Origin of the sequence: Lentzea sp. NPDC102401, from assembly GCF_044765805.1 — a bacterium.
Lineage (GTDB): Bacteria > Actinomycetota > Actinomycetes > Mycobacteriales > Pseudonocardiaceae > Lentzea > Lentzea sokolovensis.
This window is the reverse complement of sequence record NZ_JBIWKS010000010.1, coordinates 1-112,929: the sequence shown is the minus strand read 5'-3', so window position 1 is coordinate 112,929 and position 112,929 is coordinate 1. Positions and strand designations below refer to the sequence as shown.

At 68.0% G+C, this 112,929-nt stretch carries 113 protein-coding genes and 1 pseudogene (1 of these 114 only partly in view); 69 read left to right on the top strand and 45 right to left on the bottom strand.

The genetic code is table 11. From position 1 onward, the window contains the following. Positions 1–191, top strand: the 3' portion of a protein-coding gene (locus tag ACIRG5_RS31065; RefSeq protein ID WP_402911139.1) for a cation diffusion facilitator family transporter. 718 nt of this gene lie to the left of the window's left edge; the window shows 191 of its 909 coding nt (coding positions 719–909); the start codon falls outside the window, past its left edge; it ends in the stop codon at positions 189–191. Between the two features lie 262 nt (positions 192–453). Here ACIRG5_RS31065 and ACIRG5_RS31060 read toward each other — a convergent pair whose 3' ends face one another. Then, positions 454–4,686: a GH92 family glycosyl hydrolase gene (locus ACIRG5_RS31060; protein ID WP_402911136.1), complete on the bottom strand. Its 4,233-nt coding sequence runs from the start codon at positions 4,684–4,686 to the stop codon at positions 454–456. A 152-nt stretch (positions 4,687–4,838) separates the two neighbouring features. On the opposite strand from ACIRG5_RS31060, the gene ACIRG5_RS31055 reads away from it, so the two are divergent. After that, positions 4,839–6,008, top strand: a complete 1,170-nt coding sequence (locus ACIRG5_RS31055; protein WP_402911133.1) for an ROK family protein — start codon at positions 4,839–4,841, stop codon at positions 6,006–6,008. 218 nt (positions 6,009–6,226) lie between these two features. Here the strand turns inward: ACIRG5_RS31055 and ACIRG5_RS31050 are convergent, their stop codons facing one another. The 3 genes from ACIRG5_RS31050 to ACIRG5_RS31040 form a co-directional block, all read right to left on the bottom strand. Then, positions 6,227–8,101, bottom strand: coding sequence for an acyl-CoA dehydrogenase family protein (locus ACIRG5_RS31050; protein ID WP_402911130.1), 1,875 nt, complete (start codon positions 8,099–8,101; stop codon positions 6,227–6,229). A gap of 206 nt (positions 8,102–8,307) precedes the next feature. After that, positions 8,308–9,003: a DUF305 domain-containing protein gene (locus ACIRG5_RS31045; protein ID WP_319975597.1), complete on the bottom strand. Its 696-nt coding sequence runs from the start codon at positions 9,001–9,003 to the stop codon at positions 8,308–8,310. Then, positions 9,003–9,827, bottom strand: coding sequence for a DUF3105 domain-containing protein (locus ACIRG5_RS31040; RefSeq protein WP_402911728.1), 825 nt, complete (start codon positions 9,825–9,827; stop codon positions 9,003–9,005). Before ACIRG5_RS31040 ends, ACIRG5_RS31045 begins: the two co-directional genes overlap by 1 nt. A gap of 169 nt (positions 9,828–9,996) precedes the next feature. Here ACIRG5_RS31040 and argS point away from each other — a divergent pair, with 169 nt between their 5' ends. The 6 genes from argS to rho all read left to right on the top strand — a co-directional run bounded on the left by argS (position 9,997) and on the right by rho (position 18,657). Next, on the top strand, positions 9,997–11,634 hold the full coding sequence (gene argS / locus ACIRG5_RS31035; protein ID WP_402911126.1) for an arginine--tRNA ligase: 1,638 nt from the start codon (positions 9,997–9,999) through the stop codon (positions 11,632–11,634). Then, the gene (gene lysA, locus ACIRG5_RS31030; RefSeq protein WP_402911123.1) at positions 11,635–13,053 is read left to right on the top strand and encodes a diaminopimelate decarboxylase; all 1,419 of its coding nucleotides are present in this window, start codon (positions 11,635–11,637) and stop codon (positions 13,051–13,053) included. It begins immediately after the preceding gene. Positions 13,054–13,056: 3 nt separating this feature from the next. Next, positions 13,057–14,373 carry a homoserine dehydrogenase gene (locus tag ACIRG5_RS31025; protein ID WP_402911120.1) on the top strand — a complete coding sequence of 439 codons (1,317 nt, stop codon included), beginning with the start codon at positions 13,057–13,059 and terminating at the stop codon, positions 14,371–14,373. Further along, entirely contained in the window at positions 14,370–15,437 is a 1,068-nt protein-coding gene (gene thrC / locus ACIRG5_RS31020) for a threonine synthase (protein WP_402911117.1), read from the top strand. Before ACIRG5_RS31025 ends, thrC begins: the two co-directional genes overlap by 4 nt. Further along, positions 15,434–16,288: a homoserine kinase gene (thrB, locus tag ACIRG5_RS31015; RefSeq protein ID WP_402911114.1), complete on the top strand. Its 855-nt coding sequence runs from the start codon at positions 15,434–15,436 to the stop codon at positions 16,286–16,288. The genes thrC and thrB overlap by 4 nt, the downstream gene beginning before the upstream one ends. A 320-nt stretch (positions 16,289–16,608) precedes the next feature. Beyond that, the gene (rho, locus tag ACIRG5_RS31010) at positions 16,609–18,657 is read left to right on the top strand and encodes a transcription termination factor Rho (RefSeq protein ID WP_402911111.1); all 2,049 of its coding nucleotides are present in this window, start codon (positions 16,609–16,611) and stop codon (positions 18,655–18,657) included. A 479-nt stretch (positions 18,658–19,136) separates the two neighbouring features. Here the strand turns inward: rho and ACIRG5_RS31005 are convergent, their stop codons facing one another. Further along, entirely contained in the window at positions 19,137–19,523 is a 387-nt protein-coding gene (locus ACIRG5_RS31005) for a hypothetical protein (protein ID WP_402911109.1), read from the bottom strand. 243 nt (positions 19,524–19,766) lie between these two features. On the opposite strand from ACIRG5_RS31005, the gene rpmE reads away from it, so the two are divergent. The 5 genes from rpmE (at position 19,767) to prmC (ending at position 24,641) form a co-directional block, all read left to right on the top strand. Next, positions 19,767–19,976 carry a 50S ribosomal protein L31 gene (gene rpmE, locus ACIRG5_RS31000; RefSeq protein WP_030480430.1) on the top strand — a complete coding sequence of 70 codons (210 nt, stop codon included), beginning with the start codon at positions 19,767–19,769 and terminating at the stop codon, positions 19,974–19,976. An 85-nt stretch (positions 19,977–20,061) separates the two neighbouring features. Beyond that, positions 20,062–21,126 (top strand): peptide chain release factor 1, encoded by a 1,065-nt coding sequence (gene prfA / locus ACIRG5_RS30995; RefSeq protein ID WP_402911105.1) that lies wholly within the window; start codon positions 20,062–20,064, stop codon positions 21,124–21,126. Positions 21,127–21,148: 22 nt separating this feature from the next. Continuing rightward, positions 21,149–22,357 (top strand): acyl-CoA thioester hydrolase/BAAT C-terminal domain-containing protein, encoded by a 1,209-nt coding sequence (locus ACIRG5_RS30990; RefSeq protein WP_402911103.1) that lies wholly within the window; start codon positions 21,149–21,151, stop codon positions 22,355–22,357. Positions 22,358–22,368: 11 nt separating this feature from the next. Continuing rightward, positions 22,369–23,754, top strand: coding sequence for a dihydrolipoyl dehydrogenase (gene lpdA, locus ACIRG5_RS30985; protein WP_319977829.1), 1,386 nt, complete (start codon positions 22,369–22,371; stop codon positions 23,752–23,754). A gap of 20 nt (positions 23,755–23,774) precedes the next feature. Then, positions 23,775–24,641: a peptide chain release factor N(5)-glutamine methyltransferase gene (gene prmC / locus ACIRG5_RS30980; RefSeq protein WP_402911100.1), complete on the top strand. Its 867-nt coding sequence runs from the start codon at positions 23,775–23,777 to the stop codon at positions 24,639–24,641. 6 nt (positions 24,642–24,647) lie between these two features. On the opposite strand, the gene ACIRG5_RS30975 is transcribed toward prmC, so the two are convergent. Genes ACIRG5_RS30975 through ACIRG5_RS30965 form a run of 3 tightly spaced genes read right to left on the bottom strand, consistent with a single transcriptional unit; the run spans position 24,648 to position 26,640 of the window. Beyond that, complete coding sequence (locus ACIRG5_RS30975; RefSeq protein ID WP_319977827.1) at positions 24,648–24,971, bottom strand: hypothetical protein; 324 nt, start codon at positions 24,969–24,971, stop codon at positions 24,648–24,650. Continuing rightward, complete coding sequence (locus ACIRG5_RS30970) at positions 24,968–25,384, bottom strand: hypothetical protein (protein WP_402911098.1); 417 nt, start codon at positions 25,382–25,384, stop codon at positions 24,968–24,970. The genes ACIRG5_RS30975 and ACIRG5_RS30970 overlap by 4 nt, the downstream gene beginning before the upstream one ends. Continuing rightward, a complete protein-coding gene (locus tag ACIRG5_RS30965) occupies positions 25,348–26,640 on the bottom strand; it encodes a hypothetical protein (RefSeq protein ID WP_402911095.1) in 1,293 nt (430 codons plus the stop codon). The genes ACIRG5_RS30970 and ACIRG5_RS30965 overlap by 37 nt, the downstream gene beginning before the upstream one ends. Positions 26,641–26,858: 218 nt before the next feature. Between ACIRG5_RS30965 and ACIRG5_RS30960 the strand changes: the two genes are divergently transcribed. Next, positions 26,859–27,812 carry a TIR domain-containing protein gene (locus tag ACIRG5_RS30960; RefSeq protein WP_402911093.1) on the top strand — a complete coding sequence of 318 codons (954 nt, stop codon included), beginning with the start codon at positions 26,859–26,861 and terminating at the stop codon, positions 27,810–27,812. A gap of 108 nt (positions 27,813–27,920) precedes the next feature. Here the strand turns inward: ACIRG5_RS30960 and ACIRG5_RS30955 are convergent, their stop codons facing one another. The 9 genes from ACIRG5_RS30955 to ACIRG5_RS30915 all read right to left on the bottom strand — a co-directional run bounded on the left by ACIRG5_RS30955 (position 27,921) and on the right by ACIRG5_RS30915 (position 34,920). After that, positions 27,921–28,511, bottom strand: a complete 591-nt coding sequence (locus ACIRG5_RS30955; protein WP_402911091.1) for a hypothetical protein — start codon at positions 28,509–28,511, stop codon at positions 27,921–27,923. Then, positions 28,508–29,728: a hypothetical protein gene (locus tag ACIRG5_RS30950; protein WP_402911089.1), complete on the bottom strand. Its 1,221-nt coding sequence runs from the start codon at positions 29,726–29,728 to the stop codon at positions 28,508–28,510. Before ACIRG5_RS30950 ends, ACIRG5_RS30955 begins: the two co-directional genes overlap by 4 nt. Next, positions 29,725–30,027: a type VII secretion target gene (locus ACIRG5_RS30945; protein WP_402911086.1), complete on the bottom strand. Its 303-nt coding sequence runs from the start codon at positions 30,025–30,027 to the stop codon at positions 29,725–29,727. Before ACIRG5_RS30945 ends, ACIRG5_RS30950 begins: the two co-directional genes overlap by 4 nt. Further along, a complete protein-coding gene (locus ACIRG5_RS30940; RefSeq protein WP_402911083.1) occupies positions 30,024–30,509 on the bottom strand; it encodes a YbaB/EbfC family nucleoid-associated protein in 486 nt (161 codons plus the stop codon). The genes ACIRG5_RS30945 and ACIRG5_RS30940 overlap by 4 nt, the downstream gene beginning before the upstream one ends. After that, positions 30,506–31,258 carry an ESX secretion-associated protein EspG gene (locus ACIRG5_RS30935; RefSeq protein ID WP_402911080.1) on the bottom strand — a complete coding sequence of 251 codons (753 nt, stop codon included), beginning with the start codon at positions 31,256–31,258 and terminating at the stop codon, positions 30,506–30,508. The genes ACIRG5_RS30940 and ACIRG5_RS30935 overlap by 4 nt, the downstream gene beginning before the upstream one ends. After that, positions 31,255–32,427: a hypothetical protein gene (locus ACIRG5_RS30930; RefSeq protein ID WP_402911078.1), complete on the bottom strand. Its 1,173-nt coding sequence runs from the start codon at positions 32,425–32,427 to the stop codon at positions 31,255–31,257. The genes ACIRG5_RS30935 and ACIRG5_RS30930 overlap by 4 nt, the downstream gene beginning before the upstream one ends. A gap of 86 nt (positions 32,428–32,513) precedes the next feature. Continuing rightward, on the bottom strand, positions 32,514–33,050 hold the full coding sequence (locus ACIRG5_RS30925; RefSeq protein WP_402911076.1) for a DUF3558 family protein: 537 nt from the start codon (positions 33,048–33,050) through the stop codon (positions 32,514–32,516). After that, a complete protein-coding gene (locus ACIRG5_RS30920; RefSeq protein ID WP_402911073.1) occupies positions 33,050–33,493 on the bottom strand; it encodes a type VII secretion target in 444 nt (147 codons plus the stop codon). The genes ACIRG5_RS30925 and ACIRG5_RS30920 overlap by 1 nt, the downstream gene beginning before the upstream one ends. A 158-nt stretch (positions 33,494–33,651) precedes the next feature. After that, the gene (locus tag ACIRG5_RS30915) at positions 33,652–34,920 is read right to left on the bottom strand and encodes a hypothetical protein (protein WP_402911070.1); all 1,269 of its coding nucleotides are present in this window, start codon (positions 34,918–34,920) and stop codon (positions 33,652–33,654) included. A 115-nt stretch (positions 34,921–35,035) separates the two neighbouring features. Between ACIRG5_RS30915 and ACIRG5_RS30910 the strand changes: the two genes are divergently transcribed. Both ACIRG5_RS30910 and ACIRG5_RS30905 read left to right on the top strand, forming a co-directional pair. After that, positions 35,036–35,686 (top strand): L-threonylcarbamoyladenylate synthase, encoded by a 651-nt coding sequence (locus tag ACIRG5_RS30910; protein WP_090008766.1) that lies wholly within the window; start codon positions 35,036–35,038, stop codon positions 35,684–35,686. A gap of 81 nt (positions 35,687–35,767) precedes the next feature. Further along, positions 35,768–36,910, top strand: coding sequence for an MraY family glycosyltransferase (locus ACIRG5_RS30905; RefSeq protein ID WP_330272861.1), 1,143 nt, complete (start codon positions 35,768–35,770; stop codon positions 36,908–36,910). 9 nt (positions 36,911–36,919) lie between these two features. Here the strand turns inward: ACIRG5_RS30905 and ACIRG5_RS30900 are convergent, their stop codons facing one another. After that, positions 36,920–37,306 carry a hypothetical protein gene (locus ACIRG5_RS30900; protein WP_402911067.1) on the bottom strand — a complete coding sequence of 129 codons (387 nt, stop codon included), beginning with the start codon at positions 37,304–37,306 and terminating at the stop codon, positions 36,920–36,922. Positions 37,307–37,428: 122 nt separating this feature from the next. Between ACIRG5_RS30900 and ACIRG5_RS30895 the strand changes: the two genes are divergently transcribed. From ACIRG5_RS30895 to ACIRG5_RS30840, 12 genes are all read left to right on the top strand, one after another. Further along, positions 37,429–38,196: a BTAD domain-containing putative transcriptional regulator gene (locus ACIRG5_RS30895; RefSeq protein WP_402911065.1), complete on the top strand. Its 768-nt coding sequence runs from the start codon at positions 37,429–37,431 to the stop codon at positions 38,194–38,196. 49 nt (positions 38,197–38,245) lie between these two features. Beyond that, the gene (locus ACIRG5_RS30890; RefSeq protein WP_093592702.1) at positions 38,246–38,692 is read left to right on the top strand and encodes a hypothetical protein; all 447 of its coding nucleotides are present in this window, start codon (positions 38,246–38,248) and stop codon (positions 38,690–38,692) included. A 149-nt stretch (positions 38,693–38,841) separates the two neighbouring features. Next, positions 38,842–39,618 carry a F0F1 ATP synthase subunit A gene (gene atpB / locus ACIRG5_RS30885; RefSeq protein ID WP_093592705.1) on the top strand — a complete coding sequence of 259 codons (777 nt, stop codon included), beginning with the start codon at positions 38,842–38,844 and terminating at the stop codon, positions 39,616–39,618. Positions 39,619–39,678: 60 nt separating this feature from the next. Continuing rightward, positions 39,679–39,936 carry an ATP F0F1 synthase subunit C gene (locus ACIRG5_RS30880; protein WP_319977816.1) on the top strand — a complete coding sequence of 86 codons (258 nt, stop codon included), beginning with the start codon at positions 39,679–39,681 and terminating at the stop codon, positions 39,934–39,936. Positions 39,937–39,977: 41 nt separating this feature from the next. Beyond that, complete coding sequence (locus ACIRG5_RS30875; protein ID WP_402911726.1) at positions 39,978–40,520, top strand: F0F1 ATP synthase subunit B; 543 nt, start codon at positions 39,978–39,980, stop codon at positions 40,518–40,520. A 3-nt stretch (positions 40,521–40,523) separates the two neighbouring features. Beyond that, positions 40,524–41,357 (top strand): F0F1 ATP synthase subunit delta, encoded by an 834-nt coding sequence (locus ACIRG5_RS30870; RefSeq protein WP_402911723.1) that lies wholly within the window; start codon positions 40,524–40,526, stop codon positions 41,355–41,357. Between the two features lie 46 nt (positions 41,358–41,403). Next, positions 41,404–43,050: a F0F1 ATP synthase subunit alpha gene (gene atpA, locus ACIRG5_RS30865; RefSeq protein WP_402911060.1), complete on the top strand. Its 1,647-nt coding sequence runs from the start codon at positions 41,404–41,406 to the stop codon at positions 43,048–43,050. A gap of 8 nt (positions 43,051–43,058) precedes the next feature. Further along, entirely contained in the window at positions 43,059–43,973 is a 915-nt protein-coding gene (locus tag ACIRG5_RS30860; RefSeq protein WP_402911057.1) for a F0F1 ATP synthase subunit gamma, read from the top strand. Further along, positions 43,966–45,402 carry a F0F1 ATP synthase subunit beta gene (gene atpD, locus ACIRG5_RS30855; protein ID WP_402911054.1) on the top strand — a complete coding sequence of 479 codons (1,437 nt, stop codon included), beginning with the start codon at positions 43,966–43,968 and terminating at the stop codon, positions 45,400–45,402. Before ACIRG5_RS30860 ends, atpD begins: the two co-directional genes overlap by 8 nt. A 165-nt stretch (positions 45,403–45,567) precedes the next feature. Further along, on the top strand, positions 45,568–46,734 hold the full coding sequence (locus ACIRG5_RS30850) for an aromatic acid/H+ symport family MFS transporter (protein WP_360047843.1): 1,167 nt from the start codon (positions 45,568–45,570) through the stop codon (positions 46,732–46,734). 16 nt (positions 46,735–46,750) lie between these two features. Beyond that, positions 46,751–48,256 carry an ABC transporter transmembrane domain-containing protein gene (locus tag ACIRG5_RS30845; RefSeq protein WP_402911051.1) on the top strand — a complete coding sequence of 502 codons (1,506 nt, stop codon included), beginning with the start codon at positions 46,751–46,753 and terminating at the stop codon, positions 48,254–48,256. Beyond that, on the top strand, positions 48,253–49,983 hold the full coding sequence (locus ACIRG5_RS30840) for an ABC transporter ATP-binding protein (protein ID WP_402911048.1): 1,731 nt from the start codon (positions 48,253–48,255) through the stop codon (positions 49,981–49,983). Before ACIRG5_RS30845 ends, ACIRG5_RS30840 begins: the two co-directional genes overlap by 4 nt. On the opposite strand, the gene ACIRG5_RS30835 is transcribed toward ACIRG5_RS30840, so the two are convergent. Then, entirely contained in the window at positions 49,980–50,225 is a 246-nt protein-coding gene (locus ACIRG5_RS30835) for a hypothetical protein (protein ID WP_402911045.1), read from the bottom strand. The two genes, ACIRG5_RS30840 and ACIRG5_RS30835, sit on opposite strands and share 4 nt — an antisense overlap. Positions 50,226–50,350: 125 nt before the next feature. Here ACIRG5_RS30835 and ACIRG5_RS30830 point away from each other — a divergent pair, with 125 nt between their 5' ends. The 4 genes from ACIRG5_RS30830 (at position 50,351) to ACIRG5_RS30815 (ending at position 51,849) form a co-directional block, all read left to right on the top strand. Next, positions 50,351–50,506: a hypothetical protein gene (locus ACIRG5_RS30830; RefSeq protein ID WP_402911043.1), complete on the top strand. Its 156-nt coding sequence runs from the start codon at positions 50,351–50,353 to the stop codon at positions 50,504–50,506. A gap of 9 nt (positions 50,507–50,515) precedes the next feature. Beyond that, a complete protein-coding gene (locus ACIRG5_RS30825) occupies positions 50,516–50,764 on the top strand; it encodes a hypothetical protein (protein ID WP_402911041.1) in 249 nt (82 codons plus the stop codon). Between the two features lie 265 nt (positions 50,765–51,029). After that, positions 51,030–51,395, top strand: coding sequence for a F0F1 ATP synthase subunit epsilon (locus tag ACIRG5_RS30820; protein WP_090008738.1), 366 nt, complete (start codon positions 51,030–51,032; stop codon positions 51,393–51,395). A 22-nt stretch (positions 51,396–51,417) separates the two neighbouring features. Beyond that, complete coding sequence (locus tag ACIRG5_RS30815; protein WP_245821907.1) at positions 51,418–51,849, top strand: DUF2550 domain-containing protein; 432 nt, start codon at positions 51,418–51,420, stop codon at positions 51,847–51,849. Between the two features lie 492 nt (positions 51,850–52,341). Here the strand turns inward: ACIRG5_RS30815 and ACIRG5_RS30810 are convergent, their stop codons facing one another. After that, entirely contained in the window at positions 52,342–52,914 is a 573-nt protein-coding gene (locus ACIRG5_RS30810; RefSeq protein WP_402911036.1) for a cob(I)yrinic acid a,c-diamide adenosyltransferase, read from the bottom strand. A 35-nt stretch (positions 52,915–52,949) separates the two neighbouring features. Here ACIRG5_RS30810 and murA point away from each other — a divergent pair, with 35 nt between their 5' ends. Then, positions 52,950–54,218 (top strand): UDP-N-acetylglucosamine 1-carboxyvinyltransferase, encoded by a 1,269-nt coding sequence (murA, locus tag ACIRG5_RS30805; RefSeq protein WP_402911028.1) that lies wholly within the window; start codon positions 52,950–52,952, stop codon positions 54,216–54,218. Here the strand turns inward: murA and ACIRG5_RS30800 are convergent. Continuing rightward, positions 54,208–54,495 carry a hypothetical protein gene (locus ACIRG5_RS30800; RefSeq protein ID WP_402911011.1) on the bottom strand — a complete coding sequence of 96 codons (288 nt, stop codon included), beginning with the start codon at positions 54,493–54,495 and terminating at the stop codon, positions 54,208–54,210. The two genes, murA and ACIRG5_RS30800, sit on opposite strands and share 11 nt — an antisense overlap. Before the next feature lie 103 nt (positions 54,496–54,598). Here ACIRG5_RS30800 and ACIRG5_RS30795 point away from each other — a divergent pair, with 103 nt between their 5' ends. Beyond that, on the top strand, positions 54,599–56,593 hold the full coding sequence (locus tag ACIRG5_RS30795) for a protein meaA (protein ID WP_402911009.1): 1,995 nt from the start codon (positions 54,599–54,601) through the stop codon (positions 56,591–56,593). Between the two features lie 17 nt (positions 56,594–56,610). Then, a complete protein-coding gene (locus ACIRG5_RS30790; RefSeq protein WP_319977802.1) occupies positions 56,611–57,369 on the top strand; it encodes an enoyl-CoA hydratase-related protein in 759 nt (252 codons plus the stop codon). On the opposite strand, the gene ACIRG5_RS30785 is transcribed toward ACIRG5_RS30790, so the two are convergent. Beyond that, the gene (locus tag ACIRG5_RS30785; RefSeq protein WP_402911006.1) at positions 57,284–58,138 is read right to left on the bottom strand and encodes a helix-turn-helix transcriptional regulator; all 855 of its coding nucleotides are present in this window, start codon (positions 58,136–58,138) and stop codon (positions 57,284–57,286) included. The two genes, ACIRG5_RS30790 and ACIRG5_RS30785, sit on opposite strands and share 86 nt — an antisense overlap. A gap of 102 nt (positions 58,139–58,240) precedes the next feature. Here ACIRG5_RS30785 and ACIRG5_RS30780 point away from each other — a divergent pair, with 102 nt between their 5' ends. Further along, a complete protein-coding gene (locus ACIRG5_RS30780; RefSeq protein WP_402911004.1) occupies positions 58,241–58,939 on the top strand; it encodes an SDR family oxidoreductase in 699 nt (232 codons plus the stop codon). Here ACIRG5_RS30780 and ACIRG5_RS30775 read toward each other — a convergent pair. Next, positions 58,936–59,343 (bottom strand): hypothetical protein, encoded by a 408-nt coding sequence (locus tag ACIRG5_RS30775; protein WP_402911001.1) that lies wholly within the window; start codon positions 59,341–59,343, stop codon positions 58,936–58,938. The two genes, ACIRG5_RS30780 and ACIRG5_RS30775, sit on opposite strands and share 4 nt — an antisense overlap. After that, a complete protein-coding gene (locus tag ACIRG5_RS30770; protein ID WP_402910998.1) occupies positions 59,340–59,918 on the bottom strand; it encodes a DJ-1/PfpI family protein in 579 nt (192 codons plus the stop codon). Before ACIRG5_RS30770 ends, ACIRG5_RS30775 begins: the two co-directional genes overlap by 4 nt. A 109-nt stretch (positions 59,919–60,027) precedes the next feature. Here ACIRG5_RS30770 and ACIRG5_RS30765 point away from each other — a divergent pair, with 109 nt between their 5' ends. Then, complete coding sequence (locus ACIRG5_RS30765; protein WP_402910995.1) at positions 60,028–60,954, top strand: GlxA family transcriptional regulator; 927 nt, start codon at positions 60,028–60,030, stop codon at positions 60,952–60,954. Here ACIRG5_RS30765 and ACIRG5_RS30760 read toward each other — a convergent pair. Next, positions 60,951–61,487 carry an NUDIX domain-containing protein gene (locus tag ACIRG5_RS30760; protein WP_402910993.1) on the bottom strand — a complete coding sequence of 179 codons (537 nt, stop codon included), beginning with the start codon at positions 61,485–61,487 and terminating at the stop codon, positions 60,951–60,953. The genes ACIRG5_RS30765 and ACIRG5_RS30760 overlap by 4 nt on opposite strands. Positions 61,488–61,541: 54 nt before the next feature. Between ACIRG5_RS30760 and nucS the strand changes: the two genes are divergently transcribed. The 5 genes from nucS to ACIRG5_RS30735 all read left to right on the top strand — a co-directional run bounded on the left by nucS (position 61,542) and on the right by ACIRG5_RS30735 (position 67,441). Further along, positions 61,542–62,201, top strand: a complete 660-nt coding sequence (gene nucS / locus ACIRG5_RS30755; RefSeq protein ID WP_319977795.1) for an endonuclease NucS — start codon at positions 61,542–61,544, stop codon at positions 62,199–62,201. A 468-nt stretch (positions 62,202–62,669) separates the two neighbouring features. Beyond that, the gene (locus ACIRG5_RS30750) at positions 62,670–64,361 is read left to right on the top strand and encodes a sodium:solute symporter family protein (protein WP_402911720.1); all 1,692 of its coding nucleotides are present in this window, start codon (positions 62,670–62,672) and stop codon (positions 64,359–64,361) included. A gap of 11 nt (positions 64,362–64,372) precedes the next feature. After that, a complete protein-coding gene (locus tag ACIRG5_RS30745; RefSeq protein WP_402910991.1) occupies positions 64,373–64,609 on the top strand; it encodes a hypothetical protein in 237 nt (78 codons plus the stop codon). 227 nt (positions 64,610–64,836) lie between these two features. Continuing rightward, on the top strand, positions 64,837–65,847 hold the full coding sequence (locus ACIRG5_RS30740; RefSeq protein ID WP_402910988.1) for a hypothetical protein: 1,011 nt from the start codon (positions 64,837–64,839) through the stop codon (positions 65,845–65,847). 88 nt (positions 65,848–65,935) lie between these two features. Beyond that, positions 65,936–67,441, top strand: a complete 1,506-nt coding sequence (locus tag ACIRG5_RS30735; RefSeq protein WP_402910985.1) for an aldehyde dehydrogenase family protein — start codon at positions 65,936–65,938, stop codon at positions 67,439–67,441. Positions 67,442–67,463: 22 nt separating this feature from the next. On the opposite strand, the gene ACIRG5_RS30730 is transcribed toward ACIRG5_RS30735, so the two are convergent. Further along, a complete protein-coding gene (locus ACIRG5_RS30730; RefSeq protein ID WP_402910982.1) occupies positions 67,464–68,456 on the bottom strand; it encodes an ABC transporter substrate-binding protein in 993 nt (330 codons plus the stop codon). Positions 68,457–68,600: 144 nt separating this feature from the next. Between ACIRG5_RS30730 and dhaK the strand changes: the two genes are divergently transcribed. The 5 genes from dhaK to ACIRG5_RS30705 all read left to right on the top strand — a co-directional run bounded on the left by dhaK (position 68,601) and on the right by ACIRG5_RS30705 (position 74,139). Then, positions 68,601–69,593 (top strand): dihydroxyacetone kinase subunit DhaK, encoded by a 993-nt coding sequence (gene dhaK, locus ACIRG5_RS30725; RefSeq protein ID WP_402910979.1) that lies wholly within the window; start codon positions 68,601–68,603, stop codon positions 69,591–69,593. Between the two features lies 1 nt (position 69,594). Further along, on the top strand, positions 69,595–70,221 hold the full coding sequence (gene dhaL, locus ACIRG5_RS30720) for a dihydroxyacetone kinase subunit DhaL (protein ID WP_402910976.1): 627 nt from the start codon (positions 69,595–69,597) through the stop codon (positions 70,219–70,221). Continuing rightward, positions 70,218–70,925 carry a dihydroxyacetone kinase phosphoryl donor subunit DhaM gene (dhaM, locus tag ACIRG5_RS30715; RefSeq protein WP_402910973.1) on the top strand — a complete coding sequence of 236 codons (708 nt, stop codon included), beginning with the start codon at positions 70,218–70,220 and terminating at the stop codon, positions 70,923–70,925. The genes dhaL and dhaM overlap by 4 nt, the downstream gene beginning before the upstream one ends. 801 nt (positions 70,926–71,726) lie before the next feature. Further along, positions 71,727–73,502, top strand: a complete 1,776-nt coding sequence (locus ACIRG5_RS30710) for a 3-hydroxyacyl-CoA dehydrogenase family protein (protein WP_402910971.1) — start codon at positions 71,727–71,729, stop codon at positions 73,500–73,502. 43 nt (positions 73,503–73,545) lie between these two features. Further along, entirely contained in the window at positions 73,546–74,139 is a 594-nt protein-coding gene (locus ACIRG5_RS30705) for a DUF3558 family protein (protein WP_402910968.1), read from the top strand. On the opposite strand, the gene sigJ is transcribed toward ACIRG5_RS30705, so the two are convergent. Continuing rightward, positions 74,136–75,005, bottom strand: a complete 870-nt coding sequence (gene sigJ, locus ACIRG5_RS30700; RefSeq protein ID WP_402910966.1) for an RNA polymerase sigma factor SigJ — start codon at positions 75,003–75,005, stop codon at positions 74,136–74,138. The two genes, ACIRG5_RS30705 and sigJ, sit on opposite strands and share 4 nt — an antisense overlap. A gap of 71 nt (positions 75,006–75,076) precedes the next feature. Between sigJ and ACIRG5_RS30695 the strand changes: the two genes are divergently transcribed. Next, complete coding sequence (locus tag ACIRG5_RS30695; RefSeq protein ID WP_402910964.1) at positions 75,077–75,448, top strand: hypothetical protein; 372 nt, start codon at positions 75,077–75,079, stop codon at positions 75,446–75,448. Here ACIRG5_RS30695 and ACIRG5_RS30690 read toward each other — a convergent pair. Further along, on the bottom strand, positions 75,445–75,648 hold the full coding sequence (locus ACIRG5_RS30690) for a zinc ribbon domain-containing protein (RefSeq protein WP_402910961.1): 204 nt from the start codon (positions 75,646–75,648) through the stop codon (positions 75,445–75,447). The two genes, ACIRG5_RS30695 and ACIRG5_RS30690, sit on opposite strands and share 4 nt — an antisense overlap. A gap of 32 nt (positions 75,649–75,680) precedes the next feature. On the opposite strand from ACIRG5_RS30690, the gene ACIRG5_RS30685 reads away from it, so the two are divergent. Then, a complete protein-coding gene (locus ACIRG5_RS30685; protein ID WP_319977781.1) occupies positions 75,681–75,974 on the top strand; it encodes a hypothetical protein in 294 nt (97 codons plus the stop codon). Positions 75,975–75,977: 3 nt separating this feature from the next. Here the strand turns inward: ACIRG5_RS30685 and ACIRG5_RS30680 are convergent, their stop codons facing one another. Continuing rightward, positions 75,978–76,670, bottom strand: coding sequence for an alpha/beta fold hydrolase (locus ACIRG5_RS30680; RefSeq protein ID WP_402910958.1), 693 nt, complete (start codon positions 76,668–76,670; stop codon positions 75,978–75,980). After that, positions 76,670–77,209: a GNAT family N-acetyltransferase gene (locus ACIRG5_RS30675; protein WP_402910956.1), complete on the bottom strand. Its 540-nt coding sequence runs from the start codon at positions 77,207–77,209 to the stop codon at positions 76,670–76,672. Before ACIRG5_RS30675 ends, ACIRG5_RS30680 begins: the two co-directional genes overlap by 1 nt. A gap of 30 nt (positions 77,210–77,239) precedes the next feature. On the opposite strand from ACIRG5_RS30675, the gene ACIRG5_RS30670 reads away from it, so the two are divergent. Then, positions 77,240–77,767: a histidine phosphatase family protein gene (locus ACIRG5_RS30670; protein ID WP_402910953.1), complete on the top strand. Its 528-nt coding sequence runs from the start codon at positions 77,240–77,242 to the stop codon at positions 77,765–77,767. Positions 77,768–77,880: 113 nt separating this feature from the next. Here the strand turns inward: ACIRG5_RS30670 and ACIRG5_RS30665 are convergent, their stop codons facing one another. Together ACIRG5_RS30665 and ccrA are read right to left on the bottom strand one after the other, a co-directional pair. Further along, complete coding sequence (locus tag ACIRG5_RS30665; RefSeq protein ID WP_402910951.1) at positions 77,881–79,272, bottom strand: chromosome segregation protein; 1,392 nt, start codon at positions 79,270–79,272, stop codon at positions 77,881–77,883. 36 nt (positions 79,273–79,308) lie between these two features. Further along, positions 79,309–80,598 (bottom strand): crotonyl-CoA carboxylase/reductase, encoded by a 1,290-nt coding sequence (gene ccrA / locus ACIRG5_RS30660; RefSeq protein ID WP_402911718.1) that lies wholly within the window; start codon positions 80,596–80,598, stop codon positions 79,309–79,311. Positions 80,599–80,798: 200 nt separating this feature from the next. Here ccrA and ACIRG5_RS30655 point away from each other — a divergent pair, with 200 nt between their 5' ends. Then, positions 80,799–81,158 carry an SPW repeat protein gene (locus ACIRG5_RS30655; RefSeq protein WP_319977776.1) on the top strand — a complete coding sequence of 120 codons (360 nt, stop codon included), beginning with the start codon at positions 80,799–80,801 and terminating at the stop codon, positions 81,156–81,158. A 61-nt stretch (positions 81,159–81,219) separates the two neighbouring features. Continuing rightward, positions 81,220–81,777 (top strand): TetR/AcrR family transcriptional regulator, encoded by a 558-nt coding sequence (locus tag ACIRG5_RS30650; protein ID WP_402910949.1) that lies wholly within the window; start codon positions 81,220–81,222, stop codon positions 81,775–81,777. On the opposite strand, the gene mce is transcribed toward ACIRG5_RS30650, so the two are convergent. Continuing rightward, positions 81,749–82,186 (bottom strand): methylmalonyl-CoA epimerase, encoded by a 438-nt coding sequence (gene mce, locus ACIRG5_RS30645; protein ID WP_402910947.1) that lies wholly within the window; start codon positions 82,184–82,186, stop codon positions 81,749–81,751. The two genes, ACIRG5_RS30650 and mce, sit on opposite strands and share 29 nt — an antisense overlap. A 125-nt stretch (positions 82,187–82,311) precedes the next feature. Between mce and ACIRG5_RS30640 the strand changes: the two genes are divergently transcribed. From ACIRG5_RS30640 to ACIRG5_RS30620, 5 genes are all read left to right on the top strand, one after another. Beyond that, entirely contained in the window at positions 82,312–83,502 is a 1,191-nt protein-coding gene (locus ACIRG5_RS30640; RefSeq protein ID WP_402910945.1) for an acetyl-CoA C-acetyltransferase, read from the top strand. 11 nt (positions 83,503–83,513) lie between these two features. Next, positions 83,514–84,464 carry a methylmalonyl Co-A mutase-associated GTPase MeaB gene (gene meaB / locus ACIRG5_RS30635; protein WP_402910942.1) on the top strand — a complete coding sequence of 317 codons (951 nt, stop codon included), beginning with the start codon at positions 83,514–83,516 and terminating at the stop codon, positions 84,462–84,464. Then, the gene (locus ACIRG5_RS30630) at positions 84,461–85,069 is read left to right on the top strand and encodes a hypothetical protein (protein WP_402910940.1); all 609 of its coding nucleotides are present in this window, start codon (positions 84,461–84,463) and stop codon (positions 85,067–85,069) included. The genes meaB and ACIRG5_RS30630 overlap by 4 nt, the downstream gene beginning before the upstream one ends. Positions 85,070–85,220: 151 nt before the next feature. After that, positions 85,221–86,732 carry a GAF domain-containing protein gene (locus ACIRG5_RS30625; RefSeq protein WP_402910938.1) on the top strand — a complete coding sequence of 504 codons (1,512 nt, stop codon included), beginning with the start codon at positions 85,221–85,223 and terminating at the stop codon, positions 86,730–86,732. Next, positions 86,723–87,376, top strand: a complete 654-nt coding sequence (locus tag ACIRG5_RS30620) for a response regulator transcription factor (RefSeq protein ID WP_093592838.1) — start codon at positions 86,723–86,725, stop codon at positions 87,374–87,376. The genes ACIRG5_RS30625 and ACIRG5_RS30620 overlap by 10 nt, the downstream gene beginning before the upstream one ends. 4 nt (positions 87,377–87,380) lie before the next feature. On the opposite strand, the gene ACIRG5_RS30615 is transcribed toward ACIRG5_RS30620, so the two are convergent. From ACIRG5_RS30615 to ACIRG5_RS30605, 3 genes are read right to left on the bottom strand one after another with little or no spacing between them, the layout of a single operon-like run. Continuing rightward, positions 87,381–88,898 (bottom strand): alpha/beta hydrolase, encoded by a 1,518-nt coding sequence (locus ACIRG5_RS30615; protein WP_402910934.1) that lies wholly within the window; start codon positions 88,896–88,898, stop codon positions 87,381–87,383. 12 nt (positions 88,899–88,910) lie between these two features. Further along, positions 88,911–90,428: an alpha/beta hydrolase gene (locus ACIRG5_RS30610; protein ID WP_402910932.1), complete on the bottom strand. Its 1,518-nt coding sequence runs from the start codon at positions 90,426–90,428 to the stop codon at positions 88,911–88,913. A gap of 13 nt (positions 90,429–90,441) precedes the next feature. Continuing rightward, positions 90,442–91,971 carry an alpha/beta hydrolase gene (locus ACIRG5_RS30605; protein ID WP_402910930.1) on the bottom strand — a complete coding sequence of 510 codons (1,530 nt, stop codon included), beginning with the start codon at positions 91,969–91,971 and terminating at the stop codon, positions 90,442–90,444. Positions 91,972–92,135: 164 nt separating this feature from the next. Between ACIRG5_RS30605 and ACIRG5_RS30600 the strand changes: the two genes are divergently transcribed. Then, positions 92,136–92,546 (top strand): hypothetical protein, encoded by a 411-nt coding sequence (locus ACIRG5_RS30600; protein WP_402910927.1) that lies wholly within the window; start codon positions 92,136–92,138, stop codon positions 92,544–92,546. Between the two features lie 52 nt (positions 92,547–92,598). On the opposite strand, the gene ACIRG5_RS30595 is transcribed toward ACIRG5_RS30600, so the two are convergent. The 6 genes from ACIRG5_RS30595 to ACIRG5_RS30570 form a co-directional block, all read right to left on the bottom strand. Further along, on the bottom strand, positions 92,599–93,573 hold the full coding sequence (locus ACIRG5_RS30595) for an ABC transporter substrate-binding protein (RefSeq protein WP_402910924.1): 975 nt from the start codon (positions 93,571–93,573) through the stop codon (positions 92,599–92,601). Between the two features lie 16 nt (positions 93,574–93,589). Further along, positions 93,590–94,627 carry an ABC transporter permease gene (locus ACIRG5_RS30590; RefSeq protein ID WP_402910922.1) on the bottom strand — a complete coding sequence of 346 codons (1,038 nt, stop codon included), beginning with the start codon at positions 94,625–94,627 and terminating at the stop codon, positions 93,590–93,592. After that, positions 94,624–95,391, bottom strand: a complete 768-nt coding sequence (locus ACIRG5_RS30585; RefSeq protein ID WP_402910921.1) for an ATP-binding cassette domain-containing protein — start codon at positions 95,389–95,391, stop codon at positions 94,624–94,626. Before ACIRG5_RS30585 ends, ACIRG5_RS30590 begins: the two co-directional genes overlap by 4 nt. Before the next feature lie 19 nt (positions 95,392–95,410). Continuing rightward, on the bottom strand, positions 95,411–96,394 hold the full coding sequence (locus ACIRG5_RS30580; RefSeq protein ID WP_402910919.1) for a class I mannose-6-phosphate isomerase: 984 nt from the start codon (positions 96,392–96,394) through the stop codon (positions 95,411–95,413). 29 nt (positions 96,395–96,423) lie between these two features. Then, positions 96,424–97,407 (bottom strand): LacI family DNA-binding transcriptional regulator, encoded by a 984-nt coding sequence (locus ACIRG5_RS30575; protein ID WP_402910916.1) that lies wholly within the window; start codon positions 97,405–97,407, stop codon positions 96,424–96,426. A 135-nt stretch (positions 97,408–97,542) separates the two neighbouring features. Then, the gene (locus ACIRG5_RS30570; protein WP_402910913.1) at positions 97,543–98,259 is read right to left on the bottom strand and encodes a BTAD domain-containing putative transcriptional regulator; all 717 of its coding nucleotides are present in this window, start codon (positions 98,257–98,259) and stop codon (positions 97,543–97,545) included. A gap of 340 nt (positions 98,260–98,599) precedes the next feature. Here ACIRG5_RS30570 and ACIRG5_RS30565 point away from each other — a divergent pair, with 340 nt between their 5' ends. The 6 genes and pseudogenes from ACIRG5_RS30565 (at position 98,600) to ACIRG5_RS30540 (ending at position 106,158) form a co-directional block, all read left to right on the top strand. Further along, positions 98,600–99,556, top strand: a complete 957-nt coding sequence (locus ACIRG5_RS30565; RefSeq protein WP_402910911.1) for a hypothetical protein — start codon at positions 98,600–98,602, stop codon at positions 99,554–99,556. 239 nt (positions 99,557–99,795) lie between these two features. Next, the gene (locus ACIRG5_RS30560; protein ID WP_402910909.1) at positions 99,796–102,003 is read left to right on the top strand and encodes a GH92 family glycosyl hydrolase; all 2,208 of its coding nucleotides are present in this window, start codon (positions 99,796–99,798) and stop codon (positions 102,001–102,003) included. A 28-nt stretch (positions 102,004–102,031) separates the two neighbouring features. Further along, positions 102,032–102,550: pseudogene (locus ACIRG5_RS30555) on the top strand (AAA family ATPase); the annotation flags it as partial. A 1,251-nt stretch (positions 102,551–103,801) separates the two neighbouring features. Beyond that, the gene (locus ACIRG5_RS30550; protein WP_402911715.1) at positions 103,802–104,278 is read left to right on the top strand and encodes a response regulator transcription factor; all 477 of its coding nucleotides are present in this window, start codon (positions 103,802–103,804) and stop codon (positions 104,276–104,278) included. A gap of 95 nt (positions 104,279–104,373) precedes the next feature. After that, the gene (locus ACIRG5_RS30545) at positions 104,374–105,168 is read left to right on the top strand and encodes a hypothetical protein (protein WP_402910907.1); all 795 of its coding nucleotides are present in this window, start codon (positions 104,374–104,376) and stop codon (positions 105,166–105,168) included. Positions 105,169–105,246: 78 nt separating this feature from the next. Next, on the top strand, positions 105,247–106,158 hold the full coding sequence (locus ACIRG5_RS30540; RefSeq protein ID WP_402910904.1) for an ABC transporter ATP-binding protein: 912 nt from the start codon (positions 105,247–105,249) through the stop codon (positions 106,156–106,158). On the opposite strand, the gene ACIRG5_RS30535 is transcribed toward ACIRG5_RS30540, so the two are convergent. Continuing rightward, positions 106,127–107,380 (bottom strand): RNA-guided endonuclease InsQ/TnpB family protein, encoded by a 1,254-nt coding sequence (locus ACIRG5_RS30535; RefSeq protein WP_402910901.1) that lies wholly within the window; start codon positions 107,378–107,380, stop codon positions 106,127–106,129. The genes ACIRG5_RS30540 and ACIRG5_RS30535 overlap by 32 nt on opposite strands. 149 nt (positions 107,381–107,529) lie before the next feature. Between ACIRG5_RS30535 and ACIRG5_RS30530 the strand changes: the two genes are divergently transcribed. Next, the gene (locus tag ACIRG5_RS30530) at positions 107,530–108,573 is read left to right on the top strand and encodes an ABC transporter permease (protein WP_402910898.1); all 1,044 of its coding nucleotides are present in this window, start codon (positions 107,530–107,532) and stop codon (positions 108,571–108,573) included. 50 nt (positions 108,574–108,623) lie between these two features. Next, positions 108,624–108,947, top strand: coding sequence for a DUF3817 domain-containing protein (locus ACIRG5_RS30525; protein ID WP_319977752.1), 324 nt, complete (start codon positions 108,624–108,626; stop codon positions 108,945–108,947). Here ACIRG5_RS30525 and ACIRG5_RS30520 read toward each other — a convergent pair. Next, positions 108,919–109,962 carry a phosphotransferase gene (locus tag ACIRG5_RS30520; RefSeq protein WP_402910895.1) on the bottom strand — a complete coding sequence of 348 codons (1,044 nt, stop codon included), beginning with the start codon at positions 109,960–109,962 and terminating at the stop codon, positions 108,919–108,921. The two genes, ACIRG5_RS30525 and ACIRG5_RS30520, sit on opposite strands and share 29 nt — an antisense overlap. Before the next feature lie 32 nt (positions 109,963–109,994). Next, on the bottom strand, positions 109,995–110,492 hold the full coding sequence (locus ACIRG5_RS30515) for a MarR family winged helix-turn-helix transcriptional regulator (protein ID WP_093592887.1): 498 nt from the start codon (positions 110,490–110,492) through the stop codon (positions 109,995–109,997). Positions 110,493–110,543: 51 nt separating this feature from the next. Between ACIRG5_RS30515 and ACIRG5_RS30510 the strand changes: the two genes are divergently transcribed. The 3 genes from ACIRG5_RS30510 to ACIRG5_RS30500 all read left to right on the top strand — a co-directional run bounded on the left by ACIRG5_RS30510 (position 110,544) and on the right by ACIRG5_RS30500 (position 112,747). Beyond that, a complete protein-coding gene (locus ACIRG5_RS30510; protein WP_319977749.1) occupies positions 110,544–110,849 on the top strand; it encodes an MTH1187 family thiamine-binding protein in 306 nt (101 codons plus the stop codon). A 105-nt stretch (positions 110,850–110,954) separates the two neighbouring features. Continuing rightward, a complete protein-coding gene (locus ACIRG5_RS30505; RefSeq protein WP_402910891.1) occupies positions 110,955–111,779 on the top strand; it encodes a hypothetical protein in 825 nt (274 codons plus the stop codon). Continuing rightward, positions 111,776–112,747: a tetratricopeptide repeat protein gene (locus ACIRG5_RS30500; protein ID WP_402910889.1), complete on the top strand. Its 972-nt coding sequence runs from the start codon at positions 111,776–111,778 to the stop codon at positions 112,745–112,747. Before ACIRG5_RS30505 ends, ACIRG5_RS30500 begins: the two co-directional genes overlap by 4 nt. The last annotated feature ends 182 nt before the right edge of the window (positions 112,748–112,929 follow it).

Here is a 112,929-nt window from a genome sequence, read left to right as displayed (position 1 = left end):
TGCACGTGTGGACGCTCACCAGCGGTATGGAGGTGGCTTCGGCTCACCTCACGACCGCGGAGAACGCCGACCACGAGAACGTGCTCAAGGCCGCTCAGTCGTTGCTGGCGACCAGGTACCACATCGAGCACGCGACGCTGCAGGTCGAGGGTGGCTCGTCAGCGCAGCGGTGCCGGGAGCTTTCGTGGTGAGCCGGGCAGGTCGCGGATCCCGTCCTTAGTGGACTGCGTGCCGGTTCGTGACGGAACGGCCGGGTTGCGGGGTTGTGGCACCGCGACCCACACTCGGCCTCGTTCGAACGGCACCACAGGAGCCTCCCCGGTCACTGCTGACGAATCGTCAAGATCTCATCGAAGTATGTCTTAAAGGGATAGATCCTTTCAGGTGAACGGGAAAGGCCGCGTTCCGTGACGGAACGCGGCCTTTCCTGCCAGAACGAAGGTCAGTTACGCGTTACAGCCCAGCGCACTGTCCTGCCTTCGGCCCCTTCACGTCGTTCGCGAAGCCGTTGTTCGACGGGTCGGGGGTGTTGCCCGTGCAGGACAGCGGTCCGCCGACCGAGGTGGCCGCCACCACTGACCTGGTCTTGTTCGAGGTCAGTGACACAGGGCCACCGACCGTCGAGTTCTCGATCGCGACCTCCGTCGAGGAGCCGTGCACCGACACCGGACCGCCCACGCGAGTGCCCACGAGCACCACGGAGGCCGCGTTCGCCGCCGACAGCGGGCCCTTGATCTCTCCGCCGAAGACGTAGAGCGTGGCACCGCTCGCGACGGTCACCGGGCCGTTGATCGTCGCACCGTCCACATAGGTCACGCCCTTGACCTGCAGCGGACCGTTGACGGTGCCGGTCACCGTGGTGGTGGCGGCGGGCAGCGGCTTCGACATCAGCTCGAACTCGGCCAGGGCCACGTCGCCGGAGAACTCCAGCCGGTAGAAGTTGTACCGGCCAGGCGAGGCGATCTTGAACGAGCGCGTGTACTGCTGCCACTGGAAGTTCTCGCCGGAACGCTTGTCGACCGTCGACCACGTCTTGCCGTCGTAGGAGCCCTTCAGCTCCCAGGCCGACGGCGACGTGCCCGTCTTGGCGTTGGTCAACGTGTAGAACTCCGCCTTCTCCTTCACGTCCGCGGCCTTGAAGTCGAACGACTTCACCACAGCGGAGGTCGAGGAGCTGTTGTCGACCAGCGCGCCCACGGCAACGCCGGAAGCCACGTCGCGCAACGGCGTCGGAACCGCGTCACCGGTGGTGATCGAGTCCGGCACGTCGTTGACGCCGGTGCCCCAGGCAGAAGGCTTCGGGCCCATGTCGAAGTCGATCGTGGCACCGGCCGCGAGCACGTCGTGCGGCAGCGACGTCTTGTTCCACGCCTTGCCGTTGACCTTCACGCCCTGCACGTAGATGTTCTTCGCGTTGTTCTTCGGCGCGTTGATGACGAGCTTCTTGCCGTTCTCCAGCTTCACGGTCGCCTTGGTGAACAGCGGCGAACCGATCGCGTAGGCCGGCTTGCCCATCTGCAACGGGTAGAAGCCCAGCGACGAGAACAGGTACCACGCCGACATCTCGCCGTTGTCCTCGTCACCCGCGTAGCCCTGGCCCTGCTGCGAGCCCACGTACAGGCGCGACAGGATCTCGCGCACCTTCTCCTGGGTGCCCGAGGGCTTGCCCGCGTAGTTGTACATGTAGGCGATGTGGTGCGACGGCTGGTTGGAGTGGCCGTACTGGCCCATCCGCACGTCCCGCGCCTCGATCATCTCGTGGATCACGCCGCCGTAGCCGCCGGGGAACTTCGCGGTCTCCGGCAGGGTGAAGAACGAGTCGAGCTTCTGCGCCAGCTTGTCCCGTCCGCCGTACAGGTTCGCGAGACCCTGCCCGTCGTGCGGCACCGTGAACGCCATGTTCCAGCCGTTCGTCTCGGTGTAGTCGTAGCGCCAGTCCTGCGGGTTGTACTTCGCCGGGTCCTCGACCCGCCAGGAGCCGTCGACGTTGCGGTTCTGGAAGAAGTCGATCCGCTTGTCGAACGTCAGCACGTAGTTCTGGGCGCGGTTGAGGAAGTACTCGTGCTCCTCCGCGTACCGCTTCTCGCCCGTCTTCTCGTGCAGCGCCTTCGCCATCGACGCGATGCCGAAGTCGTTGACGTAGCCCTCGATCGCCCACGACCACGCCTCGTCGAGCTGGTCGTTGCCGGTGTAGCCGAGGAAGATCGACTTGTCCATGCCCTTGCGGCCGACGTTGTTGCTCGGCGGCACGACGGACGCGTTCTTCACCGCGGCGTCGTAGGCGGCCTTGATGTCGAAGTTCGACACGCCCTTCAGGTACGCGTCGGCGAACGCCACGTCGGAGCTCGTGCCGGTCATCAGGTCCGCGTAACCGGGGGAGGACCAGCGCGAGATCCAGCCGCCGTCCTTGTACTGCTGGACGAAGCCCTCGGCCATCTCACCCGCCTGCGACGGCGTGAACAGCGAGTAGGCGGGCCAGGTCGTGCGGTAGGTGTCCCAGAACCCGTTGTTGACGTAGACCTTGCCGTCGACGATCTTCGCGCCCGTCTGCGTCGGCGTGCTCGGACCGGTCGCGGGCGCCACCGGGGACGCGTACTTGGTCTTGCCGCCGACGTTCTCGAAGCCCGAGTTCGGGTAGAGGTAGAGGCGGTACATGTTGGAGTACATCGTGATCAGCTGTTCTTCGGACGCGCCCTCGACCGTGATGATGCCGAGGATCTTGTCCCACGCGGCCTGCGCGCGGTCGCGCACGGCGTCGAACGTGTCGGACGCCGAGACCTCCTGCTCCAGGTTCGACTTCGCCTGGTCGACGGAGATCAGCGAGGTGGCGATCCGCAGCTCGACGGTCTTGTCGCCGAACGAGAAGTAGCCGCCCACGTTGTCGCGGCCCGCGCCGGTCAGCCGGCCGCTCGCCGTGACCGCCTTGTCGACCTTGCCGTAGACGAACAGGCGGGTCGCGCCGGTGGAGAGGCCGCTCTTGACGTCCGAGTAGCCCGTGACGACACCGGAAGCGGCGTCGAGGGTGACACCACCGAGGTTGTTCACGTTGTCGAACACGAGGTTCCTCTGGCCCGTGTCGGCGAACGTGAACCGGAAGACCGCCGCGTGGTCGGTCGGCGCGATCTCCGTCTTCATGCCGTTCTCGAAGGTCACGCCGTAGTAGTGCGCCTTCGCGATCTCGTTGTCGTGCTTGAACGGCAGCGCACGCAGCGCGCGGTCCTGGGTCGGCGCCTTGTCCGAAGGCATGACCTGGAACGTCTGGCGGTCACCCATCCACGGGCTGGGCTCGTGGGACGTCGTGAACGCCTGCAGCGTCGGCAGGTTCTGCGCGTTGTTGCGCTGCGCGTACTCGTACAGCCAGCTCTGCGAACCCGCGTTGGTCATCGGGGTCCAGAAGTTGAAGCCGTGCGGCACCGCGGTCGCCGGGAAGTTGTTGCCGCGCGAGAACGAGCCGTTCGAGTTCGTGCCACGCGTGGTCAGCACGTAGTCGGAAGGCTTCGCGTACTGCTTGGTGACGACGTCGCCGATGCGGATGTCGTCGTACCAGGCGCCGAAGTCCGTCGGGCCCTTCGGGCTGTCGAAGGCGACCAGGATCCGCTTGATCGTCTTGCCGGCCGCGACGGTGCCGATCGTGGACGCCACCTTGTTCCACTGGCTCGCGTACAGGAACTTGCCCGCGCCCTGACCCTGCGGCGACAGCGTCGCGCCGTGCTGGTCGACCGCCTTGAGGTCGCTCAGGTACGTGCCGTCGGAGAACGCGAGGTCCACCGACGAGTACGTGCTCGGGTAGTTCAGGTTGTCGGTCACGAACTCCGGGAAGATCATGTACGACAGCTCGGTCCTGGCGCTGACCGGGATGTCGACGTCGAAAACCTTGTTGTAGCTGTACGCACGGCCCTCGGTCGTCTGCCTGCCCTGGGTGCGGAACGACTTCACGCCCGTCCAGCCGGCGCGCGACTTGGAGGTGTAGCCGCTCGTGGGACCGGAGCCGACGACGCTGCGCATGTTCGGCGACGGGGGCGTCGTGGAGCCGTCGGAGAGCTGCCACTCCGCGAGCTGGATGATGTTCGTGGAGCCGTTGTTCAGCGTGATGTCGAGCTTGTACCAGCTGTAGGACCCCGGCGTCGCGACGTCGTAGGTCTTCGTCTGGAAGCGCTCGGAGAACGTCTCACCGGTGCGGGTGTCGAGCACGGTCCAGTCGGTGCCGTTGGTCGAGCCCTGCACGGTCCAGTTCTTGGGGTCGCGCTCCGGCGAGTCGTTCGCCGAGGACAGCGCGTACTTCTTGATGTTCTGGGCGGCGGGGAACTTGTACGTCACCCAGCCGGTGGTGGCGAACACCAGCCACTTCGAGTTGACCGTGCCGTCCCAGAGGTTGTCGACGACCTCGCCGGACTCCGCGTACTCGCCGTTGGCCGTGGCCTTCTCGACCTTGTCCGACACGTTGCCGGGGATGCCGGAGCCGTCCGAGCCGATCACGCCTGCGGCCTTCGGCTTGCCCGACGCGTCGGTCTCGACCGTGTTCGACCACGACGGTTGTGGTTGACCGTCCTCAAAGGACGACGAAAAACCCACTCCTGGCTCCTCTGGTGCGGCGGCCGCGTAGCCGTTGGTGACGCCACACACCAGTGTCGCAGTGATCGCAACGCTCAACAGAGTTCTGGTTCGTCTCTTCCCCAGTTGCCTCATTGCAACCCTTCCGCCGCCTAGCCCTGCCCCTTTTGGGTGGGAGCGTTTCGGCACGTGACATCGTTGTCAAGGGACGGGACAGGAATTGTCGCGCAACCTGTCTTCTCAACAGTTGCGCGTTGCGCGAGTGGATCAAGATCTAGAATCGGCCGGTGAGCGACCGCAAGCCGCCAGAGGTGGGTACACCGGCGGGCATGCGCGTGCTCAACCAACGCGCCGTGCTCGATCGGTTGCGCCTTCTGGGTGCGGCCACCCGCCCCCGGATAGCCAAGGACACCGGGCTGTCCAAGCCCACCGTCGGGCAGGCGCTGGTCGATCTCGAACGTCACGGCCTGGTGCGCCCGACCGGCCGCACCACCACCGGTCCTGGCCGCTCCGCGGTGGTCTACGAGCCGAATCCCTCCGCCGGGTACGTGCTGGGCGTCGACATCGGCCGGGAACGGATCCGGGCGGCGCTGGCCGATCTGGGCGGGTCCGTGGTGGCCCGTGTGGACGTGCGCAACCGCAGCCGGTCGGCCGCCGCCCTGGTGCGCACCGTGACCGAGCTGGCCGAACGCACGGTGGCGGACGCTGGGATCGCTCTCACGGACGTCGTGGTGAAGGTGATCGGCAGCCCCGGCGTGATCGACCAGCGCTCACGGGTCGTGCGGCACGCGCCGCAGCTGCCGGGCTGGGAGTCGCTCGGCGTGCTGGACGGACTGGAATCGTCGCTCGGGCCGGTGATGGTCGTCGAGAACGACGCGAACCTGGCCGCGTTGGGGGAGCACGTCTACGGGGCGGCCAAGGACGCGCGCGTGTTCGTGTGCGCGACGGTCGGCACCGGCGTCGGCATGGGCATCGTCGTGAACGGAGTGCTGTTCCGCGGCGCGCACGGGGCGGCCGGCGAGGTCGGTTTCCTGCCGTACGGGGAGTCCGCTTCGGACGTCCGTCGTGGACAGTTCGAGGACGCGGCGTCGGCGGGATCCGTTGTGGACCTGGCACGGGAACGCGGGCTGACGGCGCGCTCGGCCCGTGACGTGTTCGGCCTCGCGCGCAAAGGCGACGATCAGGCGTTGGAGATCGTGCGGCTGGAAGCGGAACGGCTCGCGTTCCTCGTCGCCGCCGTGGCCGCGGTGATCGATCCGGAACTGGTCGTGCTGGGCGGTGGCGTCGGGTCGAACGTCGACCTGCTGCTCGCTCCGCTGGAGGCGACGCTGCGCACGATGACACCGCTGGCGCCCCCGATCGTGGCGGGCTCGCTGGGCGACGGCGCGGTGCTCTCCGGAGCACTCGCGATGGGCCTGGAGGCGGCACGTGAATTGGTCTTTGAAGTTACTCTCTGAGAGTAGTTGAGTAGCTCTCACCTGGTGATTCACTCAATTGTAGTAACTGTTAACGGCGTTATGTGGCTTAGCGTTACCGACACCTCCACCTGGAGGGTTGTGTCCTTCCGTTGCAAGGGGAGTCGGTAGGGGGATGCGGGGGACGTAGCCCCCTACCGGCCGTGCACTGGGCAGGTGCCGCGCCCGCACCACCATCAGCCTGCCCAGTGCAGCAACGGCTAACGAGGTGTCGGCCGGTGGACGTTCGCCGTCGTCGACTCGTGATGGGTGGAGTCCGCGATCCACGCCCCTGGGATGGACGCGTCGAGCACGCCGTCCTCCAGCCACGTGTAGTCGCCGTCGAGGACCTGCCTGGCCAGCACCTGGTCGCTGTCGTCGGTGTTCTTCCAGAGCTTCTCGAACAGCTCGTCGACCCGGACCCGCGCCTGCTTGGCGAACGCGTCCGCGAGCGCATGCGCGTTGGGGTTCTCGTCCTGAGCGGCCCGCACGCACGCGGCGCTGATCGCGAACAGCTCGGCCCCGATGTCCACGATCCGGCTCAGGAACCGCTGCTTGCGCTCCATCTTCCCCTGCCACCGCGACATCGCGTAGAACGTCTGCCGCGCCAGCTTGCGCGCCGACCGTTCGACGAACCGCAGGTGCTTGGCGAGCGGCCCGAACTCCGTGTAGCCGGCCGGGGTCTGGCCCTTGCCGACGACGAGCGTGGGCAGCCACTTGGCGTAGAACCCGCCTGCCTTGGCCGCCGCCTTCATCTTCGCGTTGCGGTCGGCGTCCGGGTCGATGATGTCGCCGGCCACGCTGAGATGCGCGTCCACGGCCTCGCGCGCGATCAGCAGGTGCATGATCTCGGTCGAGCCCTCGAAGATGCGGTTGATCCGGAGGTCCCGCAGGATCTGTTCGGCCGCGATGCCGCGTTCTCCGCGCGCCGCCTGGCTCTCCGCCGTCTCGTAGCCGCGGCCGCCGCGGATCTGGACCAGTTCGTCGGCCACCAGCCAGGCCTTCTCGGACGCGTAGAGCTTCGCGAGGGCGGCCTCGATGCGGATGTCGTGCTTGCCGGCGTCCGCGAGCTCGGAACTGAGGTCCAGCACGGCTTCCAGCGCGTACGCCGTGGCGGCGATGTAGGCGATCTTGCCCGCGACGGCCTCGTGCTTGCCGACCGGCAGGCCCCACTGGACGCGCGAGCCCGACCACTCGCGGGCGATCTTGAGGCACCACTTGGCGCTTCCCGCACAGAGGGCGGGGAGGCTCAGCCGGCCGGTGTTCAGGGTGGCCAGCGCGATCTTGAGACCGGCACCCTCCTTGCCGATGACGTTCTTCTTGGGCACCCGGACGTTGTGGAACCTCGTCACGCCGTTCTCCAGGCCGCGCAGGCCCATGAACGCGTTGCGGTTCTCGACGGTGATGCCCTCGGCGTCGGCTTCGACGACGAACGCCGTGATGCCCTTGTCCGGCACCTGGGCCATGACGACCAGCAGGTCGGCCACGACTCCGTTGGTGGTCCACAGCTTCACGCCGTCGAGGACGTAGTCGTCGCCGTCCGGCTTCGCGATGGTGCCGAGCCTGGCCGGGTCAGAGCCGACGTCCGGCTCGGTGAGCAGGAACGCGGTGATCTCGCCCTTGGCGCACCGGGGCAGGAACTCCTGCTTCTGCTCCGGGCTGCCGAACATCGCGACGGGCTGCGGGACGCCGATGGACTGGTGCGCGGACAGCATGGCGCCGATCGCGGGGCTGGCGGAGCCGACGAGCATCAGGGCCTTGTTGTAGTAGACCTGGGTCAGTCCGATGCCGCCGTACTCGGGCTTGATTTTCATGCCGAACGCGCCGAGGTCCTTGAGGCCCTTCAGGACTTCGTCGGGGATCTGGGCGTCGCGTTCGATGACGGTGTTGTCGATGTGGGACTCGGTGAACTTCCGGAGCTTCTCCAGGAACGCCTCGCCGCGTGCGCGGTCCTCGGCGGTGCCGCTCGGATGCGGGTGGATGAGGTCGATGCGGAAGTGACCGAGGAAGAGCTCCTTGCCGAAACTCGGTCGCTGCCAGCGGGTTTCCCGTGCTTGTTCGGCGACCTGCCTGGCCGCGCGCTCGTCGACGGTCATGGGTTACCTCCCAGTAGGTGTGACCCACGTTACTCGGGGGTAGGCGGATGTCCACCTGCTCGCGGGGTGAAACCAGGTAACGGAAGGCCGCCCTTTTCAGGATGGCCTTGCGCGTTGCGACCAGCCGCGCGATGGGCGTTGCCCGGACAAGCGAAAGGGCCGCCCGATGAACGGACGGCCCTCGCACGGCGACAAGTGACACCTGGTTACGGCAGCGGTGCGGCTCCGCGCTTCGCCAGGTAGTCCTTCATCAGCTCGGTCTCGGCGGACTGCGACTTCAGCATGTTGTCGGACAGCGTCCTCACGAACGGCTGACCGGCGGCGGTCGAGGCGTACTCGGCCATCGGTGCCCCGCCCACGTGGTGGCGGAGCATGAGCTGCAGCCAGTAGACGTCGAAGTCGCGTCCGGCCGGCATCGTGCGCAGCTTGGTCAGTTCCTCGGTCGTGGCCATGCCGGGCATCAGCGGTTTGCCCGCTTCCGGCGTGGTGGCGCCGTGGCCGTGCACGCCCGCGGCGTCCATCCACTTCATGTAGACGCCGGAGATGTTCTGCTCGTGCTCGTTCCACATCATCAGCCAGCCCTTCATCCGCCCCACCTGTTCGAGCTGGGTGGAGGAGATGTCGAACGCGAGCTGGCGGATGTCCGGTTCGGTCGAGCGGTCCCTGGCGATGTTCGCCATCTGGATGCCCTGCAGGTGGTGCACGGACATGTCCTGGCAGAAACCGACGTCCACCGAGCCGGAGGCCGGAACCGCGCCGGACGAGGACGAGCCGGGGAGTTTCACGAGCAGGCCCACCGCCGCGCCCAGCAGGAGCACGGCGAGGACCGCGGCGCCGATCACGAGGGTCCGAGCCACCCCTGAGGGGCGGTCGGACACCTCGGTCTCGTCAGGAGCGGACATCAGCTCGACGGGGGCGTCGAGACGGAGCCCGACGTGGGCGGCGTGCTCATGTTCGGCTGGGCCTCGGTCTGGGAGTCGTCCTTGCCGCCGTCCATCGGCACGGCGTCGGCGCCCGGCTTCTCGGCCACGAACGGGGCCGGGTTCGACAGGAACTGCGGGTTCTCGCAGGACGCGCCGACCTCGGGGTAGGTGTTCGGGTTGCGCAGCAGCGACGAGATGAACTGGTCGACGCGCTCGTCCTCGACGTTGTCCAGCTTCAGCTGGTGGCCCCAGGACTGCAGCGAGACCGGCTTGTCGAGACCGGGGAACGGCGAGAGCGCCATGTACGGGATGCCCTCGACCTTGACCTTGAGCTTGTTGAGGGCGTCGTCCTTGACCTGGTCCGGGTTGTACGCGATCCAGACCGCGCCGTGCTCCAGGCCGTGGACGATGTTCTCGGTGCGGATGGCCTTGTCGTAGACGACACCGGTGCAGTCGGCCCACGTGGCGTCGTGCGGTCCGCCGAAGGCAGGGGTCTGGTCGTAGGCGACGCGCTGGGTCGCCTCGACGTGACGGGACCCCTTGTACTCCTTGACCACGATGCCCGCGAGCTGCGTCGACGGGTCCTTGTTCGTGTCCGAGGGCTTCCACTTGGCCAGGGCGGCCTCTTTGACGTTGTTCGCGTGGATCTGCGAGTACGCATACCCGAAAACACCGCCCGCGAGGCCCAGCACCGCGATGACCGCGATGATCGTGCCCCACGGCTTCGGCTTGCTCGCCACCACCGAGGAACGGGCTGCGGCCACGCTGTTGCGTGTGGCCTTCGTCTTCTTGCCGCTGGTCATGTCCGCCTCAGATGTCGTCCTGGTCAACCGGCGCCAGTGTAGGGACATCGTGTCTGGTCACTGTCAGCGCAGGGCGATACCACGTCCGCGTTAACACTTGCCGTCTCACCCTCCGAGACCCGGTAACCCGGTCGAGACCTGCGACAACGCATCTCTAAACTGTTCCAGCGTGACCCCTGAAGCGCTCGCCGATCTGGTCCGGACGACGGTTGCCCAGTTGCTGGCCGACCGACGTCTGGAGGCCTCCGCTCTCCCGGAGCAGGTGACGGTCGAGCGACCCAGGAACCCCGAGCACGGCGACTACGCCACGAACATCGCGCTGCAGCTCGCCAAGAAGGCCGGCGTGCAGCCGCGCGAGTTCGCGACGTGGCTGGCCGAGGCCCTGCTGGCCCAGCCCGCCATCGCGAAGGCCGACGTCGCCGGTCCCGGTTTCCTGAACCTCACGATCGCCACCGAGGCCCAGGGAGCGATCGTTCGTGCGGCGCTGGAGCCCGGTTACGGCACCGGCGCCGAGCTGAACGGCAAGCGGATCAACCTGGAGTTCGTCTCCGCGAACCCCACCGGCCCCATCCACCTCGGTGGCGCGCGCTGGGCGGCAGTCGGCAGCGCGCTCGGCGAGATCCTGCGGGCCCGTGGCGCCGAGGTCGTCCGCGAGTACTACTTCAACGACGCCGGCGCGCAGATCGACAGGTTCGTCCGGTCGCTGATCGCCGCCGCCAAGGGCGAGCCGGCCCCCGAGGACGGCTACGCGGGCACGTACGTGAGCGACATCGCCGCCGAGGTCCTGCGCCGCGAACCGGGTGCGCTGAGCGACCCCGAGACGGTGCGCAGGGTCGGCGTCGGGCTCATGTTCGAGGAGATCAAGAGCAGCCTGCACGACTTCCGCACCGACTTCGACGTCTACTTCCACGAGGACTCGCTGCACCAGAGCGGCCGCGTGGACGAGGCGATCGCGAAGCTGAAGGCGAACGGCTCGCTGTACGAGAAGGACGGCGCCTGGTGGCTGCGGTCCACGGACTTCGGCGACGACAAGGACCGCGTCGTCATCAAGAGCGACGGCAACCCGGCCTACATCGCGGGCGACATCGCGTACCTCGTCGACAAGCGCGGCCGCGGCTTCGACCTGTGCATCTACATGCTCGGCGCCGACCACCACGGCTACATCGCGCGCCTCAAGGCCGCGGCGGCCGCCCTGGGCGACGACCCGGACAGCGTCGAGGTGCTGATCGGCCAGCTCGTGAACCTCGTGAGCGACGGCCAGCCCGTCCGGATGAGCAAACGCGCCGGCACCGTCATCACGATGGAGGACCTGGTCGACGCGGTCGGCGTGGACGCGGCGCGCTACGCCATGATCCGGTCGAGCGTCGACTCCAGCCTCGACATCGACCTCGACCTGCTGCAGAAGCACGACAGCGAGAACCCCGTCTACTACGTGCAGTACGCGCACGCCCGCATCTCGGGGGTGCTGCGCCACGCCGCGGACCTCGGCGTCACGCAGGGAGACGACCTCTCGCTGCTGGTGCACGAGCGCGAGGGCGACCTGATCCGCACCATCGGTGAGTTCCCCAGGGTGGTGGCGACCGCGGCCGAGCTGCGCGAACCCCACCGGGTGGCGAGGTACCTCGAAGAACTCGCCGGGTCCTTCCACCGCTTCTACGACCGCAGGAACGGCGTGCGCGTGCTTCCCCAGGGCGACGAGGAGACCACTCCGTTGCACCGGGCGAGGCTCACGCTCTGCGCCGCCACCAGGCATGTTTTCGGAGCGGGCCTCGGCCTGCTCGGCGTCACCGCACCGGAGCGAATGTAAATGCGAGCACATCCCGCTGGACCTCGGCACGCCGACGTCATGGCATCCGGCACCACCGCCGGAGACCGCCCCTCGACCGCCGACCAGCTCGACTACCTGCACCCGACCGTGTGGCCGCGCAACGCCTCCCGCAACGCTTCCGGCGTCGTGGAGCTGGCGGGCGTGGACGTGCGCGGGCTGGCGGAGCAGTACGGCACCCCGTTGTTCGTCATGGACGAGCAGGACTTCCGCGCGCGTTGCCGCGAGCACGCCGAGGCGTTCGGTGACCCGACGCTCGTGCACTACGCCTCGAAGGCGTTCCTGAGCGTGCAGGTCGCGAAGTGGGTGGCCGAAGAAGGCCTCTCCATCGACGTCTGCAGCGGCGGTGAGCTCGCGATCGCTCTGCGCGCGAACTTCCCGGCCGAGCGCATCGCGTTGCACGGCAACAACAAGAGCGTTCCCGAACTGATCGCGGCCGTCGAGGCCGGCGTCGGCGGGATCGTGCTCGACTCGTACCACGAGATCGCGCGCCTCGACCAGATCGCGCGTGACCGCGGTGTGGTGCAGAAGGTGCTGATCCGCGTGACGGTCGGCGTCGAGGCGCACACGCACGAGTTCATCGCGACCGCGCACGAGGACCAGAAGTTCGGTTTCTCGCTGTCCTCCGGCGACGCGGCCGAGGCGGTGCGCCGCGTGCTGAAGGCCAGCGGCCTCGAACTCGTCGGCCTGCACAGCCACATCGGCTCGCAGATCTTCGACGCGTCGGGCTTCGAGGTCGCCGCGCGCCGCGTGATCGGCCTGCTCGCCGAGATCCGCAAGGAGCACGGGGACATCCCGACGTTGAACGTCGTCGACCTCGGCGGCGGACTCGGCATCGCCTACACGCCGGACGACGACCCGCCCCCGCCTGCCGAGCTCGCGCGGCAGCTGCACAACATCGTGCAGAAGGAGTGCGAGCACAACGGCCTGAGCATGCCTCGCATCGCGGTCGAGCCCGGCCGCGCGATCGTCGGCCCCGGCACGGTCACCGTGTACGAGGTCGGGACGATCAAGGACATCGAGCTGGACGGTGGCGCGCGGCGCCGGTACGTCAGCGTCGACGGCGGCATGAGCGACAACATCCGCACTGCTCTGTACGACGCGGTCTACGACTGCAAGCTCGTCTCCCGTGCCGCGGAGCCCGAATCGCGGGCCGTGCTGTGCCGCGTCGTCGGCAAGCACTGCGAGTCCGGTGACATCGTCGTTCGCGACTGCTGGCTGCCCGACGACCTCGCGCCGGGAGACCTGGTTGCGATCGCTGCCACAGGGGCCTACTGCTACTCGATGGCGAGCGGGTACAACCGACTTCCACGGCCCGCGCTCGCCGCGGTGACCGACGGAGAGGCGCGGCTGCTGCTGCGTCGCGAGACCGAGGACGACCTGTTCCGTCTGGAGGTGTAGGCAGTGTCAGTCAAAGAGGCGGGCCCCGTGAAACCTATTCGTGTCGCGTTGCTCGGTTGCGGCACGGTGGGCACGGAGGTGGTCCGGCTGCTGACAGACCAGGCCGAGGACCTCACCCAGCGCATCGGCGCGCCGGTTGAGCTCGCGGGCATCGCCGTGCGCAGGCCGAACAAGCACCGTGAAGTGCCGGAGCACCTGCTCACCACGGACGCCGCGGCGCTGGTGAAGTCGGACGACGTGGACGTCATCGTCGAGGTCATCGGCGGCATCGACCCGACGCGCGGCCTTCTGCTGGAGGCGCTGCGCAACGGCAAGTCCGTCGTCACGGCGAACAAGGCGCTGCTGGCCGAGCACGGCCCGGACCTGTTCGAGGCGGCCGACGCGTCCGGTGCGGACCTCTACTTCGAGGCCGCCGTCGCCGGCGCGATCCCGTTGCTGCGCCCGTTGCGGGAATCCCTTGCGGGAGACCGGATCACGCGTGTCATGGGCATCGTGAACGGCACGACGAACTTCATCCTGTCCGCGATGGACGCCACCGGCGCGGGCTACAACGAGACGCTCGAGGAGGCCTCGCGCCTCGGTTACGCCGAGGCCGACCCGACCGCCGACGTCGACGGTTTCGACGCCGCGTCGAAGGCCGCGATCCTTGCGTCCCTTGCGTTCCACACCCGCGTGACGGCTTCGGACGTCTACCGCGAAGGCATCCGCGCGGTGTCGGCGGCGGACATCGCGGCCGCCAAGGGCCTCGGCCGCACGGTGAAGCTGCTCGCGATCTGCGAGCGCGTCACCAGTCCGTCCGGTCAGGAATCAGTCGCCGTTCGAGTGCACCCGGCGATGATCCCCAGGACGCATCCGCTGGCGAGCGTCAACGGCGCGTTCAACGCGGTGTTCGTCGAGGCAGACGCGGCGGGGGAGATGATGTTCTACGGGCAGGGTGCCGGTGGCGCCCCCACGGCGAGCGCGGTCGTCGGCGACCTGGTCGCCGTGGCGCGCAACATGGTCGCGAGCGGGCACGGCCCGCGCGAGTCGGCCTACGCCGCGCTCACCCCGCAGCCCATGGGGAACACGCCGACCCGCTACCACATCAGCCTCGACGTGGCCGACAAGCCCGGTGTCCTCTCCCAGGTCGCCGCGGTGTTCGCCGAGCACGACGTGAGCATCGCCGCGGTGCGCCAGGAAGGCCGCATCGAGGACGCCAGTCTCGTGATCGTCACGCACGCGGCTACCGACGCCGCGCTGCGGTCCACTGTGGACAAAATCGGTGGCCTCCCCGTGGTGCGGGACGTCGTCAGCGTCATGAGGGTGGAGGGCGAAGAGTGAGCCCAGAAGGAACGAACGTCGCGAGAGCAGGCTGGCCCGGTCTCATCAACGCCTACCGGGACCGCATCGAGATCCCCGAGGGCGCTGAGGTCGTGACGCTGCACGAGGGCGGCACGCCGCTGGTGCACGCTCGAAGGCTCTCCGAGGCCACCGGGTCCGACGTGTGGGTCAAGGTCGAGGGCGCGAACCCGACCGGCTCGTTCAAGGACCGCGGCATGACCGTGGCGATGACGTACGCGCTCGCTTCTGGCCTGAAGGCCGTCATCTGCGCCTCCACCGGCAACACGTCCGCCTCCGCCGCCGCCTACGCGGCCAAGGCGGGTCTCACGGCGGCCGTGCTCGTGCCCAGCGGCAAGATCGCGATGGGCAAGCTCGCGCAGGCCGTCATGCACGGCGCGAAGATCCTGCAGATCGACGGCAACTTCGACGACTGCCTGGAGCTCGCGTCCAAGACCGCCGCCGAGTACCCGGTGACGCTGGTGAACTCGGTCAACCCGGTGCGGCTCGTCGGCCAGCAGACCGCCGCGTGGGAGGTCTGCGACGTGCTCGGGCAGGCGCCGGACGTGCACTGCCTGCCGGTCGGCAACGCGGGCAACATCACCGCGTACTGGAAGGGCTACACGTCCTACGACCAGGGCCTGCCCCGCATGTTCGGGTTCCAGGCCGCCGGCGCGGCACCGCTGGTGTCCGGTCAGCCGGTGCCGAACCCGGAGACCATCGCCACGGCGATCCGGATCGGGTCGCCGGCGTCGTGGACGGGTGCGATCAAGGCGCGCGACTCCTCCGGTGGTCTGATCGACGCCGTCACCGACGAGCAGATCCTGGCCGCGTACCGCCTGCTGGCGTCGTCCGAGGGCATCTTCGTGGAGCCCGCGTCGGCGGCGTCCATCGCCGGTCTGCTGATGACCGCCGAGGACGGGCGTCTGTCCAAGGGCTCGACCGTTGTGTGCACGGTCACCGGCCACGGTCTGAAGGACCCCGACACGGCGTTGCTCGGCACCACCGAGGTCGAGCCGGTCCCGGTCGACCCCGGCGCCGTCGCGCACGCGCTGGAGCTGGCGTGAAGTTCCTCGTCTCCGTCCCCGCGTCGACCGCGAACCTCGGTTCGGGGTTCGACGCGCTGGGCATGGCGCTCGGCATGTACGACGACGTGGAGGTGGCCGGCGGCGAAGGCGTCGACGGCCTCTCGATCACGGTCGACGGTGCCGGATCCGGCGATGTCCCGCTCGACGAGACCCATCTCGTCGTGCGGGCCGTCCGCGCCACCGGCTACACCGGTGGACTGGCGCTGAGGTGCCGCAACACCATTCCGCACGCACGGGGACTGGGCTCGTCGGCGGCCGCGATCGTGGCGGGCGTCGCAGCCGGATTCACCCTGTTGGGTCGCGAGTTGGACACGGACGCATTGCAAATCGCCGCCGAGTTCGAGGGCCACGCGGACAACGCGGCTGCTTCTCTGTTCGGCGGCGTTGTCGTTGCCTGGTCTGAAGGAGAGCGTTACCGCGCAGTGCGGATGGATGCCGACGCACGCGTGCGCCCGTTCGTCCTGATCCCGTCGCAGGAGTCGTCCACCAAGACCACGCGCGGCCTGCTTCCGGCCGAGGTGCCGCACGCGGACGCCGCGCACGCCGCGGGGCGCGCTGCCCTGGCAGTGCACGCGCTGACGTCGGATCCGACGGTTCTCCTTGCGGCGACTGAGGATCGACTCCACCAGAACTATCGCGAGCCCGCATGGCCGGACACCGTTCGGGTGATCAACGATCTTCGCAAGCTCGGAGTTCCCGCCTGCGTGAGCGGAGCGGGACCCACGGTGATCGCCTTCGGTGATCTTCCTCCCGAGATCGACGTGCACGGCTTCGACGTGCGGAGACTCGACGTCGACGCCGCCGGCGTGCGCGTTCGTCCATTGGACTGACACGCCCGACCCCGGTTGTTGCATGGCGGAGGACCGGCGTCTACTCTCGGGGGCGATCAGTCACCGCGCGCACGGGCGCCGGTGTCGCGCTCGGACACTCGTTCCGAGTCGCAATCCTTTTGTGTTCCGGCTCTGTGCCGTGCGGGCGGGGCGAACGCAAAAGAGGCACCCGATCGCCGTGTGATCTGAGAAAAGTCCCGTGCTTGAGGGAAGCCGTCGTGCTTCCGTCTTCATCGGACTTGACCGCCGTTCCCCGCTGAAGTGGGAAGGCGGGTCCGCTGGGCCGCGTAGGAGGCGGGGCCTGGTCAGGAAGGACATGTGTGACCAACACCGATTTGCTGAGCAGCGAAGTCGCAGCTGCCGCTGGTTCTGGAGCCGAGGAGAACGCTCTGTCCACCCCATCGAACGGCACGACGCCGCGCCGCCGCGCGGGTCTGTCCGGCATGGTGCTCGCCGAACTTCGCGAGCTCGCCGGCCAAATGGGCATCACCGGAACCGCAGGCCTGCGCAAGGGCGACCTGATCGCGGCCATCAAGGAGAAGCAAGGCTCCGGCGCTCCGGCGAAGACCGAGAAGCCCGCGAAGGCCGAAAAGGTTGCCGCGAAGGCCGAGGCGCCCGCTGAGAAGCCGGTTGCCGTCAAGGTCGAGAAGGCCGAAAAGCCTGTTCAGCAGCAGCTCGAGGTAGCGGAGAAGCCTGCCGCCGACTCCGGCGCTTCCGACGATGCTCGCTCGTCCGAGGACGGTGGGCGCCGTGGAAACCGTCGCCGTCGTTCCGGCCGTGGCGGTGGCAGCGCCGAGGGCGAGAGCCAGTCGCAGCAGCCGCAGCAGGAGCAGCGTTCCGAGCGTCCTGAGCGCAACGACCGTCCCGAGCGTGCGGAGCGTCCCGAGCGTTCGGACCGCGCTGAGCGTTCCGACCGCGGCGACCGCGCTGAGCGTGGCGAGCGTCAGGACCGTGGCGAGCGCTCCGAGCGTTCCGACCGCGGCGAGCGTTCCGACCGTTCGGACCGTGGTGACCGCAACGAGCGCGGCGGCCGTGACCGCAACCGCGACCGCGGCGAGCGCAACGACCGTGGTGACCGTGGCGGTGACCGCCAGGGTGGCGGCCAGCCCGACGGTGACGACGACGGTGGCCGCCGTGGCCGCTTCCGCGACCGCCGCCGCCGTGGTGGCCGTGGCGAGGAGCAGGGTGGCGGCGGTCGTGGCGACCGCGAGACCGAGGTGCGCGACGACGACGTCCTGCTCCCGGTCGCGGGCATCCTGGACGTGCTGGAGAACTACGCGTTCGTCCGCACGTCGGGCTACCTCGCGGGCTCGAACGACGTCTACGTCTCGTTGTCGCTGGTCCGCAAGTACGGCCTGCGCCGTGGCGACGCCCTCACCGGCGCCGTCCGCCAGCCGCGCGACGGCGAGCAGCAGCGCCAGAAGTTCAACCCGCTGGTCCGCGTCGACAAGATCAACGGCTTGGACCCGGAAGAGGCGCGCAACCGCCCGGACTTCACCAAGCTGACGCCGCTCTACCCGAACGAGCGTCTGCGCCTGGAGACCGAGCCGCACATCCTCACCACCCGTGTCATCGACCTGGTGATGCCGATCGGCAAGGGCCAGCGCGCCCTGATCGTGTCGCCGCCGAAGGCCGGCAAGACCTCGGTGCTGCAGTCGATCGCCAACGCGATCACGACGAACAACCCCGAGTGCCACCTGATGGTCGTCCTGGTGGACGAGCGTCCGGAAGAGGTCACCGACATGCAGCGCTCGGTGAAGGGCGAGGTCATCGCCTCGACCTTCGACCGGCCGCCGTCGGACCACACGACCATCTCCGAGCTCGCCATCGAGCGGGCGAAGCGCCTGGTCGAGATGGGCCACGACGTGGTCGTGCTGCTCGACTCGATCACGCGTCTGGGCCGTGCGTACAACCTGGCAGCGCCGGCTTCCGGCCGAATCCTGTCCGGTGGTGTCGACTCGACGGCGCTGTACCCGCCGAAGCGCTTCCTGGGCGCGGCCCGCAACATCGAGGGTGGCGGTTCGCTGACCGTCATCGCGACGGCGCTGGTCGAGACCGGTTCCGCCGGTGACTCGGTGATCTTCGAAGAGTTCAAGGGCACGGGTAACGCCGAGCTCAAGCTCGACCGCAAGATCGCGGACAAGCGGACGTTCCCGGCTGTCGACGTCGACTCTTCCGGTACCCGCAAGGAAGAGCTGCTGCTGTCGCCTGACGAGATGGCTGTCACGCACAAGCTGCGTCGGGTGCTGCACGCGCTGGACGGGCAGCAGGCCATTGACCTGCTGCTGGACCGGCTGCGCAAGTCTCGCACCAACATCGAGTTCCTGATGCAGGTCGCGAAGACGACGCCTGGGTCCGAGCAGGACTGACGCTTTTGAGTGGCGTGTGAGTTTCACGTGAAAAGACCCCCGGTGCTGGTCACCGGGGGTCTTTTTGCTGGTGTTCACTCGAATGCCGAGGGGTTGGGTGCGCGCGGGTTGGGTGGGGCGTCCCCCGGTTGCGTTGGCGGGTGCCTGTTGCGAGTCCCGTAGGTGGTCGCCGTGCGTGCTGGTGTGGCGACTGATGCCTGGGGCTCCGCCCCAGACCCCGCCAATGTCTGTCATCGGTAGCCGACCCTGTGCTGATGGCGTCTGCAAGTACCACCAGCTCAAGATCATCAAGCGTTTTTCCGCTACCAACCGGCCACGCTGGGGCATCCGGTCGCGTCACGGCGTCGTCGGCGAGTCGGGTGTCGTCAGCGGCGGTTTGATCATGAGTTGGCGGTACTTGCAGACGCCAAACAGCACTCGACTTCGCCGGAACCCTGGGGCTCCGCCCCAGACCCCGCCAATCTGATCGAAAACCGGGGTCAGCGGCAGCGGGTGGTCTGGCGGCTCTCGTCGTTCTGCATCAGCGCCTGGAACGCCAGGCCCAGCAGCACCGGCAGTCCCACCACCGTCGCGGCCAGGGCGGGTACCTCCACCGCGCCCTCCACGACGCCGAGCGCCAGCACCGCCGCCAGGTAGGGCCACCTCAGCCAGGTGCGTTGCCAGGTTCGCTTCCAGCGCACCCCGCCGGACACCGCCGCGGCCACTGCTACGCCAGCTCCCGTCACCACCGGTGACAGCGGCACCGTGGTCCAGGAAGCCATGATCAGCCCTGCCGACCCCATGAGGCCGAACACGGCGGCGGAGAACAGGAACGGCACTGCCAGCCACAAGGGCTGGTTCATCGGCCGCTCTGAGGTGCAGAACACGGCACACAGTCTGATGGAGACCCGCCAACAACATGGAGTCGTATCTGGCCGAACGGCCACACCTTGCGCCGAACGGCGTATCACGGAGGTTAAGCGGCTGTGACTTAAGCCACGGGACGGAGTTGGGAACAACCGCGTTTTTGCACGTGTTGAACGGTCTGGCAAACTAAACGGTCGAGTCCGGCTCCGGTTCACCCGTTCACCAACTGGGACCCGGCGGCCATCCTTGAAAGGGACAAGATCTTGAAGACTGGCATCCACCCCGAGTACACCCCCACCGAAGTGACCTGCAGCTGCGGGAACACGTTCACGACGCGCAGCACCTCGGCTTCCGAGGTTCGCGTCGAAATGTGCTCCAACTGCCACCCGTTCTACACGGGCAAGCAGCGCATCCTGGACACCGGCGGTCGCGTCGCGCGCTTCGAGGCGCGTTACGGCAAGCGCAACAAGTAGCTGCTTTCACGGCGCCTGACCTCGGCCTTCTGGCCGGGGCGGGCGCCGTCGCCGTTTCCACGGAAACCCAACGAAAGCAGGAGATGTGTCGCAGTCGCTGGACAGCTTGCTCGCCGAGTACGACGAGCTGGAGAAGAAGCTCGCCGATCCCTCCGTGCACGCTGACCAGGCGGGGGCGCGCAAGCTCGGCAAGCGGTACGCCGCGCTCGGGCCCGTCGTGAAGACGGCGCGGGAGATCGAGCAGGCCAAGAGTGATCTGGAGGCGGCGAAGGAACTCGCTGCCGAGGACCGGTCCTTCCAGGAGGAGGTCGAGCAGATCGAGGAGCAGCTCCCCAAGCTGGAGGAGAAGCTCAACGAACTGCTGCTGCCGCGTGACCCGCACGACGGCGACGACGTGCTGCTGGAGATCAAGTCCGGTGAAGGTGGCGAGGAGTCCGCGCTGTTCGCCGGGGACCTGCTGCGCATGTACACGCGGTATGCGGAGCGGCACGGGTGGAAGGTCGAGATGCTCGACGGCACCGACTCCGACCTCGGCGGGTTCAAGGACGTCACCGTCTCCATCAAGACCAAGAGCGCGGTGCCGGACGGGGTGTGGAGCCGGCTGAAGTGGGAGGGCGGCGTGCACCGCGTGCAGCGCGTGCCCGTCACCGAGTCGCAGGGGCGCATTCACACCTCTGCCGCCGGTGTTCTCGTCTTCCCGGAGACCGAGGAGACCGCCGCCGTCGAGATCGACGAGAAGGACCTGCGGATCGACGTCTACCGGTCGTCCGGCAAGGGCGGTCAGTCGGTCAACACCACCGACTCCGCCGTGCGCATCACGCACCTGCCGACCGGCATCGTCACGTCCTGCCAGAACGAGCGCAGCCAGTTGCAGAACAAGGCTCGCGCCATGCAGGTGCTGCAGAGCCGTCTCGTGGCCCTCGCCGAGGAGCAGAAGGCGCAGGAGCAGTCGGACGCGCGGCGCACCCAGATCCGCACCGTTGACCGCAGTGAACGGGTGAGGACCTACAACTTCCCCGAATCACGCATCTCCGATCACCGGGTTGGGTACAAAGCGCATAACCTGGACCAGGTGCTCGACGGAGACCTGGACGCGGTGGTGGACGCACTCGCCGCCGCTGACCGGGCAGAACGGCTCGCAGGCGGGTAATCCGACGTGGGAGGGGCGCGTTGTGGCCGAGATCTTGGTGAATCCGCAGTCAGCGCCCCTCGACCAGCCGGTCGACGTGCTCGTGGCCGGGTTGAAACCCGGCCAGACAGTCACCGTGCAGCTCTCCACGGGCGATCGCGCCTCTCACGCCGTGTTCGAGGCGGACGACCGTGGTGTCGTAGATCTGACCAGGCACGCACCGCTCGATGGCAGCTATCGCGGCGTCGACCCGATGGGGTTGTTCTGGTCGTTGGAACGCACCGGCGGCAAGGCCGGCCCCACCGTGCTGTCCGTCGAAGGCGTGGGCGACCGCGTTCTCGAACGGCTCGCTGTGCCCGAGGGCGTCGAACGGCTGGAGGTCCGGGAGAACGGACTGGTCGGCACGCTGTTCGCCCCTGAGGACGACGGAGGCGAGCTGCCGGGCGTCATCGTGCTCAGCGGGTCGGAAGGCGGCATTCACGAGACCGACGCGGCACTGCTGGCCGCGCACGGGTTCGTCACGTTCGCGCTCGGCTACTTCGGCATGAAGGGCCTGCCCGAGAACCTCGTCGACATCCCGCTCGAGTACTTCGGCAAGGCCATCGACTACCTCTCCGAACGCGCGGGCGAGATCGGTGTCGTCGGCGGGTCGCGCGGTGGTGAGCTGGCGTTGCTCGTCGGTGCGACGTTCTCGCAGGTCAGTGCCGTGGTGAGCGTCGTCGGCAGCGGCGTGGTGACGCAGGCGATCGGGCCGGGTGCCAACCTGCTGCAGAAGCTCTCGTACGAAGCGGCGTCGTGGACGTTGAAGGGCGAGCCGCTGCCGTATCTGCCGTACGAGATCGGCGACGAGCTGCGGGCGAGGATCGTCAGCGACGAACCGGTGCCGTTGCGGCTCGCGTTCAGCACCGAGGACGGCATCCCCGAGGACACCGAGATCCCCGTCGAACGGATCGTCGGGGGTGTGTTGCTCATCTCGTCCGGACAGGACGACGGGTGGCCCAGCGTCGATCTGAGCGAGGTCGCGATGCGGCGGCTCAAGGACCACGAGCACCCGTTCCCGTACGAGCACGTCGTGTATCCCGAGGCAGGACACCTGATCGCGGGCCCGCCGCACCGGCCGGCCACCGACGTGACCTATCCGGGTCCCGGTGTCACCTTCTCGGGTGGTGGTGTTCCGCGCGCCACCGCACATGCTCAGGCGAACGCCTGGAAACGGACGGTTGAGTTCTTGCGGGAGCAGCTCGGGAGCTAGGTTGTGTGCTTATGAGCGCACACTTTGATGTCGTGGTCGTGGGTGCGGGTCCCGGCGGGTACGTCGCCGCGATCCGTGCGGCTCAGCTCGGGCTGAAGACCGCCATCGTCGAGGAGAAGTACTGGGGCGGCGTCTGCCTGAACGTCGGCTGCATCCCTTCGAAGGCCCTGCTGCGCAACGCCGAGCTCGCGCACATCTTCACGCACGAGCAGAAGACGTTCGGCATCAAGGTCGACGGCACCGTGAGCTTCGACTACGGCCAGGCGTGGCAGCGCAGCCGCAAGGTCGCGGACGGGCGCGTCAAGGGCGTGCACTTCCTCATGAAGAAGAACGGCATCACCGAGTACAACGGGTGGGCCAACTTCACCGACGACCACTCGCTGACCGTCGGGGACGAGACGATCACGTTCGGCCACGCGATCATCGCCGTGGGCGCCACGACCCGGATGCTGCCGAACACGCAGAAGTCCGACCGCGTCGTGACCTACGAAGAGCAGATCATGACCGAGCAGCTGCCCGACTCGATCATCATCGCGGGCGCCGGCGCGATCGGCGTCGAGTTCGCCTACGTCATGCACAACTACGGCGTGAAGGTCACCATCGTCGAGTTCCTCGACCGGATGGTGCCCCTGGAGGACGCCGAGATCTCCGCCGAGCTGCTCAAGCGCTACAAGAAGCTGGGCGTCGACGTCCGCGTCGGCACGCGCGTGGAGTCGATCGACGAGTCGGGCGAGAAGGTCCGCGTCACGGTGTCGAAGGACGGTGCCCAGGAGGTCCTGGAAGCCGACAAGGTCATGCAGGCCATCGGTTTCGTGCCGCGCGTCGAGGGCTACGGCCTGGAGAACACCGGCGTGAAGCTCACCGAGCGCGGCGCGATCGACATCGACGGCCGCGGCCGCACGTCCGTGCCGCACATCTTCGCTATCGGCGACGTCACCGCGAAGCTGATGCTCGCGCACGCCGCCGAGTCGATGGGCATCATCGCCGCGGAGACCATCGCGGGCGCCGAGACCATGGAGCTCGACTTCGTCATGATCCCGCGGGCGACGTTCTGCCAGCCGCAGATCGCGTCGTTCGGCTACACCGAGGCGCAGGCCCGTGAGAAGGGCTTCGACGTCCAGGTCGCGAAGTTCCCGTTCACCGCGAACGGCAAGGCCCACGGCCTCGGCGACTTCGCCGGGTTCGTGAAGCTGATCAGCGACGGCAAGCACGGCGAGCTGCTCGGCGGCCACATCATCGGCCCCGAGGCGACCGAACTGCTGCCCGAGCTCACGCTGGCGCAGCAGTGGGACCTCACCGTCAACGAGGTCGCGCGCAACGTCCACGCGCACCCGACGCTGTCGGAGGCCGTCAAGGAAGCGGTGCACGGCCTGGCCGGGCACATGATCAACTTCTGAGGTAGTTTTCTCATCTGATGATGAACCGGCAACCGCTTCGCCTCGCCGTCTCCGAGGCGACCAAGATCCTCGCCGAGGCGGGTGTGGACAGTCCGCGCGTCGACGCGGAGTACCTGGCCGCGCACGTGCTCGGGGTCGAGCGCGGGCGGTTGCCGCTCATCCCGCTGGTCGATCCGTCGGTGATCGACCAGCTGCACAAGCTCGTTCTCGTTCGTGCCTCGCGCATTCCGCTGCAGCACATCCTCGGCTGGTCGCCGATGGGCACCATCACCGTCGAGGTCGGGCCCGGCGTGTTCGTGCCGCGGCCGGAGACCGAGCTGCTGATGGAGTGGGGCCTCAAAGCGCTGGCCGGCGTTTCCTCACCGGTCGTCGTGGATCTGTGCACCGGAACGGGCGCGCTGGCGTTGTCCATCGCTGCCGCGCGCCCGGACGCCGTGGTGCACGCGGTGGAGATCGATCCGCAGGCGATCTCGTGGACGCGGCGGAACGCGAACGCGCGGGTGGCCGCCGGGGACACGCCGATCCGGTTGCACTCGGGGGACGCCACCGACCCGTCGCTGCTGTCCGATCTGGACGGTCTGGTGGATCTCGTGGTGTGCAATCCGCCTTACGTGCCAGAGGGAACCCCCGTGCAGCCCGAGGTGGGTGTGCACGATCCGCACCACGCGGTGTTCTCCGGTGCGGACGGGCTGGACGTCATCCGGCACGTCGTGCGGGCGGCGGCGCGCTGGCTCAAGCCCGGCGGGTCCGTCGGCATCGAGCACGACGACACGCAGGGGGAGTCCGTGCCCGCGCTGCTGGCCGCGCGCCGGGTGCTCGCGGACGTGACCGATCACGCCGACCTGGCGGGGCGGCCCCGGTTCGCGACCGCCCGCAAAGTCGGTTAGATCGTTTCAGAAGAGCGCGTCGAAGGCCTTCGACAGGTCCTTCATCTGCTCGCCGAGGCCGCGGTCCGCGAGCTTGTCCATCAGGTGGTCCGCGACGTCCTTGCTGGGCTTGGGTTTGCGGGCCTCGGCGCGAAGATCGTCCACCGTCTCGATCGTGGACGTGGGTGCCTGCGTCTCGGTCAGGTCCTCGCGCAGCTCGTCGAGCAGCCGCAGCACTGCGCTCACGTCCTTGATGTGTCCGATGTGGACGTCCCCGGTTCTGGCGCGTCCACTGGTGCCGATGTTGCTGCCGATCACCGGCCCCTGGATCTCGAAGTTCCGCTCGTTCATGACTTACCCCTGGTCGCGCTGGTGTTGCCCGTGCGTGCCTTGCCGGCCGTGGCGATGTTGCTGGAGATCACCGGGCCCGTGATGTGCACGTTGTTGCTGGTCACCTGCATGGCCTGTTCCATGAACTCGGTGACCGAGATTCCCTTGCTCTCCAGGAACTCGCCCAGCGTGCGCAACAGCCGTGACTCCAGCACCTTGATGTAGCGCTCGACGTCGGTGAGCTGGAAGTAGTTGTCGACCTGGCTCATGCTCGCGAGCTCGCGCAGGCTGTTGCTGGCGCCGTAGCGTGCCGCGACGAACGTGCCTTCCGCCTGGTGGATCGGGTTCATCCAGCCCACGGCCGTGGCGAACCGCTTCGGCAGCGACGCCGGGAACTTCAGCAGGTCGACGACCGCATCGAGGAACGGGCGCATCGACTGCTCGGGCAGGACGTCGATCTGCCGTGGTGGGTGTGGATCGGGTACAGGATGCAGGGAGTCCACTCGACGTAGAGCATCTCCTCGTCGAGCCCGAACGTCAGGTACGCGGAGACGACGACGTCGCGGTCCCACGTCTCGACCTGGAACGAGCGGAAGTAGCGCATCCACTCCATCGGCCTGGCGATCAGATCGTCCACAACGGACCTGCCGACCGCCGACACCGGTGAATGATCCTTGTTGGGCAACACGATTCGCGCTTCGGCGTCGTCGATGTGGTCGATCAGCTCGACCGAGGAGATGACGACGCGGTCACCGGTCTTCAGTCCGCGCAACCGATGCCCCGGTGAGAGCGACGGCGAGCGGCCCGTCTTGACCAGTTCGCTCGTGATGCGGTCGTACAGCTCCACGAGGGCGAATCCTGGCAGCGGCGCGTCGGTCCTGTCCTTGGTGAGCCTGAGGGGCAGCGCCATCGACCACGGTTCGAACATCGTGCCGGAGCCGACGAACGGGCGGTAGCCGTGATAGACGATCACCTGCGCCTCGTTCGCGTCGTCAGGCTCGGCGTCGTTCTCGGTCGGATAGAGCGCGAGCGCTTCGGCGTAGTTCGAGTGCCCAAGCTCCCGGAACTTCCACTCGTTTCGCCACAGCTCCTCCTCGCCCTGGCTGGTGCGGAAACCGGCGCGCCGGAAGCTCTTCGTCACCAGCAGCCAGGTCACGACCCGATCGCCCAGCAGCACCGCGAAGATCAGCGCGATCGCGATGACCAAGGTCGCGAGCACGGCGCCGCTGCTCTCCCGCTCGCACACCTCGTACCTGGGCCTGCAGTACTCGCTGGAGGCGGCGAGCTCTTCCATGAACTTGTACAGCACGAAGAAAAGCGCGATCGCGCTGGCGATCGAGCCGAGCACGGCCGGACCGCGCGTGTGAGGCGCGGTCTTCTTCGGACGTGTGAGCGCCAAGCGCGCCCCGGTCCCGACCGCCACGATCGAGGCGACCACCAGCCACCCCACGAGCAGCGTCCCGTTCGCGGCGAACAGCACCACGACCGCCAGCGCCAGCAGCAGACCGTCGCGCACCTTGCGCCGCGTGCGTGCCGCCACCGCCTCCCGCAACACCGCGCCGGAGTTGACTCCTGGCGACCGCGGAATCGACCGAGTGGCCTCGACGAGGTACTCGCGAATGGCCGAGTCCGCGAACTCCTCGTCTCGGTGAGCGGCTCCGCAGAGGAAGCGGGTTGTGTCGTCGCGCAACTTCGGAGAATCGTTTCCCGTCGTTGCCGCGGGAGTTGACATTGTCCTGTCCACTTTCTGTCATTGAAATCGAGCACTCTGTGTTTGTGCTGGTCAGGGACATGGTGAGACAGCGAACAACATGCAATTCGTACCGTTGCTGGCACAATAGTCGTTCCTGATCGGAATGGGACAGAGGTGGCCGAATTGCACATTGTCAATGCGCCGAACGAGGGCAAATGACGCCCTTCTCGGACGCGCCGCCGATCCGTTGCTTCCTGAGCTACGCGCGCCAGGACGACGTGGTGATGGACTTCGTCGGACCATTCGCCACAGCGCTGCGCCACTACGCCTACGCGGACCGGGGCCGCTCGCTGGAGATCTTCCTCGACCGCGAGGCCATCGGCTGGGGAGACCTCGTCCAGCCGACCCTGCGCTCCGCCGTCCGCGGCACCACCGTGCTGATCCCGGTGCTGACCCGCCGCTACTTCGACCGCCCGTACTGCCGCGAGGAGCTGTTCCTCTTCTACAACCAGGCTTTCGTGGACGGCGTGCGCGGTCTCCTGCTCCCCGTCGTCCTGCTGGGCGCCGACCACCTGACCGAGCACAACCCCGACCTGGCCGTGCAGCTGGTGGTCGAACGCCAGCACCGCAGCGTCCGCGAAGCCTGGATCGAGGGCCCTTCGTCCCCGGCATGGCGCCGCACGATGCTCGCGCTGGCGTCAGAACTCGTGGACAACGTGGAGGCCGCCGAACGCACGCTGCTCACCGCTCCCGTGCCGCCCGACGTCGACGTTCCCGCTGTGCTGGCACGGTTCTCCCGCGACGTCCAGGCCGTGATCCACGCCTGCGGCAGCGTGATGGCGGATTTCCAGGCCCTGCTGGACGTCGACAGGGCGGCATTGGCCCCCGCCGCCGTGCGCCTGCGAGACGTCGGCCGCATGTTCGAACGCCAAGCCTTCGACACGGACCGAGCCCTGCGCTCAGCCGGCGTCCCGTTGTCTGCGCGCTTCTCCGAACTGGACGACCTCGTGCCAGGCGTGGAAGCCCTCCTGGCGTCGACGCACCGCCTGGAGGCGTCCGACGTACCTATCCGCCGCATGATGACGGTGTTCCGTGAGGGCCTCACCGCGCTGCGCAGCGGCCTGCGAGTTGTGGAGTCCTGGGCGGAGTGGCCAAATCCTGGCCAATAACGCGTCGTTTGGGCCCGTTGGGGTGAAACGGTCGTATGTTCTCCGCGGGGAGGGCACGCGGTCACGCGCTATGAGGATCCGCCGCCTCGCGCGTGACCGCGTGTACGCCTATCGCTCTACCGCGGGTTCGCGAACCGGGAGCCAGGCGACGAGGAAGACGAACGCGCCGTTCATCAGCACGGCGAGCAACAGCATCAGGCTGTGCCCCAACCCCACCTTGTCGGGTTCGAGGTTGGGAACGAACCCCGTCTTGTCGACGACGATGTCCATTTCGGTGCCGGGGTCTTGAGCTGAGTGGGACGACGTCGGGGTGTAGTGCACCTGCCTGTCGCCGCACCGCAGTTCGTTGCTGTACGTCGTGGGGCCGCGTCGGCCTGGGTGTTCCTGGATGCTGATGACCTTGCAGTGCAGGGTCTCTCCGAACGCGGTGAGCCACAACGAATGGCTGCCGATGTTCGAGGGGAAGATGGTGACGATGCCGATCACCATCGCGGGAATACCGGCCCACCTCGACGGCTTGGGCCGGTAGCCCCCGACGATGGGGATGTAGAAGATCAAGCAGACGAGCATGGCGAACGCCATGAGGATGAAGGCCTTGCCGACCACCATGAACAGGAAGGCACCCGCGATGATTGCCGAGGTGAGCAGGCCGATGTGAACAAGTTCCTTCGGCTGGAGCTCCGGTCTGCTGCGGGTCACTCGTCCAACGACCCTTGCTGCCTCGGCAACGTTCGGCCCTGGTTCTCCAACTCGTCGTACTTCGCCCACTCGCGGAGATGGTCGGCCGTCGCTTTCGCGACCCAGCCTCCGTCCTCGATGTTCGGCATCGAGTGCGGCGTCACCGTGCCGTCCGGGCGCGTGCGCGGCTTGTAGGGCGTGTAAGCCCCGACCGCGTCCTGAGAATGCTCGGAAACGCTCTTGATGCGGTCCCTGTTGCTCCAGGGTTCCTCGTACTTGTTCTTCCAGACGTTGCCCGCGTCTGCGTAGCCGTCCTTGAACTCGCGACCGGCCTGCTTGAGCTTGTCGCCGGCGTCGCTGAGCGACGGGCGCGTGTTGCCCCAGTCCTCCAGCCGCTTGCCCGCGTCTGAAAGTCCGTCGCTCCGGGTCGAGGGGATGCGCGGCGCGCTCGAGCCGCTGCCCTTGCCGAACCTGCCGAGGTGTTTCAGGGCGTCGCCCAGTTGTCCGAAGAGCCCCTTCACACGGCTCATGATGCGCATGACGAGCTTGACCAGTTTGGCCAGCTGCTGCGTGATCTTGCCGAGCACCACCGCGCCCCGCCCGACGGCCCAAGCCGAGAACGCCGCGATCGAGCTGCCCAGCGACACCACCGAGGACCCGAGCGCGATGACCGCGTTGCGGATCACTTCCCAGATGAACAGCGCGATGAGATCGCGGATCATGCCGCGGATCGCCGCCGTGATGGTGCCCGCGGTGGCGATCTCGGACGCGACGTACGCGCTCATCTTCGACACCATCGCGATCTCGGTGGCCAGTTCGCCCTGGCTCTGGCGGAACTTCTCGGCCGCGGTGCCCTGCTCCCAGCACGGAAGCTCGCTCTTGACGGCCTTGTCCTGCTGTTCACCGATGTTGTGGAGATCGGCCGCGACCTGGTTCCAGGTGGTGACAGCAGCCTTGATCTTGTCACCGTTGCCGGCCAGCCAGTCGAGCGGTTCGCGCAGGAAGCTGAGGTGTTCGATCAGCCAGCCGATTCCCGCGGTGGCGAGTGCACCCACCGGATCCATGATGGCGCTCAGTACGTCGAGGCCGAGCGCCGCCGCGTTCATGCCGAACTCGGCGATGTCTCCTTCTCCGAGACGCATCGCCGAGTCGATGGTCTGAGCCAACGACTCGACAGGGCCCGCGCCCGCGTAGTTGTCGGTGTGCAGGGCTCCATCGCCAAAGCCGGTCCAGCTCATCGTGGACCCCCGAACCGGTCGCGGTTGGCGTCCTCTTGCGAGGCGTAAGTCTCCGCTGTGGCAACGGTGTCTTCGGATGCCTTTCTGACCGCGGTGGCCAGCTCTCTGATCGCGGCGGTCGTGCCCTGCGCCCACTCCTGCGCGTTCGAGGCGAAGAAGGACAGCAACTGGCCGAACGTGTCGCCACCGAGGTCGACGGCGGCCGCCTTGTCGGCGACGGCCTCCAGTGCGTCCTCCCGCGTCCGTTGACCCTTCGCGAACTTGAGCAGCTCGGCCGGTTCGACTCCGAAGCCCGTCATCGGAGCACGCTCCCGAAGCCGTCCTCGTCGTCATCGGCTGGACGCTGCGGCCTCGGTGGAGGAGTGGGCTTCTGTGCCGGGTCGCTCCACGAGACCTCGCGCATGACCTGGCCGTCCTCGGGCGGTGGTGGCGCTTCGTCTTCCTCCGGCTGCGGGATGAAGCTGCGCAGGAAGTCCATCGCCTCGGTGCCGCCGAACTCGGGCTCCACAATGGACGCCACCTGCTCGGCGGCGTTGATCTGGGCCTTCTGCACGGTCTGCATCACGAGGTGGCTCAGTTGCACGTGCGTCAGGCGCATCGCGGCGGGCGAGAACTCGATGTGCTGCAACGCGCCGTTCGGTGCGACCTGGACCGTCACCGCCTCGTTGGGCGAGGTGACCGTGCTGCTGGCTTCGTGGATCTGCTCCTGCATCTGCTGGGAGCGTTGCTGGAGCTGCTGTGCCCGGGACTCCAGGTCCGCGATCATCTGTTCCGGGTTCATCGTTCGCTCGTCATCGCCAGAACCTGTCCGAGGTGCCGTGCCAGGCCCATGTTGTCCGCGGGACTGATGGTGAACCAGCCGCTGCGGGTCTCGATGTTGGAGTAGCGGCCCCGGTTCGTGTCGATCCAGGTGACCGGCGGGAAGTCGCGCTTGGTGCGGCCCTGTCCCAGCTGCACGAGGAAGTGACCGTTGCCGATGGCGGGCCCGGTCAGCATCTGCTTGGCGATGCGGACGTCGTCGTTCTCCATCGTGCGGACCGCCTGGCGGAAGCCCTCCTGTTGCTGCTGCTGGGCTTCGAAGGCCTGGGCGGGCACCGTCACCGGCTTGCCCGGACCTGGGCGGCCCGGCGGCATGGCGTTCGCAAGACTCGTGGCGATCTCGTTGGGCTGCACCAGGTTCAGCGTGACGGCCGTGTCGTCCTGGGTTACCAGAACCGCATAACCGCCACGCGCCACCACGCTCGCGCGGACCAGCTTCTGCTGGTTCATGTCCGGAATGCAGAGGGCGATCACGCGGAGTTCCGGACGCGCCAGCAGCTTCAGCGCGTCCTCGAGGTCCGGCTCCGGCCTGCCGCGCCGTGCCAGGTTCCGGCGTTCGAGGTCGGCGTGCACGGAGGCCTTGATGCGAGCGCGTTCGTCGAGCGTCTCGCCGTGCTGGCTGACGTCGAAGGGGTAAGGGATGCTCCCCGCCCGCAGGTCCTCCCAGAGAACCTCGAACGCGGGCAGGGAGAGCTGCGCGATCTGCCTCATCCGCCGATCACCGGCGGCGCGACCATGCGATCGTCGTCGAAGAACTCATCGGTGGGGATGAGGTAGTTCGACTTGTGCTCCTTGTCGTCCTCCCCACCTTTGCCACCACCGGCGCCACCCCCGGCCCCCATGCCGCCGGCCGCGCCACCACGACCGGCCGCACCGGCACCCGAGCCTGCACCGCCAGGACCGTTGCCCATGACTCCGGCGCTACCGCCAGGGGTGGCGGGGCCGAAGCTGCCCATACCGCGACCGGAACCGCCGACGCCCGCCATGCCGCCAGGGCCCATGCCGCGACCGCCACCTGCGCCGCCGCCACCGCCGGGTCCACCGCGTCCCATGCCGGGACCGCCGCCGCCCGGAAGCCTGCCCTGGATGCCGCCGCCGGGCGGTCGCACACCGGGAGGCAACACGCCGGGCGGGGTGAACGGGGGCCGGTTCTGGCCGCCGGGGTTGTTCTGGTTGTTGTTGCCGGGCTGCAGCGACGGGTCCTTGACCTGAGGCGCGGCCCACGCGGTGTTGGTCGTGCCGTTGTTGGAACCTGGAGGCGTCGACGGCATGCCCGTGTTGCTGCTGTTGCTGAACTGCTGGTTGGCGTTGACGTTGCTCAGACTGCTCGTGCTGGTGGTGCTGCTCGGCTGCGTGACGCCCTGGTCCTGCGTGACCTGCGGCGTGGATTCCATGGTGGGCATGGACATCGCCGCCGACATCATCGTGTTGTCACGCGTCTGCATGACCTGAACGGCTTCTTCTTTAGCGCCCTGCTGCTTGTTGTAGGTCGACATCATTTCGATGGGAGCGCCCACCATCATGACGGGGCTCACGACTCCACCCTTGTTCGTGAGCCAGTCACCGGCGATCGCCAACGGGTCGAACTTGACTGGATCGGGCATGCTCTTGTTCGCCTGAACTGCCGCGTCCCGCTGTTGTGCGATGGCAGTGGACGTGCGCACGAAGGCTTCGCCAGTGTGGTCCGAGAAGGTCCCCACTTTGCCCAGCGCTGCCCGAACCCCTTCAGCTGCCCTTCCTTTCCAGGCATCCTGAGAACCGTTGACCAGGATGCTGAAATCGGTGGCCAGATCCTTGAAGCTGGTACCGATCGCCTTCCACGCGTCGCTGACAGTGGTGGCGGTGTCAGGGTTGTAGTTCTGGGTGACCAGAGCCTTCATCTGTTCATGCTGCTGGCCAGGGTAGTTCGCGTTCGGTGTCGGTACTGCGGGCTGAACGGGCGCCATGAGATCCCCCTCGGACGTCGTTATGGCAGCTTCGGTGCGATCAGGTCGGCGGCTTTGGACGACCGTTGGCAAGCGGCTGCGGTGTCCTCTGAGGTGGCAGTCAGGTTTCCGATCACCACGATCGTCGAAGTCTCGCTGACCGAGATCGCGAACGTGCAGATGTTCTTCGCTCCGTCCTGCGCCTCTACCTTGGTCGCGTCGTACTTGCCGACCTTGGTCTGCGAAATCTTGTCGCCGTCGAGGTTCAAGTCCTTGAGACCAGAGTCGGTTCGGATCCCCACGCGGAGTCCTCCGTTGCCGCTGACAGCCCAATCACAGCCGTCGGAGGTACCTACCTTTTCCGCTTCGCCCGGGTACTTGAGGCCGAGACTGGTGACGTCGGCTTCGGTGAGCAGGTCGCACGGTTTGACGGCCTCTAGACCCGAGGCCGAGTTGGAACCGCTGGTCGGGGTCGCAGTGCCGTCCGTCGGCGTAGGAGTGCCCGTCGTGCCGGTGTTGGTGCAGCCAGCGATGAGGGCAGCCAGGCTGACCGTCGTAGCGATGAGGATGCGCTTCATTACTTCCCAAGTTTCTTGAGCGAGTCGGCACCCGCTTGGTCAACGTTCTGGTAGGAGGCGCGGCTCTTCTCGATCTGCGTCTTGAGATCGTTGATCGCCTTGACGAGGTCCTTGATGGTCTGCTGAGCCGCGGTGCCGAACGTCCTGTTGCCCTGGCTTATCGATTCGGCGTATCCCCCACCAAGCTTGGTTTGCGTACTGAGATCCGCCGACTTTCGTCCGACCTTGTCAAGCTCGTCCTGCATCGCGGTGAGCTTCTTGATCATGGCGTCGACCAGATGTGGGTCGACGGACAGTTGCTGGGTTTCCACAGCTACCGCGATGGCCTTGCCGGCGTCCATGACGGCGCTCAGGCCGCTGCCGAAGATGCCGTCCCAAGTGCCCCCAGACGCCCTGTCGGCGAAACTGCCGACCTTGCCGCTTGTCACTGCTTCCTCAGACACAGAAGCTCGACCCTCCCCGATTGCGCTCTGTGGTCGACCAATGACCTTACAGTTGCGCGTCCGTTTGGGGGATGCGTTGAACTACTCAAGCTGTTCGGGTTAAAACTTTGCCTGGTCAGGGCGGTGTTGACTGCAGCAAGTGAGAATGAGGACGCGGGTCAGCGGATGAGTCCGGCCTCCGCGATCGCCTGTGCCGCGGGAAGGAGCAACTCGCGGCGCTCGTCCTGCGTGGGGTTCTCGGCGAGAGGCCCCCGAAGGCTGACGCTGACCTGGCCGAGCTGGAACTGGAGCGTCCAGTCGGTCCCGATCTTCAGCATGCAGGTTCGGCCGGTGCCGACGGACGGGGTCACGGCGACCGCTTCGACGATGTCGGGCCTGGACGTCAGGCCGCACAGCTGGGTGTTGTGCTCACCTGCGGCCTGCTCGTTCTCCCGGACGGACAGCGAGACGTGCAGCTCGCGGTACTCGGCCTTGTTCAAGTCACCGTTCGGCACCACGTTGTGGCGCTCGCAGGAGATCTGGCCTTCCCACTCAGGGCCTTGGCTCGGCGGGGCCGGGTAGAACGTGCCTTCCGTCATCGCCGCCTCACCCGCGTGCGCCGGGAAGGTCTTCCGGAACGCCGTCCTGCTCATGACCTCGCACGGGTTCTTGACCTTGCCGAGCAGTCCTGAGTAGACGTGGCGTACCGGGGCGGTGGGGCCTTTGGAGATCGCGGACTTCACCAGAGGTTCGAGTGCGGTCGCGAACGTCTGGACGTCCATCGTGCCGTAAGGCCCTGGGTTGTACGTGTCGATGTATACGTTGATCAGGAGATCGGGCTTCCACACGTCGATGTGTTGCGTAGTGGATTCAGCGTCGTTCCATTGGATCAGCGACAGGCCGTCCTCGGAGCGTGGGGTGCCAGGTCGTCGTGTTCCGCCGGTCTGCAGGAAGGCGAGGTCTGCCGCGGTGTTGAACGGTGTCTGGTGCACGCTCACCCTGAGCGAGTTCCCGTTGGACAGCGCGTAGGTGCAGTAGCTGGCGGAGTCCGTGGCGCTCTGGGCGACGGCCGCATCGGGTGGTACGTCGCCGTCGAGGTGTTCGTGGGTGACGCCGCCCTTCGCGTCCAGCGAGACACCGAGCCCCGTCAGCTGGTCGATCGTGATCACGGAGCATGCGTCGTACAGGGCGGTGCCGCCGAACTTCAGCGGCTGGCCGTCGCCGGGCACCTGTCTCAGCGCGCTCTCTTCCACCTGCTGCGCCTCTGCCGGGGGCTGGTGCCGGCTCGTGAAGTACTTGATGCCGAACACGCCGGCCCCCACGACGAGCAGCGCCGCCAGACCGATCGAGAGCCCGGTGATCAGCAGCGTGCGCGGTTTCGGCGGCGTAGGTGGTGGTGTGCCCACGGGTGCCCACGGGTTCGGTGGCTCTGCGCGTTGCTGGTCCATGATCTCCCCCAGATCTGAGCAAACCACTCAAAACTAGCTCTTCTGGGTGTGCCGCCGCAGGCTGTTAGCCGGGTCTCACGTCACCCTGTCGGGAGGGCTGGCTAGGCTCACCGAGGTGAGCACGGTCTACGACTGCAGCGAACCGGGCAATCGCGCGGCGGGGCTTGCCGCTGCCGCCGGCGCGGTGCGGAGCGGGCGCCTTGTCGTCCTGCCCACCGACACCGTCTACGGGATCGGCTGCGACGCGTTCGACGCGGAAGCCGTCCGGAGTCTTCTCGACGCCAAGGGGCGCGGGCCCGACATGCCCGTGCCCGTGCTGGTCGGGTCCTGGACCACCATCGACGGGCTGGTTCTCAGCGTGCCGCGGCAGGCTCGGGCGCTCATCGAGGCGTTCTGGCCTGGTGGGCTGAGCATCGTGTTGCCGCACGCGCCCAGCTTGGCCTGGGATTTGGGGCAGACGCGCGGCACGGTGATGCTGCGCATGCCGCTGCATCCCGTGGCCCTGGAGTTGTTGCGCGATGTCGGTCCGATGGCCGTGTCCAGCGCGAACAGGACCGGGCACGCGCCGGCCTCCAGTGCGCAGGAGGCTCGGGATCAGCTCGGCGACGCCGTGCCCGTGTATCTCGACGGTGGACTGAGTGGCGAGAACGTCGCCTCGACCATCGTCGACCTCACCGGGCCTGACGCGCTGATCCTGCGCGAGGGTGCGGTCACGAAAGAAGACGTCAACGAGGTGCTCGGCATCGAGGTCGAGGTCGCGCGGTAGCGAGCGGCTGCCACAATTGATCATGGTCGCCGCGAGTACCGTGGCGAGCACCCCGAACACCCCCGATTGATTGGTAGGCCCGTGGGGCCCGCATCCTCGTTCGTCCTTCCCGTGCGCGAGTACCTGCTCGTCGCGTTGATCGCTGCCGTCGTGACGTTCCTGCTCGTGGGGCTGGTGCGCGCGATGGCGTTCCGGCTCGGGGCAGTGGCCTACCCGCGGCAACGAGACGTGCACGTGCAGCCGATGCCGCGCATGGGTGGTGTCGCCATCTACGGCGGCGTGCTGTGCGGCATGTTCGTCGCGCACCAGTTGCCGGTGCTGCGGGCGGCGTTCGACTTCTCCAACGACCCGTGGGGCGTCATCGTCGCGGGCGGCGTCATCGTGCTCGTGGGCGCGATCGACGACAGGTTCGAGCTCGACTCGCTCACCAAGCTCGCCGGCCAGGTCACCGCCGCGGGCATCCTCGTGCTGTTCGGCCTGCAGTGGATGATCGCGTGGGTGCCGTGGGACGGCGGCGCGACCATCTCGCTCGACCAGAACCAGGGCGCGCTGCTGACGGTGCTGCTGGCCGTCACCATGATCAACGCGATGAACTTCGTCGACGGCCTCGACGGACTGGCGGCGGGCATCGGGCTCATCGCCGCCGCGGCCACGGCCGTGTTCTCGATCGGTCTGCTGGTCGAACGCCAGGGTGCCGTCGAGGCGTACCCGCCGGCCCTGATCGCCGCCGTGCTGGCGGGCGCCTGCCTCGGCTTCCTGCCGCACAACTTCAACCCCGCGCGCATCTTCATGGGCGACTCGGGCTCGATGCTCATCGGCCTCATGCTCGCCGCTGCCACCACCAGCGCGTCCGGCAAGATCAACCAGGCCAGCGGCAGCGCGGCAGACCTGCTCGGTCTGCTCTCGCCGCTCATCGTGGTCGCCGCGGTGCTGTTCGTGCCGCTGCTCGACCTGCTGATGGCGATCATCCGCCGCACCCGGCGCGGCGAGAGCCCGTTCTCACCGGACAAGATGCACCTGCACCACCGGCTGCTGGAGATCGGGCACTCGCAGCGTCGCGCCGTCCTGCTCATCTACTTGTGGGCCGGCGTCCTGGCGTTCGGCGCGGTCGCGCTCACGCTGTTCGACCCGATCATCGTGGCCACGTGCTTCGTCATCGGGTTGATCGTGACGTTCGTGGTTTCGGTGATCCCGAGGCTCAGGGATGCCCGCAGCAAGTCCTGACGAGACAGGTCAGATCGGGTTCTCCACGCACGGGCGGCCGAGCAGCTTGAACGTGCCGTCGTCCTGCAGTGACCAGCCCTCGGAACAGTGCTTCTGTCCGTTCGCGTAGTCGCGGTCGAGGTTGTAGTAGTAGAGGCTGTTCTGGCCCCACTTGCGGGTTTCCGAGGTCACGCTGTAGTCCGGTCCGAAGATCCGGAAGTAGCCGTAGAAGGCCAGGTAGGGGCCGACCGAGGTGACCTTGGTCCGCACCTGCGTCACATGTCCGCCATTGCCTGCGGCCGTCACTGCGATGCTTCCGTTGATGCCGCTCGCGTCCGCGTGCGCTGCGGGCGCGATCATCAGCAGTGCGGCCGCAGTGGTGGTCAGTGCGATAGAGGCCGTTCGAACCTTGCCCATCGGAATCCCCCTCCGATCGTGGTGGTCAACGAGGCCGACGCTAACCATCCGTTGCGCCAATTCACCTACATGAGGTGTAGGCGAATGGAGTAGCGTCGATGACGGTTGACTCACCTGGGGGGATGACAGCCATGGAGAGCTGCACGTTCGGCCTGCTCGGAGAACTGTCGATCGACAACGGCGCGGTGGAGCTCAAAGCGGGCAAGCTGCGTGGTCTGCTTGCCGCACTACTGCTGCACGCGGGAAAGCCGGTGTCGCAGACCGAACTGATCGAGCGGATCTGGGACGAGCCGCCGGCCAGAGCGTGCTCGACTCTGCAGGTCTACGTGGTGCGCTTGAGACACGCACTCGGATCTCTTGGCGCATCGGTCCAGCGCAGCAGTAGCGGCTATCGCATAGATGTGGACGCGAACCGCGTGGACCTGCACAGGTTCCGCGGCCTGGTTGCGCGCCACGACACCGATGCCCGCACCGAGTTGGGCGACCTGCGCACAGCGTTGTCGCTCTGGCGTGGGTCGGCGCTGGCCGACGTGGACTCGGAGGCGATGCGGTTCGAGGCCGACCGGCTGGACGAGGAACGGCTCGTCGCCGTCGAGCGCAGGATCGAGCTGGAGATCGAACTGGGCGCGCACCGCGAACTGGTCCCCGAACTGCTCGCACTGACCCGGCGGTATCCGTTGCGGGAACGGTTCGCGGAGTTCCTGATGCTGGCGTTGCACCGCGGAGGGCGTTCGGCGGACGCACTGGCGATCTATCGAGATGTTCATCGGATGTTCGCGGACGAGCTGGGAGTTCGGCCGGGACGACGGCTGGCCGGGCTCAACGATCAGATCCTGTGCGGCCGGGAAATTGGTGCGCCATCTTGTTTGGGGCCGCTTAACCGCCGTTAACGAGGGGCTGCCCGCAGGTGTCGCAATGCGGGTTCCTAGACTTCGGGACATGAGCGACGCGGACAAGGCCGTCACGCACGAGCTGACCGTCCAGCGACTCGCCGGAGAAATGTTCCGCGAGGCCGCGTGGGCCGCGCTCGGCACGTTTGTCCTCGGCGTCGTCGTGTCAACTGTGATCTGGGGGACCGCTGGTCTCTTCGGGTCATTGATCGGTGGTGCGATCGCCATCGGTTCGAGCCTTGCCACGCTGTTGTTGATGCGCAAGACGGCGGCGCTTGATCCGATGTTCGTGATGGTCGCCGCACTCGGCGGATTCATGGGCAAGCTGATCGTGTTGCTACTGGCGGTGATCCTGCTGCGCAACCAGCAGTGGCTTGAACCCAAGGCACTCGGAATCACCCTGGTGGCGACGGTGCTCGTGACGTCGTTCCTGGAGGCCAGAGCCTCCAAGCGCAGCCGAAGTCAGATGGTGGTCCCCGCCTCCGAAGGCGCCTAGACCTGCTGATATGGTCCGCGCAGACCAGGGACACCCGATAGCAGGGGTGCCTCTGGTAGTCGCTTGCGAACCGTAAGGTACGTTAAGTCCAGATCGTGACGATTCCCCCGGCGGAGTGAACGCCGGCCGGGAGAACCGGAAGGAACACAGTGACCAAGTTGCTGGCCTCGGGGGGCGAGTTCGTCGCTCCCGGTGTGAAGGACTTCTTCCTCCCGCCGATCTTCGGCTCGGTCACCAAGCCGATGGTCCTGCTGGTGCTGTCGATCGTGATCATCGGTGTCTTCTTCATTGCGGCGACGCGCAACCTGAAGGTCGTTCCCGGCAAGTTCCAGTTCGCCGCCGAGTCGCTTTACGACTTCGGGCGCAACAACATCGCCAGGGAGCAGATCGGCGCGAAGGACTTCAAGCCCTTCGTACCGCTGGTCCTCACGATCTTCTGCTTCATCCTGGTGAACAACCTGTTCGGGCTCATCCCGATCGTGCAGTTCCCCACGATGTCGCACATCGGCTTCCCGCTCGCCGTTTCGTTGCTCGTCGTTTACCCGGTGTACCACTTCGTCGGGTTCAAGCGGCACGGCTTCGTGGGCTACTTGAAGCACCAGACGATGCCGCCGGGCGCGCCGTGGTTCGTGCTCCCGCTGCTGATTCCGATCGAGTTCATCCAGAAGTTCATCCTGAACCCGATCACGCTGGCGGTCCGAGTTTTCGCGGCCATGTTCGCGGGTCACCTCCTGCTGCTGGTGTTCACCCTGGCTGGTGAGTTCCTGCTGCTGAATGGCGGTCTGACCGTCATCGTGGCGCCGGTGTCCTTCGCCTTCGCCATCGCGCTGACCTTCCTGGAGGCACTGATCATGTGCCTGCAGGCCTACATCTTCGCGCTGCTGTCTGCCAGCTACATCGGCATGGCGCTGGCAGAAGAGCACTGAGAAACACAAAGCCTCCGATCCGCGAACTCTCGCGGACCGAAGTGAAAGGGAACAGCAACAGTGAGCGCTTCCGTCGTTCTTGCCCAGGCCGGTGACATCAACCCGGGTCTCGCTGCTATCGGCTACGGCCTCGCCGCGATTGGCCCCGGCATCGGTGTCGGTCTGATCTTCTCCTCGGTCATCAGCGGCACCGCCCGCCAGCCCGAGGCCCGTGGCGTGCTGCTCGGCCTCGCGTGGACCACCTTCGCCATCGTCGAGGTCCTCGCACTGATCGGCTTCGTCGTGTACTTCATCGCGACCGCCGCGACCGGCGCCTGACCTAACCCTTCAACGCGTTAGGAGACGTCGTGTTCCACGCCTTGATCCTGGCCGCGGAGGACCCTGCGAAGGTCAACCCGGTCATTCCGCACACCGCGGAGATCATCCTCGGGCTCGTCGCCTTCCTGCTCCTCCTCTTCGTCGTCAAGAAGTTCGTCTCGCCGCGCTTCGAGGCGCTGTACGAGGAGCGGACGGCCAAGATCGAGGGTGGCATCGAGAAGGCGGAGCAGGCTCAGGCCGAGGCTCAGCGCACTCTTGAGCAGTACAAGGAGCAGCTGGCCGAGGCTCGCGCCGAGGCCGCCCGCATCCGCGACGACGCTCGGGCCGAGGGCCTGCAGATCGTCGAGGAAATGCGTGAGCAGGCGCAGGCCGAGTCCTCGCGGATCATCGCGCAGGGCCAGCACCAGCTGGACGCTCAGCGCGCCCAGATCGTCGCGGAGCTGCGTGCCGACCTCGGCCGCACCGCTGTCGAGCTGGCGAGCAAGGTCGTGGGCGAGTCCCTCGAGGACGACTCCCGCCGCCGTGGCACCGTCGACCGCTTCCTCAACGAGCTGGACGCCGTCGCGGCGCCCGCGAGCAAGTAGAGGCTGCCGATGACGTTGCATGCCGCAAGTCGTGAAGCTCTGGCAGCCGCGGAACTGCGGCTGCTGGAGCTGGCCGACGCCACCACGTCGACGGACGACCTCGCCAAGCTCGGCGAGGAGCTCTTCGCCGTGCTCGGCCTGCTGATCCAGCAACGGTCGCTGCGTGGCGCGCTCGCCGACGCCTCGTCCGAGGCCGCGGGCCGTGAGCAGCTGCTCAACGGCCTGTTCGGCGGCAAGGTGAGCGACGCGACCCTGCAGGTGCTGGTCGCCGTCGTGACCGCGCGCTGGTCCAGCCCGCGTGAGCTCGTCGACGGTGTCGAGTCGCTCGCCCGCACCGCGCTGCTGGTGCGTGCCGAGCGCGACGGTCAGCTCGACTCGACCGAGGACGAGCTGTTCCGGCTCGGCCGCATCGTTGCTGGTTCGAACGAGCTCGAGCTGCTGCTGGCGGATCCCGCCGGTGACGCCTCCGGCAAGGTCGCGCTGGTCGACTCCCTGATCGAGGGGAAGGTCAGCCCGGTCACCAAGACGCTGGTGGACCAGCTGGTCCGCAACCCGCGTGGGGTGCGTGTGGCGGACGGGCTCTCCGAGCTCGCCGACCTGGCGGCCAAGCGCCGTCAGCGTTCCGTCGCGCACGTCCGGTCCGCGGTGGCGCTGACCGCGGAGCAGGTCGACCGCTTGACCGCGACGCTGACCACGATCTACTCGCGCCCGATCGCGCTGCACGTCGAGGTCGACCCCGCACTGGGCGGCGGCCTCACGATCAAGATCGGCGACGAGATCATCGACGGAAGCATCGCCGGCCGGTTGGCGGCACTGCGCCGCAATCTCGCCAGCTAGCCCCCGAGCCCTTTCCCAAGAACGAAGAAGTGAGAGCAGGAACGACATGGCGGAGCTGACGATCTCGTCGGACGAGATCCGCAGTGCGATCGAGAAGTACGTCTCGAGCTACTCCCCGGAGGTCAGCCGGGAAGAGGTCGGTACCGTCGCCGAGACCTACGACGGCATCGCCATCGTCGAGGGCCTTCCGGGCACGATGACGAACGAGCTGCTCGAGTTCCCCGGCGGCGTCCTCGGCGTTGCCCTGAACCTCGAGGTCCGCAACATCGGTGCGGTCATCCTCGGTGACTTCGACAAGATCGAAGAGGGCCAGGAGGTCCGCCGGACGGGCAAGGTCCTGTCCGTGCCGGTCGGCGACGGCTTCCTCGGTCGCGTCGTCAACCCGCTGGGCACGCCGATCGACGGCCTCGGTGACATCGTCGCGGACGACACCCGCGCCCTGGAGCTGCAGGCGGCTTCCGTGCTGCAGCGTCAGCCGGTGTCCGAGCCGATGCAGACCGGCATCAAGGCCATCGACGCGATGACCCCGATCGGCCGCGGTCAGCGTCAGCTGATCATCGGTGACCGCAAGACCGGCAAGACCGCGGTCTGCATCGACACGATCATCAACCAGAAGAAGGCCTGGGAGTCGGGCGACCCGAAGCAGCAGGTCCGCTGCGTCTACGTCGCCATCGGCCAGAAGGGCTCCACCATCGCGGGCGTCAAGGCCGCGCTGGAGGAGGCGGGCGCACTCGAGTACACGACGATCGTCGCCGCCCCCGCTTCTGACTCGGCCGGCTTCAAGTGGCTGGCGCCGTACACCGGCTCCGCCATCGGCCAGCACTGGATGTACCAGGGCAAGCACGTCCTGATCATCTTCGACGACCTGACCAAGCAGGCCGAGGCGTACCGCGCCATCTCGCTGCTGCTGCGCCGCCCGCCGGGCCGTGAGGCCTACCCCGGCGACGTCTTCTACTTGCACTCGCGTCTCCTCGAGCGTTGCGCGAAGCTGTCGGACGAGCTCGGCGGCGGTTCGATGACGGGTCTCCCGATCATCGAGACCAAGGCGAACGACGTGTCGGCGTACATCCCGACCAACGTCATCTCGATCACCGACGGTCAGTGCTTCCTCGAGTCCGACCTGTTCAACGCCGGTGTGCGTCCGGCCGTCAACGTGGGTATCTCCGTTTCCCGCGTCGGTGGCGCCGCGCAGATCAAGGCGATGAAGGACGTCGCGGGTTCGCTGCGTCTGGACCTGTCGCAGTTCCGCGAGCTGGAGGCCTTCTCCGCGTTCGCGTCCGACCTCGACGCCGCGTCGCGCGCCCAGCTGGACCGCGGTGCCCGTCTGGTCGAGCTGCTCAAGCAGGGCCAGTACTCCCCGGTGCCCGTCGAGGAGCAGGTCGTCGAGATCTTCGCCGCGACCAAGGGTCACCTGGACGACGTCCCCGTCGCCGACATCCGTCGCTTCGTCGCGGACTTCAAGGACTCGCTGCGCCGCAACCACGCGGACCTGCTGGGCTCCATCGTGGAGACCAAGAAGTTCCCCGAGGACGCTCAGAAGCGCGTTGTCGCCGCCGTGACCGAGTTCAAGAAGCAGTTCACCGCTTCGGACGGCGCGACGATCGTCAACGAGGCGCCCGAGAAGGCGATGGACGCCGACAAGGTCGCCCAGGAATCGGTGAAGCTCCACAAGCCCGAGCCCACCAAGAAGTGATCTGAGCCATGGGCGCACAGATTCGGGAGCTCCGCCAGCGGATCCGAACGGTCAACTCGACCAAGAAGATCACGAAGGCGTACGAGCTCATCGCCACGTCTCGCCTCGCCAAGGCGCAGACCAGGGTCGCGGCCTCGCGCCCCTACGCGGACGAGATCACTAACGTGCTCTCCGCGTTGGCCGAGGCCTCGGCGAACCTCGACCACCCGTTGCTGACGGAACGCAAGAACCCGAAGCGCGCCGCTGTCCTCGTCGTCACCAGCGACAAGGGCATGTGCGGTGGTTACAACTCCAACGTCCTCAAGGCCGCGGAGCAGCTGATCGAGCTGCTCAAGTCCGAGGGCAAGGAACCGGTGCTCTACGCGACCGGCCGCAAGGCGATCGGGTTCTACAACTTCCGCCGCCGTTCGGTCACCGCGTCGTGGAGCGGGTTCTCCCAGACCCCGCACTACGTCAACGCCGTCGAGGCGGGTGACGCGCTGGTGCAGGCGTTCCTGGAGGGCACGGAGAACGGTGCGCAGGGCGTGGACGAGATCCACGTCGTGTACACCGAGTTCAAGTCCATGCTGAGCCAGACGCCGACCGCCAGGCGGATCGCGCCGATGGACGTCGAGTACACCGGTGAGACCCCCAAGGGCCCGCGCGCGGTGTACGACTTCGAGCCCAGTGCGGAAGCGCTGCTCGGAGCGATGCTGCCCAAGTACGTGAAGACGCGGCTGTTCTCCGCCATGCTGGAGGCAGCGGCTTCGGAGTCGGCAGCTCGTCGTACGGCCATGAAGGCGGCGACGGACAACGCGACGGAGCTCGTGCGCAACCTCAGCCGGGCGGCGAACTCGGCCCGTCAGGCCCAGATCACCCAGGAGATCAGCGAGATCGTCGGTGGCGCCTCCGCGCTTACCGGTGGCGCAGGAAGTGATGAGTGACATGAGTGCTACTGCCACCACCACCCGCACCGGCCGTGTGGTCCGGGTGATCGGTGCGGTCGTCGACGTGGAGTTCCCGCGCGACGCCGTGCCGGAGCTGTTCAACGCTTGCCACGCCGAGATCACCTTCGAGGCGGTCGCCAAGACGCTGACCCTCGAGGTCGCGCAGCACCTCGGCGACAACCTGGTCCGCACCATCTCGATGCAGCCGACCGACGGTCTGGTGCGCGGTGCGACCGTGACCGACACCGGCAAGGCCATCTCGGTTCCCGTCGGCGACGTCGTCAAGGGCCACGTCTTCAACGCCCTCGGTGACTGCCTCGACGTTCCCGGCCTCGGCCGCGACGGCGAGCAGTGGGGCATCCACCGCAAGGCGCCCGCCTTCGACCAGCTCGAGGGCAAGACCGAGATCCTCGAGACCGGCATCAAGGTCATCGACCTGCTCACCCCGTACGTCAAGGGCGGCAAGATCGGCCTGTTCGGCGGCGCGGGTGTCGGCAAGACGGTGCTCATCCAGGAGATGATCACCCGTATCGCGCGTGAGTTCTCCGGTACGTCGGTGTTCGCCGGCGTCGGTGAGCGCACCCGTGAGGGCACCGACCTGCTGCTGGAAATGGAAGAGATGGGTGTTCTCGCGGACACCGCTCTCGTCTTCGGTCAGATGGACGAGCCGCCCGGCACGCGTATGCGCGTCGCGCTGTCCGCTCTCACGATGGCGGAGTACTTCCGCGACGTGCAGAACCAGGACGTGCTGCTCTTCATCGACAACATCTTCCGGTTCACCCAGGCCGGTTCCGAGGTGTCGACCCTGCTGGGCCGCATGCCTTCGGCCGTGGGTTACCAGCCGACGCTGGCCGATGAGATGGGTGAGCTCCAGGAGCGCATCACCTCGACGCGTGGCCGGTCGATCACGTCGCTGCAGGCCATCTACGTGCCCGCGGACGACTACACCGACCCCGCCCCGGCGACGACCTTCGCCCACCTGGACGCGACGACGGAGCTTTCCCGTCCGATCTCCCAGAAGGGCATCTACCCGGCCGTCGACCCGCTGTCGTCGTCGTCTCGAATCCTCGAGCCGTCGATCGTCGGCGAGGAGCACTACCGGGTCGCCCAGGAGGTGAAGCGAATCCTGCAGAAGTACAAGGAGCTGCAGGACATCATCGCCATCCTCGGTATGGACGAGCTCTCCGAGGAGGACAAGGTCCTCGTCGGTCGCGCCCGTCGTCTCGAGCGCTTCCTCGGCCAGAACTTCATCGTGGCCGAGAAGTTCACCGGTCAGCCCGGCTCCTTCGTGCCCATCAAGGACACGATCGAGGCGTTCGACCGCGTGTGCAAGGGCGAGTTCGACCACTTCCCGGAGCAGGCGTTCTTCTCCTGCGGCGGGCTGGACGACGTCGAGGCCAACGCCAAGAAGCTTGCCGGTAACTGAGGCTCGCTGACTTTCGAAGGGCCGTCCCTCCTTTGTGGAGGGGCGGCCCTTCGTCATGTCCGGAGCACATGACGTTTCCGGTGAATGGAAACCGCCCTCCCGGCTGCGGGCCCTGACGTCGCACGATGCTCGGCATCACCAGGCCTCAGCGAGGAGGAAGAGCGCGTGAACAAATGGGTGTTGCCGCTGTGCTGGACCGCTGTCCTGCTCGACGGCTTTGACCTCGTCGTGCTCGGCACGGTGATTCCCTCGCTGCTGCAGGAGAAGCTGCTCACGACGGCGAGTGCCAGCGCGGTGTCCACGGCCGGGCTGGTCGGCATGATGCTCGGCGCGCTGATCATCGGGACCATCACCGACGTCATCGGTCGGCGCAAGGTGATGATCTACGCGGTGGCCGGGTTCTCCGTGTTCACGCTGGCCTGTGCGTTCGCGCCGGACGCGACGACGTTCGGGATCCTCCGCTTCCTCGCCGGGCTCGGGCTCGGTGGGTGCCTGCCCACGGCCATCGCGCTGGTCAACGAGGCCCGGCCGCAGCAGGGCGGGCGGGCCACCACCCTGATCATGACCGGCTATCACGTCGGTGCGGTCATCACGGCGCTGCTGGGGATCGTGCTGATCCCGCAGCTCGGCTGGCGGTCGCTGTTCGTCGTGGGTGCGTTGCCCGCGCTGGTGCTGATTCCGTTGATGGTCAGGAACCTGCCGGAGACGGTGGCGCGCAGGGCTCCCGCGCTGGAGGCGGTCGGGTCGCTGTTCAAGCCGGGTCTTCGCAAGGCCACGATCGCGTTCTGGGTGGCCTCGTTCATGGGGCTGCTGCTCGTGTACGGGCTCAACACCTGGCTGCCGCAGATCATGCGCAGCGCCGGGTACGAGCTCGGCACCGCGCTTGCTCTGCTGCTCACGCTCAACATCGGTGCTGTGATTGGACTTCTGGTAGCCGGCGCGGTGGCGGACCGGATCGGGATCAGGCCGGCGGCCATCGGGTGGTTCGCGGCGGCCGTGGTGTTCCTGGCGTTGCTGAGCATCAAGTTGCCCGGCTTCGGGGTGTACGTCGCGGTGCTTCTCGCCGGGTTCTTCGTGTTCAGCGCGCAGGTGCTCGTTTATGCCTACGCGGGGCGGGTTTACGAGGAGAACCGGGCGACCGGCATCGGGTGGGCCGCCGGCGTCGGGCGGTTGGGCGCCATCAGTGGGCCGCTGTTGGGCGGTGCGTTGCTCACGGCTGGTTTGGCGCACCCGTGGGGCTTCTACGCGTTCGCGTTCGTAGCTGCGTTGGGCGCAACGGCCGTTGGTGCGATTGGGCTGAAGGCGAAATCGGTCGTGGCGCAGCCCGGCTGATGGCAAGGTCGGGGGCATGGCCCGACATGCCCCGTACGACGATCCGGGAACCCCCGACCTCAGGTCGCCCTGGCGCTACCTGTGGTGGCTGGTGCTCGCGCAGCGGGGCCGGGTGCTCGCCGGGGCGTGGTGGGGGTCGCTGTGGATGTGCGGGCTGATCCTGCCGCCCTATCTGATCTCGCGGGCCGTTGAGGACGGTCTGCGGGGCGGTGATCGCGGCGCGCTGGTGTGGTGGTGCGCGGCGTTGGTCGCCACCGCCGGGACGTTGTCCCTCGTCGGGATCGCCAGGCATCGCACGATGACGCTGGTGCGCACGGATGCCTCGCTCAGGACGGCTCAGGTCGTCGTCCGGCACGTCACCGCGCTGGGCGGAGTGGTGCGGCGCAAGCTGTCCACAGGGGAGCTGACGTACCTGCAGAACGGGGACACGCAGCGGATCGCGCACGCGCTCACCAGTGCCGGGCCAGGCGTCGGGTCGGTGGTCGCGTACGCGGTCACGGCGGTGTTGCTGGTGCGGATCTCGCCGCTCGTGGCCGTCGTCGTGCTTCTCGGGGTGCCGGTGCTCGCGCTGGTGACCGGGCCGGTGTTGCGCCGGCTGCACGCGGTCGAGGCCGGATATCGGAGCAGCCAGGGAGCGTTGAGCTCGCGGGCGGGCGACATCGTGGGCGGGCTGCGGGTCCTGTCCGGGATCGGCGGGAAGCCGGCGTTCGAGGACCGCTTCCGGGCCATGTCCGGTGAGGTGCTGCGGGACGGCTACCGGGTGTCGGTGTGGCTCAGCTGGGTGCAGGCGCTCACCTGGGGCCTGCCGGCGGTGTTCCTCGCCGTGGTCACGTGGATCGTGGCGCGGATGGCGGTGACCGGTGCGATCTCGGTCGAAGAGATGCTCGCGGTGTACCTGTACGTCACGACGCTGATCGTGCCCGTCAGCTTCTTCATCGAGGGCGCGGACAGCATTCCGCGCGCGTTGGTGTCGGCCGGCCGCGTGGTGGACGTGCTGCGGTTGAAGCGGGACGAGCAGGACGACGGCGCGGGGACGTTGGACGTGAAGTCAGGCGCGCTGACGGTCGTCGTGTCGGCGAACGCGACGCTGGCGAGGGAAGCGGTGGACCGGTTGCCCGGCGTGGTGGCGGACAACGACGACTACCTGTTCCCGGGGACGGTGCGCGAGTCGGTCTCGGTGGCCGTGCACAGCGACAGCGAACTGGACGAGGCGCTGCACGCGGCGGCCGCCGTGGACGTGGTGGAGGCGTTGCCGGACGGGCTCGACTCGCACCTGGAACCGCAGGGGCGCAACGTGTCCGGCGGTCAGCGGCAACGCCTGCGGCTCGTGCGGGCGTTGCTGAGCGAACCGGATCTGCTCGTGCTGGTGGAACCGACATCGGCGCTGGACGCGGTGACCGAGGCCGCGGTGGCGAAGCGGGTGCGGGAAAGGCGGTCGGGGCGAACCACCGTGGTCGTGTCGTCGTCGCCGTTGTGGGCGGGGCAGGCGGATCAGGTCGTGCACCTGGAGGAGAGCCGATGAACCGCTTGCCGATCGCGGATCGTCGTGAGGTGCGGCGGGCGGCCGTGCGGTTGCTGCGGAGCGAACGGCGGGCGCTCGTCGTGGTGCTCGCGCTCACCGCGTTGACGGCGCTGACCGGGCTGGTCGGGCCGTACCTGCTCGGCAAGATCGTCGGCGGGGTGGACGACGGCAGCCTGACGCTGTCCACTGTGGACAAACTCGCACTGGGAGTGCTCGGGGCTGCGGTGCTGCACCTGTTCCTGGTGCGGTACAGCGCTTTGCAGTCCGCGCGGCTCGGCGAACGGCTGCTGGCCTCGTTGCGCGAGGAAGCGGTCAGGCGCACGCTGGCGTTGCCCGCGCGGGTGGTGGACCGGCTGGGCACCGGCGATCTGCTCACCCGTGTGACGGGAGACGTCGGCATCATCGGCCAGGCGCTGCGGGACAGCGTGCCCGAGGTGCTCACGGGCGTCGTGCAGCTCGTGGTCGTGCTCGTGGCGATCTTCTGGCTGGAGCCCGTGCTCGGTCTCGCCGCGCTCGTCGGCATGCCGTTCGTGGCGTGGGTGATGCGCTGGTACCTCGCTCGTGCGCGTGATGCGTACCTGGCGGAGAGCGAGGCCGCCGGTGACGTGGCGGAGATCTCCGCGGCGGTCGGCGAGGGCAGCCGCACGATCGAGACGTACGGGTTGCGCACCCGGCTCGTGGCGGTCGCGGAGGCCGCGATCGCGACGTCGTTCCGGGCCCGGATGCGGACGTTGCGGCTGCGGAACGTGCTGTTCCCGGTCATCGGTTTCGTGACCACGGTGCCGACGGCGCTGGTGCTGGTCGTCGGCGGCCTGTTCTACGCGGCCGACGGCGTGGGCATCGAGGTCGTCGTCACCGGCAGTCTCTACGTGTGGCGGCTCATCGAGCCGGTGGAGCGGATCACGCTGTGGATCGAGTTCCTGCAGCGCGGCGGGGCGTCGTTCGCGCGGGTCGAGGGAATCGGGGCCAACGTCGAACCCGCGCCCGCCGTCAGCGAACCGGAGGGCGACCGCATCGAGGTGAGCGGTGTCCGTTACTCCTATGTGGACGGCCACGAGGTGCTGCACGGCGTCGATCTCGTGGTGCAGCCGGGAGAACGGCTGGCGATCGTCGGCGTCTCGGGTGCGGGCAAGTCGACGCTCGGCAGGCTGATCGCGGGGGTGGACCGGCCAGCCGAGGGCTCGGTGCTCGTCGGCGGAGTGCCCGTCGCGGATCTCGCGGCGGCCGGTGAACAACGGATCGTGCTGGTGACGCAGGAACATCACGTGTTCATCGGCACGGTCAGGGAGAACCTCGCGATGGCGGCCCCGGACGCGCCGGACGAGCGGCTGCTCGAAGCGTTGCGCACCGTGGACGCGCGTTGGTTCGAGGAGTTGCCGGAAGGCCTCGACACGGTTCTGGGCGCGGGCGGGATGGAACTGGATCCCGCGCAGGCACAACAACTCGCGCTCGCACGGGTCGAGGTCGCCGATCCGCACACGCTGGTGCTGGACGAGGCGACGTCCTCGCTCGATCCGGCCACGGCCAGGCACGCGGAGCGCGCGATCGCGGCCGTGCGGGAAAGACGCACGGTGATCGCGATCGCGCACCGGCTGCAGACCGCGCGCGACGCCGACCGGATCGCGGTCGTCGACGCGGGTCGTGTCGTGGAGCTGGGATCGCACGACGACCTGGTCGCCAGGGACGGCACCTACGCGACGCTCTGGCGTTCGTGGCACGGCACCTAGGGGAGCTGGACCACCCTGGGGGCTCCTCGCCGCACCAAGGTGACCGCCTTGGTGCCGGTGGGCGCCAGCCAGGCGTGGTCGCGCTCCTGAGGGCCGATGACGGCGTTGAAGTCGGCGACGATCGTGCCCTGGCCGTCCGGCAGCGGCAGCACCGCCGGTTCGCCCTTGACCGCCTTGCCGCCGACGGCGGAGGTGCTGAACGTGCCGTCCGGCCGGCAGAGCGCGCCGTACGTCTCGAACATCAGGGCGTACCGGCCGTCGGGCAGCCACGCGCAGCCACGACCTCTTCTGCTCCGGGAAGTCCGTGGCGCAGAAGTTCCCCTCCCAGCCGAGGCCGGGTGGGGATCGAACGGGGAGGTCATCACTGATGATCGCGGGCTGGGTGAAGTCTCCGGGCTGGGGAACGGAGTCGCCGCGCACGAACACGGGCCGTTCGTCCACCGGGACGATGGTGAAGACCACTCCGTCCTGGTCGTGGGACGCGGAGGCCACGTACTGGTCGCCGGTCGGGCCGAAGCGGTAGAGCCCGGCCGTGCGATCCCTGGCTTCCGAGTCCACGACCTCGCGGTTTCACCACCTTGCCGTCGGTGACGAGACCGACGGGCGTCGCGGGTTTGTCGGAGGTGAGACGTTCACCTGCTGCGCGACCAGGGCCGTGGGGCCGGTCGGCGTCTGCCCGGTCCAGAAGATGTTCGGCTTCGACGAGACTTCGGTCACCGGCTCGTCCCGCTTCCACGGCTCGTCCTTCTGCGCTTCGTTGGCCAGTGCGGCGCGTGCGTAGGCCTCCGGAGGTCCTGATCCGGCGCCACTTGCCGTACATGGTCATGAGAACGTCCTGCAGAATGTCCTCAGCGGCGCCGATGTCGCCGCCGCACAGCAGGTAGGCGGTGCGCAACAGTGCCTGCGAGCGCAACGCCATGAGGTCTTCGAAGTCCTGCATGTCCCGCCTCCGGCGGTCGTCGAACGTACTGACACCGGGCGGGGCGGCAAGGTTGTCAGGCGACCGTTTAGACTCAGATCGACTCCAGACGACGAGGGAGATACGCGTGGCCGAGATGACCGTTGAACTGGTCGCCGTTGAACGCCGTTTGTGGTCCGGTAAGGCCACCTCTGTTTCGGCGCAGACCACCGAGGGCGAGATCGGCATCCTGCCCGGTCACGAGCCCGTGCTCGGCCAGCTGGTCGAGGGAGGCGTGGTGCGCGTGCGCACGACCGACGGTGGCCTGGTCACCGCCGCCGTGCACGGTGGCTTCCTGTCCGTGACCGGCACCGGCGTATCGATTCTCGCCGAAGACGCCGAACTGGCGGGCGAGATCGACGTGAACGCGGCGCGCACAGCGCTGCAGGACGCGGACGACGCAGAGCGCGCACGTGCGGCAGCGCGCGTGCGGGCCGTGGAACAGTCGGCCTGAGACCGGGCACGAGGCCGCAGCCGTGGGGATCACCGAGATTGCCGGCCTGATCCTTCTTGGGGTGGCGATCGTCATCGCCTACTTCGCCTGGCGCCGCATCCGGCTGCTGCGCGAGGGTGGCGTGCACGTCGCGCTGCGCAGTCAGTTCGATGATCGCGGGCGTGGCTGGCATCTGGGCGTGGGGCACTACCGGGGCGACAAGTTCGCCTGGTTCCGGGTGTTGTCGCTCGGGTCCGGGCCGAACGAGCTGATCACCCGGGACGGGCTGGAGATCGACGCTCGGCGGGAGCCGACCGGGCCGGAGGCTTACGCCATGCCGGTCGGGGCGATCGTGCTGCGGTGTCGGTCCGTGTCGGGTGAGGTTGAGATCGCCATGGGGCCGGATGCGCTCACCGGGTTCTTGTCCTGGCTCGAGTCCGCGCCGCCCGGGCGGTCCATTCCTTGGGCTTCTTGATTTGACGTGGTGCGAAGGGCGCGTTCCTGCGGGGCGCGCCCTTCGTGATTTGCGGGTGCGGGTCCGCTTGCGTTGGCCGTTCCTGTTCCAGCGGGGTTGGTTGCGTTCCGGGCGTTCGGTCGCCTTGCGAGGGTGGTCCCTCGGGTCGTGACGAAGTGCGGGGTTGCGATTGGGGCTTGACCTTGAGCCTCTGGCGGGATGCTTGACGGCCGGAAAAGGCCGGGCTGAAAAGCGCCCGGCCGTGCCCGAGAGGGGAGCATCCCGCCCCTCAAGGTAAAGCCCCAATCGCCTTGAGCGGGGTGTACCGCTAACCCGGCGCTCTAGGTTCAGACGGCTCGCTTCGCATCGCCACGCCAGGACTCGTACGTGGTTGCTTTGCGTTGGTGCGCGCCTGATGGCACCGCGCGGGGCAGGTTGCGTCGGCTGGCGCCGGTTCCAGCGGGGTGGTCGCCTGCCGTGCGGGTGGTCACCTTGCGAGGGTGGTTGCCTGAGTCAGGCGTTTTCGCCTGGCTGCCAGAGCACGTCGCCGTCCGGGTTCGCCACGCGGGCCAGGATGAACAGCAGGTCTGAGAGCCGGTTCAGGTACTTGGCCGTCAGGACGTTCGTGTGTTCCGGGTCGGCCTCGATCAGCGACCACGCCCGGCGTTCCGCACGGCGGGAGATCGTGCGGGCCTGGTGCAGGAGTGCCGCGCCTGGGGTGCCGCCGTTCAGGATGAACGAGTCGAGTTTGCCCAGGCGTTCGTTGAACGTGTCGCAGTAGCCCTCCAGGCGGTCCACGTAGGCCTGGGTCACGCGGAGTGGGGGGTACTTCGGGTCGGGCACGATCGGGGTGCAGAGGTCCGCTCCCACGTCGAAGAGGTCGTTCTGCACTTTGCGCACCACTTCGAAGACGTCCGGTGCCAGCTGGCCCAGGGCCAGCGCCACGCCCAGGGACGCGTTCGTTTCGTCCACGTCCGCGTACGCCTCGATGCGTGGTGAGGTCTTCGGGACGCGCGAGAAGTCGCCCAGGCCGGTCGTGCCGTCGTCGCCGACCCGCGTGTAGATCTTGGTGAGATGTACCGCCATGACCGGCACTCTATGGGCGTACGTAGGATTGCCGCGTGAGCGAGCATTTCCGGGTACACGGTGGAGCAAGGCTGGTCGGCGAAGTTGACGTCGTCGGCGCCAAGAACAGCGTGCTCAAACTGATGGCGGCGGCTCTGCTCGCTGAGGGCACCACGACCATCACGAACTGCCCGGACATCCTCGACGTGCCGCTGATGGCGGACGCGTTGCGCAGTCTCGGGTGCGTGGTCGAGCTCGACGGTGACGTGGCGAGGATCACGACGCCGCAGGAGCTCAGTCACCGCGCCGACTCCGAGGCGATGGGCAAGCTCCGGGCGTCGATCTGCGTGCTGGGGCCGCTGGTCGGGCGGTGCAAGCGCGCGGTCGTGGCGTTGCCCGGTGGGGACGCGATCGGGTCGCGGCCCTTGGACATGCACCAGAGCGGTCTCGAGAAGCTCGGTGCCCGGACCTGGATCGAGCACGGCTGCATCGTCGCCGAGGCCGAAGGGCTGCACGGCACGCAGATCTGGCTCGACTTCCCGAGCATGGGTGCCACCGAGAACATCCTGATGGCGGCTGTGCTGGCGACCGGGACGACGGTCATCGACAACGCCGCGCGCGAGCCCGAGATCGTCGATCTCTGCCTGATGCTCGTGCAGATGGGCGCGAAGATCGAGGGCGCCGGCACGTCCACGCTCACCGTTCACGGCGTGACCGAGCTCAAGCCGACCGAGCACCGCGTCATCGGCGACCGGATCGTCGGCGCCACGTGGGGGTTCGCCGCCGCCATGACGCGCGGCGACGTGCGGGTGCGTGGCGTGAACCCGCACCACCTCGACCTGGTGCTGGAGAAGCTGCGCATGGCGGGCGCCGAGGTCACCGTCTACGAGGGCGGCGAGGACGAGGGGTTCCGCGTCGTCATGGAAGGGCGGCCCAAGGCCGTTGACTTCGTGACGCTGCCGTACCCCGGTTTCGCCACGGACAACCAGCCGTTCGCGATCGCGCTGTCCACGGTCTCCGAGGGCACCGCGATGATCACCGAGAACCTGTTCGAGTCCCGGTTCCGGTTCATCGACGAGATGATCAGGCTCGGGGCCGACGCGCGCACGGACGGTCACCACGCCGTGATCCGCGGCATCGAGAAGTTGTCCAGTGCCCCGGTGTGGGCGTCGGACATCCGCGCTGGTGCGGGGCTTGTTCTCGCCGGTCTGTGCGCGGACGGGGCCACCGAGGTCTACGAGATCTTCCACATCGAGCGCGGTTACCCTGGGTTCGTGGAAAACCTCCGCAAGCTCGGCGCCGACGTGGAACGCGTCAGCTCCTGAGCACCAGCCGCGCGTTCGCGACGTCCGCCGGGAACACCATCACCCGGTAGGGCGCGTTCCGCGAGCGCGTGGCACGCACCCCGTTCCTCTTCAGCTTCTGCACCAGCACGATCGCGGCCTCTTCCGTGGGCACGACCGCCACCTCCTTCAGCAACCCGAAGTCCGTGCCGTCCAGATCCGGTACGGGCCGCTTGTCGTTGCCCGCGAAATACCTCAGCACCAGTGCCAGCAAGCCGAGAACGCCGAAGACGACCGCAGTCTGGTAGAAGCCCGTCACCCCTCCATCATGCTCCCAGTGGTCACGATTCAGTGAGCAATCGCACGCGCAGCAACGGTTACCGGCCAGTACGCTCCGGAGAACGACGATGTGGGAGGTTGCTGTGCCTTACCCAGCTGACCGTGAACGTGACCGGCCCTGGGTGATGCGCACGTACGCGGGTCACTCGTCGGCCACCGCTTCCAACGCGCTCTACCGCCGCAACCTGTCGAAGGGCCAGACCGGGCTCTCGGTGGCGTTCGACCTGCCCACGCAGACCGGCTACGACCCCGACGACGAACTCGCGAAGGGCGAGGTCGGCAAGGTCGGCGTGCCCATCAGCCACATCGGCGACATGCGGCAGCTCTTCGACCAGATCCCGCTCGCCGGCGCCAACACGTCGATGACGATCAACGCGACGGCCATGTGGCTGCTCGCCATGTACGTCACCGTGGCCGAGGAGCAGGGCGCGGACCCGTCGGCGCTCGCCGGCACGACGCAGAACGACATCATCAAGGAGTACCTGTCCCGCGGCACGTACGTGTTCCCGCCGGGGCCGTCACTGCGGCTGATCACCGACATGGTCGCGTGGACCGTGTCGAACGTGCCGAAGTGGAACCCGATCAACATCTGCAGCTACCACCTCCAGGAGGTCGGCGCGACGCCGGCGCAGGAGGTCGCGTACGCGATGTGCACGGCGATCGCCGTCCTGGACTCGGTGCGCGACTCCGGTCAGGTGCCGCAGGAGAAGTTCGGCGAGGTCGTCGCCCGCATCTCCTTCTTCGTGAACGCCGGTGTGCGGTTCATCGAGGAGATGTGCAAGATGCGCGCGTTCGCCCAGTTGTGGGACGAGATCACGCTGGAGCGCTACGGCGTCGAGAACCCGAAACATCGCCGGTTCCGCTACGGCGTGCAGGTCAACTCCCTCGGCCTGACCGAGGCCCAGCCCGAGAACAACGTCCAGCGCATCGTGCTGGAAATGCTCGCGGTCTCGTTGTCCCGCAACGCCCGTGCGCGCGCCATCCAGCTCCCGGCGTGGAACGAGGCCCTCGGCCTGCCGCGCCCGTGGGACCAGCAGTGGGCGTTGCGCATGCAGCAGGTCCTGGCCTACGAGACGGATCTGCTGGAGTACGACGACATCTTCGACGGCTCACCGGTCATCGAGGCGAAGGTGAACGAGATCCTCGCCGGTGCCCGCGAGGAGATCGACCGCGTGCAGGCGATGGGCGGCGCCGTCGCGGCCGTCGAGTCCGGGTACATGAAGTCGAACCTGGTGTCCTCACTGGCGGATCGCCGCCGCCGCGTCGAGGCGGGCGAGGACATCGTGGTCGGTGTCAACAAGTTCGACACGACCGAGCCGTCGCCGCTGCAGGCCGAGGGCGCGAACTCGATCGAGACCATCGACCCGATCGTCGAACTGCACGCCGTCGAGGCGATCCAGCAGTGGCGGGCGAACCGCGACAACGCTGCTGTAGAAGCATCTTTGGACGCTCTGCGCGACGCCGCGAAGACCGACCGGAACCTCGTCGAGGTGACGTTGGCCTGTGCGCGCGCCGGAGTCACGACGGGCGAATGGTCGCAGGCATTGCGTGAGACGTTCGGCGAATACCGTGCCCCCACAGGCGTTTCCGGCGCTTCGGCGTCCGGTGAGGCAGGCTCGGAGATCGCCCGCGTGCGCGACCGGGTGCGCGCGACCGGCGAGGAGATGGGCGAGCGCCTGCGCATGCTCGTCGGCAAGCCGGGACTCGACGGCCACTCCAACGGTGCCGAGCAGGTCGCCGTGCGTGCCCGCGACGTCGGCTTCGAGGTCGTCTACCAGGGCATCCGCCTCACGCCGTCGCAGATCGTCGCCGCGGCCGTGCAGGAGGACGTGCACGTCGTCGGCCTCTCGATCCTGTCCGGCTCGCACCTCGAAGTGGTGCCCGCGGTGGTCGACGGCCTGCGCGCGGCCGGCGCCGGGGACATCCCGGTGATCGTCGGCGGCATCATCCCGCCGGACGACGCTCAGAAGCTGCGCGAACGTGGCGTGGCGCGGGTGTTCACGCCCAAGGACTACGAGCTGACCCAGATCATGGACGAGATCGTCACCGTGATCCGGGAGGTGCGTTCCCTGGCGTAGGGCCTTAGTGTCGCGGAATGGTTGACGTTTCGCGGGACGGGTCGGTCGTCCGGATCACGATGAACCGCGCGGCCAAGCGCAACGCGCTGTCCGCCGAGCACCTCACAGAGCTGCTGGACGCGTTCCGCGAGGTGCGCACGTCGGACGCCGCCGGGATCGTGCTGGCCGCCGAGGGGCCGGTGTTCTCCGCCGGGCACGACTTCGCGGACGTGCACGCGCGCGACGAGGAAGGCGTGCGGCTGCTGCTGGAGCTGTGCACCGTGCTGATGAAGACCATCCAGTCCGCGCCGCAGGTGGTGATCGCACGCGTGCAGGGGCTGGCGACGGCGGCCGGGTGTCAGCTGGTGGCCTCGTGCGACCTCGCGGTCGCTGCGGACACGGCCGGGTTCTCGTTGCCCGGTGGCAAGGCCGGATGGTTCTGCCACACGCCCGCGGTGCCCGTGGCGCGGTCGATCGGGCGCAAGCGGTTGATGGAACTCGTGCTCACCGGTGACGTGATCGACGCGGCGACCGCGGTGGAGTGGGGGCTGATCAACCGCGCCGTGCCGTTGGACGAGTTGGACGCCGCCACGGACGACCTGCTGGCGCGGGCCACGCGGGGGAGCCGGGCGTCGAAGGCCATCGGCAAGCGGACGGTCTACGCGCAGCTCGACCGGCCCGAGATCGACGGGTACGAGATCGCGCTGTCCGTCATGGCCGAGACCTCGCAGTCCCCGTCAGCCAAAGAGGGACGGGCGTCGTTCCTGGAGAAGCGGCCGCCCGTGTGGCCCGACTAGTGGCGAGCAGCCGCAGCGCGTCGGCGTTCGGGCCCGGCTCGGCCTGGTAGACCACCAGGAACTGGCCGGGCGCCTCGCGGACGTCGAACGAGTGGTAGCCGAGCTTCAGCGCGCCGACGGCCGGGTGCACGAACTCCTTGGCGTCCTGGGTCTTCCCGCGCACCTCGTGCTGTTCCCAGAGCTCGCGGAACACCGGGCTCTCGCTGAGCGCCTCCACCATCTGCCGCAGGCGCGGGGACTTCGGGTCGGCGGTCTGCCGCAGGTGCCCGACAGTGCTCTGGGCGACCCAGTTCCAGCGCGGGTAGAAGCTCGCGGCGGCGGGGTCGAGGAACGTCATCCTGGCGGCGTTGTCGGCGGGCGAGAACGGCTCGTAGAGGGCCTCTGCCAGCGGGTTCATCGCGAGCATGTCGAGCAGCGAGTTCATCACGAACGCGGGCATGTCGTGCATGCCGCAGATGAGCCGCGTCAGTTCCGGGCTGACCTTGTCGGTCGAATGACCTTCGTCCGCGACGACTCCGGCGAGGCGGTGCATGTGCGCCCGTGCGTCGGTGTCGAGCTGGAGCGCGCGGCTCAGTGCGTCGAGGACCTGCGCGGACGGGTTGGTCTCACGGCCCTGTTCGAGGCGGGCGTAGTAGTCGGCGCTCACCCCGGCGAGCACCGCGACCTCTTCCCTGCGCAGGCCCTTGACCTTGCGCTGGGTGTGGCTCGGCAGGCCCGCGTCCTGGGGGTTGACGCGGGCGCGGTGGGCTTTCAGGAACTCTCCGAGCACGATGTCGAGGTTATTACCCGGCCTCGGTGCTTGCCTGGGTGTGCCACACCTAGGGAGAAGGTGTCCTGGTAGAGGCCGTTCTCCGCCGCGAGTGTCGTGGCCATGAGCAAAGTTGTGTTGATCAGTGGAGCGTCCAGCGGCATCGGCGAGGCCACGGCCCGAGTGCTGGCGAAGGCAGGACATCAGGTGTTCCTCGGGGCACGGCGGGAGGACCGGCTGGCGGCGCTGGCGGACGAGATCGGTGGTGCGTACGCGCCGCTGGACGTGACCTCCCGAGAGTCCTTCAAGTCCTTTGTGGACGCTGCCGTGGAGAGGTACGGCCGCGTCGACGTGCTGGTGAACAACGCCGGTGTGATGCCGTTGTCCCTCATGGACTCGTTGAAGGTCGACGAGTGGGATCGCATGGTGGACGTGAACATCAAGGGCGTGCTGAACGGCATCGCCGCCGTGCTTCCCCGGTTCACGGGTGGCGGGCACGTCGTGAACGTCGCCTCGGTCGGCGCGCACATGGTCATGCCGACCGCCGCCGTGTACTGCGCGACGAAGTACGCGGTGTGGGCGCTGTCCGAAGGGCTGCGCCAGGAGCGCGACGACCTGCGCGTCACCGTGATCTCGCCCGGTGTCACGGAGTCCGAGCTGGCGGACACCATCACCGAGGACTTCGCGGCGTCGTTGATGGAGGACTTCCGCAAGCTCGCGCTGCCGGCGTCCGCCATCGGTGACGCCATCGCCTACGCGATCTCGCAGCCGGCGGAGGTCGACGTCAACGAGATCGTCGTGCGGCCGGTGTCGCAGCGTTAGGCGCCGGTGGTCGAACCCGGCCGGAGGATCATCAGCACGGTCACGGTGGCCCACAGCAGGTTGAAGACGCCCGTGTGCATGGCCAGGTGCTTGACGTCCTTGGTCTTCAACGCCTTCTCCTGGCCGGGCAGGATCTTCAGGGCCAGCACGAACGCGGCGGCGGTGGTGAGCGCGATCGACACGATCACCCAGGGGTGGCCGGTCACGCCCATCACGCCGGCCGTCGCGAACCCGAAGACCGGCACCGAGATGCCGATCAGGGCGTAGACGCGACAGATCCGTTGCAGCAGCTCGGGATTGCCCGCCGTCGTCACCGCCTTCGGGAACATGCTGGCGGCGACGGTGACCGGCCCGATGGCGATGATGGCGGCGAGCACGTGCAGCGAGAGGAAGAACTTGCTCACGCGGCCCTCCACGCGGTACCGCGGCGCTCGTGGGCGAACAGTTCCTCGACCTGCAAGGCCTGCTGGGCGCCGATCTCGCGGTCGATCAGGTAGAGGCCGAGGTCGACGCCCGAACTGACGCCGGCGGCGGAGACCAGGTCGCCGTCGTCGACGATGCGCGCACGGATGGCGTTCACGCCCATGGACTCCAGCGCGTGCAGGCCGAGGTGGTTGGTGGTGGCGTTGCGGCCTTTGATCAGGCCGGCGATGCCCAGCAGCAACGACCCTCCGCACACGGTGGCGATGATCGCCTTCGTTTCTCTCAGTGCGGGTCCGACCGTCGCGGCACCTGCGCTGAGCAGGGCGAACACCTCCTCGTCCTGGAGGGCCGCCGCTCCGGGGACGATGATGACGTCGGCGCCGGGGTCGAGCCGGGCGGTTGCCTTGAGAGACAACAGGCTCAGACCTGCGGGGACCTCGCGTGCACCCTCCGCCGTCACCAGTTCGGTCCGCACCCCGGCCGCGGTCAGCGTCTCGTAGGGGCCGATCGCGTCCAACGGGTCGAAGCCGTCGAACAACACCACTTGAGCTCTCACTTCGTTGACTCCTCGCTTCGGTGATCAAAACGGTAGGAGCGGGAGGCCGTGACGAGAACTGGCTGGAATGCCATGTTCCAACGGATTCTCGCCAGCTACGGTGGTGGACGTGCATGAGGTGGCAGTGGTGGCGATGGACAGCGTGGTCCCGTTCGACTTCGCGACGCCGGTCGACGCGTTCAACTGGGTCGGGCGGTACCGGGTGCGCGTCTGTGGTCCTAAGAGGACTGTCGACGCGGGCTGTTTCGAAATGAAGATCCCGCACGGCTTGGAGCTGCTGTCCGAAGTGGACACGATCGTGCTGCCCGGCCACGACCCGGACATGGCCGTGCCGAAGGCGTTGATCGACGCGCTGCGGCAAGCGGCGGCGAGGGGTGCGCGGATCGCGTCGATCTGCACCGGGGCGTTCGTGTTCGCGGCGACCGGCCTGCTGGACGGGATGCGGGTGACCACGCACTGGCTGGGAGCCGAGGAACTGGCGGCGCGGTTTCCGGCGCTGGAGGTCGACCCGGACGTGCTCTACGTCGACAACGGGCAGTTCCTCACGTCCGCGGGCGCCGCGGCGGGGCTGGACCTGTGCCTGCACATGATCCGGCGCGACCACGGTTCCGCGGTGGCGGCCGATGCGGCGCGGTTCGCCGTGATGCCACTTGAGCGTGAAGGCGGGCAGGCGCAGTTCATCGTGACACCGCCCGTGACGCCCCAGGGTGCGGAACTGGAGCCCGTGCTGCGGTGGATGGAGGCCAACGCGGCGCACGACCTGACGCTGGAGGACTTGGCGAAGCAGGCGGGCATGAGCACGCGGACGTTGAACCGGCGCTTCCGCGAGCAGACCGGCACGACACCGCTCCAGTGGCTGCACCGCGCACGGGTCCGCCAGGCGCAGCACCTGCTGGAGACGACCAGGGACCCGGTGGAGCTGATCGCGAGCCGCGTGGGCTTCGGCTCGGCCACGGCGTTCCGCGACAGGTTCAAGCGGATCGCCGGGACCTCACCGCAGAGCTACCGGGCGGCTTTTCAGGGCTGCCAAACCTAGGGCTGAGAGTGTTCGTGCAGCAGGAGGAGCGTGTAGGCGGCGATCGACTGGGCGTCGGTGATCTCGCCCTTCGCGATCATCGACTCGAAGTCGGCGCGCGGGAACCACGCCGAGCGCATGTCCTGCTCCTCGTGCTCCCGCTGGTGGAAGCCCTCGGTGAGCTGGGTCGCGAGGAACACGCGCCCGCGCTGAGACGACATGCCGGGCGCGACGTCGAGCAGGCCGAGCTCGGTCATCTTCCCGGCGCGCAACCCCGTCTCCTCGCGCAACTCGCGAGCCGCGAGCTGCAGCGGGTCGGAGTCGGCACGGTCCGGCGCGGTGCCCTGGGGGAACTCCCAGCGGCGCAGGCCGATCGGGTAGCGGAACTGTTCGACGAGCCGCACGCGCTCGCCGTCGAGCGGGATGATCAACGCGAAGTCGGGCTTGTCGACCACGCCGTAGATGCCGCTCGAACCGTCCGCACGCTGGATCTCGTCCTCGCGAACGGTCATCCACGGATTTACGTACACCTGACGGGTGCCGAGGCTTTCCACGCCACGGACCGTACCTAACGACGGCATTCTGGACACACCCCGTAGCCTGTCGCGGTGCGTCTCGTCATCGCTCGCTGCAAGGTCGACTACGTAGGCCGACTCACCGCCCATCTGCCCATGGCACAGCGCTTGCTGCTGATCAAGGCTGACGGCTCTGTGTCGATCCACTCCGACGACCGCGCGTACAAGCCGTTGAACTGGATGAGCCCGCCCTGCTGGCTGATCGAGGACCCGGACATCTGGACCGTGCAGAACAAGGCGGGGGAGAAGCTGATCATCACCCTCGAAGAGGTCATGCACGACTCCAAGCACGAGCTCGGCCCCGAGCCAGGCCTGCAGAAGGACGGCGTCGAAGCCGACCTGCAGAAGCTGCTCGCCGAGCACGTCACCACCCTGGGCGACGGCTGGTCCCTGGTGCGGCGCGAGTTCCCGACCCCGATCGGCCCGGTCGACCTGATGTGCCGCGACTCCGCCGGCAAGTCGGTCGCCGTGGAGATCAAGCGGCGCGGCGAGATCGACGGCGTCGAGCAGCTGACCCGGTACCTGGAACTGCTCAACCGCGACCCGCTGCTGGCGCCCGTGCAGGGCGTGTTCGCGGCGCAGCAGATCAAGCCTCAGGCGCGGGTGCTGGCCGAGGACCGCGGAATTCGGTGCGTAGTCCTGGACTACGACGCGCTGCGCGGGATCGAGCCGGACGAGTTCCGCCTGTTCTGAGCGGCCCGCGGCCCTGGGCGTGGACCGTCATGAGCGCGTAGTTGAACGTGTCGCGCCGGTTCTCGTCCAGGTCCCGCAGTCGGTAGGCCGCGGACGTCACGTCGCCTGCGTCGATCATCGCGCCGACCTCGTCCCGCACTGCCTGGGGCAGTGCTTCCCAGTCCGGTCGCAGCAGGCACGTGGAGCAGATCCCGTCCCGGTCTTCGCTGGTCTCGTCGGCCGTGACCACCGCGCGGCACAACGGGCACACCCAGGACATCTGCCGGTGATCGTTCACGGCGTCAGTCTCGGATGTGAGGCCGGTCCTGCGCACCCGTTTTCCCGCGCCCCGACTTCAGTGAGCGCCCCAGATCAGGTCGTGGTTTGGTGATCATCCACACGGGGTAGGAACTCGCTCACCTGGAGTACTGTCCTCTCCTGGTCGGTTATGTTCGACTTTGTTGAAAGTCTTGGAGGTGGGCAGTGTCGATGTCGGTGCTGGCCGAGGCGGACCTGCGGCTTGACGCGGGACCGATCGACTACGCGTTGCTTCTCGTCTACTTCGTGGTGGTTCTCGGCATCGGTGTGATGGCACGACGATCCGTCTCCTCCAGCCTGGACTTCCTGCTGTCGGGGCGGTCGCTGCCGGCGTGGGTGACCGGGCTCGCGTTCATCTCGGCGAACCTCGGCGCGCTCGAGCTGATGGGCATGACGGCGAACGGCGCGCAGTACGGCATGGCGACCGTGCACTACTACTGGATCGGCGCCATCCCCGCCATGGTGTTCCTCGGTCTGGTGATGATGCCGTTCTACTACGGCTCGAAGGTGCGCAGCGTTCCCGAGTTCATGCGCCGCCGCTTCGGCAAACCGGCTCACCTGGTCAATGCCATCAGCTTCGCCGTCGCGCAGATCCTGATCGCGGGCATCAACCTGTTCGCGCTCGCGGTGATCATCGACGCGCTGCTCGGCTGGCCGTTGCCGGTGTCCATCGTGGTCGCTGCCCTCGTGGTGCTGGCCTACACGACGCTCGGTGGCCTGAGCGCCGCCATCTACAACGAGGTGCTGCAGTTCTTCGTCATCGTGGCCGCGCTGGCGCCGCTGACGATCATCGGTCTGATCAAGGTCGGTGGCTGGCAGGGCATCGTCGAGAAGATCAGCGACCCCGAGCAGCTGTCCGCGTGGCCCGCGACAGAACTCACCGGCATCAACAGCCCGGTGTGGAGTGTCGTCGGGTTGGTGTTCGGTCTCGGCTTCGTGCTGTCGTTCGGTTACTGGACGACGAACTTCGCCGAGGTGCAGCGCGCGATGAGCGCCAAGTCGATGTCCGCGGCCAAGCGCACGCCGATCATCGGCGCGTACCCGAAGGCGCTCATCCCGGCGATCATCATCATCCCCGGCATCATCGCCGCGCTGATCGTGCCGGAGATGATGCAGCTCAAGGCAGGCGACACGAGCAGTGGCGTGGCCTACAACAACGTGCTGCCGCTGCTCATGCGCGACCTGCTGCCCAACGGCATCCTCGGCATCGCGATCACGGGTCTGCTGGCGAGCTTCATGGCCGGTGTGGCGGCCAACGTCAGCTCGTTCAACACCGTCTTCACGTACGACCTGTGGCAGGACTACATCAAGAAGGACCGGCCGGACGAGTACTACCTGCGCATCGGGCGGTTGGCCACGGTCGGCGCGTGCATCCTCGCGATCGGCACGGCGTTCATCGCGGCGTCGCTCGGCGGGTCCAACATCATGGACTACATCCAGGCGCTGTTCTCGTTCTTCAACGCGCCGCTGTTCGCGACGTTCATCCTCGGCATGTTCTGGAAGCGGATGACGCCGACCGCGGGCTGGGTCGGTCTGCTCGCGGGTACGTTCACCGCGATCTTCATCTACGCGATCTCGGAGCCGTCGTTCGGCATCGAGCTGCTGGAACTGCCCGGTCAGGGCGCGAGCTTCCTCGGCGCGGGTCTCGCGTTCGTGGTCGACATCGTCGTGAGCTTCGCGGTCACCCTGGTCACGAGGCCCAAGCCGGACAGCGAGCTCGTCGGGCTGGTCTACAGCCTCACGCCCAAGGAAGACAGGGCGCACTCCACCACTGGTGAGGACGCGGGCTGGTATCGCTCGCCCGCCCTGCTCGGCGGCGGAGTGCTGGCTCTGACGACCGTTCTCTACTTCATCTTCGGCTGAGGGAGGCTGCCATGAGGTTGTTCGACCTGCGACTGATCATCGCTTTCCTCTTCGGCCTGTACGGCGTTGTACTGGTCGTCATCGGGCTCGCGTTCACGAGCGACGACGACCTGAAGAAGGCCGAAGGGGTCAACATCAACCTGTGGGCGGGCATCGCCATGGCGGTGCTGGCGGCGGTGTTCGCCGCGTGGGCGACGCTGCGGCCTCAGTTCGCGGAAACGGACAAGCAGCCGCTCAAGGAGCTATGACTGGGGACGACCAGGGTAAACAGGGTTGAAGGCCTCGATCGTCCACGCGTCGAGCCAGTTGAATGCGCGGCGAATACGGTTTCGCACGTCTCTCCTTCTCTCGGGGTCTTCACCCTGTACAGCGCGTTGATCTTCTGAATCGTTCCCGTAGCACTGGGTGACATGTGCCACGGGACAACTCGGGGTACCGCCCACGAAGGCAGGCAAAGGTCGCTACCGTGCACGTCGTGCCTCGTTTTCGTGCCACCGCTGTGGTCGCCGCCGCCGCGCTGCTGATGGCCGGCTGTGCGACCGGGCCGGGTCTGGCCAAGACCAACTCGCCGCGCCGGACCGTGCAGGCGGGTGCGGAGACGAACACGACCGATCCGTCGACCAAACCGTCGGCGCAGGCGGGCAAGCCCGTCGACCCGGCGTTCGCGGCGGAACGGCTGCGGCTGGTCAACCCGTGCGCGTTGATCGACAAGGACGTGCTGCAGACGGTCGGCACGCCGTCGAGGTACACGAGCAGCTCGTACACGCGCTGCTCCAACTACATGAAGGACAAGGGCGGCAAGACGCTCAACTTCACGCTGGACATCGGGTACTCGCTGACGTCCATCGAGGTGAAGAACGCGACCAAGCAGCTCGCGAGCCTCAAGAGCGGTGAGCAGAAGCTGAGCGGCACGTCGTGCTTCATCTGGGTCCTGACGCAGGAGAACCCGGCACAGGCCGTGCGGATCCAGGTGGGCACCAGCAGCGACGGCAGCGAGGCGTGCGAGCCGGGGCGCAAGGTGCTCGAAGGCGCGGTGCGCAAGCTCAGGGGCAACCCGCAGAAGTACAGTCCGCCGAAGGGCTCGCCGGTCGAGGTCGACCCGTGCGCGATCGTCGACAAGGCGACGCTCTCGCCGGTGCTCGGTGCCTCGCCGCGTGCGCTGCCGTTCGGTCTGCACCAGTGCTCGTGGTCTGGCCAGAGCGCGCAGATGCAGATCGAGTTCAAGACGGTGCGCATCCCGAAGGACGGCAAGTTCGACACCAAGTCGGTCGAGACCGATCTCGGCGGCGGGCTGAAGGGCTACCAGGCGTTCAAGGACGGGCCGTTCCCGACGTGCGAGCTGGTGGTGGTCCGGACGAAGGACCAGAGCGACGCGGGTGAGATCGTGGAGTTCAGCGTGGCGGCCTCGAAGGAGAAGGAAATGGATCGCTGCCAGGCGGCGCAAGCGTTCGCCAAGGCGGTTCTTCCTGCCCTGCCCCAGGCCTGATGGCTCCCCGAGCGGGACCAGGCAGGGGCTGAAAGTTCTTCGAGTACGCGTTAGTGTCGAGGTTACTGGCGAGTACCGGAGGAGTCCTATGACGCAGACCGCTTCGAACAGCGCGCTGTCGGCCGATGGCGAGCAGCGGCGGTTCGCATCACTGGACCCGCGCACGGGCGAGGTCGTCGCGCATCACCCGATCCACACGGCCGCCGAGGTCGAGGACGCGGTGTCCTCGGCGCGCGACGCCGCCGCGTGGTGGGCGGGCCTCGGGTTCGAGGGACGCAAGACGAAGCTCGACGCCTGGCGCAAGATCCTCTCGCAGCGCTCGGACGAGTTCATCTCGTTGATCAGCTCGGAGACCGGCAAGCCCGCCGACGACTCCCGCGTCGAGGTCGCGCTGGTGATGGACCACCTGCACTGGGCCTCGCGACATGCGGGCCGTGTGCTGGGCAAGCGCCGGGTGTCCTCGGGCATGCTGATGTTCAACCACGGCGCGACGCTGGAGTACCGGCCGTTGGGCGTCATCGGCGTCATCGGGCCGTGGAACTACCCCGCGCACACGCCGATGGGTTCGATCTCCTACGCGCTGTCCGCGGGCAACGCCGTCGTGTTCAAGCCGTCGGAGTTCACGCCGGGTGTCGGCACGTTCCTCGCGTCGACGTTCACCGAGGCGGTGCCGGAGTTCCCGGTGTTCCAGGTGGTCACGGGCTTCGGTGAGACGGGCGCGGCGCTGGTCGGCGCCGGTGTGGACAAGATCGCGTTCACCGGCTCCACCCGGACCGGCAAGAAGGTCATGGCCGCGGCCGCCTCGTCGCTGACGCCGGTGCTGGTCGAGTGCGGTGGCAAGGACGCGCTGATCGTCGACTCGGACGCCGACCTGACCGCCGCCGCCGAGGCCGCGATCTGGGGCGCGGTGTCCAACGCCGGCCAGACGTGCGCGGGCGTGGAGCGGATCTACGTGGCCGAGGACGTCGCCGACGAGTTCACCGAGATCGTCGTGAAGCGCGCGAAGAAGCTCAAGCCTGGTGGCGAGCCGAACGCGAACCTCGGGCCGATCACGATGCCGTCCCAGGTGGAGATCATCCGCGAGCACGTGCAGGACGCGCTGGACCGCGGCGGCAAGGCGCTCGTCGGCGGGCCGGACTCGATCAGGCCGCCGTACGTCGAGCCGGTGGTGCTGGTGGACGTGCCGGAGGACTCGCTGGCCGTCACCGAGGAGACCTTCGGGCCGACCGTGGTGATCAACCGCGTGCCGAACGCGCTGGAGGGCGTGCGGCTGGCGAACCAGTCGAAGTACGGGCTGGGTGCCGCTGTCTTCTCGAAGGCGCGTGGCGAGGAGCTGGCGTCGGAGCTGCGGGTCGGGATGGTGTCGATCAACTCCGTGCTGACCTACGCGGCGATTCCCGGGCTGCCGTTCGGCGGTGTCGGCGACTCCGGGTTCGGGCGCATCCACGGCGAGGACGGGCTGCGCGAGTTCTCCTACGCCAAGGCCGTGACGAAGCTGAAGTTCAAGTCGCTGATCAACATGGCGACCTTCGACAGGTCTTCCATGGCGGGCAAGCAGATGTTGCGCCTCGCGCGGACGCTCTTCGGTCGCTGAAGAACGTCCGCGCGCTGAGGTCTCAGACGCCGAGCTGCTTCTTCATGTCGTCCAGGACCACGTCCGCGGCGAGCACGCCGAGGCCGAGGAAGTAGGTCTCGTCCAGGACCGGCTTGGCCTTGCCCGCCTTCACGGCGTTCAGGCCGGTCCACAACGGACCTCCGAGGACCGAGGCCTGCGCGGTCTTGGCCGGGTCGCCGTAGGTGGAGTAGAGGATGAAGTCGCCGTCGGCCTTGCTGATCTGCTCCGCGCTGACCTCGGCGGCCAGGTCGTCCACCTGGGACGAGGTCGGCTGCCCGATCTTGGCGTCGATCAGGATCGTGCCGATGAACGACTTCTTGGCGTACAGGCGGATGCGGCCCGGCATGAAGCGCAGCGCCGTGACCGTCGGGCGCACACCGAGCTTCTTCTCGATGGCGTCACCGGTCTCGGTGGCCTTCTTCGTGTAGTCCTCGAGCATCTTCGCCGCGTCGGCCTGGCGGTCGAGCGCGGCCGCGTTGAGCAGGAAGTTCTCCTTCCACACGTAGCCAGGACGCACGCTGAACACCGTCGGGGCGATCGCGGAGAGCTTCGGGTAGAGGGCCTCCGCGCGCAGCTGCGAGCCCAGGATCAGGTCCGGGTTCAGCTTGGTGATCGCTTCGAGGTTGAGGTTGTTGGTCGTGCCGACGTTCTCCGGCGTGCCGCCCTTGTCGCCGATGTAGGACGGCATGGTCGGGGAGCCGTCGGTGTAGGCGATGCCCACGGGCTTGATGCCGAGCGCCACGACGTTGTCGAGCTCGCCGGTGTCGAGCACGATCACTCGTTCGGGTTTCTTCTCGAGCTTGGTCTCGCCCATCGCGTGCTTGATGGTGCGGGGGAACTCGCCGGGCTTCTGCGTCGTGCCGAAACCGTTGCTCAGTTCGTACGCCTTGCCGAAGTCCTCGCCACCTTGGGCGACGGTCGGCTTGTCCGGCGTGCTGGAGCACGCGGTCAGGGTCAGGGCGACTGCGACGAGCAGCGCAGCTCTCTTCGACACGACGTTGTTCCTCCACTACGGAACGTGATGTTGACCTGCGTTTCTTAGGGCGGCCTAACGGTACGCGGGTCCTTTGCCAGTTCCGAGTGTCAGACCCCGGGAGTAAGAAGGAACACGGCACCGACTTCTCGGGAGGGCTGATCGATGAAGAAGATCATCAATGATCCGGAAACCGTGGTGCGGGACGCGCTTCGGGGGATGCAGGCTGCCCATCCCGATCTGCTGACCGTGCACTACGACCCGGCGGTCATCGTGCGCGCGGACGCGCCGGTGAGCGGGAAGGTCGCGATCATCTCGGGTGGAGGGTCGGGCCACGAACCGTTGCACGGCGGGTTCGTCGGGCGGGGCATGCTCGACGCGGCCTGTCCCGGTCCCGTGTTCACGTCGCCGACGTCCGATCAGGTGGTCGACGCGGTCGTGCGGACGGACGGCGGTGCGGGCGCGTTGCTGATCGTGAAGAACTACACGGGCGACGTGCTGAACTTCGAGATGGCCGGTGAGCTCGCGGAGTCCGAGGTCAGGTCGGTCGTGATCGACGACGACGTGGCGGTGAAGGACTCGCTGTACACGGCCGGGCGTCGTGGTGTCGGCGGCACGGTGCTGCTGGAGAAGATCGTGGGCGCGGCGGCGGAACGCGGTGATGATCTGGCGGCGTGCGAGGCGCTGGCTTTGCGGGTGATCGCGTCGGTGCGCTCGATGGGTCTGGCTTTGACCTCGTGCACGGTGCCGCACGTGGGCTCGCCGTCGTTCGAGCTGGCGGACGACGAGATGGAGATCGGCATCGGCATCCACGGCGAGCCGGGCCGGCGTCGCGTGCCCGCCGGTACCGCGTCCGAGATGGTGTCGGCGTTGCTGGAACCGATTCTGGAAGACCTGCCGTTCGCCTCGGGCGATCGGGTGCTGCTGTTCACGAACTCGATGGGCGGGACTCCGCTGATCGAGCTGTACTTGGCGCACGGCATCGCGGAACAGCTGCTGGCCGATCGGGGGATCGTCGTGGAACGCAGGCTGGTCGGCCCGTACATCACGAGCCTGGAGATGCAGGGCATGAGCCTCACACTGCTTCGCCTGGACGACGAGATGCTCTCCCTGTGGGACGCACCGGTCCACACGCCCGCACTGCGCTGGGGAGTCTGAGGTGGGCTGCACGGCAGCGGACGTCGTGACGGCACTGCGAGCCGCGGCGCTTGTCATCCAGGAGCACCGCGACGAACTGGTGCGCCTGGACCAGGCGATCGGCGACGCCGACCACGGCGAGAACATGAAGCGCGGCTTCACCGCGCTGCTGTCCCGTTTGGACGCCGAACCGCCGGACACCCCTGGCAAGGTCCTGAAACTGGTGGCCACCACGCTGATCTCCACGGTGGGCGGCGCGGCGGGCCCGTTGTACGGCACCGCTTTCCTGCGCGCGTCAGCCGCCGTGGGCGACGCACCCGAACTCGACGGCCCCCTGATCGCCCGCGCCTTGCAGGGCGCACTGGACGGCGTGTTCGCGCGCGGCAAGGCCGTCGTGGGCGACAAGACGATGGTCGACGCCCTCACCCCGGCCGTGACAGCCGCGGCAAATGCGGAAGCGTCGGTGTCCGCCGCCCTCTCGGCGGCGGCCGACGCGGCAGCGGAAGGGGCGGAGTCGACGGTCCCGATGGTGGCGCGCAAGGGCCGGGCCTCCTACCTGGGTGAGCGCAGCGCCGGCCACCTGGATCCGGGCGCCAGGTCGACGGCGTTGCTGCTGCGCGCCTTCGCGGACGCGGCGGCCAAGGCATGACGGCGGCCGCGGACACCGGCCGAGTGGGCCTGGTAGTCGTCTCGCACAGCGAAATGCTGGCCAACGGCATAGCCGAACTGGCCGCCCAAATGGCCCCCGACGTCTCCGTGCTTCCCGTGGGTGGCACAGAAGAAGGCGGCCTGGGCACCGACTACGCCTCGGTCGTCGAAGCCCTGGCGGACGCCGACTCCGGCGTGGGCGTCGTCGTGCTCTACGACCTGGGCAGCGCCAAGATGACGGCCGAGATGGCCGTGGAATCCGCGGACGACCCGTCCCGCTACGTGGTGGTGGACGCACCACTGGTGGAAGGCGCGGTAGCCGCGGCCGTCGCCGCACAGGGAGCCGCTTCCCTGGCTGACGTGGCCGCCGCGGCCGAGGGCGCGTCCGGCGAGGCCCCGGTCGCCGCACCCAGCCGCCCCTCCCTGCACCTCGTGCCGGACGCGGTGTCGGCGGAAGTGTTGCTGACCAACGAGGTAGGCCTCCACGCCCGCCCAGCAGCCTTGCTGGCACGCACCGTCGCCGAACTCGACGCCGATGTCGTCGTCCGCTACGGCGACGAGGAGGCGAACGCGGCGAGCGTGCTGGCGTTGATGGGCCTGAGCGCGCCCGGCGGCAAGTCGATCACCGTGGTGGCCACGGGGAAGGACGCGGGGGAGGCTGTGCGCCGCATCGAGGAGCTGGCGGGCAGGGGGTTCGACGACTAGCGGCCGCGGGCTCGCGGTGCGAGGTGCGGGCGGGCCGGTCGAAGCGGGACTCGCGTGCAGGCGGCTGATCGGGGGTAGGGACTAGCGGTGCTGGCGGCTGATCGAGAGTAGGGCGCTGGGCGTGGGCGGCTGGTCGAGGGAAGGGGCACCAGGCGTGGGCAGCTGATCGAGAGTAGGGCGCTAGGCATGGCCGGCTGATCGAGGGAAAGGGCGCTAGGCGCGAGCGGCTGATCGAGAGTGGGGCCGCGCGATGTGAGTAGCTGGTCGACTGTGGTGCCACGCGGTGTTCGATGGCGTCGCGCGGGGGAGGCCGTGCGGCGAAGCCGTGCCCGGTCTTGAAGACACTGCCCGAACCAGCCTGTTCGTCCGGCACTCTGGGCTTCGGCCGCGACACGGGTCGCTGTGGCAGCCGTCCCGACCGCGCCGAGTCCGAAGCGCCCCGCACGGCCCCCGGACGATCCACGACCCGACCGCGTTCGAACCCCACAGCGGTCCCCAGCCTCGTCGAGTCCGATGCGACCCGCGTGTCCCACGGCGGTCCCAGTCCTCGTCGGCTCCGATGCGACCCGCGAGAACCAAGGCCGTCCCCATCCGAGCCGTTCCCCCGACTCGGATGGCGCAGCTTCGCGTTCACCCACCTGGGTTCATCAGGCAAAAGGCCGGGTCTAGGCGTTTGCTGGACCGATAACTGTTTCGATCCTGATGGCGAAGCTCACGGCCCTCGTCAGCGCTGGGAGTGGCATAGTCGCCCGCAAGTTACTCCTTGGTAGCCCACGCTTTACCCCGCATGGGAGGTCTGCAGTGGCGCGCGAAATCAACACCGTCGGAGTCGTCGGCTTCGGAACCATGGGCGCGGGCATCGTGGAGGTACTCGCGCGCACTGGGCTCTCGGTCAAGGTGGTGGAAGTCGACGCGGCCGGGGTCGAGCGCGGGCTCGGGCACCTGGAGCACTCGACGAAGCGGGCCGTCAAGCGGGAGAAGCTGACCGCGGACGAGAACGCCGCGCTGCACGGCCGGGTCACCACGAGTCTCGACCTGAGCAGTCTGCGGGACTGCGATCTCGTCATCGAGGCGGTGCCGGAGAGCGTCGAGCTCAAGGCGCGGATCTTCCGGGAGCTCGACGAGATCCTCAAGCCCGAGGCGATCATCGCGTCCAACACGTCGTCGCTCTCGATCACCGAGATCGGTGTGGTGACGAAGCGGCCCGGCAAGGTCGTGGGGCTGCACTTCTTCAACCCGACGCAGGTCCTCAAGCTGGTCGAGGTCGTGCGCACGGTCGTCACGGAGCCGGACGTGATCACCGACGTGGTCGCGTTCACCGAGCGGCTGGGCAAGTCGCCGGTCGTGATCGGGGACAGGGCCGGCTTCATCGCGAACGCTCTCCTCTTCCCGTACCTCAACCACGCGGTCAAGATGCTGGAGTCCAGGTACGCGACGCGTGAGGACCTCGACGCGGCCATGCGGTACGGCTGCGGTTATCCGATGGGACCGTTGGCGCTGTTGGACCTCATCGGTCTGGACACGGCGTACGAGATCCTCGACACGATGTACCACCAGTCGCGCAACCGGTTGCACTCGCCGGCGCCGCTGCTCAAGCAGATGATCACGGCGGGTCTTCTCGGCAGGAAGACCGGGCGCGGTTTCTACACCTACGACGGGCCCGACTCGCCGGTCGTCGTCAAGGACGTGCAGACACCGTCCGAAGTGGACAGCGCGACGCAGACCCGTGAGGTTCAACGGGTCGGTGTCATCGGCACGGGCACGATGGCGACGGGCATCGCCGAGGTGTTCGCCAAGCGCGGGTACGACGTCGTGCTGCGGGCGCGCGGTCTCGACAAGGCGGAGAAGGCGATCGGCGCGGTGCGCAAGTCGCTCGACCGCGCGGTCAGCAAGGGCAGGCTGTCGGAGCAGGACCGCGACGCGACGCTCGCCCGCATCTCGCCCGCCGTGGAGTTCGTGGAACTGGCGGACTGCGACCTGGTCGTCGAGGCGGTGGCCGAGGAGATCGGGATCAAGAAGGAGGTCTTCGCGGCGCTCGACGAGGTGTGCAAGCCCGGCGCGGTGCTCGCGACGACCACGTCCTCGCTGCCGGTCATCGAGATCGCGGCCGCCACCAGCAGGCCCGCGGACGTCGTCGGCCTGCACTTCTTCAACCCCGCGCAGGTCATGAAGCTGGTCGAGATCGTCGAGACGATCTCCACGGGCGCCGACGTGGTCGCGACGGCCCGCAAGATCTGCCTCGACCTCGGCAAGCACCCCGTGCACTGCGGTGACGTGGCCGGTTTCATCGTGAACGCGCTGCTCTTCCCGTACCTCAACGACGCGGTGAGGATGCTGGAGGCCCACTACGCCGAGGCCGACGACATCGACAACGCCATGAAGGTCGGCTGCGGCCTGCCGATGGGACCGTTCGCGCTGCTCGACGTCGTGGGTCTGGACGTGTCGCTGGCGATCCAGCGCACGCTCTACAACGAGTTCCGCGAGCCCGGCTTCGCGCCAGCGCCGTTGCTGGAACACCTGGTCACGGCCGGTCGCCTCGGCCGCAAGACGGGCAAGGGATTCCGCGACTACTCGTGAGCCGCTAACAGGGGCACCATGTCGCGTCTGGCATGGTGGTGGCATGCGGCGACTGGTGCTCCTGTTGGCTGTCCTCGTGCTCGCGTCCGGCTGTGCCCACGCGACCATCGGAGGCAGTCCGGTCGCGCAGGCGCCGCTCGACGTCACCTCGCCGTTCGACCAGGAGGGCTCCACGGATCCGAGCACGGACCCGAGCGAGTCGCAGGACCCGGAGAGCTCGCCGATCGACGGCGAGATCACGCCCACCTGCGCCAAGCTGAAGTGGACGGACCTGCCCTACCCGGGAGCCAAGGCCGAGACGCCGCCCACGCAGATCAACTACGACTCGACGTTCGAGGAGTCGTGCCGGTGGACGACGAAGGTCGACGACGTCGAGGTCGGAGTCTCCCTGCGCTACCGCGAGGGCAAGCAGATCACGATCGAGCGCACCACCGGTGACTGGGACGTGAAGGGCCACAAGGTCGTCTACCTGGACCGTTCCGGCGAGCAGGACGTCGAACCGTCGTGCGTGCTGGCCCTGCCCTACAACGGTGGCGGGCTCGGGATCATCATCATCGACTCGTCCGGCAAGTTCGGCAGCGTCTGCGACCAGGGCCGCAAGGTCGCCGAGTTGCTGATCGACCGCGAGACGGCCTAGTCCTGTCCCCTGGTTCGCCAGGGCCTCAGCTTCTCCGGGTTCCGCACCGCCCAGATCCTGGTGATCCGGCCGTTCTCCACCTCGATCGCCGCCACCGTCACCGCGACACCGTCGTACGTCGCCACCAGGCCCGGCCTGCCGTTCACCGTCCTTGCGAGGATGGTCAGATCCGATGCGATCTTCCCGATGCCGATGAGGTAGCGGGCGATCTGCTCGCGGCCTTCCACCGGCTTCAGCACCGTGCCGACCTGGCCGCCGCCGTCGGCGATCATGACGGCCGCCGGGTCCAGCAAGGCGATCAGGGCCCGGATGTCCTGCGCCTCCCACGCCTGTTTGAAATCCCGCACCACGTCCGCCTGCCGCGCGGCCGGGATCTCGTCTCGCTGTGACGCCCGAATCCGCCGCCGTGCGGACGTGGCCAGTTGCCGGCACGCCGCCGGGCTCCTGCCGACGATCTCCGCGATCTCCGCGAACGGGAACCGGAAGACGTCGTGCAGCACGAAGCTGACCCGTTCCGCCGGGGTCATCTGCTCCAGCACCACCAGGAACGCCATGGTGACCGACTCGTCCTGGGTGACGCGGTCCGCCGGATCGGGCTCACCGCCCCATTCCTCCCGGTCCGGGAGCGGCTCCGGGATCCACTCGCCCACGTAGCGTTCCCGCCTGGCCCTGGCCGACCCCAGCAGGTCCAGGCAGATGCGACCGGCCACCCTCGTCAGCCACGCTCCGGGGGACTCGATGGTGTCCCGCTGGTCCGCTGACAGGGCGTACCACCGCGCGTAGGTCTCCTGCAGCACGTCCTCGGCGTCGGCCAGTGAACCCAGCAGGCGGTAGGCGAGGTTCAGCAGCTGCCGCTGTTCGCTCACGATCGCGTGCACACCAGGATCAGCCAACGTCCCCCGCCTCACATTTCCGGCCGCTGCGTCGTCGGACTGTCATGGTCACGCAAACCACGGCGAAACCCGCCAACCTCAAGCTCCTGCACGCCACCGTCGCTCTGCAGACCGCGGCCGTCTTCGTTCAGTCCATCACCGCGGGGCTGATGATGACCCTCCCGTACGGACACGTCCTGCACAGCGCCGGTTCGTACACGTTGTGGGTCGTGACGGTCGTCCACGTCGTCGTCGCGGGTCTCGCGTGGCGGCCGGGCGGCGGGTCGGCTCAGCCCATCTGGTACGCCGTGGGCTTTCTGGCGGTGATCACCGCCCAGGTGTACATCGGCGTGTTCCACCTCACGGCCCTGCACGTTCCCCTCGCCGCGGCGCTGCTCGTCGCGAGCGTGCTCTACCTCTTCCGGATCCGGCGTTAGCCGCAGCAGCCCCCACCGCAGCACCCGCCGCCACCACCGGCCGCGGCCTGCTGGGTGCCGCCGATACCGGCCATGGACAGCAGTTTCACCGTGTCGGGATGGCCCTCGGGGCAGCTCGCCGGCGAGGACGACTCGCTCATCGGGCGCTGCACGTCGAAGGTGTCGTCACAGGTTCGGCAACGGAACTCGTAGGTCGGCACGAACCGATTCTACGAGCGGTTAACGTGTTGTCGTGCCACGTCGTAACAGCCCCAAGCCAGAAGAATCCCGTCCCCTTGGAGGGGGCGTCGGCTGGGCGCGCGCCGAGTCAGGCCCGGACGGCGACTGGCTGGTCCGCGCCATCTCGGGCGCGCAGGCCCAGAAGACCTACCGCTGCCCCGGCTGCGACCACGAGATCCGCCCCGGCGTCGCGCACGTCGTGGCGTGGCCGGCGGAGGACACGGGCTCGGTCGAGGAACGTCGTCACTGGCACCAGACGTGCTGGGACTCGCGCGGCCGGCGGGGCCCGACCGCGCGTCGCTGGTAGTCCTCAGACCCCGACCTGCTCGCGCCACCGCTCCAGCCGGGCCAGGAACTCCTCCGGCTGCTCGACGGGCGGCAGGTGTCCCGCGTCCTCGACGCGTTCGCTCGTCGCGTGCGGCAACGTCACGGCGAGCTTCGCGGCCACGTCGGGTGGTGTGAGCTTGTCGTGCTCGCCGACGAGCACGAGCGACGGGACGTCCAGCGACTCCAGCACGTCCGTGGAGTCCGGCCGCTTCGCCATCGCGCGCTGCCACCACGCCACGTCCTCGGCCCGCTGCTCCAGGATCATGGTGCGCACGGACGCCCGTGCGGTGTCCGAGGCGTTGGGGCCGAGCAGGTTCGGCAGCATCGCGTCCGCGAGCCAGTCGCCGACGCCCTCGCGTTCGACGCGGTCCGCCATCGCGTGCCGGTTCGCGGCCGCCTCGGGTGCGTCCGCGGTGTGCTTGGTGTCGACGAAGATCAGGCCCCGCACGCGTTCCGGTGCACGCCTGAGCAACGCCATCGCCACGTAGCCGCCCATCGAGCAGCCGCCGAGCACGACGCTGTCCAGGTTCCGTTCGTCGAGCACGCCGAGAACCCGCGCCGCGACGGTGTCGAGATCGGGTTCGCCGTGGCCGCGCAACGACGGCGTCAACGCACCCGGCACGTCCCACATCCGCGCGTCGAGCGGAAAGGCGTGCAGCAGCACCAGATCGTCCATCAGCTCTCCCACTCCGACGCCAGCACCGACCACACCTCGAGATCCTGACGAACCCCGTGGTGCAGGAAGTACGAGCGCAACACCCCGTCCCTGCTCATGCCGAGCCGCCGCGCGACCGCGATGCTGGGCGCGTTCTCCGACGACACCTGCCACTCAACCCGATGCACGCCGCGCTCGCAGATCGCCCAGTCGATCAGGATCCGCGACGCCCGCGTGATCAGCCCCTTGCCCGTCGCGGCCGGCTCCAGCCAGCACCCGACCTCGGCGCGGCCCTGCGGGATGTCCATGACGCGGAACAGCACGCCGCCGACCAGCTTCTCGTCGAGCCAGATCCCGAAGATCCGCCCGGTGTCGGCCGCCGCCTTGTCCGCGTAGCTCTGCAGGAGTTCCCGCGCGCTCTCCAGGTCCTTGGCCTTGTCCGCGAACCCGATGTGCTGCCCGATGAACTCCCGGCCGCGCTCCATGTGCGCGAAGAACTCCTCGGCCTGCCACGGGTCCAACGGCCTGAGCTCGGCGCCGTCCACGCCCAGCGCTCTCACGAACATCCTGTTCCCCCAAGATGGTGTGTTGTGTCCACACGAATCGTATTGGTGCGCCATGCGGAATCCGTCCGGCCACGGCCGGGTGAGCCCGACTACGACGAGCGCCCGCTCACCGAGAACGGCTTGGCGGCGGCGGAGTCGCTGGTCCCGCGCCTCACCGCGTACTCGCCGGCGGCAGTGCTGTCGAGTCCGCAGCGAAGGGCCGTCCAGACGGTCACGCCCGCCGCCGATGCGCTCGGGCTCGCCGTGACGACCTGGGCCGAGCTGCGGGAGTGGGAGTCGGGGTTGGTGCCGAGCGCGGACTGGGAGACGCCGTACACCTACAGCTGGGCTCATCCCGGCTTCGCTCACGGGGCGGGGGAGAGCCTCGACGCGCTCACCGTGCGGGCGGGGAAAGCGTTGGCGCGCATGGGTGAGGAGTACCCGGACGTGACTGTGCTCGTCGGATCGCACGGGACGTTCCTGACACGTGCGCTGATCGCGTCGGGGCTACCTGGGGACTGGGACCTCTGCCGCACGATGCCGATGCCCGCGATCTACGAGGTCACGGTCTGACCTGCGCGGATCCGAAATTGTCGGTGCCGGCTGGGACAATTGAAATCAGGGGTCCCCCTGGGCGGGGGACCCCTGCGTGAGCTTGCGGTGCGAGCTGATCCGAGCTTGCTGCCTCAGGACTTCTTGGCAGTCTGCGGGCGCGCGAGCTTGGCCGTGGGGCCGTCGACCTGAGGCGCCTGAGCCTGCGATGCCTGGGCCTGCGACGCCTGAGCTTGGGGAGTCTGGGCCTGAGGCGACTGGGCCTGGGATCCCTGCGCCGGCTTGTTCTGTGCCGAGGGCGTGGCCTGCTGAGCCGGGGCGGCCTGCGTGGGCGCCTGAGGCTGAGCGGGCTTGTTCGGCGTGGCAGGAGCGGCCTGAGGCGCCTGAGTCTGGGCAGGCGCCTGCGGCTGAGCCTGGGGTGCCGCGGGCCTCGCCGGTGCCTGCGGAGCCTGAGCGGGCTGGGCCGGTACCGGAGCGCCACCCTGTCCCTGAGCCGGAGTCTGGGCGGGAGCCGGAGCCGCGGGCTTCTCCTCGTCCACCGGGTCGAGCAGCGGCACGACCTCCTGCAGCGCCGTCCGCACGTTGTGGAGCTGGTGCGAGAGGCGGTTGCGGAGGTTGCGGAGCTGGTCGACGCGCTGGGTGGCGGCGGTGGTGCGGCGGTTGGCTTCCTCGGTGGCCTCGCGGACCCGCCGGTTCGACTCGTCGGTCGCTTCCTGGATGCGCGCGGTGGCCTCGGAGATCGAGTCGTGGCGGCGGCGGTTCGCCTCTTCGGTGGCCTCGCGGACTCGGCGTTCGGCGTCGGCCTTCGAGGTGGTCTGCTCTGCCGTGATCGCGGCGCGGACTCGGGCGGCCTCTTCGGCGGCTTCGCGCAGGCGCCGGTCGGCCTCGGCCTTGGAGCTGGCCTCCTGGGCTGCCAGCGTGGCCATCGCCTCGGAACGGCGGGCGGCCATCGCGATCTCGAAGTCCTCTTCGACGGTCACGCGGCGCTGCTCGGACTCGTCGGCGATCTTGCGGGCGGCGGACTCCGCCTCGGAGACGATCTTCTCCGCCTCGTTGCGCGCCGTTTCGAGAACGCCCTTGTGCTCGGACTCCATGGCGGCGCGGCGCTCGTCGAGTTCGGCGATGAGCTTCTCGTAGCGCTGGCGCAGCACACCCGCGTCGGCCTCGGCCTTGGCGCGGATGTGCCCGCCCTCCGCTTCGGCACGGGCCTTGATCTCGTTGGCCTCGTCCTGGGCCAGCCGCAGCATGCGCTGGAGGCGCTCGGAAAGCCCCTCCAGCGTCGTCGGCGGCAGCGACAGGCGCTCCACCTGGTTGCGCATCTCGGTGATCTCCGAGCGTGCGGCTTCCAGCTGGCGCGCCAGATCTGACGTCTGGGAGACGGCGGCATCGCGGTCCGCGGCGAGCAGTCGCAGGTCCGAGTCGAGGCGTTCGAGATGATCCTCTACCTGGTTGCGGTCATACCCGCGCTTGACGATGTCGAAGCCGGATCCCAGTGGGACGAGGTCACGGTCGTCGGCGAGGCCCATGCCCCTCACGCTACCCGTTCGGGTAACCCCAGAAGGTCACACACCCCGGAATCGATTGATAGCCGTGAGGTGTTGTGCGCGTAGTTCGTGATCCAGCACACCAAGACCTTCTTCGGGCGCAAGGCAGAGCACGCCGACCTTGCCCTGGTGCGCGTTGCGGTGCACGTCGTGCGCTGCCTGGCCCGTTTCGTCCATTGAGTACACCTTGGACACTGTCGGGTGGATCTTTCCCTTGGCGACCAAGCGGTTCGCCTCCCACGCCTCGCGGTAGTTCGCGAAGTGCGAGGAGATGATGCTCTTGAGGTTCATCCAGAGGTAGCGGTTGTCGTACTGGTGCATGTAGCCGGACGTCGACGCGCACGTGACGATCTTGCCGCCCTTGCGCGCCACGAACACCGAAGCGCCGAACGTCTCCCGGCCGGGGTGTTCGAACACGATGTCCGGGTCCTCGCCACCGGTCAGCTCGCGGATGCGCGCGCCGAACCGCTTCCACTCGCGCGGGTCCTGCTCGTGCTCGTTCTTCCAGAACTTGTAGCCCTCCGCCGAACGATCGATGATCAGTTCGGCGCCCATGGAACGAACGATCTCCGCCTTCTCCGGCGAGGACACGACGCAGATCGGCGTGGCGCCACCGTTCAACGCGAACTGCGTGGCGTACGAACCCAGTCCACCGGACGCGCCCCAGATCAGGACCGTGTCGCCCTGCTTCATGTTCGCGCCGTTGGTCGACACCAGCTGGCGGTACGCGGTGGAGTTCACCAGGCCCGGCGACGCGGCCTCCTCCCACGTGAGGTGCTTGGGCATCGGCATCAGCTGGTTCGACTTCACCAGCGCCAGGTCGGCGAGACCACCGAAGTTCGTCTCGAAGCCCCAGATCCGCTGCTGCGGGTCGAGCATCGTGTCGTTGTGCCCGTCCGGCGCTTCCAGCGGCACGTCCAGACAGTGCGCCACGACGCGGTCGCCCGGCTTCCACGCGGTGACGCCGGGACCGGTGCGCACGACGACGCCGGCCAGGTCCGATCCCACGACGTGGTACGGCAGGTCGTGGCGGCCGCCCAGCTTGCGCAGGAAGCCGAACGTGGACACCGGCTCGAAGATCGAGGTCCACACGGTGTTGTAGTTGATCGCGGAGGCCATGACGGCGACCAGCGCCTCACCCGGCCCGAGCTCGGGCGTGGCCACCTCGTCGACGTGCAGCGACTTGCGAGGGTCCTTGTCCCTCGTCTCGAGGCCCGAGAACATGTCGGCCTCGTCCGCGTGCACGGTCACGCCCCGATAGCTCTCCGGAACGTCCAACGAACCGATGGCGTCCAGCTCGTCGGCCATGATCGCGTCAAGGATCTTCTGCACGGCGGCATTCCTTCCCTAGTGAGGGATAGTCGCAGGTGGCCGGAGGTTACTCAGGAGTAACCGATTCAGAATCCCGCTTGTGAGGGATTCCACTCGGAAGAGTTGACCGGGCGGCCAACCAAGGAGGAGGATCGAGGTGTCCGAGAAGGAGGTAGCCAGAAAGGACTGGTGTAGCGATGACCAAGGCGTGGACCAGGTGGCAGGACTGGACCGAGGTGGCGATCGGTGTTCTGGTGCTGCTGTCTCCGCTCGTCGTGGACACCTCGAACGCGGCCATGTGGACGATGATCGTGCTCGGCGCGCTCATCGCGATCGACGGACTCGTCGACCTCGCCATGCCCGCGATGATCTACGGGGAGTACGTGCAGATGGTGCTCGGAGCACTGCTGTTCATCTCTCCGTGGGTGATGAGCTACAGCGACCTGATGGCGGCCTCGTGGGTCTCCTGGGTCGGTGGCGTGCTCACCGTCGCCGCGGGAGCACTGGCGATGCCCTCCGCGAACGCGGCACATTCGGCCGCTGCTCAACCGCACTGATTCAGTCAGAAACCTGTGGGCCCGGGAAATGTCTTGGGCCCACACACCCGTGGAGGAACGTGTGGAGGATTCGGCCAAGGAGCGCATCCTGGCCGCGGCCGAGGAGCTGTTCGCCGACGGAGGCTTCGACGCCACCCCGACCTCGCGGATCGCCGAACGCGCCGGCGTGCCCAAAGGCCTGGTGCACTACTACTTCAACCGCAAGAAGGACCTGCTCGCCGCACTGGTCGCACGGCTGCCGGACAGCACGGTCGACCACCGCCGCGTCGTCGTGGCGGGGGACATCGCGGAGTCGCTCAGAAGACTCGTCGCCGCACTTGACGCACGCTTGAACGCCTCACCGCTGCTGTCGCACCTGTTGTGGCGTGAAGCGGATACGCATTCGGCTGTGCGGGACGCGATGCGGGCGCGTTACGAGAACGTCGCGGCGCAGATCAGGCAGGTCATCCTGGCCGCGGGAGGTGCCGCCGTCGCGATGAAGGACGTCGAGGCCGCCGCGGCACTCCTCGCGCTGGCCGTCAGCTACCGGCATTCGGTGGCGCGGCACAGCGACGAGGAGGACCCGATCGATCGGGAACTGAGCTTCGTGGCTAACGCGCTGGCTCGACCAGTTCGATGAGCACGCCGCCCGCGTCCTTGGGGTGCACGAAGTTGACCCGGCTGTTCGACGTGCCGCGCCGCGCCTCCTCGTAGAGCAGGCGCAGGCCCTTCGACCGCAGCGCGTCCGCCGCGACGTCCACATCGGACACCCGGTAGGCGAGCTGCTGCAGGCCGGGCCCGGAGCGGCCGATGAACTTGGCGATCGTCGAGTCCTCGTTCAGCGGCGCCAGCAACTGGATGGCGGTGCCGTCGTGGTCGCCGGGCGCGTGCAGCATCGCCTCGCGCACGCCCTGCTCCTCGTTGACCTCCTCGTGCGCCACTTCGAGGCCGAAGTTGTCGCGGTAGAACGCGATGGCGACGTCGAGGTCGGGCACCGCGATGCCCACGTGGTCGATCGCGGTCACGAATCGAGCGATGTCTGCGTTCATAGCGGGCAAGGGTATCTACGTGATCGGTGCAGGTGCTCCTGTGCGGGGTCTCACACGATTACCGCCCAGTAGCCCCAGGTATGGTGCCTAGTTAACGACCGTTCGCTCTTCCAATGGAGGCAGTTGTGTCCGGTTCCGTGATCGTCGCCGGGGCGCGTACCCCGATGGGCCGACTGCTGGGATCCCTCAAGGACTTCTCGGGCGCCCAGCTGGGTGGCGTCGCGATCAAGGCGGCACTGGAACGCGCGGGCGTGGCCCCCGAGCAGGTGCAGTACGTGATCATGGGTCAGGTGCTCACCGCCGGCGCGGGCCAGATTCCCGCCCGCCAGGCCGCGGTCGCCGCCGGCATCCCGATGAGCGTGCCCGCGCTGACCATCAACAAGGTGTGCCTGTCCGGCATCGACGCGATCGCGCTGGCCGATCAGCTGATCCGCGCCGGCGAGTTCGACGTCGTCGTGGCCGGTGGCCAGGAGTCGATGACGCAGGCGCCGCACCTGCTGCCGAAGTCGCGCGGCGGGTTCAAGTACGGCGACGTGACGATGCAGGACCACATGGCTCTCGACGGCCTGTTCTGCGCGTTCGACCAGGTCGCGATGGGCGTCTCGACCGAGAAGTACAACGGCCGCTACGGCGTCACGCGTGAGGAGCAGGACGCGTTCTCCGCGCGGTCGCACCAGCTCGCCGCGAAGGCCGCCGGTAACGGTGTCTTCGACGCCGAGATCGCGCCGGTCTCGATCCCGCAGCGCAAGGGCGACCCCGTCCTGTTCAGCACGGACGAGGGCGTGCGTGCCGACACCACGGCCGACTCGCTCGGCAAGCTGCGCCCGGCGTTCGCCCCGGACGGCACCATCACCGCGGGTTCGGCGTCGCAGATCTCCGACGGCGCGGCCGCTGTCGTCGTGATGAGCAAGGCGAAGGCCGAGGAACTGGGCCTCGAGTGGATCGCGGAGATCGGCGCCCACGGCGTCGTCGCGGGTCCCGACGCCTCGCTGCACGAGCAGCCGTCCAACGCCATCAGGGCCGCGTGCGCCAAGGAGGGCATCGACCCCGCCGACCTCGACCTGATCGAGATCAACGAGGCGTTCGCGGCGGTCGGCATCGTGTCGTCCCGTCAGCTCGGAATCTCCGAGGACAAGGTCAACGTCAACGGCGGCGCCATCGCGCTGGGCCACCCGATCGGCATGTCCGGTGCCCGCATCGCCCTGCACCTCGCGCTGGAGTTGCAGCGCAGGGGCGGCGGCGTGGGTGCGGCGGCGCTGTGCGGTGGTGGTGGTCAGGGCGACGCTCTGATCATCCGCGTGCCCTCCAAGGCCTAGTCTCCTCGGCTGTGGCCACAGCTGTTGACGTAACAGGACTGGTCGACCGCGCGCGTGACGGCGAGCCGCGCGCGGTCGCCAGGCTGATCTCCCTGGTGGAACAGGGGAGTGCGCAGCTGCCCCTGGTGGCGGCGGCCCTCGCCCCGCACACCGGGCACGCCCAGGTCGTCGGCATCACCGGCGCTCCCGGCGTCGGCAAGTCGACCTCCACGAACGCGCTGGTGCGTGCTTTCCGCGACCAGGACAAGCGCGTCGCGGTGATCGCCGTCGACCCGTCCAGCCCGTTCTCCGGCGGCGCTCTGCTGGGCGACCGCGTGCGGATGGGCGACCACGCGACCGATCCCGGCGTCTTCATCCGTTCCATGGCGACGCGCGGTCACCTCGGTGGCCTGTCCTGGGCGACGCCGCAGGCGCTGCGCGTGCTGGACGCGGCCGGCTTCGACGTGATCATCGTGGAAACGGTCGGCGTCGGTCAGTCCGAGGTCGAGATCGTGGCCCTGGCCGACACGACGCTCGTGCTCCTCGCGCCGGGCATGGGCGACGGCATCCAGGCCGCGAAGGCGGGCATCCTGGAGATCGCGGACGTCTTCGTGGTCAACAAGGCCGACCGCGACGGCGCCGACCAGACCGCGCGCGACCTCAAGTACATGATCTCGCTGGGCCGCAGGGACCGCGAAGGCCCGTCGTGGCGCGTGCCCGTGGTGAAGACGGTCGCGGCCCGCATGGAGGGCCTCGACCGTGTGGTCGAGGCGATCACCGAACACCAGTCGTGGATGGCAGAACACGGCGAACTGACTGAACGCCGCCTGCGCCGCGCGGGCGCCGAGATCGAGGCCATCGCCGTCGAACGCGTCCGCACCCGCTTCGGCCCCGTCGACCAGCTGGCGAAGCGCGTGGTCGAGGGTGAACTGGACCCGTTCGCCGCCGCGGAGCTGTTGATCAGCGGTAATCTGCGGTCATGACCGCTTGGGGAGCGCCTGCGCCTGTCGTCGTCGACCTCGGCAAGAGCGACACCCGCAAAGTCCTGATCGGCGGCTCGGTCGCCGGAATCCTGGGCATCCTCGCTCTGGTCGGCGCCGTCACCGCGTTCATGGACGGTGAACCGGTGGGTGGCAGCATCGCGGCCGTCATCGGCATCGCGTTCACCTTCATCGGCGTGATGGCCGTCGTGAAGTGGAAGACCATCTCCCGGCCCCGCAAGCTGATCATCGAGCAGCAGGGCATCCGGCTGGACGACCCGCAGGGCATGCCGTGGGCGGCCGCCTGGCAGGAGCTGGGCGCGATCTCGATCTCCCGGACCCAGGAGCGCGCGGTCCAGCTCGCGGACGCCCTGGTGCGCAGGACCCTGGTGCGCGTCGACCTGCACCCGCGCGATCCGCAGCAGTTCCGGCCCGCGCACCCGACGATGGAGCCGTTGTGGGAGTTCCACCGGGTGCAGAACGGGTACCGGCTGCCGCTCGGTGACTCGGCAGGGTTCATCGGCCCGCTCGACCACGGATTGCGGACCTTTGCCCCGCAGATCTACCGCGGAGTGATCGACGAGGGGTTCACGGTCGGCCTGCACTGAGCCGCGTGGCCCTTCCAAGCAAGACGCACCTCTACTCTCAGTAGTCCCAAAGTTCACTGTTTGCAGTGCTGGTCTCCCCCTTGACTACTGCGTGGAGTTACTCTCAGTCGTTCGTGCGGTGTCACTTCTATCCCCCCAAGGGGTGAAGGCCGTGGACGGCAACGTGAGTACGGAACAGCGAGTGCTGGACGTCGTGCTGTCTTTCGCCGAAGTCGACACCCTCCCCGATCTGCTCCGCCACACCGTCGAGTCGGCCTGCGACCTGATCGGGGCCTCCTACGGCGCGCTGGCCGTGATCAACACCCACCGGGAACTGACGGAGTTCACCGCCCACCACGACGGGCAGGTGCAGATCACGTCCGGTGATCCGCGCTCGATCGGTCTGGCGGACTTCCTGGGCGCGCCGATCAAGGTGCACGACGAGACGTTCGGCAACCTCTTCCTGAGCGGCAAGGCGGAGTTCAGCAACCAGGACCGCGACATCCTCACCGCGCTGGCCACGGCGGCGGGAAGTGCCGTGGAGCACCTCGACCGCTACGAGCAGACACGCAAGCGTGAGGTGTGGCTGCGCGCCGCGGCCGAGGTGACGACCAACCTGCTGATGGGCACGAACGGCCGTGACGCTCTCTACCTCGTAGCGAAGACGGCACGCACAACGGCCAACGCCGACTTCGCGGCCGTTGTGCTGCCCGACCACAACGGCGACCTCGTCATCGAGGTGACCGACGGCGGCACGTACGACGCCGAGGGCATGCGGGTGCCCAGGGAGGGCACGGTCACCCACCGGGTCTACGAGTCCGGCCAGGGCGAGTGCCACGCCGAGGGCAGGGTGCCCGCGGTGCCGGGGCCGTGCGCGGTCGTGCCGCTGAAGGTGGGGAAGCGGACGATCGGCGTGCTGATCCTGTCCAGGTCCAGCACCGAGTCCGGCTTCGACGACCCCGACCTCATCGAGGCCTTCGCCGCGCAGGCCGCGCTGGTGCTGGAGTTCACGCGGGCGCGGGGCGACACCGAACGGCTGGCGGTGCTGGAGGATCGCGACCGCATCGCCAGGGACCTGCACGACCTGGTCATCCAGCGGTTGTTCGGGCTCGGGCTCGGGTTGCAGGGGCTGACCGGGACGAGCGTCAAGCCTCAGGTCGCCGAACGGATCAGCGGGTTCGTGGAGGAGGTCGACCGCACGATCCGCGAGATCCGCCGCACCATCTTCTCCCTGCAGGAACCGCCGGCCGGGGGCACGAGCCTGCGCGGGCAACTGCTCAACGTCGTGCACGAGGCCGCACAGCTGCTGGGGTTCGAACCGGACGTGTCGCTCGAAGGACCGTTGGACACCGTCGTGCCCGACCAGGTCAGGCCCGATTTGCTGGCCACGCTCCGAGAGGCGCTAACGAACGTCGTGCGTCACGCGAGAGCAAAGCATGTTGCTGTTGCCGTGAGCGTCGATCGCACCGTGACGAGTCTTGAGCTCATGGTCAAGGACGACGGCAGGGGCTTGCCGTTGGCTGACGATTCCGGTGGGGCGCCCCATCACGCGGGCGGGCTCGCGAACATGGCGGCTCGGGCGCGGCGCCACCACGGCGACTGCGCGGTGGACTCGATCCCCGGAGCCGGGGTGAGCATCACCTGGTTCGTTCCTCTGGTGCTGCAGGAGGCGAGATGGCGATAGCGGTGCTGTTGGTGGACGACCACGAGATCGTGCGGCGCGGGCTGGTGCAGTTGCTGGCGCAGGCGGAGGACGTCCAGGTCGTGGGCCAGGCGGACAGCGCCGCGGCCGCGATCGCGCAGGCGCCGCGGCTCAAACCCGACGTGGCGATCATCGACGTGCGGCTGCCCGACGGCGACGGCGTCACGGTGTGCCGGGAGATCAGGAGCCTGGTGCAGCCGCCGCCCGCGTGCCTGATGCTCACGTCCTATTCGGACGACGAGGCGTTGTTCGGCGCGATCATGGCGGGCGCGTCCGGGTACATGCTGAAAGAGGTGTCCGGCAACGATCTCGTCGCCGCCGTCCGCACCCTCGCCTCCGGCGGATCGCTCCTGCACGCGGGGGTCACGGCCACCGTCCTGCAACGGCTCCGCGGCGGTCCAGAGGAAGATCCGCGCTACGCCGCGCTGAGTCCGCAGGAACGCCGGATCCTTGACCTCATCGCCGAAGGCATGACGAACCGGCAGATCGCGAACCGCCTGTTCCTCGCCGAGAAGACGGTCAAGAACTACGTGTCGTCGTTGCTGCACAAGCTCGGCTTCGACCGCCGCACCGAGGCGGGCGTCTACGCGGCACGGCGCAGACGTACCCACCCCGGCGCTTTCTAACGGGTCACCACCCGGCCTGCGCGGCCAGCTGCTGTGCCTTGGTCAGCGGATTGCCCTTGCTCTCACCAGGTGCCGGCAACGGCACGCCGGGACAGCTCAGGTCCTTCGCCGGCACCACACCGTCGACGAGGTAGCTCTCCACCACGTCGCTGACGCAGTCGTTGCCGAACCCGTAGATGCCGTGGTCACCCTCGTCCTTCACGGTCAGCATCCGCGAATTGGCGAACCCGGCGTGAGCCCGTTGCGCGCCTTGCAGAGGCGTCGCGGGGTCACGCACCGACTGCACCATCAGAGCGGAGTCGACGCCCCTTCCGTTGGGACGCTTGAGCTGCACGTCCGGACGGTCCCACCACGCGCACGGTCCGGTCACCTGGTAGCCGCCGACGAGCGAGTACTGCCGGACGCTCTTGTTGCCCTCGCGCTCCAACGACTTCCGGTCACCGCGGAACGGCGTGTCGTTGCACAGGATCGACATCTGCGTGCCCATCAGCGCGTCCGGATACTGCTTCGGAGCCGCCAACGACATGGGCTGCGTGCCCGCGAGCAGCGCGACCAGCTGGGCCGTGCCCTCGAAGGAGTCCTTGCTGTACAGGCCCGCGAAGATCACGGCGTCCAGCACCACCGGCGTGACGACGGTGCCGTCCGGCAACGTGACGGGCTGCTCGGCGAGCCGGGCACGCGTGGTCTCGTAGCTCTGGCGCACCTCCTCGGCGGTCTTGCCGAGGCGGAACACGTTGTCGTACTTCGCCACCCACGGCAGGAAGTCGGCGCGGAACCGGAGTTCGGACCCGGCCGGGAGGTTGTCGAAGACCTTCTGCCACGACTCGGTGAACTCGGTGTTGGAGTCGAGGACGATCTTGTCGAGGGTCTTCGGGAAGTAGGTGGCGTAGTAGGCGCCCATCCAGGTGCCCGCGGAGTAGCCGAGCCAGCTGACCTTCTTGCGGCCGAGCACCTGGCGGAGCAGGTCGAGGTCGCGCACGGTCTGCTCGGTGGTGATGTACCGGCCGAGCTCGCCGGACTTGGTCTGGCAGAACTTGGCCTGCAGCTCCATGCCGCCGTAGATCAGGTCGAGGTTGGCCTTGCTCCGGTCGCGCCAGTCGGTGGAGAGCCGGTGTTGGTACGAGCCGCAGGTGACGTTGTCGCTGCCACCGGTGCCGCGCACGTCGATGCCGACGATCTCGGCGTTCTCACTGAGCTTCGGCCGGTTCAGGTACACCAACGGCAGCGTGCGCCCGGCGCCGCCGGGCCCGCCGGGGTTGGTGAAGACGGTGCTCTTCGCCTTGCCGTTCAACGGAACCGTGCGGCTGACCGCGATCGTGATGGTCTTGCCGTTGCGCGGGTTGTTCCAGTCCATCGGTGCGGTGAAGCTGCCGCACTGCAGCCGTTCGAATCCTGGTTCGTCGGTGCACTGCTGCCACTTGATCTCCTGGCTCGCGAACTCCGTGCTCGCCGAGGCCTGAGGTGCGACCGACAAAGACGTCGCCATGGTCACGGCCGCTACGGCCGCCAACTGCTTTCTCATCGACCCTCCCCCTTACCAGCCGAGCCGGGTTGCCAGGGTCCGCGCCTGCTCCAGCGTCCCGGCCTGCTGCGTGCCAGGTTCGGGCAGAGGCACTCCGGGGCAGGACAGGTCGCCGGACGGCGTCACGCGGTCGACGAGGTAGCGCTCGACGATGTCGTTGACGCAGTCGTTGCCGAACCCGTAGATGCCGTGGTCACCCTCGTCCTTCACGGTCAGCAGCCGCGATCCGGCGAACCCGGCGTGCGCCCTGCGCGCGCCCTCGATCGGCGTCGGCGCGTCGCGTTCGGACTGCACCATCAGCGTCGGCGTGACGCCGATTCCGTTGGGCTGCTTGAGATTGACGTTCGGCCGGTCCCAGAACGCGCAGGGGCCCATGATCTGGTAGTACCCCAGCAACGGCCACTTGGCGCCGTCGCGCGCCGCGTCGCGTTCCAGGAACTCGCGGTCGCCGCGGAACTTGTTGTCGTTGCAGACGATCGAGTGCAACGTGGCGTTCTGCGCGTCCGGGTAGGAAGCCTGCGCCGTCATCGGCGCCGGCAGCGTGCCGGCCAGTTCGGCGAACTTGCGCGCGGTGCTGTCGAACGCGTACTTGCTGTACTGGCCCTGGACGAGCACCAGGTCCAGCGTGACCTCGTTGTACGTGCCCTCGGGCAGGGTGACGGGCTGCTGGGCGAGCTTCGCGCGCGTCCGTTCGTAGCTCTGCCGCACCTCTTCACCGGTCTTGCCGAGGTGGTAGATGTCGTCGTACTTGGCGACCCACGGCGCGAAGTCGACCCGAAATCGCCGCTCGAAGCCCATGCCGAAGTCGCCGAACACCGACTGCCACGTCCCGGTGAACTCGGTGTTCGAGTCGAGCACGATCTTGTCGAGGGTCTTCGGGAAGTACGTGGCGTAATAGGCGCCCATCCAGCTGCCGCCGGAGTAGCCGATCCAGTCGACCTTCTTGCGGCCGAGCACCTGGCGGAGCAGGTCCAGGTCCTTCACGGTCTGCTCGGTAGTGATGTACCGGCCGAGCTCGCCGGACTTGGTCTGGCAGAACTTGGCCTGCAGCTCCATGCCGCCGTAGATCAGGTCGAGGTTGGCCTTGCTGCGATCGCGCGGGTCCGTCGAACCGAGCGTGTCGTACCCGCCGCACGTGACGTTGCTGCTGGCGCCCGTGCCGCGCACGTCGATGCCGTAGATCTCGGCGTTCTCGCTGAGCTTCGGCCGCTCGAGATAGACCAACGGCAGCGTGCGCCCCTCACCGCCGGGTCCGCCGGGGTTGGTGAAGACCGCGGTCTTCGCCTTGCCGTTCAACGGAACTGTGCGGCTGACCGCGATTGTGATGGTCTTGCCGTTGCGCGGGTTGTTCCAGTCCATCGGTGCGGTGAAGCTGCCGCACTGCAGCCGTTCGAATCCTGGCTCGTCGGTGCACTGCTGCCAGCTGATCTGCTGATCGGCCAGGCCGGTCGCCGCCTGAGCCTGTGGGGCGACGAACAGCGATGTCGCCGTGACGACAGTGAGTGCCGCCGCGATCTTCTTGCGGTACATGCGTTTCCCCCTTCTACCAGCCGAGTTGGGTGGCGAGCTGCCGTACCTTCGCGAGCGAGTTCTGCCCGCCTTGCCCGTCGGGAGCGGGCAGCGGAACGCCGGGGCACTTCAGGTCCGCGGCGGGAGTCACGCCGTCGACGAGGTAGCGCTCGACGACGTCGTTCACGCACGGATTGCCGAAGCCGTAGATGCCGTGGTCACCCTCGTCCTCAACGGTGAGCAGCACGGAGTTCCTGAAGTTCCGGTGGGCCCGTTGCGCCTGCTCGATCGGCGTCGCCGGATCACGCACCGACTGCACCATCAGCGTCGGGGCGACGCCGATCCCGTTCGGCTGCTTGAGCTTCACGTCCGGCCGGTCCCAGAACGCGCACGGGCCGGCGATCTGGGTGTAGCCGACGAGCGGCCACTTGGCGCCGTCCTGCGCACCGTCGCGCTCCAGGTACTTCCTGCCGCCCTGGAACGGCGTGTCGTTGCAGAGGATCGAGTAGGCGGTGCCCAGCTGGGCGTCCGGGTAACTGGCCAGCGCCTTCATCTGCGCGGGCACCGCACCGGCCAGTTCCGCGAACGTCCGCGCGCCGTCGGCGAAGCTGTCCTTGTTGTAGAGCGTGCCTCGCAGCAGGAGGTCGAGCGTCACGCCGTTGTACACACCTTCCGGCCGGGTGACGGGCTGCGCGTTCAGCTGGGCGCGGGTGCGTTCGTAGGACTGACGAACCTCCTCACCGGTCTTGCCCAGGTGGTAGACCTCGTCGTACTTCGCCACCCACGGGAGGAAGTCGACGCGGAACCGGCGTTCGAAGCCCATGCCCCAGTCGTCGAAGATCGGCTGCCACGGCAGGGTGAAGTCGACGTTGGAGTCGAGCACGATCCGGTCGAGGGTCTTCGGGAAGTAGGTGGCGTAGTAGGCGCCCATCCAGGTGCCGCCGGAGTAGCCGAGCCAGCTGACCTTCTTCTGGCCGAGCACCTGGCGCAGCAGGTCGAGGTCCTTCACCGTCTGGTCGGTGGAGACGTACCTGCCGAACTCGCCGGACTTGGCCTGGCAGAACTTCGCCTGCAGCTCCATGGCGCCGTAGATCAGGTCGAGGTTGGCCTTGCTGCGATCACGCGGATCGACCTGTCCGTCGGTGGTGAAGCTCCCGCAGGTGACGTTGCTGCTCGCGCCGGTGCCGCGCACGTCGATCCCGATGATCTCGGCGTTCTCGCTCAGCTTGGGCCGGTCGAGGTAGAGCAGCGGGACCGTGCGGCCGGGGCCACCGGGACCGCCGGGGTTGGTGAAGACCGTGGACTTCGCCGTGCCGCTCTTCGGCGTGAGCCGGCTGACGGCGATGGTGATCGTCTTGCCGTTGCGCGGGTTGTTCCAGTCCATCGGCGCGGTGAAGCTGCCGCACTCCAGTCGTTCGCCGCCTGGCGGAAGTCCCGGCGTTCCCGAGGCGAAGCACTGCTGCCACTGGATCTGCTGGGTTGGTGCTGCCAGTGCCTGTGGTGCGATGAGCAGGGATGTAGCCGTTACGACGGCAAGTGCCGCCGCGATTTTCTTTCGTCGCATTCGAGCCCCCTCCAATGTGCCTACAGCTCATCGGTTTTCGGGACTTCGAACATCCGCTGAAGGATGACGGACTCGTACGACTTGGGTCTTAGCCCACCCGGCCAAACAGCCATGACATGCGTAATGGTCCCGTAGGTGGAGGCCCTGATGTCATGATCGGGGGCATGGGGAAGTCCGAGATCGTCAACGTGACCGGCGTGGCCGGGGAAGAGCGCCTGGAGTTCGTGCTGGAGGTGGCTTCGCACCCGTTCTCGATCAAGGTGCTGGAGCCGGGACACCTGGCCTCGATCGAGACCACCGGTCACGACGTGCGCGACTGCTTCTCCGGTCTGAGGAGGCAACTGGAGACGCACGGGATCCTGTTGTGCTGCATGGGCGCGCGACCGGACGTGTGGCCATCCGGGCTGCTGACCCAGTTCACGGACGGCAGGATGGCCTACCTCCACAGGGAAGGCGTGCAGCCTTCCCGTGCCGACGAGGTGGACATCTTCGCGCCGGCTGACGCCGCGGACGTGGTGACGGTGGAGCAACAGTGGATCGCGGTGCGCGCGAGGATCGATCGCGGGCGCCCCTGACAGCGCGAAGGGCCGCTCCCGCGGTGGGAACGGCCCTCCAAGACGCTGAAGATCAGCACTTCTCCTTGTAGAAGTACTTCGAGTTGGCCGATACGTCGTCCTTCGTGATGGCGACGAGGGCCGTCTCGATGTTGCGCTTGTTCTCCTTGCCGTCGATCGCGGCCAGGGCCTGCTCGACGCCCTGCTTGCCGATCGCGGCGGGGTCCTGGGCGATCAGGGCCTGCACGGTGCCCGCCTTCAGGTCCTCCACCTGCTTCGGCGAGGCGTCGAAGCCGACCAGGTTCACCGCGCCGGTCTTGCCCGCGTTGCGCAGGCCGGTCGCGGCGCCCTCACCGCTGTTGAGGTTGGTCGCGAACACGCCGATCAGGTCCGGGTTCGCCGCCAGCGTCGCGGTCACCTTCGAGGCCGCGGTGGCGGGCTCGTTGTCGGTGTACTGCTGGCCGATGTACTTGAGGTTCGGGTAGGCCTTGATGGCGTCCTCGAAGCCCTTGGCGCGCGCGTCCGTCGTCGACGTGCCCGCCTTGGTGTTGAGGACCAGCACCGAGCCGGACTTGCCGGCCGCGAGCTTGTTCAGCGTCTCGGCGGCGAGCTTGCCGCCCTGCTCGTTGTCCGACGAGATGGAGGAGACGCCGATCGAGGCGTCCTGGAGCTTCGTGTCGACCTCGACGACCTTGATGCCCGCGTCCTTGAGCTGCTTCATCGGACCGGCCATGGCCTTGTCGTCGGTCGGCGCGATCAGGACCGCGGCGGGCTTCGACGCGAGGACGCCCGTGACGATCGGGGTCTGCTGGGCCGCGTCGAACTTGGCGGGGGCCTGCGTGTCGAACTCGTAGCCCGCGGCCTTGGCCGCCTCCTCGAATCCGCACTGCATCGAGATGTAGAACGGTTCCGCCGAGATGCCGGGGATCAGCACCAGTTTCTTGTTCACGGCGGAGTTGCCCGAGTTCGAGTCACCAATCTGCCCACCCCCGCCACACGCGGCGAGCAGGAAAGCGGCTGAGACAGCCACTGCGGAGCGGATCTTCATCGGTCCAGCACCTTTCCTAACGTTGGTTGCGCGCCCGCCGCCGTGTCTGGTCCAGCCACACGGCGGCCACCAGCACGATCGCCACGGCGATCGGCTGCCAGAACTCCTTGACCCCGATGATCACGAGGCCCTTCTCCAGCACCGCCGGGATGAACACGCCGAAGACCGTGCCCAGCACCGAACCCATGCCGCCGAAGATGCTCGTCCCACCCAGGACGACGGCGGCGATCGCGTTCAGGTTGTCCGTCTCGTGCCCGGTGACGACCGCGACGCGGAAGAACGCGTTGCCCATGAACCCCGCGAGTCCCGCCAGGGTGCCCGCGAGCAGGTACACCTTCGTCAGGTGGCCGCGCACCGAGATGCCGACGCGCCTGGCCGCCTCCTCGTTCGAGCCGACCGCGTACGTGTAGCGGCCGAAACGCGTGGTGGACAACAGCAACGCGCCGAGAGCGGTGACGATCGCGGCCACGATCACGATGTTCGGGATGCCGAACCACGTGCCGGAACCGAAGGTGGTGTTCAGCTCGTCCGGGATGCCGGACACGTTGGAACCGTTGTTCAGCAACAAAGCCGCGCCCTGCGCCGCACCGAACGAGCCCAGGGTCACGATCAGCGGCGGGATCTTCGCCCGCGAGATCAACAGACCGTTGAGCAGACCCCAGACCGAGCCGCTGACCACGGCGACCAGCAAGCCGAACGCGATCACGTCCCAGCCCGCGTTCGTCGCGTCGCCTCCGGACACCGAGTTCATCGCCATGGCCGAGGAAACCGACGCGAACACCAGCACCGAGCCCACGGACAGGTCGATGCCGGACGTGATGATCACGAACGTCATGCCGACCGACAGCACCAGCAGCACGGCGGTCTCCGCGAGCAGGAACTGCAGCGTGGTCACCTGGAAGATCGCGTCCGGGCGGATCGCGCCGAACGTGGCGACCAGGACCAGCAGCACCAGGCCGATCCACAGCGTGTTCGCGCCGGTCAGACGCTTGAGCAACGGGGTGCGCTGCTCGTCCGGCTGAGTTGACAACGTTGTCTTCTCGTCGGTCGTCATTGCGCCGCATCCTCCTGAGTGAGCGCACCGGTCATCGCGCCGACGAGCTCTTCCACGCTGGTGTCCGAGGCTTTGAAACGGGCCACGCGCCGGCCGAGGCGCAGCACCTCGACGCGGTCGGAGACCGACAGCACCTCGGGCATGTTGTGCGAGATCAGCACCACGGCGATGCCCTCGTCGCGGACGCGCTTGATCACTTCCAGCACGCGTTCCCGTTGCACCACACCGAGTGCGGCCGTCGGCTCGTCCATGAACACGAGCTTCGACGCCCACGCCACCGACCGCGCGACCGCGACGGACTGGCGCTGGCCACCGGACAGCGCCGCGATCGGCACGTCGATGCTCTGCAGCGTCGCGCCGAACCGGCTGAAGTGCTCGGCGGCCTGCCTGCGCATCGCCTTCTTGTCCAGCACGCCCAGCAGACCGAGGACGCCGGGCCTGAGGATCTCCCTGCCCAGGAACATGTTCGCGGCCGGGTCGAGGTCCGGCGCGACCGCGAGGTCTTGGAACACCGTCTCGATGCCCCGGTCGCGGGCGTCGTTGGGGGAGCTGAGAACGAGCGGCTCGCCGTCGAAGAGCAGCGTGCCGCTGGTCGGCTGCTCCACCCCGGAAAGGCACTTCACCAGGGTGGACTTGCCCGCGCCGTTGTCGCCGATCAGCGACACGACCTCACCGGGATAAGCGGTGAACGCGGCACCGCGGAGAGCTTCCACGGTGCCGTAGTTCTTCGTGAGATCACGAGCCTCCAGCAACGGCTGGCTCACGGTTCACATCCTTCAGTGACTACACAGCGGACAGAACGGGCGGACGGCAGCGGATCGCCACCAGGTCACCGGTCAGACCGAGCTCGCCGGCCGCGTGCGGCACGACGAGGGTGCTGCCCTTGTGCACCTCCAGCTCACCGAGCTGGCCGGAACCCTCCAGCACGACCAGTACGGCGAACGACGGCTCCAGTGCGAAGGAGCCCTCCACGTGCAGGCGGTCGGCCTGGAAGAACGGGTCCGCGTCGTGGCCGAGCAGATCGACCGACGGCGCCCACTTCTCGGACGTCTGACGCACGAGCTTGTCGAGCTGACCGCTCCAGCCCTGCCGGTCCACGCACTCCAGCGCGACGTCGTAGCCGAGGCCGAGGTGGCCGATGTCGGCGTTGGCGAGGAAGCCCTGCCACTCCAGCGTCACCGAGAAGTCCGTGGGCTGCTGCAGTTCGACGATGAAGACGCCCTCGCCGATCGCGTGCGGCACACCGGCGGGCACGAAGACCGTGTCACCGGGCCGGACGCAGATCGGGTTCAGCGCGTCGAGCATCGCCGAGGTGTTCTGCGTGGCGACCCAGTCCGCGACGGTGGCGGCGGGCACGTCGTCGCGGAATCCGATGTAGACGGTCGGGGTCGGCCCCGTCGTGCCCACGACGATCCACGCTTCCGTCTTGCCGTGGCGGCAGTTCAGGTGCGAGGACGCGAAGGCGTTCGACGGGTGGCAGTGCACCGGCAGGCGCTGGCCCGCGTCGAGCAGCTTCACCAGCAACGCCGTGTCGCCGCCGAACTTGGCCGCGTGGTCCGCGCCGAGCCATCCGGTCGGATCCGCTTTCACCGCGTCGCGCAGGAGCACGCCGTTTGGCAACGTTGTCAGCCCTGCGTCGTCGCGTCCGTAGAGCGTGGTCGTCGACGCCACCCAGTCCTCGGGACCGAAGTCGCCACTGGTCCCGCCGCGCAACGCGGCGATCGCCTCACCGCCGCGGTAGAACTGCTTCGGCTGGTTGGCGGGCAAGTTGACAGGCTGGTGGAGAACACCAGAACTCACGCGTGGACCTCCCCGGATCCTCGTGGCACCAAGCGCACCGGCAGCACGACGCGGCGCGGTGGTGAGTTGTCGCCGTCCAGTCGGGCGAACAACAAATCGGTGGCCGCCTTGCCGAGCGCGCTCGCGTCGTGCGCGATCACGGTCACCGGCGGCGACAACAGGTCGGCGAGTTCGAAGTCGTCGAAGCCCACCAGAGCGGGCCTTTCCGCGACGCCCGCGAGCGCGCGCAGGATGTACACGGTGATGCGGTTGTTGCCGGCCACGATCGCCGTCGCGGGCTCCCGCATGCTGTGCAGGCGCTGCAACGTGGTCCTGACGCTGCTTTCGTCGTGCGGCCCCATCGCCACGAGTTCCTCGTGGTAGCCGATGCCGGCCCGCACGCAGCCCTCGCGGTAGCCGCGCAGGCGCTCGTTGGCGGTGAAGATGTCCGGCGCGTCCCCGAGGAACGCGATGCGGCGGTGCCCGTGCGCGGCCAGGTGCGTGACCGCCTCGACGGTGCCGCCGATGTTGTCCACCAGCACGGTGTCGGCCACTACGTCGCCCGCGGGCCGGTCCAGGAACACCACGGGCGTGCCCGCCCGCATCTCCGGGACCAGGTAGCTGTGCTGCAGGCCGGCGGGCACGATCAGCAGCCCGTCCACGCGCCTGCTGCAGAACTCCAGCGCCAGCTCGCGCTCGCGGCTCGGATCCTCGTCCGAAGACCCCGAGATCACCTGTCTGCCGCGCAAACGGGCGATCTCCTCGACAGCGCGCGTCACGCCGGAGTAGAACGGGTTGCCGACGTCTTCCAGCACCAGCCCGATCGTGCCGGTGGACGAGCCTCGGCGCAGGTTGCGGGCACTCAGGTTCCGCCGGAACCCGAGCTGGTCGATGGCCGCCAGCACGCGCTCCGCGGTGGACGGGTGCACGCCCGGCTCGTCGTTGACCACGCGTGAGACGGTCTTGATGCTCACGCCCGCGAGCCGCGCGACGTCGTTCATCGTCGCACGACGTACCTTGCGCTGACCGGCTACGGGCCCGCTGGGGGACAACGTTGTCATAGTGGGCGTATCTCACCTTGGCTTTACGGCCTTGTCAACAGTTCCTGACCGGTCAAGGCCGCAGACGCCTATGGCTCACAAAGCTGCCTGCGACGCGACGAGCCGGGTCATGTGCGACGACGGCGTGACGCCCAGTTCGCGGTGCAGAAGTGCGCGGTAGTGCTGGTAGTGCCGCAGGGCCGACCCGCAGTTGCCCTGGGCGAGATGTGCCGCGATCACCGTCCGGTGCGCGGTCTCGCGGACCGGGTCGATGGAGATCGCGGTGAAGGCGGCCTCCAGCGCCGCGAGGTGCGCACCGGCCGAGATGAGGTGCTGGGCGATCGCCTCCAGCGCGTGCAGCCGGACCTGCTCCCACCGGCGGCGTTCGGGGGCCAGCCAGTCGTCGGTCCAGTAGGGCAGCAGGTCCCGCGACAGGGCACCGACCAGTTCGCCGGCGCCGGTCGAGGTCGTGGTGGTGACGACGTGGTGGGCAGCCTCCACGGCCCGGCAGAAGTCGATCGTCAGAGCCGGAGAGAGTCGCAGCCGGTCCACCGAGGGTTCGACGACCGGCCGTTCCGTGGCGCGGCGCAGGTGCCACAGCGCCTGCCGCACGTTGGCGGTCGCGCGTTGCCGGCGGCACTCGGGCCACAGTTGCTCGGCGACGGCCTGCCGGTTCACCGCGTCGCCGTGGTGGATCGCGAGGAAGGCCAGCAACCGCTGCGCCCCCTTGGGCAGCACGACGTCCCCGCGTCCGGCGAGCAGTTCGAACCGTCCCAGCAACACCAGGTGCGCGCCATCGGCTTGTCTCATCATGGTCCCCTCCGTCAGCCGTTCCGAGCATCGCCCGGCCGCGTCTCCAGGGCATCTCTCACCAGCCTGCGTCGGCGTCCACCCCGCGGCCCTCCGGCGAAGGCTCCTCAGTCGTGCGCGCACTTGACTGCCACCCGGTCGGGAGCGCGCGGCGACAGCGCGTCGCCGATCGTCCGCCGGCCGTAACGCCAATGGCGCAATGGAACCCGCTTGGCCCAGTCCAGCCCATCGAGTGACGCCGACAGCCCGGTGACGGAGGCCGGGGCGCCGCGAAGACCTGACGGAGACGGTCGTCCCGGAGCGTCTGCCCGGTACCGACCACACCGAGCACAGGAGCAGGACCATGACGGACGGGCAGAAGAGCGTGGAGATCCGGATCGCCCCGGACGACCTCGACACGCTGAAGGACGGCAAGTACCGGCTCTGCATCGCGAAGAAGGTCAACAAGACCTACAACGTCGTGTGGCAGTCGCGTCCGGACGAGGACTACATGGAATCGAACACGTTCTCATGGGAGCCGCAGTACCAGCTCTTCGTCAGGAACGAGTTCGAGAACAACGTCAGCGTGGACGTCCACACCGGGCTGGTGGACGTCGAACTGGGCCAGACGGTTCCGCTCGACGCGCACGGCAAGCTGGGCGAGGCCACCACCGGCGGTCCGGCCACGGGCATCACGCTGGAAAACGGGTTCGGCTCGGTCCACCCCGGACTGTCCGCGCTCTCGATCGTCAAGGGCAAGGACGGGGTCGAGAAGCGGGTGATCACCCCGATCTACGTCGCCGAGAACCCGATGGTCAAGGGCAACGACGTCCTCACGCCGGTGGAGGCCGTGCAGGTGTGGTTCGAACAGGACATCGCCACGTCGACCATGTTCAGCGAGGCCAGGTCCAACGTCGTCGAGATCGACCTGACCAGGACCGACTCCGCGGTCCGGCTGTACAAGGGCGAGGACTGGTCGACTCCGAAGCAGGGCGCGCTCGCCGCGGACGCCAAGACGATCCTCACGATCGTCGCCGGCCTGACCGCGGCCGTCATCACCCACGACCTCGCGACGAAGATCGCCTCGATGCTGACCGGCGTCTACAAGGACATCAGGGTCGACGTGACGCAGGGGGCGAGCAAAAGCAACGTCAAGATCGTGTACAGCGAGCGGGCCGGCCTCACCGGGACCCGCTACCACGAGACGAGCTTGCAACTGCTGGATCCGAGCGCGGTCGACCAGCTCACCGGATTCGCTCTCGAGTCGTTCGAGTCCCTCGGCGTCGGCTATCGGACGCTGACCGCGACGTCGGCCGGTTGATCCGCTGTTGTCCGAAACCGGACAAGTGATCGTCAAGGGCTTGACCTGGACCGTGTGCGCTCAGCGATGATCTGGTGACGGACAGCGTTCTCAGCCCACGCGGGTCCGGCGAGTAGGCCCCCGGGCCGGGGTGCGCATGCGGCGGCGGTCGCACCCCGGCCCGGTCCCTCCCGGCAACCACCCGACCGGACCACAGCGCGACCCCACACCACCCCAAGATCCCAACTAGGGTGAAACCCGTGGACGCACTGGATCCCATTGAGTCGGTCAACACCTTCATCGGCACAAAGGACGAGGGCAACACGTTCCCCGGCGCGTCCATGCCGTTCGGCAAGGCGCATTCCAGCCCGGTCGGCTCCCACTACGCCGGCTACCGCTACGACGACCAGCAGATCCGCGGCTTCGGGCACTTCTTCCTGTCCGGCGCGGGCTGCTGGGAGCAGGGCGGCCTGGTCCCGATCCTCCCGGTCACGCAACTGCCGCAGAACTTCGACCACAAGCGGTACGCCAGCGGCTACACGCACGACGGCGAGATCGGCAAACCCGGCTACTACAAGGTCAAGCTGGACCGGGACATCACCGTCGAGTGCACGGCGACCACGCGCGCGGGCGTCGAGCGGTACACGTTCCCCGCCGGCGTCCAGGGCACGTTGCTCGTCAACGTGGGCCAGGCCAACGACAAGGAACCGGTCAGCGCCAGTTCCGTCAGGATCGTCGGCGACCGGACGATCGTCGGAACCGTGGAGACGCAGGCGTTCTGCGGTGGCCGTCCGTACCTCACGCACTTCACCACCAGGTTCGACCGCCCGTTCACGCAGTTCGGCACCTGGGGTCCGACAGGATCCAAGGCGGGCCAACGGGATTCCGCCGGTGGCGCCGGACTCAGGGGTGCCTGGGTGACGTTCGGCCCCGGCCCCGTCACGGCCATGACCGCACTGTCCCAAGTGGACGAGCAAGGTGCGGCGAACAACCTCGAGACCGAGACCGGCGGCAAGACGTTCGACGACCTCCGCAACGAGGCGCAGGAAGCCTGGCGCGCGGAGCTCGGGTGCATCGAGATCGAGACGGACGACTGGGACGAGCGCGCGGTCTTCTACACCGCGCTCTACCACGTGCTGCTCCAGCCGCTGACCGGCAGCGACGCGGACGGCAGGTACCGGGGCTTCGACAACCAGGTCCACCAGGCCGACGGCTGGACCTACTACGAGTACTACTCGCTGTGGGACACCTACCGCGCGCACAACCAACTCCTGGCACTGCTCCGCACGAAACGCTCGCAGGACATCGCGCGGAGCGTCCTGGCGATTCACGACCAGGGCGGCTGGCTCCCGCGCTGGGCGTACGCGAACCAGGAGACGAACTGCATGACCGGCGATCCGGTCACGCCGTTCCTGGTCGACCTCTGGCGCTTCGGCCATCTCAAGGGCTTCGAAGAGCAGGCGTACCAGGCACTTCTGCAGAACGCCGACGGCGTCCCGCCGCAGAGCTCCCGTTTCCAGGGCAGGTCCGGCAACCCGAACTACCTCGCGAACGGATTCGTCCAGTACGACAAGCGCTTCCCGAAGAAGGGCCAGGACACCGATCCGCACCACGGCGCGTCGGCGACCCTGGAGTACGCGCTGGCCGACGCCACGCTCGCGATCATGGCCGCGGAACTGGGCCATGCGGAAGACGCGGAACGACTCCGCAAGCGCGGCCTCAACCACCGCGCCCTCTGGGACAACAGCGTCACGGACCGGGGCTTCACCGGCTTCCCGCGGCCGAAGCTGCAGGGCGGCGCGTGGCTCAGCCCGTTCACGCCGCAGGGCCCGGAAGGGTTCCACGAGGGCACGGCGTGGCAGTACCAGTGGCTCTGCCAGCACGACATCACCGGGCTGATCACGGCGCTCGGCGGCAAGGCGGCGGCCGAGGCACGACTGGACGACTTCTTCGCGTACCCCGACCTCTTGAAGGACCCGGCGAAGACCGTCCGCGAGAAGTGGGTCGTGGGGCCGTACGACTACTACAACCAGTTCAGGTACAACCCGAACAACGAGCCCGACCTGCACGCGCCGTGGATGTACGCGCTCATCGGCAAGCCGGAGAAGACGTCGGTGGTGGTGCGGGCCGCGCAGACGTTGTTCGTCAACGGACCGGCGGGTGTCACGGGCAACGACGACCTCGGCACGATGTCGGCCTGGTACGTGTTCAGTGCGCTCGGCATGTATCCGGCCGTGCCGGGAACCGGCGAGTTCGTGCCCCACGCCCCCAAGTTCACGAAGGCCGTCGTCCATCTGGAGAACGGCAAGGACATCGTGATCAAGGCGGAGGCGGCCGACATCACGAAGACGCAGGTGGTGCAGCGAATCCGCAGCGGCTGGCTCTCGAAGACGAAGGATCGGATCGAGCTCGCGGAACTGCGTTCGGGGACCACGTTGGAGGTAGACCTCCGCACACTTTCCAATTGAGATGCCGAAACGGTCGTAGTCTCGTGCGATGGGCATCTGCGCGAGCTGCGGCACGGGCTTCGCGCCCCTGCCGTCGCGGGCGCGATATTGCTCGAACGCGTGCCGTCAGCGCGCCTATCGTCAGCGGTCCGCCGGAACGTCCACTGTGGTCGCGGAGCTGCCCCGCTACGACGACGCGTTCGTCGGCAGGGAGAGCGAGCTCGCGGAGCTGCTTTCCTTGCTGCGCAGGCACAGGATGCTCACGCTGGTCGGGCCCGCCGGGGTCGGCAAGACGCGGCTCGCGGCCGAGCTCGCCGGACGTGCCAGACGCACCGAGATCCGCACCGTCGAACTGGGCAGGCTGAGCCGGCCGGAGCAGGTGGTGCAGGCGGTAGCGGAAGCCGTTGGGGTGTACCAGCACGCGGGTGTCGCGCTCCGGACCACGTTGCTTCAGGAACTGGCCAATCGCCGAATCTTGCTGTTCGTCGACAACTGTGAGCATCTCGTCGAAGAATGTTGTGCCGTCGTGGACGCGCTCCTGTCGCGGTGCCCGCACGTGCAGGTTCTCGCGACCAGCCGGGAAGCGCTGAGATCCATCGGCGAGGTCGTCTATCCGCTGCACGGCATGCAAGCCGACGCGGCGAAGTTGTTCACCGAACGCGCCGGAACCAGCGGCGACCGCGACGCGATCGCGGCGATCTGCACCCGCCTGGACGGCCTGCCGCTGGCCGTCGAACTGGCCGCGAAACTCTCCGGATCGGTGCCGCTGTCCGAGCTCGCGGACCGCCTAGACCACCGGCTCGACCTGCTCAGCGACGTCGGCGAGCAGTTGCGGCACCAGAGCCTGCGGGCAGCCATCGCGTGGAGCCACGACCTGCTGACCGCGCCCGAGGAGGAGCTGTTCCGGCGGCTCGCGCTGCTGCCGGGCGGGTTCGGGCTGGAGATCGCCCAGGTCGTGCACGGCGGCGCGGTGATCGGCCTGCTCACGGCGTTGCAGGCGAAGTCGTTGGTGGTGCGGGAGAACGACGGCCGGTTCCGGATGCTCGAATCGGTCCGCCTCTACGCCCAGGAACGGCTCGAGGAGCAAGGCGAGCACGAGGTGACGGCCGAACGGATCGTCGAGTGGCTGTGCGAGAAGGGCGAACCCGCCGTCTCGTCGTCGATCCTCACGCCGGAGCAGGTGAAGGCGCAGCACCAGGAGTACGACAACGTGGCGTACGCGTTCGCCCATCTGGTGGCATCGCGCGACGACCGGCGGCTGATGCTCGCCACCATGCTGCTCAGGGTGTGCTTCGACCGCGGCTACTTCGCCGAGGCCGGCGCGGTGCTGATGCAGGTGCTGGACCAGTCGCCCGCCGACGCCCGCTACCGGATCCTCGCGCTGGAGTACGCGTCACTGCTGGCGGGCCACGACCAGCGGCACGACGAGGCCGTGAAGCACGCCGTCGAGGCGGTAGAGACCGCGGAGGCCGGCGGGCAGGACCTGATCATGTGCCGCCTGTTCCGGACGTTAGCGAGCGCTTACGACGGCATGGGCGACGTGGCGAACACCGCATGGGCGTTGCGCCGATCGATCCAGCACGGCGTGCGCAACGGCAACGACGTGAGTGTCGCTGTGTCCAGCCAGAACCTCGGCTGGCGACTGCTCGTCCAGGGTGACGTGGACGCCGCCGCGGCGCTGATCGAGGGCGCGTTGCCGGTCCTCAGAGTCCATGCACGGCAGGACGTCGTGGCCGCCGCGGTGCACACGTCGGGATGCATCGCGTTGGAAAGAGGGGATTTGGTGGCGGCCGGCGCCCGGTTCGCCGAGAGCGCGCGAATGACGGCGACCACACCGCGGGCCGTCCTGGAGTCGGTCGAGGGCCGCGGCCTGGTCGCGATGCTGTCCGGACGTCACGAGCTCGGCGTGCGGCTTCTGGCCGCCTGTCAGCAGATGCGCGCGACATGGGTCGTTCCGTCCGAAACGTGGTGGCGGCGGAAGAGGGACGCCGCGATGGACCTCGCGCGGGAATCCTTGTCTCCACCGGCTTTTCGACGGGCGCTCGGCGCCGGTCGGGCGATGGACGTGCGACACGCCCTGGAAACCGCGCTGGACAAGGAGATCGTGCAGGACCCGGTGCTCAGCGACCGGCAGCGGATGGTCGTCGAACTGGTGGCGCACGGCCTGACGAACGCGCAGGTCGCGGCCAAGCTCGGCATCTCGCACCGCACCGTGGAATCCCACGTGCACAACGTGAAATCCGTGTTGAATCTTTCGTCTCGCGCGCAGCTCACGGCCTGGGCCCAGTCGCACTGACGCGTCCAACTGAGACGTAACGCTGCGGTTCATCCGGATGACTTCCCGCCCCCCGCCGTTCATTGTGAGTACAACGACGGAAGGGGAGGGGTGACGTGGAACCGTTCCGCCTGCTGCACCCCGACCTCGTGCCCCAGCAGCGCGAGTCGTTGCAGCACGCCGCGTCCACGCTCGTCCAGATGGGGCTGGACGACACGGTGCTCTCGGCGTCGCCCGTGCACCAGCGCCTCGCGCGCGTGGTGCTGGCGAGCAGCGGCGTCATCGAGTGGACGCCCGGCTACTGGGTCCAGGACGACGCCCTCGACGAGCGCTTCGGCGTCGTCCGGGTCGGCGGCGACCGCGGCGGGATCTTCCTCTCCGGCGTCCTGATCGCCTACCTCGACGTGCTGGAGAACGCGGCCAGGATGGGCACCTCGATCACCGAGGACTCCTGGCGCACCCTGCTCTGGGCCCCGACCGCGCTCTTCGACCACGTGCTGCGCCGCCCGCAGGTCGGCATGACCGTCGTGACACCCGGCTGCGGCGCCGAGGACCTGCCGTTCGAACGCACCCAGGCCGGCCAGCGCCTCTACCTCGCGCTGATGCAGGCCGCCCGGTTCGCCGTCAGCGGCGTCCTGCGCGCCCAGGACGACCGCACCCTCGTCGAGGACTGCGTGACGCTCGCGACCGCGTGCCTGCGCGCCGCGGCGGTGGCGCTCGCGTTCGCCTGCGACGTCCCCGGCGACCCGGCGCTGCCCGTCGTGGAGACCGCGGAACACCGCTACCTGTGGCAGGTGATCGGCGAGGTCCGTGCGGCCGTCCCGCGGGCGCGCTTCGACCAGTTCGCGGCCGCTCTCCGCAGGCTCAACGACGTGTACACCGCCTGTCCGCTGCTGGTCGCGGGCGGCTGACCCACTTCGTCTCGACTTCGCTCCGACTTTCGTCTTTCCGCCCCGCGAACCACCAGGTGCTGACCTACCGTCTCGCCCATGACGGAGGAACGGCCGGCGGTCGTGGTGCGGGACGTCCGGAAGAGCTACGGCGACTTGAAGGCGGTGGACGGGGTCTCGTTCACCGTGGCCGAGGGCGAGTTCTTCGGCATCCTGGGGCCCAACGGCGCCGGGAAGACCACCACGCTGGAGATCGTCGAGGGGCTGCGCAAGCCCGACAGCGGTGAGGTGCGACTGCTCGGCGAGAGCCCGTGGCCGCGCAACGTGAAGTTGTTGCCGCGCATCGGTGTTCAGCTGCAGGCGACGTCGTTCTTCGACAAGCTGACGGCCAGGGAGCAGCTGCAGACGTTCGGCTCGCTCTACGGCGTGAGTCACGGCACGGCCGCGGACATGCTGGAGCTGGTCGGCCTCGCGGACAAGGCGAACGAGCAGGAGAACAAGCTCTCCGGCGGTCAGCGCCAACGGCTGTCGATCGCGTGCGCGCTGGTGCACGACCCGGACATCGTGTTCCTCGACGAACCGACCGCGGCGCTCGACCCGCAGGCCCGCCGCAACCTCTGGGACGTGCTGCGCGCCATCAAGGAACGCGGCAAGACCATCGTCTACACCACGCACTACCTGGACGAGGCCGAGATCCTCTGCGACCGCGTGGCCATCATGGACACCGGCAGGATCCTCGCGCTCGACCGGCCGGCGGTGCTGGTGCGCGGCCTCGACGCGCCGACCCACGTGACGCTGCAGAAGGGTGTTCTGTCCGTTGTGGACGCTTCCGCGCTCGAAGGTGTCGACGAGGCGCAGGAGGACGAGGTGTCGCTGACGCTCTCCACGCGCCGCCCGGCTCCCGTGCTGTCCACGCTGGCCGAACGGGGTGCGCTCGACGGCCTGCAGGTCCGCACGGCCACCCTCGAAGACGTTTTCCTCAACCTGACCGGTCGGGAGTACCGCGCTTGACTTGCTTCCCCTGTGAAAGAGGGGATTCCTGCGGCTCGCACCGCAGGGATTTCTGCTTCGTCGCTGACTGCCCGCCCGGAGTGTTCCGTTGAGGTCTTACACCGGCTCCACAGACCGACGCCGCCAGCCCGGCGGCCAGAATGTTGCATGCCGCGTTCACGTCCCGATCATGGGTCGCGCCGCAGACACACGTCCATGTGCGCACATGCAACGGCATCACCGCCGTAAGCGCGCCGCAGACCGAGCACAGCCTGGACGACGGGAACCAGCGATCGACAACGATCACGTCCCGTCCGTACCAACTCGCTTTGTACTCCAGCAACTGCCGGAACTGTCGCCAGCCCGCGTCACTGATCGTGCGGGCGAGGCTGTGGTTGCGGATCATGTTCGACACGGCCAGATCTTCGATCACGAGCGTTTGGGTTTCACGCACGAGCCGAGTGGTGATCTTGTGCAGGTAATCCGTGCGCCGGTCGGCGATCCTGGCATGGACACGGGCGACCTTGATGCGGGCCTTGGTCCGGTTGTTGCTGCCCTTCTGCTTGCGGCACAGCGCGCGCTGAGCCTTTGCCAGCGTTGTTCGGTCGCGATCTTCGTGCCGAGGATTGCCGATCTTCTCCCCTGTCGACAGGATCAGCAGGTGATCGAGCCCGGCATCGATGCCCACCATGGAATCGGCGGCGGGCAACGGGATCACTCCGGGGTCCTCGCACAACAGGGAGACGAACCAGCGCCCGGATGCGTCCCGCGACACGGTCACCGTCGAGGGCATCGCACCGTCGGGCAGCGGTCGCGACCAGCGGATGTCCAGCGGCTCGACCATCTTCGCCAGCGTCAGCGCCCCGTCGCGCCACCGGAACGCCGAGCGCGTGTACTCCGCCGACGCGCGAGACTTCTTGCGCGACTTGAATCGCGGATACCTCGCCCGCTTGGCGAAGAAGTTCGTGAACCCGGTCTGCAGATGCCGCAAGGACTGCTGCAGCGGCACCGACGACACCTCACCCAGGAACGCCAGTTCCTCGGTGCGCTTCCACATGGTCAGCAACGCCGATGTGGCCTCGTATCCAATCCGTTCCCCGCTCTGCGCCCACGCTTCCGTACGGGCCTGCAACGCCAGGTTGTAGACCTGGCGGACACACCCGAATGTGCGCGACAGCTCCACCGCCTGCGCCTCGCTCGGATAGAAGCGGTATCGGAACGCCCGCTTCACCTGCCCGTTCACAGTTCACAAGCTACCAACTCGTTGTGGACCCGATGGGGTGGGTGGTGGACGCCCTGTCGCCCCGGCTGCGATGCGGCTCCTCCTGCCTTGCTTGGCAGGGGTCCACTTCCTTCCCACCTTGAAGGACGGGTCGTTTCGGAGGACTTCAGATGACCGCGTTCAAGACGCTCTCGGTGGCGATGCTCAAGGGATTCCTGCGGGACAAGGTGACGTTGTTCTTCACCTTCCTGTTCCCGTTGATGTTCCTCATCATCTTCGGCCTGATCCTGCGCGACGTCGGCACGGACAAGACGAAGATCGCGCTGGTCGGTGACGGCCCGATCGTGTCCGCCCTGCGCGACAGCGGTGCGCTGGAACTGGAGCCGTACAACGACGAAAGTTCCGCCGTGCAGAAGGTGAAGGACGGCGACCTGCCCGCCGCGCTGATCATCCGCGGGCAGCAGCTCGACGTGCGGTTCGCGCAGAGCGACCAGGTCAAGTCCGCGACCGTGCTCGGGATCGTCAACGGGTTCGTGGACAAGGCGAACCTCGCCGCGACCGGTCAGCCACCGACCTTCACGTTCGCCGCGGAGAAGGTCGAGGACGCCTCGCTGAAGCCGATCCAGTTCCTGACGCCGGGCATCCTGTCGTGGGGTGTCGCGGTGTCGGCGGTCTTCGGCTCGGCGCTGACTCTCGTGTCGTGGCGCCGGAAGCAGGTGCTGCGGCGCATCCGGCTGGCACCCGTCTCGACGGGTTCCGTGCTGTCGTCGCGAATCCTGGTCAGCGCCGGCGTCGCGCTGGTGCAGGGCGCGACGTTCATCGGCATCGCGTCGCTGCCGGTGTTCGGGCTGCGGTTGTCCGGGCAGTGGTGGCTCGCGATTCCGTTGCTGCTGCTGGGAACCATCGCGTTCTTCGCGCTCGGCATGCTGGTCGGCGCGTTCGCCAAGACCGAGGAGGCCGCGTCGGCGGCGGCGAACATCGTGGTGCTGCCGATGGCGTTCCTGTCCGGCACGTTCTTCCCCGTCGACCAGGCGCCCGCGTGGCTGCAGACCGTGTCGAAGATCTTCCCGTTGCGGCACATGAACGACGGCATGCTCGACGTGCTGGTGCGGGGCAAGGGGATCGAGGCCTTGGCGATGCCGGCGGCCATCCTGGTCGGCTTCTCGCTGGTGGTCGGGTTCGTGGCCTCCCGCGTCTTCAAATGGGAGGAATAGGACAGGGGTGGTTGCCGTGTGCCGCCGGTCACGGTTCATGATGGGGAACCATGACGTTCTCCAGCGTGGTCGGACGGTTCCGCATCCTCGCCCTGGCCGAGGCCATCTCCTGGGCGGGCCTGCTGCTCGGGATGTTCTTCAAGTACGTCGTCGTGCAGAACGAGATCGGCGTCAAGGTCTTCGGCCCGATCCACGGCCTGGTCTTCGTCGGCTACGTGCTGGTGACGCTGATGGCCGTCGCGCCGCTGAAGTGGGACGCGCGCACGACTGTCCTCGCGCTGCTCGCGAGCATCCCGCCGTTCGGCACGGTGATCTTCGAGCGCTGGGCCTCGAAGACCGGCCGCCTCAGCGAACCAGCCGCCGAACAGCTCTGAGTTCCGTCTCGGGGTCGCCGTCGTGGTAGATCCGCTCGGACTCCTCGATGTTGTCCAGGAACTCCTGGTACTTCACCGCGTTGTGCAGGTGTGACGCGCGGCGGGCGACGTCGAGCGCTTCGAGCGGGCGGCTGTCCGGGCGGTGCTCGAGCCACGCCTCGCTCCACACCTTCCGGATGCGGTCGTGCAGTTCCGGTCCGGCGTACTCCATGACCCGGCACGCGTCGAGCGCCGGGTGGCCCCACACCGCGTCGGACCAGTCGATGACCTCGCCGCTTCGGCGCCAGTTGCCGGGGTGGAAGTCGCCGTGCGTCAGCGTGTCCGGCAGCCCGAACGACGGCATGGGCACGGTCGTCGGCCGCAGCCGCGCCTCGCCGGCCAGCGCGTTCTGCACGGCCACCCAGCGCGGCACGATCAACTCGATGTGCTCGGCCGTGACGGGCCAGCACTTGTCGCCCGGTGCGTCGCCGAGCAGGATCCGTTGCGGCGCCGAGGCGATCAGCGCCGGCACCAGCGTCGGGTCGTGCGCGCCGACCATCTCGATCACCGCGCCCTCGTCGGCGAAGAACGCCGGGATGGCCTTCAGCCACACCGGGCCGTTCGCGGTGGGCAGCCGGTGCACGGTCGAGAGGTTCCACGTGCGGACCTGAACGGACGGGCCGGTGCGTTCGACGTGCTGGTCGGCCCACTTGATCAGCTCTGCAGGGCCGCCCAGCCGCGCGTACGGCGCCCGGAACTCCGCGTCCGCCTCGGGCTCCTGAGCTGAGTGGAGCTTCGTGCGGTCGGGCTCGCCGTGCGCCTCGACGTGGTAGGTGACCAGGCCGTCCTGCGACGCGGTACCGCCCTCGACGGAGATCAGTCTGAGCACGCTCGTCCGGACGCCCAGGTGGGCTGCGAGCACCTCGTTGACCGGTTCGACGTGGTTCCAGTCACGGGTGGGCACCGGGAGCGCGTCCGTCCGGCCCGCGAACCCACTGGGCCCGCTGACCAGGGCGATGATCGACCGTTCCGTCACGCGACCATCATCGCGGGACGATCAACCGGATTTCAGTCCTCGAAGTCGCCGCTCGCCCGGCGGACCTTGGCGAGCAGGTCCGTGAGCTGCTCTGTCTGCCGGTCGGTCAGGCCCTTGAGGCCCAGGTTGACGTCGACGACGGCGGCCGTCGCGCTCTCCCGGCGCTGCAGGCCCGCGTCGGTGATCTCGACCAGCGTGGTGCGGCGGTCGGTCGGGTGCGGCGTGCGGCGGACGAGGCCGTCGCTCTCCAGGCGGTCGACGATGTTCGTGACGCTCGTCGGGTGCAGCTGCAGGCGCTCGCCCATGACCCGCATCGGCAGCGCGCCCTTGCGGGAGAAGTAGAGCAGCACCAACGCCTCGTAGCGCGCGAACGTGAGCCCGTGCGGCTTGAGAGCTGCGTCCACGGCGGACTGGATGATTTGCTGGACACGCATGACGCTCGTGACGGCGGCCATCGATGTGGAGGAACCCACCCGGTCGTCCCACAGCTCGGCCGCGCGGGCGATCGGATCGAACGGCAGCGGTGTCATGGGCAACGAAGCTACCAGTCAGTACCACCTGTGGATCACGAGGAGGCACGTGTGCTTGTCGCGTTCAGCGTCGCTCCGTCCGGTTCGGACGAGACAGGAGGCGTCGCGAAGGCCGTCGCCGAGGCGATCCGGGTCGTGCGGGAGTCCGGCCTGCCCAACGAGACGAACGCGATGTTCACCTTGATCGAGGGGGAATGGGACGAGGTGATGGACGTGGTCAAGCGCGCGACGGAAGCCGTGCAGGCCAGTTCCTCGCGCGTGTCCCTCGTGCTCAAGGCGGACATCCGGCCCGGCTACACCGGTCAGCTCAAGGCCAAGGTCGAACGGATCGAGGAGCACCTCTCCGACACGCCGTGATCCGGGTGATCCGGTTGCGGCACGTCCCCTCGGATGGCCGAACGCTCTACGCCGGCACGGTGAGGGGACCCGTGCGGCGACGTTCGCTGGGTTAGCGTGTCGGGCGTGGACGCGAGACAACTGTGGTTGAGGTTCGAGCCCTACCACGACGTCACGTACTTCACGCCCGAATCCCGCGCCGCGACCGACGCGCTGGGCTGCAAGGGCGGATGGATGGGCTACTTCGGCATGCGCGCCGCACCGCTGGGCGCCGCGTCGCCGGAGCTGGTGACGGCGGTCTTCTACAACTTCGCGCCGCGCATGGTCTCCCGTGCGCTGCCGGACGCGTGGGCGGTCGCCTCGCCGTCCGAGTACCTGCGTGTTCGGCTGGCGGGTGCGGACGGTGCGTTGCGTCGTCTGCTCGGCTCGGTGGACACGCCCGAAATCGCCGAGGCTGCTGCTTTGGCTCGTGCCGCGGCCATGGCGGCGCCTCTCGCGGGGCGTCCGTTGGCGGCGGCGAACCGTGCGTTGCCGTGGCCTGCCGAGCCTCATCTGGAGCTGTGGCACGCCTGCACGATCCTGCGCGAGGCCCGCGGCGACGGTCATGTGGCCGCGCTGGTGGCTCAGGGCGTAGGGCCGTGCCAAGCGCTTGCGCTCTATGCGCGTGAGCATTCCCTCGATCCGGCATACATGCGCACCGCGCGTGGTTGGACTGTCGAAGAATGGGAAGCAGTGGAGGGATTGCCCGGTGACCTTCCAGCGGTGGAACGCGCCACGGACATGGCCGCTCTTGGTCCGTGGGAAGCACTGGGTGCAGTTGGTAGGACGCGGTTCATCGACCTGATGACACCGCTGGCTCTACGCATCGCCTCAGCCAACGAGGCGATGCGCGTCAACCCGATGGCCCTGGACCCGGTCCGGGAACTAGCCGTGCCAGGATGGAACACGTGACAAGGCCTGATCCTCGCAAGACCGCCGCACTGTCCGCCGCGCTTTCGGGCGCCGTCGATCTGGGCGCCCTGAAGGCCCGCGCCGACGCTGCCCGCACTGCCGCCGCCACGCCGGCCGCTGCCGCCGCTTCCGCGCCCGACAACGGCTCTGTGCCGTGGATCGTGGACGTCACCGAGGCCTCGTTCCAGGCCGTGGTCGAACAGTCCCTGCAGGTGCCCGTCGTGGTGCTGCTCGGGGCTTCCTACAGTCCCGAATCGCAGCAGCTGGCCGCGTCCTTGACCCGGTTCGCGTCCGCGTCCGGTGGGGCTTGGATTCTTGCCCGCGTTGATCTGGAGGCCTCGCCCCGGATCGGGCAGGCGTTCGGGGTGCAGTCGGTGCCCACGACCGTGGCCGTTGCCGCCGGCCAGCCCATTGATGCCTTTGCCGGGCCCATTGACGACGGTGAGTTGTCGCAGTGGATCGCTCGGTTGCTGGATGCTTTGCGGGAGCGGCTGCCTGGGATTCGGGCTGGGGAAGCCCGGGCCGGGGCTCCTGTCGCGGCTGAAGAGGACGTTGTCGAGGATCCTCGGATTGTTGCTGCCGAGGAGGCCTTTGAGCGTGGGGACTACGTTGCCGCTCAGGGGTATTACTCGGAGATTCTCGCAGTTGAACCTGGGCATGAGCTGGCCAAGGAAGGGCTTGCTCAGGCTCGGTTCGCTGAGCGGGCTGAGGCTGTTGATCCTGCGGTGATCGGCAAGGCTGATTCCGCGCCCGAGGATGTCGACGCTCAGTTGGCCGCTGCTGATGCCGAGGTTGCCGGGCAGATGGTCGACGAGGCGTTTTCTCGGCTTGTTGCGACTGTTCGGCGGGTTTACGGGGACGATCGGGATCGGGTTCGGTCGCATTTGGTCGGGCTGTTCGAGTTGTTCCCTGCCGATGATCCTCGGGTTGCTGCGGCTCGGCGGAGTTTGGCTTCCGCGTTGTACTGATTCTTCTGTTTCGCGGCTTTGTGAGTGGTCACCTTGCGGGCGGCGACCTTGCGTTGGGTGCTTCCCCTGGGGGCTCTGCCCCCAGACCCCAATGCCACGTAGCTTAAGTTGATCTTGGTGTGGGGTTGAAGTGGGTAGAACCGGATGGTGGCGGGTCCGGGGTGTCGGGTGCTGGCGGGTTC

Bases quoted from the DNA above. Each gene is read 5' to 3' on its own strand.
- ACIRG5_RS30970 (WP_402911098.1), bottom strand. From the start codon at position 25,384: ATGCGCCCGTTCCTCGATGCGGTCGTCGACCTGCTGAAGTTCCCGGCG.
- ACIRG5_RS30615 (WP_402910934.1), bottom strand. From the start codon at position 88,898: ATGAGAAAGCAGTTGGCGGCCGTAGCGGCCGTGACCATGGCGACGTCT.
- ACIRG5_RS30705 (WP_402910968.1), top strand. From the start codon at position 73,546: ATGCGGCGACTGGTGCTCCTGTTGGCTGTCCTCGTGCTCGCGTCCGGC.
- ACIRG5_RS30940 (WP_402911083.1), bottom strand. From the start codon at position 30,509: ATGAACCCGGAACAGATGATCGCGGACCTGGAGTCCCGGGCACAGCAG.
- ACIRG5_RS30595 (WP_402910924.1), bottom strand. From the start codon at position 93,573: ATGAAGATCCGCTCCGCAGTGGCTGTCTCAGCCGCTTTCCTGCTCGCC.
- ACIRG5_RS30695 (WP_402910964.1), top strand. From the start codon at position 75,077: ATGGTCACGCAAACCACGGCGAAACCCGCCAACCTCAAGCTCCTGCAC.
- ccrA (WP_402911718.1), bottom strand. From the start codon at position 80,598: ATGGCCGACGAGCTGGACGCCATCGGTTCGTTGGACGTTCCGGAGAGC.
- dhaM (WP_402910973.1), top strand. From the start codon at position 70,218: ATGACGGCGGCCGCGGACACCGGCCGAGTGGGCCTGGTAGTCGTCTCG.
- ACIRG5_RS30570 (WP_402910913.1), bottom strand. From the start codon at position 98,259: ATGATGAGACAAGCCGATGGCGCGCACCTGGTGTTGCTGGGACGGTTC.
- ACIRG5_RS30960 (WP_402911093.1), top strand. From the start codon at position 26,859: ATGACGCCCTTCTCGGACGCGCCGCCGATCCGTTGCTTCCTGAGCTAC.
- ACIRG5_RS30525 (WP_319977752.1), top strand. From the start codon at position 108,624: ATGACGTTCTCCAGCGTGGTCGGACGGTTCCGCATCCTCGCCCTGGCC.
- ACIRG5_RS30620 (WP_093592838.1), top strand. From the start codon at position 86,723: ATGGCGATAGCGGTGCTGTTGGTGGACGACCACGAGATCGTGCGGCGC.
- ACIRG5_RS30915 (WP_402911070.1), bottom strand. From the start codon at position 34,920: ATGGACCAGCAACGCGCAGAGCCACCGAACCCGTGGGCACCCGTGGGC.
- ACIRG5_RS30930 (WP_402911078.1), bottom strand. From the start codon at position 32,427: ATGAAGGCTCTGGTCACCCAGAACTACAACCCTGACACCGCCACCACT.
- ACIRG5_RS30735 (WP_402910985.1), top strand. From the start codon at position 65,936: ATGACGCAGACCGCTTCGAACAGCGCGCTGTCGGCCGATGGCGAGCAG.
- ACIRG5_RS30845 (WP_402911051.1), top strand. From the start codon at position 46,751: ATGGCCCGACATGCCCCGTACGACGATCCGGGAACCCCCGACCTCAGG.
- ACIRG5_RS31050 (WP_402911130.1), bottom strand. From the start codon at position 8,101: ATGACCGTCGACGAGCGCGCGGCCAGGCAGGTCGCCGAACAAGCACGG.
- atpD (WP_402911054.1), top strand. From the start codon at position 43,966: ATGAGTGACATGAGTGCTACTGCCACCACCACCCGCACCGGCCGTGTG.
- ACIRG5_RS30810 (WP_402911036.1), bottom strand. From the start codon at position 52,914: ATGGCGGTACATCTCACCAAGATCTACACGCGGGTCGGCGACGACGGC.
- ACIRG5_RS30655 (WP_319977776.1), top strand. From the start codon at position 80,799: ATGACCAAGGCGTGGACCAGGTGGCAGGACTGGACCGAGGTGGCGATC.
- ACIRG5_RS30610 (WP_402910932.1), bottom strand. From the start codon at position 90,428: ATGTACCGCAAGAAGATCGCGGCGGCACTCACTGTCGTCACGGCGACA.
- ACIRG5_RS30605 (WP_402910930.1), bottom strand. From the start codon at position 91,971: ATGCGACGAAAGAAAATCGCGGCGGCACTTGCCGTCGTAACGGCTACA.
- mce (WP_402910947.1), bottom strand. From the start codon at position 82,186: ATGAACGCAGACATCGCTCGATTCGTGACCGCGATCGACCACGTGGGC.
- ACIRG5_RS31060 (WP_402911136.1), bottom strand. From the start codon at position 4,686: ATGAGGCAACTGGGGAAGAGACGAACCAGAACTCTGTTGAGCGTTGCG.
- ACIRG5_RS30860 (WP_402911057.1), top strand. From the start codon at position 43,059: ATGGGCGCACAGATTCGGGAGCTCCGCCAGCGGATCCGAACGGTCAAC.
- ACIRG5_RS30780 (WP_402911004.1), top strand. From the start codon at position 58,241: ATGAGCAAAGTTGTGTTGATCAGTGGAGCGTCCAGCGGCATCGGCGAG.
- lysA (WP_402911123.1), top strand. From the start codon at position 11,635: ATGCGAGCACATCCCGCTGGACCTCGGCACGCCGACGTCATGGCATCC.
- atpA (WP_402911060.1), top strand. From the start codon at position 41,404: ATGGCGGAGCTGACGATCTCGTCGGACGAGATCCGCAGTGCGATCGAG.
- ACIRG5_RS30575 (WP_402910916.1), bottom strand. From the start codon at position 97,407: ATGAACGACGTCGCGCGGCTCGCGGGCGTGAGCATCAAGACCGTCTCA.
- ACIRG5_RS30565 (WP_402910911.1), top strand. From the start codon at position 98,600: ATGACGGACGGGCAGAAGAGCGTGGAGATCCGGATCGCCCCGGACGAC.
- ACIRG5_RS30950 (WP_402911089.1), bottom strand. From the start codon at position 29,728: ATGAGCTGGACCGGCTTTGGCGATGGAGCCCTGCACACCGACAACTAC.
- ACIRG5_RS31040 (WP_402911728.1), bottom strand. From the start codon at position 9,827: ATGACCAGCGGCAAGAAGACGAAGGCCACACGCAACAGCGTGGCCGCA.
- ACIRG5_RS30745 (WP_402910991.1), top strand. From the start codon at position 64,373: ATGAGGTTGTTCGACCTGCGACTGATCATCGCTTTCCTCTTCGGCCTG.
- ACIRG5_RS30790 (WP_319977802.1), top strand. From the start codon at position 56,611: ATGGTTGACGTTTCGCGGGACGGGTCGGTCGTCCGGATCACGATGAAC.
- ACIRG5_RS30975 (WP_319977827.1), bottom strand. From the start codon at position 24,971: ATGAACGAGCGGAACTTCGAGATCCAGGGGCCGGTGATCGGCAGCAAC.
- ACIRG5_RS30925 (WP_402911076.1), bottom strand. From the start codon at position 33,050: ATGAAGCGCATCCTCATCGCTACGACGGTCAGCCTGGCTGCCCTCATC.
- ACIRG5_RS30665 (WP_402910951.1), bottom strand. From the start codon at position 79,272: ATGGGCCTCGCCGACGACCGTGACCTCGTCCCACTGGGATCCGGCTTC.
- ACIRG5_RS30935 (WP_402911080.1), bottom strand. From the start codon at position 31,258: ATGAGGCAGATCGCGCAGCTCTCCCTGCCCGCGTTCGAGGTTCTCTGG.
- ACIRG5_RS30680 (WP_402910958.1), bottom strand. From the start codon at position 76,670: ATGGACGATCTGGTGCTGCTGCACGCCTTTCCGCTCGACGCGCGGATG.
- prmC (WP_402911100.1), top strand. From the start codon at position 23,775: ATGAACCGGCAACCGCTTCGCCTCGCCGTCTCCGAGGCGACCAAGATC.
- ACIRG5_RS30890 (WP_093592702.1), top strand. From the start codon at position 38,246: ATGAGCGACGCGGACAAGGCCGTCACGCACGAGCTGACCGTCCAGCGA.
- ACIRG5_RS30840 (WP_402911048.1), top strand. From the start codon at position 48,253: ATGAACCGCTTGCCGATCGCGGATCGTCGTGAGGTGCGGCGGGCGGCC.
- lpdA (WP_319977829.1), top strand. From the start codon at position 22,369: ATGAGCGCACACTTTGATGTCGTGGTCGTGGGTGCGGGTCCCGGCGGG.
- ACIRG5_RS30750 (WP_402911720.1), top strand. From the start codon at position 62,670: ATGTCGGTGCTGGCCGAGGCGGACCTGCGGCTTGACGCGGGACCGATC.
- ACIRG5_RS30540 (WP_402910904.1), top strand. From the start codon at position 105,247: ATGACGGAGGAACGGCCGGCGGTCGTGGTGCGGGACGTCCGGAAGAGC.
- ACIRG5_RS31045 (WP_319975597.1), bottom strand. From the start codon at position 9,003: ATGTCCGCTCCTGACGAGACCGAGGTGTCCGACCGCCCCTCAGGGGTG.
- ACIRG5_RS30600 (WP_402910927.1), top strand. From the start codon at position 92,136: ATGGGGAAGTCCGAGATCGTCAACGTGACCGGCGTGGCCGGGGAAGAG.
- ACIRG5_RS30590 (WP_402910922.1), bottom strand. From the start codon at position 94,627: ATGACGACCGACGAGAAGACAACGTTGTCAACTCAGCCGGACGAGCAG.
- ACIRG5_RS30830 (WP_402911043.1), top strand. From the start codon at position 50,351: ATGATCGCGGGCTGGGTGAAGTCTCCGGGCTGGGGAACGGAGTCGCCG.
- ACIRG5_RS30900 (WP_402911067.1), bottom strand. From the start codon at position 37,306: ATGGGCAAGGTTCGAACGGCCTCTATCGCACTGACCACCACTGCGGCC.
- ACIRG5_RS30835 (WP_402911045.1), bottom strand. From the start codon at position 50,225: ATGTTCGAGACGTACGGCGCGCTCTGCCGGCCGGACGGCACGTTCAGC.
- ACIRG5_RS30630 (WP_402910940.1), top strand. From the start codon at position 84,461: ATGACCGCTTGGGGAGCGCCTGCGCCTGTCGTCGTCGACCTCGGCAAG.
- dhaK (WP_402910979.1), top strand. From the start codon at position 68,601: ATGAAGAAGATCATCAATGATCCGGAAACCGTGGTGCGGGACGCGCTT.
- ACIRG5_RS30895 (WP_402911065.1), top strand. From the start codon at position 37,429: ATGACAGCCATGGAGAGCTGCACGTTCGGCCTGCTCGGAGAACTGTCG.
- ACIRG5_RS30530 (WP_402910898.1), top strand. From the start codon at position 107,530: ATGACCGCGTTCAAGACGCTCTCGGTGGCGATGCTCAAGGGATTCCTG.
- ACIRG5_RS30550 (WP_402911715.1), top strand. From the start codon at position 103,802: ATGACGGCGACCACACCGCGGGCCGTCCTGGAGTCGGTCGAGGGCCGC.
- ACIRG5_RS30515 (WP_093592887.1), bottom strand. From the start codon at position 110,492: ATGACACCGCTGCCGTTCGATCCGATCGCCCGCGCGGCCGAGCTGTGG.
- ACIRG5_RS30945 (WP_402911086.1), bottom strand. From the start codon at position 30,027: ATGACGGGCTTCGGAGTCGAACCGGCCGAGCTGCTCAAGTTCGCGAAG.